Consider the following 113,549-nt stretch of genomic DNA (forward strand, 5'->3'; position numbering starts at 1 on the left):
CACGGGGCGTCAGCTTGATGTCGAACGTCACTGCAAACTCCAACCCTTGACTTGAGCGCTCATGGTGGCGCTCGCCAAGGATGGGTAACAATGCCGGCGACTTGTAGTCCCGATGCCTCACAGCGCCTAGCTGAGAAGGCCGTCTTCCTGCAGCAGGGTCTGCAGACGCTGTTCGCGAATGCCGTAGAAGGCTTTCAGTTCCTCGATCTTCGCCAGCGCTTCGGAAGACGGGCCGGACGTGTCGCGCTTGACCGCCAGAATCATCTTGTTCTTGTTGGTGTGCTCCAGAGAAATGAACTCGAACACCTTGGTCTCGTATCCGCAGGCGTCCAGCAACAGCGCGCGCAGGCTGTCGGTGACCATCTCGGCCTGCTGGCCCAGATGCAGGCCATATTGCAGCATGGGCTTGAGCAGGCCCGGGCTCTGGATCTGCAGGCGGATTTCCTTGTGGCAGCACGGTGAGCACATGATGATCGCCGCGCCACAGCGGATACCGGTGTGAATGGCGTAGTCGGTGGCGATGTCGCAGGCATGCAGGGCGATCATCACGTCGATCTCGCTGGGCACCACCGAACGCACGTCGCCGCACTCGAACACCAACCCCGGATGTTCCAAGGAGGTGGCAGCCGCGTTGCACAATTCGACCATGTCCGGACGCAGTTCGACGCCGGTGACCTGGGCCTGACGCTGCAGCGAGTTGGCCAGATAGTCATGGATGGCGAAGGTCAGATAGCCCTTGCCCGAGCCGAAATCGGCGACCCGTACGGGAACAGTCGTCTTGGCCAGCACCGACGAAGCGAAGGCGTGGGAAAACACCTCGATGAACTTGTTGATCTGTTTCCACTTGCGCGACATCGCCGGGATCAGTTGCTGCTGCTTGTCGGTCACACCCAGGTCCTGCAGAAACGGCCGGCTCAGCTCCAGGTAGCGCTTCTTTTCCCGATCGTGACCCAACTCCGGCGCGGCCCGCTCCTGCTGTTGCTTGTTGCGGTGCAGGCTGGCCTTGTTCTTCTTGCTGAATTCAAGCTGCAACTCGTCGGTCAAGGTCAGCAGGTGGGCGTTCTTGAAGGTGTCGGGCAAGGCGTCGGCAATGAACTGCTGGCCATCGACCAAGCTGAAGTTCTTGGTGATGTCACGCGTCTTGTAGCGGTACACGAACGACAGGCACGCTTCGCCCTTGATGGTCGCCAACTTGACGATCAGCCGCTGCAGGTCCGGTTCCTGGCCGACATGGCGGGCCAGCACCACTTTGATGAAAGCGTTCTGCGCCAGGCTGGTGTCGAGCAGGGCAAGGAATTCGGCGCGGGGGTCGGTGACGGACATGGCGAAACGGATCTCGGGTCTATTCAGGCAGGCATTTTAGTGGCTGTGAATGGACTTGGGGGATTTGATTCGACGCTGCTTGCGCGAATGCATTTGTATCAATCCCGGCACCCGACTGGATTGACGAGCGCCGATACGTTAAAACACCTCCGGCAAACTATAAAAACACTGTCACCCGTAATCGGCTGCGGCATCCCTGCGGTAGGCCAGAGAGAAGAACTCAATGAACAAGCTGTGTCTGCTGGGTGTCGTCGTTGGCCTGGCCTTGCAAACCGCGTATGCCGATAGCCCTTCCCAAGGTCCGCAGAACAAGGATGCATTCGTTGCCGACCTGCTCGCACGCATGACCCTGGACGAGAAGATCGGCCAGTTGCGCCTGATCGCCATCGGTGGGGAAATGACTCACCAGCGCATCGAGGCCGAGATCGCCGCAGGGCGCATCGGCGGCACTTTCAATTCGGTCACTCGCGCGGACAACAGGCCCATGCAGGATGCCGCGCAGCGCAGCCGCCTGAAGATTCCCATGTTCTTCGCCTACGACGTGATCCACGGTCACCGCACGCAGTTTCCGATCAGCCTGGGCCTGGCCGCGAGCTGGGACATGGACGCCATTGCCTTGAGTGCCAGAACCTCGACCGCCGAAGCGGCGGCCGACGGTATCGACATGACCTTCGGGCCGATGGTCGACATCTCTCGCGATCCGCGCTGGGGCCGCATCAGCGAGGGGTTTGGCGAAGACACCCACCTGGTGTCGAAAATTGCCCGGGTGATGGTGGAAAACATACAGGGCCCCAGCCCGGCCAACCCGGACCGAATGATGGCCAGCGCCAAGCACTTCGCCTTGTACGGCGCGATCGAGGGCGGGCGCGACTACAACACCGTCGACATGAGCCCGCAACGGATGTTCCAGGACTACCTGCCGCCTTATCGCGCCACGGTCGATGCTGGCGCAGGTGGCATGATGGTCGCCCTGAACTCCATCAACGGTGTGCCGGCGACCTCCAATACCTGGCTGATGCAGGATGTGCTGCGCAAGCAATGGGGGTTCAAGGGCGTCACCATCAGTGACCACGGTGCAATTCATGAATTGATAAAGCATGGCGTGGCCAGCGACGACCGTGAGGGGGCCAAGCTGGCCATCAAGGCCGGCATCGACATGAGCATGAACGACCAGGCGTACGGCGAACATCTACCGGGGCTGCTCAAGAGCGGCCAGATCAGCCAGGCCGACATCGATAACGCGGTGCGCGAGGTGCTTGGCGCCAAATACGACATGGGCCTGTTCGCCAACCCGTACCTGCGCATCGGCAAGGCCCAGGACGACCCGGCCGATGTCAACGCAGAAAGCCGCCTGCATCGCGCCGAAGCGCGTGATGTCGCGCGCAGGACGCTGGTGTTGCTGAAGAACCAGAAGCAGACGCTGCCGCTGAAAAAAGACGCGCGCATTGCCCTCATCGGGCCCCTCGCCGACGCGCCGGACGACATGCTCGGCAGCTGGTCGGCAGCCGGCGTCGCAACGCAATCGGTGACGTTGCTCAACGGATTGCGCAATGCCGTGGCCGACCCCGCCAAGGTCACTTATGCCAAGGGGGCGAATCTCACCGATGACCGTGCGACGCTGGACTTCATCGCCCACTTCAACCCCGAGCACGTGAAGCAGGCCATCGACCCACGCTCCGGCCAGGCCTTGATCGACGAAGCGTTGGCAGCGGCACGCGATGCCGACGTGATAGTGGCCGCGGTGGGCGAATGGCGCGGCATGACCCATGAATCGGCCAGCCGTGTTGCCCTCGACCTGCCGCGTACCCAGCAAGCCTTGATCACTGCACTGCGCGCCACGGGCAAACCGCTGGTGATGGTGCTGATGAACGGCCGCCCGCTGACCATTGGCGAACAACAGCGCCAGGCAGATGCGGTGCTGGAAACCTGGTACAGCGGCACCGAAGGCGGCAATGCCATTGCCGATGTGTTGTTCGGCGACTACAACCCGTCCGGCAAACTGCCGGTCACCTTCCCGCGCTCGGTTGGCCAGGTGCCGCTGTACTACAGCCACTTGAGCATCGGCCGACCGTTCACGCCGGGGCATCCGGGCAACTACAGTTCGCAGTATTTCGACAGCGAACAGGGCCCGCTGTACCCCTTCGGCTACGGCTTGAGCTACACCGACTTCAGCCTGTCGGACGTCAGCCTGTCGAGCAAGCGCCTGAGCCGCGACGGCAAGGTGACGGCCAGCATCAACGTGCGCAACGTCGGCAAGGTCGCCGGCGAGACCGTGGTTCAGCTGTATCTGCGTGATGTCGCTGCTTCGATGGCTCGACCGGTCAAGGAGCTCAAGCATTTCCGCAAGGTGATGCTCAAGCCGGGCGAAAGCCAGACCCTGACATTCGATATCGTCGAGGGTGATCTGAAGTTCTATAACCAGCAACTGGTGCGGGCCGCCGAGGCCGGGCAGTTCACCGTGATGATCGGGCTGGACTCCCAGGACGTCAAAGAGGCGACCTTCGAGTTGTTGTAGGTCGGCAACGGCTCGATAGCGCCCGTGACCGGTTCCCGCGCCCCGCGCCTGGCCGTCATCGTGCTGGTCATCGTGGCCGGCGCGTCGTTGTGCGCCGCATGGGCGGGCCGTCACGCCCAGCTGCTGGCGCAGAACGAGGAGGCGGCACGCAGCAATGGCCAGTTGGCGCTGTACGCCAACAGCCTGCACACCCTGATCGAACGGTATCGCACCCTGCCTGCAGTACTGGCGCTGGATCCTCAGCTGCAGCAGTCGCTACAGGGGCCGATCGATCCGGCCACCCAGAACATGCTCAACCGCAAGCTTGAGCGCATCAACGCGGCGGCGCGGTCGTCGACCCTGGAACTGCTCGACCATCAGGGCCTGGCGGTGGCAGCCAGCAACTGGCGTCTGCCGACCAGCTATGTGGGTCACAACTACGCCTTCCGCCCCTATTTCAGCCAGTCGGTCAGCCAGGGCAGCGGGCGTTTCTATGCGGTAGGCGTAACCAGCGGCATTCCCGGCTACTTCTTGTCCAGTGCGATCAAGGACGCTCGGGACGGCTTTCTCGGTGCCATGGTGGTCAAGCTCGAGCTGCCCGAACTGGAACAGGAATGGGCGCAGGGGCCCGATACCTTGCTGGTCAGTGACGCGCGCGGGGTGGTGTTCATCGCCAACCGACCGGGATGGCGGTATCGCACCTTGCACCCTTTGAGCGAGGCCGACCGCGCCGAACTGCAGCGCACCCGTCAGTATCACGATCAAGCCTTGCAGCCGCTGGACCACCAGGTGCTGGGCAACCTCGATGGAGCGGCCCGGCACGTGCGCGTCAACGGCCCTCAAGGCACCGCCGACTACCTGTGGGCATCGTTGCCGATGGCCAGCGAAGGCTGGACCCTGCACTTGCTCAAGCCTCCCATGGCGAGTACCGAAGACAGCCGCAATGCCGCGCTGGCAGCGGCCGGCCTGTGGTTGAGTCTGGTTTTCGGCGGCCTCTGGCTGAATCAGCGTCGGCGCCTGGCTGCGCTGCGCCAGCGCGGTCGCGAGCAATTGGAATCACTGGTCAGGGCACGCACCCGGGAGCTGCGCGATGCTCAGGAGGGCCTGGTCCAGGCGGCCAAACTGGCGGCATTGGGGCAGATGTCGGCGGCCTTGGCCCATGAGATCAGCCAGCCGCTGACAGCGCAGCGCATGCAGCTGGCGAGCCTGCGGCTGTTGCTCGATCAGGATCGCATCGACGCGGCGCGCCAGGCCCTGGCGCCGCTGGAACAGATGTTGGTACGCATGGCGGCCTTGACCACCCATTTGAAGACCTTCGCGCGCAAGAGCCCGGCCGGCGTGCGCGAACGAGTCGACCTGGCGCAGGTGCTCGATCAAGCCTTGCAGTTGCTGGAGACACCCCTGCATACGGCAGGTGTACGCCTGCAGTTGCAGGTCCGGCGGCCGGCCTATGTCCGCGGCGACGTGATTCGCCTCGAACAGGTGCTGATCAATCTGTTGCGCAACGCGCTGGACGCCATGACCGGGGTGCCTGCCAAGGACATGCACATCAGCCTGCAGCTTCATGGCGAGCAATGGCAGCTGGACATTGCCGACAGCGGTGGCGGCATCGCCAGCGAGCACCTCGAACACTTGTTCGACCCGTTCTTCACCACCAAGCCCATCGGCGAAGGCCTCGGCTTGGGGCTGGCGGTCTCCCTGGCGATCGCTCACGAACACGGCGGCCAGTTGAGCGCGGAAAACCTGGCACACGGCGCACGTTTCACCCTTGCCCTGCCCATCGATACGGAGCCTGCATGAGCAATCAAGTGATGGTCATCGACGACGAAGCGAGCATTCGCGACGCCGTTGAACAGTGGTTGGGCCTCAGCGGCTTTTCGGTGCAGCGCTTCAGCCAGGCCGAAGACTGCCTGGCGCAGCTGCCAGCGGATTTCGCCGGGGTCATACTCAGCGACGTGCGCATGCCCGGCATGGGCGGGCTCGGCCTGCTGGCACAGGTCCAGGCCCGCGACCCCGAGTTGCCGGTGATTCTGTTGACCGGGCACGGTGACGTGCCGATGGCGGTGCAGGCCATGCGCGAGGGTGCCTACGATTTTCTCGAGAAGCCTTTCAGCCCGCAAAGCCTGTTGACCAGCCTGCAGCGCGCTCAGGACAAGCGTCGACTGGTTCTGGAAAACCGGCGCCTGCACAGTCGGGCCGATTTCAGCGAGCAATTGCAGGCGACCCTACTTGGCGCTGCGCCCGCCATCGCCCAGCTGCGGCGCCAGGTACTGGATCTGGCGCAGTTGCCGGTCAACGTGGTGATTCGTGGCGAAACCGGCAGTGGCAAGGAGTTGGTTGCGCGCTGCCTGCACGATTTCGGCCCACGGGCTGGCAAACCCTTCGTGGCGCTCAACTGTGCCGCGATTCCCGAGGCATTGTTCGAGGCCGAACTGTTCGGTCACGAGAGCGGTGCATTCACCGGCGCCCAGGGCAAGCGCATCGGCAAATTGGAGTACGCCCACGGCGGGACTCTGTTTCTCGACGAAGTGGAGAGCCTGCCGATGGCTCAGCAGGCCAAGCTGCTGCGTGTGCTGCAGGAGCAGAAGCTCGAGCGCCTGGGCTCCAACCAGAGCATTCCGGTTGACCTGCGGCTGGTCGCGGCGAGCAAGCCCGACCTGCTGGAGCAGGCACGGGCTGGGTTGTTTCGCGAAGACCTGGCCTATCGGCTGAATGTCGCCGAACTGCGCCTGCCGCCATTGCGCGAGCGGCGCGAAGACATCGTGCGGCTGTTCGATCACTTCACCGCGGCAACCGCGAAGCGTCTGGCGCGACAGGCGCCGCCGGTCAATTCGGCGCAACTGGCCCAGTTGCTCAGCCACGATTGGCCGGGCAATGTCCGCGAGCTGGCCAATGCCGCCGAACGCCACGTGCTGGGCCTGGCCGCGCCAGCGGCGGAAACGGTCAGCGTCCGGCTGTCCCTGGCGGCACAACAGGAAGCCTTCGAAGCCCAATGCCTGCGCGCGGCACTGGCGCGGCACCGCGGCGATATCAAGTCGGTGATGGAGGAACTGCAACTGCCTCGGCGCACCCTCAACGAAAAGATGCAGCGTCACGGCCTGGCCCGCGACGACTTTCGCGAGTAGGCAAGAATCCGCTCACCCCACTTCTCGTATCGGCAAGAATCCGCCGGCTTTTTTTCGTGAACCCTCTGAAATCGGGGGTACAGCGGCTGGCACGGCTCCTGCTATTGCCTTGGCAAGCGCGAACCAACGCGCTACCAACAATAATGAGAAGGATCCATCATGGATAACTCCAACACCCTGCCCGCCGGGGCAACCGCTGCATCCGCCCCGCCTCGCACCACCGCCAGCCGCGTCAAGTCGATCTTCAGTGGCTCGGTCGGCAACATGGTCGAATGGTACGACTGGTACGTCTACGCGGCATTCTCGCTGTATTTCGCCCAGGTGTTCTTTCCCAAGGACAGCCTCAACGCGCAACTGCTCAACACCGCCGCGATCTTCGCCGTCGGGTTTCTGATGCGTCCCATCGGTGGCTGGCTGATGGGTTTGTACGCCGACCGCAAGGGCCGCAAGGCTGCGCTGATGGCTTCGGTATTGCTGATGTGCTTTGGCTCGCTGGTCATTGCGCTGACACCAAGCTACGAAACCATCGGCATCTGGGCGCCCGTGCTGCTGGTGCTGGCGCGGCTGATGCAGGGCCTCTCGGTGGGCGGCGAGTACGGCACGTCCGCCACCTACCTGAGCGAGATGGCAACCAGGGAACGGCGCGGCTTCTTCTCCAGCTTCCAGTACGTGACCCTGATCTCCGGCCAGTTGATCGCGCTGGCGGTGCTGATCGTGCTGCAGCAGACGCTCACCGAAGAACAGCTGCTCAGCTGGGGCTGGCGTGTACCGTTCGTGATCGGCGCGCTGTGCGCAGTGGTGGCGCTGTGGTTGCGCCGTGGCATGGAAGAGACCGACTCCTTCACCCAGAAAAAGGAATCCAAGGAAAGCACGATGCGCACCCTGCTGCGCCATCCCAAGGAACTGTTGACCGTGGTCGGCCTGACCATGGGCGGTACCCTGGCTTTCTACACCTACACCACCTACATGCAGAAATACCTGGTCAACACGGTGGGCTTCAGCAAAGCGGACTCGACGGCCATCTCGGCGGCCACGCTGTTCCTGTTCATGTGCCTGCAACCGGTGGTCGGCGCCCTCTCCGACAAGATCGGCCGACGCCCCATCCTGATCGCGTTCGGGGTACTGGGCACGGTGTGTACCGTTCCCATCCTGACCACGCTGCACACCATTCAAACCTGGTGGGGTGCGTTCTTCCTGATCATGGCGGCACTGATCATCGTCAGCGGCTATACCTCGATCAACGCCGTGGTAAAGGCAGAGCTGTTCCCCACCGAGATCCGCGCCCTGGGCGTGGGCCTGCCCTATGCACTGACCGTATCGATCTTCGGCGGAACCGCCGAACTGATCGCCCTGTGGTTCAAGCAGATCGGCATGGAAACCGGTTACTACTGGTACGTGACCGCCTGCATCGCCTGCTCGCTGCTGGTGTACGTGTTCATGAAGGACACCAAGACGCACTCACGGATCGAAACGGACTGAAGCTGAGCATGCCTGCGCCGCAAAGGCGGGGGCAGTTGCACTGGCCGCCATGGCCGACGCACACTGGGGGCACCTGAACGCTGAGGATTGCCCCTGATGTCGGATGACACCTATTACTACGAGCCGGCCAAGGGCCATGGTTTGCCCCACGACCCGTTCAACGCCATCGTCGGCCCGCGGCCCATTGGTTGGATCTCTTCCCACGACCGTGAAGGTCGCCTGAATCTGGCGCCGTACAGCTTCTTCAACGCCTTCAACTACACGCCGCCGATCATCGGTTTCGCCAGTGTGGGACGCAAGGACAGCCTGAACAACATCGAACAGACCGGTGAATTCGTCTGGAACCTGTCTACTCGTGCCCTGGCCGAGCAGATGAACCAGAGCTGCGCCGCGGTCGGCCCCGAAGTCGACGAGTTCGAACTCAGTGGCCTGCACCATGCACCGTCGACAATCGTCAGCGTACCGCGGGTGCTCGAAGCGCCGGTGTCGTTCGAGTGCAAGGTGACGCAGATCATTCAGCTCAAGGGCGCCGACCAACAGGAAGTGCCCACCTGGCTGATCCTGGGTGAAGTGGTGGCGGTGCACATCGCCAAGTCATTGCTCAAGGACGGGGTCTACGACACGGCCGCAGCCGGTCCGATCCTGCGCGGCGGCGGGCCGGCCGATTATTTCGAGATCGGTCCGCAGGCGCTGTTCAAAATGCACCGACCGCAGGTCAAGTAGGCTCGAAGCGCGGCTCGCCTTCATCGTCGACAGCGGCCAGAGTCAGCAAAATCTCGGCGGCAGCGCCATCGGCCTCGTGCGCGGTACGGAACGACTGGCCGTCGAGCACCTTGTGAAACCGCGGCACACCACCGCCCTGCAGGGCCTTGATGGCGATGGCGGCGTGGTAACTGCCTTCATTGGGCACTACCGCTGAAACCGCTTCGTGATGTTCGAATACCTTGCGTGCCATGACATACCTCGCAGCTATGCAAAAGCCACGATTGTACGCAGCTCAGGCCGCGCTGGCCTGTTCGATCGCGGCATCCTCGAAAGTGTGCAGATCGAGGCTGGTGACCAGCAGGCCCTGGACCAGGTCGGAGAACACCTGCATACCGGGCGATTTGAACCAGGCGGTCATCGCGGCGTGATCGCGCCAGACGCCTGCCACTTGCCACAATCGCTCGTCGCCGTGGCTGCGCTGGACTGCAAAATGCAGGCAGCCGGGCATGCCCAGCGCAGGCCGCACCAGTGCCGACAACCTCAGCCCGACCTGTTCGGAATGCCCATGCCGGGCGGTGACCAAGGCACAGTGACTGACGGTAGATAATGAGTTCATGCTCGACTCTCCCTGATTGAACGGTCTGCGGTGAACAAGGTTGCAGCGACAACGTTACGCAACCCCGGACCACAGGGGTTAGCCGTTTCCTGTCAAGGTCTTGCCCGATCCTGCAGGGTTGCAGTTTCAATCAACCCAAGCGGCCCTGTGTGGCGGTTTTCCTGCCCATCCGCACAGTGCACGTGCGGGTTCGGACAAGACGCTCCGACAACTTGGCAGGATTGGGCAAACATCCTGCAGCTATCGTCTACCCTTGGCATTAAGCGCGGATTATCCTCGTGGTCATGTGATGCACAGATCATGGAGCCTGCATGAAACCCGCCGCACCTGCTGCCCTGCCCCTGCACCCTGCCCTGGAACGAAGTCGCTGCGAACTTGCCGAGCGCATTGCCCGTGGCGCACAGGCACCCGGCTGCCATGGCACCGCGATCAGCGGCTTGCATCTGGTGCGCTATGAAGAGTGCGTGCAGTCGTTTCCGGCGTTGGTGCAACCGGCGCTGTGCATCCTTGCCCACGGCAGCAAGGAGGTGCGCCTGGGGGAAGAGCGCTATATCTACGACCCGCTGAACTTCATGGTGGTGTCGGTGGCCATGCCGATCTCTGGACGGATCCTGGATGCCAGCCCCGGCGACCCTAGCTTGTCCCTGCGGTTGGACATCGACCCCGACGAAATCAACGCGGTGATCGCCGACGCCGGGCCGCTGGGCGTGCCTTCGCGTTCGACCCAGCGCGGCCTGTACGTGGAGCAGATGGACACGGCGTTTCTCGACGCCGTGCTGCGCCTGGTGCGGCTGCTGGAAACCCCTAAGGACATTGCCGTGCTGGCGCCACTGGTGCGACGGGAAATCCTCTATCGCCTGCTGGGCGGGCAACAGGGTCACCGCTTGTATGAAATCGCCGTCGCCCACAGCCAGACCCACCGGGTCAGCCAGGCCATCGCCTGGATCAATCGGCATTTCCAGCGCAGCCTGCGCATCGAAGACCTGGCTCGCGAAGTCAACCTGAGCGTGTCCACCCTGCATCACCGTTTCAAGGCCGTGACGTCCATGAGCCCGTTGCAGTACCAGAAACAGCTGCGCTTGCAGGAGGCTCGTCGACTGATGCTCAGCGAAGATCTCGATGCGTCGGCCGCCGGGTATCGCGTGGGCTACGAAAGTCCTTCGCAGTTCAGCCGCGAATACAGCCGGCATTTCGGCGCACCACCGGTGCGTGACCTGGCACGCCTGCGCATCAGCCTCTGATGTCACGCTGGCAGGGTTGAAAAAAACCGCAGATCACCAATAGAACCGATAGCTAGCTATCAAGTACACTCGAAGACCGCAGCCCGTGGCCATCTTGCCGGGGCGTCTCTTTGCAGGCCTACCTGTGACCGATCTCAGCCACTCCCCGCCGGCCATCAAGAGCATTCTGGTGGCCCTGATGCTGGCCATTTTCCTGGGCGCGTTGGACCAGACCATCGTTGCGGTCTCCATGCCGGCGATCTCCGCCCAGTTCAACGACGTCGACCGCCTGGCCTGGGTGATCTCCGGGTATATGGTGGCCATGACCGTGGCCACGCCGATCTACGGCAAGCTGGGCGACCTGTACGGACGCCGACGCATGATTCTGATCGGCACGGGATTGTTCACCCTGGCGTCGCTGTTCTGCGGCATGGCGCAGAGCATGGAGCAACTGGTGCTGGCGCGCCTGCTGCAGGGCGTCGGCGCTGGCGGCATGGTTTCGGTCAGCCAGGCGATCATCGGCGATGTCGTGCCGCCGCGCGAACGTGGCCGCTACCAGGGCTATTTCAGCAGCATGTACGCAGCCGCCAGCGTGCTGGGCCCGGTACTGGGCGGCTACATGACGCAGTACCTGTCGTGGCGCTGGGTGTTTCTGATCAACCTGCCGCTGGGCGCGTTCGCCTGCTGGTACGCCAGCCGCAAGCTGGCGGGGCTGCCCATACCGCAGCGTACGCCGATCATCGATTACCTGGGTACGGTGCTGATGATCGTCGGCCTGAGCACCTTGCTCATGAGCATCACCCGCGTTGGCCAGGGGCATGGGCTGGACGACACCCAGGTGTGGGCGCTGCTGGTAATTGCCGCGGCATCGCTGCTGGGTTTTGTCTGGCATGAACGACGTTTTCGCGAACCGCTGCTGCCGATGCATCTGTTTGCCAATCGCGCAGCGGTGCTGTGCTGGTGCACGGTGTTTTTCACCAGCTTCCAGGCCATCGGGCTGAGCGTGATGATGCCCCTGCGCTTCCAGACCGTCACCGGTGCCGGCGCGGACCAGGCGGCCCTGTACCTGTTGCCGCTCGCGTTGGGGTTGCCCATCGGGGCTTTTCTGGGCGGGCGTCGCACATCGCAGACCGGGCGCTACAAACCCATCATTCTGACCGGGGCGTTGCTCGCTCCGCTGGGGATTCTGGGCATGGCGTTCAGTGCGCCGGACAACCTGCTGCTCAGCGTGACCTTCATGCTGTTGACGGGGTTCGCCTGCGGCCTGCAGTTTCCCACCTCGCTGGTCGGCGCGCAGAATTCGGTGCAGGCCAGGGACATCGGCGTGGCCACCAGTACCTTGGCGTTGTTTCGCTCGCTGGGCGGCGCTGTTGGCGTGGCTTGTCTGTCGGCTTTGCTGTTGGCCATGCTGCACGGTGTGCAGTTGGCGGATGGTGCCTTGAGCGGTCATGGGCTCGAGGTGGTGAGTGGCAACGTGCTGCTGACCGGGCTCAACGCTGCGGCCGGCCCTGCCCGCGATGCCTTGCGCATGGAACTGGCGCAGACCTTCCAGCACTTGCTGTGGGCCAGTGCCGGCATCTCCCTGCTGGGAGTGGCCGTGGCACTGGCGCTGCCCAATCTGGAATTGCGCGGCCGCGGGCATGGCGAGAAGTAGCTTGTGCGAAGAGGCCCGCTCAGGCAACCGGTCGCTTCTTGCGCTGGGCCCAGGCTACGGCCAGGCCGCTGAGGCAGATGACGCTGATGCCCACCACGCCGAAGATGTCGGGGGTGTGGTCGAAGATCAGGTAGCCATACATCCCGGCGAACAGGATCTGCCCGTAACTGAACGGTGCCAGCAGCGCCGGCGCGGCATGGCGAAAGGCCTGGGTCAGCAACAGATGCCCGAGCATGCCGCAGGTGCCCAGGCCGACCATGAACAATGCATCGATCCACCCCGGCGCCTGCCAGAAGAACGGCAGCGCGGCGCTCATGATCAGCGTGTTGAAGATACCGGCGAGAAAATTGCTGGTGGTCGGGCTGTCGATGCTGCTGAGCTTGCGCGTCAGCAATTGGTACAGGCCGAAGAAGAACGCGGATATCAACGGCAGCAGGATGGCCGGCGTGAACAGGGCACCGCCGGGGCGGATCACGATGAGCACGCCGATGAAGCCGGTGATCACCGCCGCCCATTGCGCGCGGGTCACCACTTCCTTGAGCAGCGGCACCGACAACGCCGTCACCAACAGCGGTGCCAGGAAGTTGACCGCCGTGGCTTCGGCCAGCGGTATGTAGCGCAGGCTGGTGGTGAAGAACAGGCTGGTGGCGATCAGGCACAGCGCGCGCAACAGCTGCAGCCCCGGCCGCTTGGTGCGGATCACCGTGGACAGCCCGGTCTGCGGCACGAATATGACCAGCATCAGCAAGGTGTGCACCACGTAGCGCGCCCACACCACCACAACGATGGGGAACAGCCCGGAGAGGTACTTGGACAAGGCGTCGTGGCTGGCGAACAGCAACGTTGCCAGACAGATCAGCGCGATACCGCGCAGCGGCTGGTTGACCCCGGTGAGCAACGGGTTTTGCACGCTCATTCACACGCTCGCAACAGGATGATGAAAGGGTAACGGTCGTGACCTGTCCGCCGCACGCAGGTACTCGGGCAGCGGCTGGATGGTGTCAGGTCGATGATGGCGCGAGCGGGGGCGCTGTTACAACTTGATTCAGAACTTTATTTGCGCAACGCCGGTGTCAGGCTCAGCGTCTGCAGGCTCAGGTCCACCCAACGCTCCGCTTCCTGATAGAGATCGAAACTGTCGGGGACGAGCAACCATTGGCCGATCATGCCATCTATATAGGCGTGCAAGGCGATGGCCGCCCTGACGGTGTCCAGATCGTGCGGCAACTGCTCGCGGTTCACGGCGTTGCGCAACGACCGTTCGATGCGCACATTGCAGTCGATGCTGACCGACTGGCGCTGGCGGCGCATGTCACACATTTCATCGGTGAACTCGCACTTATGATGCAGAATTTCGTTGAGGCGGCGGGTCTTGGGGTCTACGGCGATCTGCTGGAAAAGGCGGATCAGCAACTGACGCATGCAACCCAGTGGGTCGGGCTCATCCTCGCTCTCGCTGGCCTGGGCCAGCTCCTCGAGCGGCTCCTGCAAGCTGTCGAGCATGGCCTGGACCAGATCCGCCTTGTTGCTGAAGTGCCAATAGATGGCGCCGCGCGTCACCCCTGCCAGGGTCGCGATGTCGGCCAGGGTCGTGCGCGCCACGCCGCGCTCGTAGAAGGCCTGCTCGGCCGCCTCGAGAATCTGGCTGCGGGTTTCCTGGGCTTCCTCTTTGGTACGGCGAACCATGGCAGTCGAACCTCAATCTTCAATGCACGCGCGATGCGTAACGCAGCGCCTGCTCAGGCCGGGAATCCCTTTTGTGCGGGGCTTGTCCGGAATATCGATGGGTGCGCCGCAACGTCGCGGGCATCAGGCCATCAAGTTGTTTACAAACAACCACGAATGTAAGTATATTCGTTAGTAAGCTATTAATCCAGTCGTAACATTTTTTTACCTTTCCACTATTCTTGAGCCCTCCCCCGCGCTCACGACCCGAGGATCTTCATGCAATTCAAGCCAGTTGTTACCGCTCTGGTATCCGCCGTCGCCCTGGCAACCTTGCTCAGCGGCTGTGACAAAAAGGAAGAAGCAGCCCCGCAACAGGCTCAGCAAGCTCCTCAGGTCGGCGTGGTTACCCTGAAAACCCAACCCTACACATTGACCAGCGAACTGCCGGGCCGGACCACCGCGTACCGCGTGGCCGAAGTACGGCCGCAGGTCAACGGGATCATCCTCAAGCGTCTGTTCAAGGAAGGCACCGAGGTCAAGGCCGGGCAGCAGCTCTACCAGATCGACCCGTCGGTGTACGAGGCGACGCTGGGCAGCTCCCAGGCGACGCTTGAGTCGGCCAAGTCGCTGGCCGGGCGCTACAAGCAGCTGATCGACGAGCAAGCCGTCAGCCGCCAGGAATACGACAACGCACGCTCCCAGCAGCTGCAGGCGGAGGCCTCGGTGAAGAGCGCGCAGATCGACCTGCGCTACACCAAGGTGATGGCGCCGATCTCGGGCCGCATCGGCCGTTCCGACGTGACCGAAGGCGCACTGGTGACCAATGGCCAGACCAACGCCCTGGCGACCATCCAGCAACTGGACCCGATCTACGTCGACGTGACACAGTCGTCCGCCGAAATGCTGCGGCTGCGACGCGACCTCGACAGCGGCAAGCTGCAGAAGGCCGGCGACAACGCCGCTTCGGTCAAGCTGACCCTGGAAGATGGCAGCGAGTACGCCCAGGCCGGCAAGCTGGAATTCTCCGAAGTGTCGGTCGATCAGGCCACAGGCTCGGTCACCCTGCGCGCCGTGTTCCCCAACCCGGAACACGTGCTGCTGCCCGGCATGTTCGTGCACGCCAAGCTGCAGGCCGGTGTGCGCAGCGAAGCCATCCTGGCGCCCCAGCAAGGCGTGACGCGCGACCTGAAGGGCACCCCGACCGCCTTGATCGTCAATAAAGACAACAAGGTCGAGCAGCGTCAACTGGTGGCCAATCGCACCGATGGCGCCTATTGGGTGATCGAGAAAGGCCTGAACGCTGGCGATCGCTTGATCACCGAAGGTCTGCAATACGTCAAGCCAGGTGCCGATGTGACCGTCAAGGATGCTGGCAACCTGACTCCTGAACAGTCCGCCCCTGCCGCCAACGGCAAAGGTGAATGATCGATGTCTAAATTCTTTATCGACCGCCCCATTTTCGCCTGGGTACTTGCCCTGGTGATCATGCTGGTGGGTGGGCTGGCCATTCTCAAGCTGCCCATCAACCAATACCCGGCCATCGCGCCGACCGCCATCGACATCCAGGTCACCTACCCAGGTGCGTCCGCACAGACCGTGCAGGACACCGTGGTACAGATCATCGAGCAGCAGCTCAACGGTATCGACAACCTGCGTTACGTTTCCTCGGAGAGCAACTCCGACGGCAGCATGACCATCAGCGTGACCTTCAACCAGGGCACCAACCCCGACATCGCCCAGGTGCAGGTGCAGAACAAGCTCAACCTGGCCACCCCACTGTTGCCGCAGGAAGTGCAGCAACAGGGCCTGCGCGTGACCAAGTCGGTGAAGAACTTCCTGTTGGTGATCGGCCTGGTGGCCGAAGACGACACGCTGACCCGTGAAGACTTGTCCAACTACATCGTCTCCAACATCCAGGACCCGATCTCGCGGACCTCGGGCGTGGGCGACTTCCAGGTGTTCGGTTCGCAGTACGCCATGCGCATCTGGCTGGACCCGGCCAAGTTGAACAAGTATCAACTGACACCGGTGGAAATCAGCGCCGCGATCAGCGCGCAGAACGTGCAGATCGCTACCGGTCAGCTCGGCGGCCTGCCGGCCGTGCCTGGCACCCAGCTCAACGCCACCATCATCGGCAAGACCCGCCTGCAGACCGCCGAGCAGTTCGGCAACATTCTGCTCAAGGTCGACGCTGACGGTTCGCAGGTACGTCTCAAGGATGTTGCACGCATCGCCCTGGGCGGCCAGAGCTACAGCATCGACGCCCAGTTCAACGGCAAGCCGGCCTCGGGCATGGCGATCAAGCTGGCCTCGGGCGCCAACGCACTGGACACCGCCAAGGCGATCCGTGCCACCGTGGCCAACCTGGAGCCGTTCTTTCCGCCAGGCATGAAAGTGGTTTACCCGTATGACACCACGCCGACCGTGACCGAGTCGATTTCCGGCGTCGTGCACACGCTGATCGAAGCGATCGTGCTGGTGTTCCTGGTGATGTACCTGTTCCTGCAGAACTTCCGCGCCACGGTCATCACGACCATGACGGTACCGGTGGTATTGCTCGGCACTTTCGGCATCCTCGCCGCGTTCGGTTTCACCATCAATACCTTGACCATGTTCGGCATGATCCTGGCCATCGGACTATTGGTGGACGATGCGATCGTGGTGGTGGAGAACGTCGAGCGGGTCATGGCGGAGGAGCACCTGTCGCCCAAGGAGGCGACCAAGAAGTCCATGGAGCAGATCCAGGGCGCTCTGGTGGGTATCGCCATGGTGCTCTCGGCGGTACTGCTGCCGATGGCCTTCTTCGGCGGCTCCACCGGTGTGATCTACAAACAGTTCTCGATCACCATCGTTTCGGCCATGGCGCTGTCGGTACTGGTCGCGCTGATCTTCACCCCGGCATTGTGCGCCACCATGCTCAAGCCGATCGATCCGGAAAAACACGGCCAACCCAAGCGTGGGTTCTTCGGCTGGTTCAACCGAACCTTCGACCGCAGCGTGGTCAGCTACGAGAACGGCGTGAAGCGCATGGTCACGCACAAGCTGCCGGCGTTCATCGTTTATCTGATCATTTTCGCTGGCATGATCTTCCTGTTCACCCGCATCCCTTCGGCGTTCCTGCCTGAAGAAGACCAGGGCGTGATTTTCGCCCAGGTGCAGACGCCTGCAGGCTCCTCGGCCGAGCGGACGCAGAAGGTCATCGACGAGATGCGCACCTTCCTGCTGGATGGGGAAAATGGCGAAGGCGCTGGTGTGAAGTCGGTGTTCAGTGTCAACGGCTTCAACTTCGCCGGTCGTGGCCAGAGTTCGGGCCTGGCGTTCGTCATGCTCAAACCCTGGGGTGAGCGCGACGCCGAGACGACTGTGTTCAAGATTGCCGAGCGTGCGCAGAAGCATTTCGCCAGCTTCCGCGATGCCATGGTCTTCGCCGTGGTCCCGCCTTCGGTATTGGAACTGGGTAACGCCTCGGGCTTCGACTTCTACCTGCAGGATCAGGGCGGGGTTGGCCACGAAAAACTGCTGGAGGCACGTAACCAGTTCCTCGGCATGGCCGCCCAGAGCAAGATCCTGGCGGGCGTGCGTCCCAACGGTCTGAACGACGAGCCGCAGTACCAGCTCACCGTGGATGACGAGAAGGCCAGTGCCCTGGGCATCACCTTGTCGACCATCAACCAGACCCTGTCCATCGCTTTGGGCGGTAGCTACGTCAACGACTTCATCGACCGCGGTCGGGTGAAGAAGGTCTATGTGCAGGGCGAAGCGGCAGCGCGGATGACCCCCGAAGACCTGAACAAGTGGTACGTGCGCAACGACTCCGGGACCATGGTGCCGCTGTCGGCCATCGCCACCGGTGAGTGGATCTACGGTTCGCCCAAACTGTCGCGCTACAACGGCGTGGCGGCGATGGAGATCCTCGGTACTCCGGCACCGGGCTACAGCTCGGGTGACGCCATGGCCGAGGTCGAGGCGCTGGCAAAGAAACTGCCTGATGGCATCGGCTACTCGTTCACCGGCCTGTCGTACGAAGAACGTCTGTCCGGCTCGCAAGCCCCGGCGCTCTATGCGATATCGCTGCTGTTCGTGTTCCTCTGTCTGGCAGCCCTCTATGAAAGCTGGTCGATCCCGATCGCGGTGCTTCTGGTGGTGCCGCTCGGTGTCATCGGTGCGTTGATTGCCACCAGCATGCGTGGCTTGTCCAACGACGTGTTCTTCCAGGTAGGCCTGTTGGTGACGGTGGGGTTGGCGGCGAAGAACGCCATTCTGATCGTCGAGTTCGCCAAGGAGCTGCACGAACAGGGCAAGAGCCTGGTCGATGCGGCGGCCGAAGCGTGCCGCATGCGTCTGCGGCCGATCATCATGACGTCCCTGGCGTTCATCCTCGGCGTTGTCCCGCTGGCGATTTCCAGCGGCGCAGGTTCGGGCAGCCAACATGCAATCGGTACCGGGGTGATCGGCGGTATGATCACCGCCACCGTCCTGGCAATCTTCTGGGTGCCGATGTTCTACGTGGCCGTGTCGTCGATGTTCAAGAGCAAATACGACAAGGAACACGAGAAGGACAAGGGCAACGACAAAGCCATTACACACGAAGAGGCTGGCCAATGAGCAAGTCACTGATATCCATCGCTGTCGCCGCCTTCGTGCTCGGCGGCTGCTCGATGATCCCCGAGTACCAGCAGCCTGCCCTGCCAGTGGCCGAGCAGTTTCCGCAAGGCGAGGCCTACGCGCCCGCCGATGCGGCCGAAGTGGCTGCGGCCGAGCAAGGCTGGCGGCAGTTCTTCACCGACCCGGCGCTCGAGCGCCTGGTGCAGGTGGCGCTGGAGAACAACCGCGACCTGCGCGTGGCGGCCCTGAACATCGAGGCCTACCGGGCGCAGTACCGCATCCAGCGCGCCGATCTGTTCCCGGCGATCAACGCCGACGGCACCGGTACGCGTCAGCGCACACCGGCCGACCTGTCACAGCTTGGCGAGTCGGGCATCTCCAGCCAGTACGGGGTCACCCTGGGCGTCAGCGCCTATGAACTGGACCTGTGGGGCCGCATCCGCAGCCTCAACGAACAGGCGCTGCAGACCTACCTGTCCAGCGAAGAGGCACGTCGTTCCACCCAGATCAGCCTGGTGGCCAACGTGGCCAATGCCTACCTGACCTGGCAGGCCGACCAGGCGCTGCTGAAACTGACCCAGGACACCCTGGGCGCGTTCGAGCAGAGCCTCAAGCTGACCAGCCGCAGCACCGAAGTGGGCGTGTCCTCGGCCCTCGACCTGAGCCAGGCGCGCACCGCGGTGGAAACCGCCCGGGTCAGCCTGGCCCGCTACCACCGCCAGGTGGCCCAGGACCGCAACAGCCTGACCATGCTGCTGGGCACGCGCATTCCGGTGGACCTGCCCGAAGCCCGTGGCCTGGATGCCGACCTGCTCAGCGAAGTGCCCGCAGGCATGCCGTCGCAGCTGCTGACCCGGCGCCCGGACATCCTCGAAGCCGAGCACGCCTTGCTGGCCGCCAACGCCAACATCGGCGCGGCTCGCGCAGCGTTCTTCCCCAGCATCAGCCTGACCGCCAACGCCGGCACTTCGAGCCGCCAGTTGTCCGGCCTGTTCGACGCCGGTTCCGGCAGCTGGTTGTTCTCGCCCAGCATCAGCCTGCCGATCTTCAACGCCGGCGCGCTGCGTGCAAGCCTGGACTACTCGAAGATCCAGAAGGACATCAACATCGCCACCTACGAGAAGGTCATTCAAACGGCCTTCCAGGAAGTGTCCGACGGCCTCGCCGCACGCAAGACCTACAACGAGCAGTTGCAGGCCCAGCGTGACTCGGTACAGGCCAACCAGGATTACTACCGCCTGGCAGAGCGTCGCTATCGGATCGGTATCGACAGCAACCTGACCTTCCTCGATGCCCAGCGCTCGCTGTTCAGTGCTCAGCAATCGCTGATCACCGACCGGCTTTCGCAGCTGACCAGCGAGGTCAATCTGTACAAGGCCCTGGGTGGCGGCTGGTACGAGCGTACGGGCCAGGCCCAGTTGGCACAGCCAGCGCAGGCGCCGAAAAGCTGAAGCGCAACGTTGCAAGAAAAAACCACCGCCTGCGGTGGTTTTTTTATGCAGGTCAGGCGGCGACGTCGGCACGAACAGGGTAACCCCTGAAGAAAATGTCACACGGGACTGGCCGAAAGTTCAATCTTGAGCAATAGTGGTCTGATGACCAGATAACTGACTTGTTATTAACCAGTTAGTTAGTGTTCGGTTATCGCACGTATTCCCGTGCGGTCGGTTGAATCGGGCGTCACCCCAACGCACCATCCGCGCAACACTTAGAAACATGCATGACCTGCTCGTACAAGCGTGCGTCAATCATAAAATCAATAACAATAGGTTTACCCCATGCGCCAGCACTTCCGTCGTTCACCCCGTCTGTTGCCCAACCTGATTGCGCTGACCGTTGCCACGGCCGCCCTGCCCTCCTTTGCGGCCGAGTCCGGCTTCCTGGAAGACGCCAAGGTAGGGCTGAACCTGCGCAACTTCTACTTCAACCGCAATCACACCAACCCGGCCTTTCCGCAGAGCAAGTCCGAGGAATGGACCCAAAGCTTCATTCTCGATGCCAAGTCCGGCTACACCCAAGGCATGGTCGGCTTCGGTGTGGACGTGCTGGGCATGTACTCGGTCAAGCTCGACGGCGGCCGTGGTACCTATGGCACGCAGTTGTTGCCTGTGCATGACGGCAATGACCCGGCCGACGATTTCGGTCGGTTGGGTGTGGCCGCCAAGGCCAAGATATCCAAGACCGTGCTCAAGGTCGGTGAATGGATGCCGGTGCTGCCTATCCTGCGCTCGGATGACGGGCGCTCGCTGCCGCAGACTTTCCAGGGCGGACAGGTCACCTCCCAGGAAATCGACGGCCTGACGCTATACGGCGGCCAGTTCCGCAAGAACAGCCCGCGCAACGACGCCAGCATGGAGGACATGTTCCTGCAGGGCCGCGCCGGCATCACTTCCGACCGCTTCAATTTCGTCGGTGGCGAGTACACCTTCAACGGCAAGAACACCCTGGTCGGCCTGTGGAATGCCGAGCTCAAGGACATCTACCAGCAGCAGTACCTGCAGATTCTCCACAGCCAGCCCTTGGGCGACTGGACCCTGGGTGCCAACCTGGGCTTCTTCCATGGCAAGGAGGACGGCAGCGCAAGGGCCGGTGACCTGGACAACAAGACCTGGTCGGCGCTGCTGTCGGCCAAGTACGGCAGCAACACCTTCTATGTCGGTCTGCAGAAAGTCACCGGCGACAATGGCTGGATGCGCGTCAACGGCACCAGTGGCGGCACCCTGGCCAACGACAGCTACAACTCCAGCTACGAGAACGCCAAGGAGAAATCCTGGCAGTTGCGCCATGACTTCAACTTCGCCGGCGTGGGCGTACCGGGGCTGACCCTGATGAACCGCTACATCAGCGGCGACAATGTGCACACCGCCACCGTCACCGACGGCAAGGAATGGGGCCGCGAAACCGAACTGGCCTACACCGTGCAGTCGGGCACCTTCAAGAGCCTGAACATGCGCTGGCGCAACTCGACCATGCGCCGCGACTACAGCACCAGCGAGTTCGACGAAAACCGGGTGATCGTCAGCTATCCGCTGAGCATTCTGTAACCCTCGCGCCGGTGACGGGCATGGTGCCCGCACCGGCCCGCTCGGGCGTCACTGGCGCGATTCGACGCCCAGCTCATCCCATACCGATTCGGCCAGGTGAAACGTCGCGTTGGCCGCTGGAATGCCACAATAGATGGCACTCTGCATCAAGACTTCCTTGATCTCTTCACGGGTGACACCGTTGCTTGCCGCCGCACGCAAGTGCAGCTTGAGCTCGTCGTTGCGATTCATGCCGATCAGCATGGCGATGGTGACCAGGCTGCGGGTGTGCCGCGGCAGGCCCGGACGGGTCCAGATATCACCCCACGCATGGCGGGTGATCATCTCCTGGAACTCGGTATTGAACTCGGTCAGGTTGTTCAGGCTGCGTTCCACATGGGCATCGCCCAACACCGCTCGCCTGACTTTCAGACCTTCTTCGTAGCGTTCTTTTTCGTCCATGGACGTGCTCCTTCAGCGCAACAGAAATTCGACGACGCGGGCACTGAAAGGCGCACCGACTTCAACGTTGGACAAATGCGCCGCGGCAAACTCCGCGTAGTGCGCACCGGCCACCTGCTCGACGATGAATTGCGCGTCGGCGGGCGTGGTCACAGCGTCCTCGGTGCCTGCGATCACCAACAGCGGTACCTGGATGGCACCCAACTGCTCGCGGAAATCGGCGTCGCGCACGGCGGCGCAGTTGGCGGCGTAGCCTTGGGGCGAGGTGGCGGCGAGCATGTCGGTGACGCGCCGGGTTTCACCCGGGTTGGCTTCGGCGAACGCCGGGGTGAACCAGCGCGCGATGGAGGCGTCGCGCAGCGACTGCATGGCCGCCTCGCCCTGCCCAAGGACCATTTCGATCCGGGGGTTCCAGACGTCCTGGGTACCGATTTTCGCCGCCGTGTTGCAGATCACCAGCTTGTGCAGGCGCTCGCCGGCGTTGATCCCCAGCCATTGGCCGATCAGGCCGCCCATGGACAGCCCGCAGAAATGCACCTTCTCCAGGTGCAGGGCATCGAGCAACGCCAGCACGTCGCCGCCCAGTTGCTCGACGGTATAGGTGCCAGGGGAGACCAGGGATTGGCCATGGCCACGGGTGTCGTAGCGCAGCACCTGGAAATGCTCGGTGAAGGCGGCCATCTGGCTGTCCCACATGTGCCGGTCGGTGCCCAGCGAGTTGGACAGAACCAGTACCGGCTTGTCCTCGGGGCCTTGCAGACTGTAATCGAGTTCGCCGTCGGCGAGTTGTACCTGTGCCACGCTCATCTCCTCACGCATTCAAAAGATCGTGTTCGGCGACCGCCCGTTCGACCCAGACCCGGGCCTGGCCCAGGTAATGCGAAGGGTCCAGCAGACGGTCCAGTTCATTGGCGTCCAAGTGCTCGGTGACCTGCGGCTCGTCGCCGAGCACCGCGCGCAGGTGCCGGCCCTGGGCGACGGCCTGCTTGCAGCACTGTTCCAGCACATGATGGGCGCGGTCGCGACCGATCCGCTGGGCCAGCACGATGCTCACAGCTTCGGCCAGCACCAGGCCGTGAGTCAGTTCCAGGTTCGCCAGCATGCGCCCCTCGTCGACCTGCATGCCGTCGGCGATGGCCAGCGCCTGCTGCAGCGCGCCGGACACCAGGCAGCAGATCTCCGGCAGCGTTTCCCATTCGGCGTGCCACAGCCCCAGGCTGCGCTCGTGTTCCTGCGGCATCGCGCTGAACAGCGTGGCCAGCAGGCCCGGCACCCGGGTGGCGGCGCCGATCAGCACCGCCGCACCGACCGGATTGCGCTTGTGCGGCATGGTCGAGGAACCGCCCTTGCCTGGTGCCGAAGGTTCGAAGACTTCCGCCGCCTCGGTCTGCATCAGCAGGCTGATATCACGCCCCAGCTTGCCCAGACTGCCGGCCAACAGGCCCAGCACCGAGGCCAGCTCCACCAGTCGGTCGCGTTGGGTATGCCAAGGCTGCTCGGGCAGATTCAGGTGCAGTTCCTCGGCCAGCGCCTGGGCCACCGGCATGGCTCGATCGCCGAGGGCGGCCAGGGTGCCCGAGGCACCGCCGAACTGCAGGCAGGCCAGCCGCGGCCTGAGCTCGCGCAGGCGCTGCCGGCTGCGGGTCAGGGCGCCGAGCCAGCCAGCGATCTTCATGCCCAGGGTGACGGGTGTGGCGTGTTGCAGCCAGGTTCGTCCGGGCATCACCGTGGCCGCATGGCGGCGAGCCTGCTGGCTCAGGGCATCGGTCAGCAGGCGCAGGTCGGATTCGATCAGCTCCACTGCCGCCAGCAGCTGCAGGACCAGCCCGGTGTCCATGACATCCTGGCTGGTCGCCCCCAGATGCACGTAGCGCTCGGCCTCGGCGTCTGTGGCGGAAATGACCTTGCCGAGCATCTTGACCAAGGGGATGGCCGAGTTGCCAGCACTGGCAATGGCCTGCGCCAAGGCCTGGAAGTCGTATAGCTGGGCCTTGCACGCGGCCTCTATGGGAGCGACTGCCGCGCTGGGGATCACACCGACCCGCGCCTGGGCGCGAGCCAGCGCGGCTTCGAAATCGAGCATGCCCTGCACCCGGCCATGGTCGCAGAAGATCTGGCGCATGGCCGGGGCGGTGAAGTAGACATCGAACAACTGATTGTTCGGCGGTTGGTTCATGGAGCTCCCCTGCAAGGGCGCGCCAGCGATGGCGCGCCCCTGGGTTTAATGGTCGGTATGCAGGTACTTGGGCTGCTTGGGCAGCCGCAGGCTGAACAGGAAGGCGATGGCCATCATCACCGTGACGTACCAGTAGAACGCGTTTTCGTTGCCCATGTTCTTCAGGTTCAAGGCGACGAACTCCGCTGAACCGCCGAACACCGCGTTGGCCACCGCGTAGGCCAGGCCGACGCCCAGGGCGCGCACCTGTGGCGGGAACATCTCGGCTTTGACCAGGCCACTGATCGAGGTGTAGAAGCTGACGATGGCCAGGGCCAGGGTGATCAGCACGAACGCCAGGAACGGGCTGGTGACGGTCTTCAATGCCATGAGGATCGGCAAGGTGCACAAGGTACCGAGCCCGGCGAACCAGAGCATCGAGGTGCGTCGGCCGATGCGGTCGGCAAGCATGCCGAACAGCGGCTGCATGCACATGTACAGGAACAGCGCGCCGGTCATGATCAGGCTGGCGGTCTTGGCATGCATGCCTGCGGTATTGACCAGGTACTTCTGCATGTAGGTGGTGAAAGTGTAGAAAATCAGCGAGCCGCCGGCGGTGTAGCCCAATACGGTGATGAAGGCTGCGCTGTGATTCTTGAACAGCCCGGCGATGCTGCCGGCGTCCTTGTCGTTGCGCGTTTCGGCGGTGCTGGTTTCCTTCAGCGTACGGCGCAACAACAGCGAGATGATCGCGGCGACGGCACCGACGAAAAACGGAATGCGCCAGCCCCAGGCCCGCAGTTCCTGCTCATCGAGAAACTGCTGAAGGATGACCACGGTCAGCACAGCCAGCAGTTGCCCGCCGATCAACGTCACGTACTGGAACGACGCGAAGAAACCACGCTGGCCACGCAGGGCGACTTCGGACATGTAGGTCGCCGTGGTGCCGTATTCACCGCCCACCGACAGACCCTGGAACAGCCGGGCCAGCAACAGGATGATCGGTGCCCAGACACCGATGGTGGCGTAGGTCGGCAGGCAGGCGATCACCAGCGAGCCAGCGCACATCATCAGCACCGAGATCATCATGGAGTTCTTGCGGCCATGCTTGTCGGCCACGCGGCCGAACAGCCAGCCACCGATCGGCCGCATCAGAAAGCCTGCGGCGAACACTCCGGCGGTGTTGACCAGTTGCACGGTTGGATCGTCGGAAGGAAAGAAGGCTGGGGCGAAATAAATGGCGCAGAAGGCGTAGACATAGAAGTCGAACCACTCCACCAGGTTGCCCGATGAAGCGCCGACGATCGCGAATATGCGCTTCTTGCGCTCCTCACCGGTGTAATGAACTGTTGTCATGTTTTAGTTCTCATTGAGGTCGGTAAAGGCTAGACATAACCTGTTACAACCTCAGGCACAAGGTGATTGGCGGTCTGGGAGGTTGAGGGTTGGCTTTAGGGCCTCTTCGCGGGCAGAGCCCGCTCCCACAGGAGCCTGCTCCCACAAGAACATTTGATCTATGTGGGAGCGGGCTTTCTGTGGGAGCGGGGCGGGCGGCGAGCCCTCTGCCCGCGAAGAGGCCCGTCAGGTCCCCCTCAAACCCGCTCGATCGCCAACGCCAACCCCTGCCCTACCCCCACGCACATCGTCGCCAGCCCGCGCTTGCCGCCACTTTTTTCCAACTGATGCAGCGCGGTCAACACCAGCCGCGCCCCGCTCATGCCCAATGGGTGGCCCAAGGCAATCGCCCCGCCGTTGGGATTGACCTGCGCCGCGTCGTCCGCCAGCCCCAGCTCGCGCAGCACGGCCAGGCCCTGGCTGGCGAACGCCTCGTTGAGCTCGATCACGTCGAAGTCCTCGACCGCCAGGTCCAGGCGTTCCAGCAGCTTGCGCACTGCCGGTACCGGACCGACGCCCATTACCCGTGGCGCCACCCCGGCACTGGCCATGCCCAGCACCCGGCCACGGGCCGTCAGGCCATGCTTCTGCACTGCCTCGGCACTGGCGAGAATCATGGCGGCGGCGCCGTCGTTGACACCCGAAGCATTGCCTGCGGTCACGCTCTTGTCGGCGCCGTTGACCGGCTTGAGCCTGGCCAGGGTTTCCAGGGTGGTATCGGCACGTGGATGCTCGTCCTGCTCGACCACGGTGTCGCCCTTCTTGCCGGGAATGCGCACTGGTACGATTTCCTCGGCGAAGAAGCCCGCCGCCTGGGCGGCAGCGGTGCGTTGCTGGCTGCGCACGGCGAAGGCGTCTTGGTCCTCACGGGAAACCCGGTAATCGTCAGCCACGTTGTCGGCGGTCTGCGGCATCGCATCCACGCCATAGTGGGCCTTCATCAGCGGGTTGATGAAGCGCCAACCGATGGTGGTGTCTTCCAGCTTCATGTTGCGGGAGAAACCGGCATCGGCCTTGCCCATGACGAAGGGTGCGCGTGACATCGATTCAACACCACCGGCAATCGCCAGCTCCATCTCGCCACTGGCAATGGCGCGGAACGCCGTGCCCACCGCATCCATGCCCGAAGCACACAAGCGGTTGAGGGTCACGCCCGGCACGCCTTCGGGCAGGCCGGCCAGCAGCAGCGCCATGCGTGCGACGTTGCGGTTGTCTTCGCCCGCCTGATTGGCGCAGCCCATGAACACTTCGTCGACCTGCGCCCAATCCACCGTCGGGTTACGCTCGAGCAACGCCTTGATCGGCACGGCGGCGAGGTCGTCGGCACGCACGTTGGCCAGGCTGCCGCCAAAGCGACCGATGGGCGTACGTACCGCATCGCAAATGAATACGTCACGCATCATGCTTCTCCCGGCGCTTGGCCATGGGCGGCCGCGGTGCGTGCTTCCAGGGCGCGCAACGCCTCCAGTTCGGTGGTATCGGGCTCGGCCGTGGTCTGCACGTCGTCGGCGAAGCGGACCTTCCAGCCGGTGGCAGCACTGATCTGCTCGCGGGTCACACCGGGGTGGATGGAGGTGACCACGAACTCGTTGGTGCCGGCCTCCGGTTCCATGATGCACAGGTCGGTGATGATCCCCACCGGGCCTTGGCCCGGCAGGCCCAGGCGCTTGCGCGAGTCGCCGCCGTCACCATGGCCCACCGACGTGAGAAAATCGAGCTTCTCGACGAAGCTGCGGTGCGACTGCTTGAGGATGATCAGCACGCTCTTGGCGGAACCTGCGATTTCAGGCGCTCCGCCAGCGCCCGGCAGGCGTACCTTGGGCTGATGATAGTCGCCCACCACGGTGGTGTTGATGTTGCCGAAACGGTCGACCTGGGCGGCGCCGAGGAAGCCGACGTCGATACGTCCACCCTGCAGCCAGTAGCGGAAGATCTCACCCGTCGGCACGACGGTGTCGGCGGTTTCCGCCAACTCGCCATCGCCGATGGACAAGGGCAGCACGGTGGGTTTAGCGCCAATCGGACCTGATTCGTAGATCAGCACCACGTCCGGCGAGGAGGTCAGACGGGCCAGGTTGGCGGCCTTGGACGGCAGGCCGATGCCGACGAAGCACACCGCGCCGTTGCGCAAGCGCCGCGCAGCCGCGACGGTCATCATCTCGTTGGTGGAGTAAGTCATGGGGTCACCTGCGCTGCGCTGGCCAGTTTCGCCTGGTATTCGCTGAAGTTCTGCGTGCCACGGATGTAGGTGTCGATCCAGGCGGTAAAGGTCTGTCGGTCTCGCGCAATAGGATCCCAGGCTTGGTAAAACACGTTGTCGCGCTCGGTGTAGCCGTGGGCGTAGGACGGATGTGCCCCACCCGGTACGTGGCAGACCGCAGTCAGTGCCCAGGTCGGCAGTACGCAGGCGTTCATGGGGGCCTGCAGGTCGTCGACAATTTCTTCCACCGTGACGATACAGCGCTTGGCGGCCAAGGCGGCCTCCTTCTGCACGCCGAGGATGCCCCACAGCAGTACGTTGCCCTTGCGGTCGGCTTTCTGCGCATGGATCACGGTGACATCGGGGCGCACCGACGGCACCGCTGCCAGCACTTCGCCGGTGAAGGGGCAGGTCACCGTCTTGATCAGCGGGTTGACCTTGGGCAGATCGGAACCGGCGTAGGCCCGCAACACCGCAAACGGCAGGCCCGAGGCGCCGGCCACATAGGCATTGGCCAGGTCGGCATGGCTGTGTTCTTCGATCTCCAGCGCTTGCGGCCACTGCTTCTCGACGGCGTCGCGCAGTCGATGCAGCGAACCGACACCGGGGTTGCCGCCCCACGAGAAGATCAACTTGCGAGCGCAACCGGCGCCGATCAACTGATCGTAGATCAGGTCGGGGGTCATGCGCACCAGCGTCAGGTCTTTCTTGCCTTGACGAATGATCTCGTGACCTGCAGCGGTTGGAATCAGGTGGGTGAAGCCTTCGAGCGCGATGGTGTCGCCATCGTTGACGAATTGCTTCACCGCGTCGGTGAGCGACAGAATTGCAGCCATGTGGGCAGGACTCCTCGGTACTGTGAGCCATCTTGTTTGAATGAAGCTGGCATACAGGTTAGGGCGCCAGCCTCACACGAACAATCCGATTATCGACTATCTGTTCGATTATCGAACAGTACAGCGGCGCGCTTCAGGTAGCGTCGGCGTGGCTGACGCGCCCCTTGATCAACAAGGCCACGGTGGCCAGCACGGCGGGGACGACCAGCGCAGTCAGCACCTGTTCGAAATCCCAACCCAGGCCGAGCAGTGTCGCGCCCATCCAGGCACCCAGAATTGCACCGAAACGGCCGATGCCCAGCATCCACGACACACCGGTAGCGCGTCCCTGTGTCGGATAGAACCGCGCGGCCAGCGACGGCATCGCCGACTGCGCGCCGTTGACGCACATCCCGGCGATCAGCACCAGCGTCGCCAGCACGGTGATGTTGCCCAGGCTTTGCCCTACCGCGTAGGCGAATACGCCAGCCAGCAGGTAGAACGTGGCAATGACCTTGTGCGGGTTGAACCGGTCCATCGCCCAACCCACGCCTACGGCACTCAGTACACCGCCGAACTGGAACAGCGCGCCGATGAAGGCGGCCTGCTCGAGGCTCGCGCCGCTGTCGCGCATCAGCGTCGGCAGCCAGCTGGTCAACAGGTAGACGATCACCAGACCCATGAAATAGGTGAGCCACAGCAGCAAGGTGCCGGCACGGTAGGTGCCCGAAAAGATCACCGCCAGGACGTTGCTCGCTTTGACGGTTTTCTGTTCGGGAACGCTGAAACGCTCGGCCCGCGCCACTTGCTCAGGGTCGATCGGTGCAAGGGTACGACGGATTTTTTCCACGCTTTTGTTGCGTACCACCAGGTACCGCGCCGACTCGGGCAGCCAGACCATCAGCACTACCGCCAGCAGCAGCGGCAGCACACCGCCGAGCAACAGCAGGCTGTGCCAGCCGAAGGCAGGAATCAGCTTGGCGGACATGAACCCGCCACCGGCCATGCCCAGGTTGAAACCGCAGAACATGCTGGTCACCAGCAGCGAGCGAAAGCGTTCGGGGGTGTATTCGGACAACAGCGTGGTGGCGTTGGGCATACCCGCGCCCAGCCCCAAGCCGGTGAGAAAGCGCAGGATCAGCAGTTGATCGACGTTGCTGCTGTAGGCCGATGCCAGGCTGAACCCGCCAAACACCAGCACCGCCCCAACCAGCACCACCTTGCGCCCGAAGCGGTCGGCCAAGGGCCCGGAGCCCAGCGCGCCGAACACCATGCCAATCAGCGCGGCGCTCATCACCGGCCCCAGGCTGGCCCGGTCGATGCCCCACTCCTGCGACAGCGCGGGCGCGATGAAGCCCATGGCGGCGGTGTCCAGGCCATCGAGAAAGACGATCAGGAAACACAGGATGACCACGCGCCATTGGTAGCGCGACAGCGGTCGGTCGTTGATCAGGGTCTGCACATCCAGGCACACCCCTGCAGCGTTGGCAGGTCTGTTCATTATTGTTCTTGTCATTGTAGTTATTCGGGAAAGACGGGCACATCGACACATGCCTGAGCAGTCGATGCGATGGACATTAGTCAGCGCGCCCCGGCCCGGTCAATCGCGCACCTGCAGATGTGTGCGGTCACCGCACACTGCAATGCCCACGCTGGCCACGATGGTTCAAGCGAACAGTTGCGCACTCAAGTCGCGGCTGGCAGCCAGCATGATCGGCAGGAAGCGTTGCTCCAGTTCCGCCCGCGTCACTCGACCGGCGTGGGTACTGACGTTGAGCGCCGCCAGCACCTGCCCCGACGCGTCGTACACCGGCACGGCAATCGAACGCAGGCCCTGCTCCAGCTCCTGATCGACGATGCACCAGCCCTGCTGGCGAACCCGCTCCAGGCATTCGAGCAATGTCACCTTGCTGGTCAAGGTACGGCTGGTCTTGGGAGCAAGGTCGGTGTGCTGCAGGTATTCGTGCAACGAAGCATCGTCGAGCGCGGCGAGCAATATGCGGCCCATGGAGGTGCAATACGCCGGCAGCCGGCCGCCCACCGACAGGTCCACGGAGATCAGCCGCTGGGTCGTGGCCGAGCGCGCGATGTAGAGAATGTCGTCGCCTTCGAGCGTGGCCATGTTGCAGGCTTCGTGCAGCTGCTCGCTCATGCGATCCAGATACGGCTGTGCAGACACCGCCAGGGGTGTCGACGACAGGTAGGCATGGCCAAGGGTCAGGACCTTGGGCAACAGCGAGTAGGTGCGCCCATCGGTGGTGGCGTAGCCCAACTTGATCAGGGTATGCAGGCAACGTCGCACGGCGGCCCGAGGGATTTCGGTGCGGTGGCTGATCTGCGCGATGGTCAGGTGTCGCTTGCGCTCCTGGAATGCCTGCACCACCGCCAGCCCGCGGGCCAGCGAGGTCATGAAGTCGGGATCGCCGGTAAACGCCTGGATGCGCTTGGCCGGCGATGCCACGATCGGCGGAGCCAGGGAGCTGAACGCAGTTCGCTGGGGCACTGTCGAGGCTGCCGGTGGAGTGTCTTCGCTCATCAAACTGCCCTCTGGATACTGGGAACTGCTCAGGGCGATTATCGAACCAGCGGGCGATAATCGCAAACCTGTACAGCGGGCGTTTCGTGGTCAGTGCTGAAACTTATCCCTGTTTGCGTTTTCCTAGTGTGTATCGAGTTGAGCTACACACATTCGATGACAGGCCCAGGTGCCCCGTTGACACTGCGACTCGCTACAATGCGTTCGCCAACTGGCACGGCGCTGGAGAAACCCTGTCAGCCGGTTTCAACTTTCCAATTATCAGAGTAATGAATGTGACGAAAGACGAACTGCGCGCGCAACTGGAGCGCCAGGAACAACGTTACAAGGAAGTCTACGGCGGCGAGATCACCACCTACGCTGCTCAGCCGGAACCCGAACGCAAACCTTGGCGCAAACGCGCCAGCATTGTCGATCTGGCATTCCAGGAAGAGATCCAGAAGATCGAAAAAGACCTGCAACAGCCTAACGCCTGATATTGACGTGGCACGACGCACCGCGCCGGCCCTGCCACGTCAATTGCCATCAAAAATGCGTCATGTGGCGATAAATTTCATACGCCCGTTTGAATTATTCAGGGTTGTATGCGGGACGTTGCCTGCTACCGATAGCCTGAATTTTCGGGGCCAAGGTGCCTGCTGCTTTGGCGTCAGCCCTCGCCACTGCCTGCTGAATGCCGGAAAAGCGGACCCACCGGTCAGCGCCTGGGGGGTCATAACGCCTCGATTTCTGGCATAATCGCGCCCCCTCAATGGCCCGGTCACAAAACCTTCATGATCGAATTATTCAGCGCACTGGATGCGTGGGTGTTGGTCAGCCTGTTCTTAGCGCTGGCGTTTGTTCTCACCTTCGAATTCATCAACGGCTTTCATGACACCGCCAACGCGGTGGCCACAGTCATCTACACCAAGGCAATGCCGCCGCACCTGGCCGTATTCCTGTCCGGTATCTTCAACTTCCTCGGCGTGCTGCTGGGCGGCGTTGGCGTGGCCTACGCGATCGTCCACCTGCTGCCGGTGGAGTTGCTGATCAACGTCAACACCGGACATGGCCTGGCCATGGTGTTCTCGCTGCTGGCCGCGGCCATTACCTGGAACCTGGGCACCTGGTATTTCGGCATTCCGGCCTCGAGCTCGCACACCCTGATCGGCTCGATCCTGGGCGTGGGTCTGGCCAATGCCTTGATCAACGACATCCCCCTGGGCGACGGCGTCAACTGGCAGAAGGCAATCGACATCGGCGCCTCGCTGGTGTTCTCGCCCATCGCCGGCTTCGTGGCGGCGGCCCTGGTGCTGATCGGCCTGAAATGGTGGCGTCCGGCGTCCAAGATGCACAAGACCCCGGAGCAGCGGCGCAAGCTGGACGACAAGAAGCACCCACCGTTCTGGAATCGCCTGGTGCTGGTGTTGTCGGCCATGGCCGTGAGTTTCGTGCACGGTTCCAACGATGGCCAGAAGGGCATCGGCCTGATCATGCTGGTATTGATCGGTATCGTCCCGCAGCAGTTCGTACTTGACCTGAACTCGACCACCTACCAGATCGAGCGGACCCGCGACGCGACCCAGCACTTGAGCCAGTTCTACCAGCGCAACCAGGCCACCCTGGGTGAGTTCCTGGCGCTGGGCAAAGCCCAACAAGGCGATCTGCCGGAGAAGTTCAGCTGCAATCCGCAGCAGACCGAACCTACCATCGCAGCGCTGTTGAGCACGCTTGAAGGTGTCTCCGACTACCATTCGCTGGCGGCCGAGCGTCGCATCGAAGTGCGTCGCTACCTGCTCTGCCTGGATGACACGGCGAAGAAGGTCGGCAAGTTGCCAGCACTGGAGCCGCGTGAGAAATCCGACCTCGAGAAGCTGCGCAAGGACCTCACCGCAACCACCGAATACTCGCCGTTCTGGGTCATCCTGGCCGTGGCCCTGGCCTTGGGCACCGGCACCATGGTCGGCTGGAAACGCGTGGTGCTGACCATCGGCGAGAAGATCGGCAAGCAGGGCATGACCTACGCCCAGGGCATGTCGGCGCAGATCGTCACAGCGTGCGCCATCGGCGCAGCCAACGTGTTCAGCCTGCCGGTGTCGACTACTCACATCCTCTCCTCGGGCGTCGCTGGCACCATGGTGGCCAACAAGAGCGGGCTGCAGGGCGGCACGGTGCGCACCATCATGCTGGCATGGGTGTTGACCCTGCCGGCCTCAATGGGCCTGGCGGCCGGGCTGTTCTGGTTGGCGAGCCAACTGGTCGGCTAGGTAATGAGCGACAGTTGCAGAAAAGGCGCCCGCGGGCGCCTTTTTGCATGGGTGGGAAAACGCTGGACGCTACTTGCGCTTGCTGCCGCCCAGCAAAGACCCCATCAAGCCGCGAACCAACTGGCGACCGAACTGGTTGGCCGCCTGGCGCATCGCTGACTTCAATGCCTGCCCCGCAGCGCCACTGAGAAACTCGCCGGCCTTGTCGGCCAGGCTTGGCGCGGGCGGCTGTGCAGGGTCCGCGGCGGGCGCCAGCTTGCGCGCGGTCAGCAGTTCATAGGCGGACTCGCGGTCCACCGGCTGATCGTAACGCCCGGCCAGTGCAGAGTTGCGGACCACGGCGGCACGCTCGGCGTCCGTCAGCGGGCCGATACGCGACTGCGGCGGCGCGATTGAGACGCGCCGGACCATCGCCGGGGTGCCTTTCTCCTCCAGCGTTCCGACCAAGGCCTCGCCGGTGCCCAGCTCGGTCAGCACCGCCAGGGTGTCGAACGCGGGGTTGGGGCGGAAACCTTCGGCAACCGCCTTGAGCGCTTTCTGCTCTCGGGCGGTGAACGCCCGCAGACCGTGCTGGATGCGCAGGCCCAGTTGGGCCAGCACCGCATCGGGCAGGTCGCTGGGCGACTGGGTGACGAAGTACACGCCGACGCCCTTGGAGCGAATCAACCGCACCACTTGCTCCAGGCGATCCTGCAGGGCTTTGGGGGTGCCGTTGAACAACAAGTGGGCTTCGTCGAAAAACAGCGCCAGCAACGGCTTGTCGGCGTCGCCGCGCTCGGGCAATTGCTCGAACAGCTCAGCCAGCAGCCACAACAGGAAGGTGGCGTAGACTTTCGGCGCCTCGTGCACCAGGCGGCTGGCGTCGAGCAGATGGATGCGGCCGCGGCCATCGGCGTCGGGGTGCAGAATGTCTTCCAGGCGCAGGGCCGGCTCGCCGAACAGCGCTTCGGCGCCCTGCTGCTCCAGTGTGGCAAGGCGGCGCAACAGGGCCTGGCTCGAGCCCGTGGTCATCAGCGCGCTGTCGTCACCGAGCAGCTCTAGGTTGTCCCGGAGGTGGTTGAGCAGCGCCTTGAGATCCTTGAGGTCGAGCAGCAGCAAGCCTTCGCGGTCGGCTACCTTGAAGGCGGCGTACAGCGCGGATTGCTGGCTGTCGGTGAGTTCCAGCAGGCTGCCCAGCAGCAGCGGCCCCATTTCGCTGAGCGTGGTGCGCAGCGGATGGCCGGACTGCCCATGAATGTCCCAGAGGGTGACCGGGCAGGCCTGGGGGCGGTACTCCAGCCATGGCATCTGCGCAATCCGCTCGGCGATCTTGCCCTGCGGATTGCCACCGGCGCCCAGGCCGCACAGATCACCCTTGATATCGGCGGCAAAGACCGCCACCCCGGCCTCGCTGAATGCCTCGGCCAGGCGCTGCAGGGTGACCGTCTTGCCGGTTCCGGTGGCACCGGCGATCAAACCGTGGCGGTTGGCCAGGCGCAGGTCCAGACCCACTGGCTCGCCGCTCAGGTCGGCACCGAACAATACGTGTCGGGCATCCGTCATGTTGCACCTCTGCTGTTATTCAATGAAGCCTGACCCAGCGTAATGCCAAACCGGCCGGTGTGCAGGAAAAAATCCTGGGTGAATCAGTGCCGGCCTCTTCGCGGGCAGAGCCCGCTCCCACAGGGCAAGGGAGGCGTTCCCTGTGGGAGCGGGCCGGGCGGCGAGCCCTCTGCCCGCGAATAGGCTTGCTGCCACAAGAATGGTAGGTGTTCCCTGTGGGAGCGGGGCTCTGCCCGCGAAGAGGCCCCTGAGTGCACGTATGACCCACTGATCTAACCGCGAACCCAAGTCGCTGACGAATCGCGCCGACGCGGCTATCATCTCGCCCACGACGGCCCGACGCCGGCCCATACGGACTCTTCCATGCAGCGCACTCGCCTTTCCCCTCCCGCGAACCTCGCGACGACTCGCCTACCATGAGTCGTATGCTGTGGCTGGTTCTGATCATCGCCGTCGCCGTGCTCATTCCCATCGTCATGGGCGGCAGCGAAATGCTCCAGCGCCTGCGCGGGTTCTCGCTGCTTCTGCTATTGGGCATGTTCGGCATGATCTGCGTCGGCTGGGTGGTGAATGCCATGCGCCTGCGGCTGCTGCTGGCCGAGCAGGCCGCACGCATCGGTCGGCTGAAGACGGTTGCGGTAGTGATGGCGGCAGAGTTCGCCTATTGCGCCACCCCGGGCGGCAGCGGCGCACCACTGACCCTGCTGGCCTTGCTGGGACGCCAGGGCATCGGCGCGGCCAAGACCAGCGCCGTGTTCGCCATGGACCAGCTCAACGACCTGATGTTCTTCTTCTTCGCCCTACTGTGCATTCTGGTCTACGCGCTGTTTCACAACCTCAGCCAGGCACTGGAAAGCATGCTGCTGGCCAGCGGGATTCTGATGACGGGCGCGTTGATAGCATGCGCAGTACTGGCGCGCTATCACCGCCCGGTGATCAAGATCAACGGGCGGCTCCTGCAACTGCTGCGCATCAAGCCCGCCACACGACGGCGCTGGGCGCGCAAACTGCTGCATTTTCTCGACGCTTTCGCTGACAACTTCCGCCTGCCCCGCCGCGTGCTTGCCCAGGTGTTTGCCTTGACCTGCGTGCACTGGACGCTGCGCTACAGCGTGCTGTATTTCACTTTGCAGGGGCTGGGCAGCGAGGTGGACTGGGCGTGGAGCTTTCTGATTCAGATGCTGGCCCTGAGCGCCGGCCAGTTCAGCCTGTTGCCCGGCGGCGCGGGCGCCGCCGAGCTGGCCTCGGCCGCCCTGTTGGCGCCCATGGTAGGCAAGTCGACCGCTGCCGCCGCCATTCTGATCTGGCGGCTGGTCACCTACTACTTCTACCTGATCGCCGGCGGCCCGGTGTTCGTCGCCCTGTTGGGCAAACCCTTGCTCAACAAGCTGCTGCGGGCCCGCCAGGCTTGACCGCAGCGGGCGTGTCGACGTCGCTGGCAGGCTCGCCCTGCTGCTGTTCCCGCAGCTGCTGCGCCCACAACGCCTCGGCACCCGGAAAATCGGTGCCGTGCTCCTCGCTCAGCGCCTCGGGATCGAAGCGGCTCGCACAGCCCGCACCGAGCACCGGCAACGGCTTGGCACTGGCCTTGTCGCCCGGCTCGTCCATGCTCAGCTGAAGACTACGGTCTTGTTGCCGTGCACCATCACGCGGTCTTCGAGGTGATAGCGCAGACCACGGGCCAGAACCATTTTCTCGACATCGCGACCGAAGCGCACCATGTCGTCGATGCTGTCGCTGTGGCTGACGCGAACCACGTCCTGCTCGATGATCGGGCCGGCGTCCAGCTCCTCGGTGACGTAGTGACAGGTGGCACCGATCAGTTTCACGCCGCGCAGCGAGGCCTGGTGGTAAGGCTTGGCGCCGACGAAAGACGGCAGGAAGCTGTGGTGGATGTTGATGATCTTGCCGGCATAGGCCTGGCACAACTGCGGTGGCAGAATCTGCATGTAACGCGCCAGCACCACGACATCGGCCTGGTGCTGATCGACCAGGCGCGAGACTTCGGCGAACGCCGGCAGTTTGTCCTGAGGGTCGACCGGCACGTGGTAGAAGGGAATGCCATGCCATTCGACCATGCTGCGCAGGTCGTCGTGGTTGGACACCACGCAGGCGATGTCGCAGTCCAGCTCGTTGCTGTGCCAGCGGTGCAGCAGGTCAGCCAGGCAGTGGGATTCGCGGCTGGCCATGAGCACCACGCGCTTCTTCTGCGCGGTGTCGGTAACCCGCCATTCCATGGCGAACTCTTCGGCGATGGGCGCGAAGGCTTCGCGGAAGGCGTCGATGTCGAACGGCAGGGTGTCGGCACGAATTTCGTGGCGCATGAAGAACCAGCCGTTCTGGTCATCGGAGTGGTGGTTCGATTCGCTGATCCAGCCGTTGTGGGACGCCAGGAAATGGCTGACTTTGGCAACGATGCCAACGCGGTCCGGGCAAGCGGTCACCAGCCGAAAAGTGCGCATGTATTCAAACTCCAGAAACTTCGCAAAGGGCGCCATTCTAGCGGCTGACGGCCGAATCTGCAGTATTGATTGCAGCCTTTCAAGCGTGTCGCACACCCGCCCCGCTCCACCGAACGGGTCGGCCGGCACACTGTCGATGGAGTCACAGGTATTAAATAGATCTGCCCGGTAATGACATGAAAAATCATTCACCTCGAGTTTGCAGGCACTGTCGGTATCAACGCAGTGTTTCCGTTAAATGTTTACTTGGCCTCGGTGGATGCTTATTATCACGACACTGTTTCCACTGACACTTGCATTACCGAGGTATGACCATGTCCCTGATCAACGAATATCGCGCAACCGAAGAGGCTATCAAAGAGCTTCAGGCACGCTTGAAGAACCTGTCCGAAGACGACAAATTGCAAACCGAACTGGAATTCGAAGGCAAACTGCGCACCCTGATGGGCGAATACCAGAAATCACTGCGTGACATCATTGCCCTGCTGGATCCAGAAGCCAAGTTGAACAAGGCACCGCGCCCTGCCACAGGCAAAGTTACCGGCACCAAGCGCGCGCGCAAGGTCAAACAATACAAGAACCCGCACAACGGTGAAGTCATCGAGACCAAGGGTGGCAACCACAAGACCCTGAAAGAATGGAAAGCCAAATGGGGTGGTGACGTGGTCGAGAGCTGGGCCAGTTTCCTCGGCTGATCGCTACATCGTTTGGATTGCAGTCTGTAGATCACAGCCTGTAGATAAAAAAACGCCAGTCCTGTGACTGGCGTTTTTTATGGCCGCGACTTCAATTCAAGTCGGCTGTAGGCCCAGGCGCGCCGCCAGTGCCTGCGCGTAGGTCTGCCAGTGATTCAGCACCTGGGTCTGCGCCGGATCGGCCTTGACCATGCAGTCGACCAGCGCGGCATTGAAACCTTGCAAAGTATTGGGCGCGCCCAATAGTGGATCACTCAGGCGCTGTTGGCAGAATTGCAACCAACGCTGTGTTTCAAGAGGATTCAGGGTATGCGGAAAGTTGCGCGCCCTGTAGCGGAACAACAATTCAGGCAGGCGTTCGTCATCGAATACCCACTGAGCTGTCGCTAACTGTTCTGGATCCAATGTGCGAATCCGTTCGCACAATAACCGGTCGCGGTCACCGATGAACCCGTCATACAACTGTTGTTCCGGATCGACACTCTCGGAAAACGCCTGCGCTTGATACAACGGTGACAATTTGTAATGCCATTGCGGTTGGGCATCGCACAAACGCATTGCCCGAGCTTGATAAAGCGGCTTGTCCAGATTCAGGCGTTGCCAATCTTCGTCGCGCAGTACGCCAAGCGGGGCTATTACCGGGCAGCGATTGATGTGCAGAAGTTTCAAAGGCAATGGCGCCTCGCCCTCCGCGAGGTCCTCGCGGCGTTTGTACAGACGTTCTTGCAATACCTCGATACTTTGCTCGATCAACGGCTGCGGATCATGAGCCAGGTCGTAGACAATCAAGGCATTGCGATTCTTTGGATGCCAAGCCAATGGCAACACCACTGCGGCATAGCGTCGCGCTGCGCCGAATTGCCCGGAAACATGTACCAGCGGCTGCAACAGCTGGATGTTTTCCTGCACCCGTTGTTTGCCACGCAATTGGAACAGCCAATCGTATAGCCGAGGCTGGCACTGGCGAATCAAGCGCGCCAGCGCAATGGTCGCACGCACATCGGACAATGCATCGTGCGCCTGACCATGGTCGATGCCGTTGGCGGCCGTGAGCAACTCCAGGCGCATGCTCGCCCGTCCGTCTACCTGCGGCCAGTGGATGCCCTCGGGGCGCAGCGCATAGGCAGCGCGGACCACGTCGATCAAATCCCAACGGCTGTTGCCACCTTGCCACTCGCGCCCGTAAGGGTCGAAGAAGTTGCGATAGAGGCTGTAGCGGGTCATTTCATCGTCGAAGCGCAAGGTGTTGTAGCCGGCCCCGCAGGTACCGGGCATCGCCAGCTGGGCGTGGACCCGGGTCATGAAGTCGGCCTCGCTCAGGCCGCGATCGGCCAGGCGCTGCGGAGTGATGCCGGTGATCATGCAGGCTGCCGGATGCGGCAGAATATCGTCGCTGGGCTGGCAGTACAGGTTGACCGGCGCGGCGATCTCGTTGAGGTCTGCATCGGTGCGGATGCCGGCGACCTGCAAGGGCCGATCGCAGCGCGGATTGATACCGGTGGTTTCGTAGTCGTACCAGAAAATGCTGGAAGTCACTGAGGTGTCCTGTGCGCAGTTGCGCGACAGTGTAGAGCCCTGCCCCGCATGAGGCCACGGTTGTCGGGCGGCCTCAGCCCCGGCGCCGAAACACCGCCACGCTGAGGCGATCCATCCAGCCGAAAATGCGTTGCTGAACCCGCCCCCAGAACGGCCGACGGCGCCAATCGGCCAGGCTGACTTCATGGCTGGCGGCGAAGTCGGTGATGAAGCTGCGCTGCACCGCCTCGGTCAGGCTGGGGTCCAGCGCTTCGAGGTTGGCTTCCAGATTGAAGCGCAGGTTCCAATGATCGAAGTTGCACGAACCGACACTGACCCAGTCGTCGATCAAGACCATTTTCAAGTGCAGGAAACAGGGTTGGTATTCATAGATCTTGACCCCGGCCTTGAGCAACTTCGGGTAATAGTTATGGCCGGCATAGCGTACCGATGGGTGGTCGGTGCGCGGACCGGTGAGCAACAGCCTGACGTCGATGCCGCGGCTGGCGGCGCGACGCAGCGAGCGGCGGACCTTCCAGGTCGGCAGAAAATAAGGTGTCGCCAGCCAGATGCGGCGCTGTCCGCTGTTCAGTGCGCGCACCAGTGACTGCAGAATGTCGCGATGTTGCCGGGCATCGGCGTAGGCGACCCGACCCAGCCCCTGGCCGCCGTCGGGCATGGGCGGTACGCGCGCCAGGCCGAAATGGGTAGGCGGACGCCAGGCGGTGCGCCGCAGGTTGGCGCGCCATTGGCGGTCGAACAGCATCTGCCAGTCAGCGACCAAGGTGCCGGTCATGGCCACCATCACCTCATGCCATTCGCTGACACTTTCATTTGGCTGCCAGAACTCGTCGGTGACACCAGTGCCGCCGACCATCGCCCATTGCTGGTCCACCAGCAACAGTTTGCGATGGTCGCGGTAGAGGTTGCGCACGCCCCGGCGCCAACTGATCGGGTTGTAGAAACGCAGCTCCACCCCGACGTCGGTCAACTGCGCGCGCAGTTCTGCGGTGAAGGCCAGCGAGCCGTAGTGGTCGAACAGGCAGCGTACATGCACGCCCCGTGCGGCCGCCGCGTGCAGTGCCTGGACCACGGCCTGGGCACAGGCGCCGGCCTCCACCAGGTACAGTTCCAGATCGATCGCGTGCTCGGCCTGGCCGATGCGCTCGAGCATGCGCGGGAAGAACTGCGCCCCGTCGATCAGCAACTCGAATTCGCTGCTCTCGCGCCACGGAAACACCGGCCCGCCCATGTCAGCGCCCCTGCATGACAGATAGGGTCGCTTGCAAGCCGTTCGATTCACGCATGGGCAGTCCTGTAACCAGGTGGATGGAGACATCGGTGGCGGGTGCAGGCAGACCAGGTTCGGGCCGGTTCATCCGTCGCTCCCGGGAATCAAGCGGCAGCCTTGCCGTGGCCCAACCCAGGCCGCCGTATTGCTGCGCCCCAGGCCGCTGGCCAGAACCCGCCGCTGGCCAGCGTCCTCACTCAGGCTGCTGAGCGGCAGATACTGCTTGATGTAGCTCTGACAGTAGTCGGCACTGTTTTGCAGCACATAGCGGCAAGAACAGTATTCCTTCGCTGAAAAGGCGCTGAGAATGTCGGGAAAGGCCAGCAACTGCGTGCGTTCGTGCCACAGCCAAGTGGCCGCCGCCAGCGACAGCAGCAGGCCGAGCGCCGCCCAGGCGCGCTTGCCAGTGCTCATTGGCCACCCGGTGCGGCGAAGGCGGCCACGATCCGCTGCAACAGCGCATCGTGGCTGAAGCTGCCATCGCGGTCGTCGGCATAGCGCACCACCACCAGGCGTTGCTCGGGCAGCACGTACAGCGCCTGTCCCCAATGCCCCAGTGCCGCCATGGTGCTGCGCGGAGCATGCGGCCAGGCCATATTGCTGTTGAGCCACCAGTGCGCGCCTGCTGCGGGCTCTCCCGCAACGTGCTCACTCGGGGCGAACGGTGTGCGGTTGAAGGCCACCCACGCCTGCGGCAGCAATTGCCGGCCACGCCATTGACCATCGCGCTGCATCAGCAGGCCCACCCGGGCCAGATCGCGCGCGGTCAGGTAGGCATAGGACGAGGCGACGAATGTGCCGCTGGCATCGGTTTCCCACACCGCCTGGTCGATACCCAGAGGCGTGAACAACGCCTGCCAGGGATAGTCCGGGTACTCGTGCAGGCCGACCATGTTGCGCAGCGCAGCGGCGAGCAGATTGCTGTCGCCACTGGAGTAGCGGAAATGTTCGCCGGGCGGGTAGGCACGCCGGTGGCTCGCGGCATAGCTGGCCATGTCGTGATGACCACGGGTGTAGAGCATCGCCACCACCGAGGAATTGAGCGGCGCATATTCGTAGTCTTCCTGCCAGTCCAGCCCCGACGCCCAGTGAAACAGGTCCTGCACGCGTATATCGCGGTGCTGGGCAAGGGGCTGGAAATAGTCGGCGGCGGCATCCTGCAGGGCAAAACGCCCTTCGCCATAGGCCACGCCCATTACCGTGGCCAGCAGGCTCTTGCTGATCGACCAGGTGGCATGCACCCGGTCGGCAGCACCGGGGCCGGCGTAGCGCTCGTAGACGATCTCGCCGTCGCGGACCACCAGCAGCGCATCGGTGCGCACGCCTTCGCGCACGGCGTCATCGCGGGCGACGAACGCGTATTGCTCCAGGGCGGCAATGGCCGGCGACGCCGGTGCCGGTGCCTGGCTCCATCGCTCGGATGGCCAATTCTGCGCACACACCGGTAACGCGCACAGCAGAGAGATCGACAGGATAAGCAGACGCGGCATGCGGGGAAGGCTCGTGATCGAGGTTGGAGCGAGTGTGCAGTGCGGGTATGACAGCCGTTCGCTGCAAGAGTTGTGTGGCGTATGGCAGTCGAGGGCTGTCACGCAAGCATCACCAAAGCTTCATGGTGATGACACCGGGTCTTCCTAGGCTGGCCATGCCTAGCAAAATCGACCTGCCGCACTCACCGGCCGGCTTTTGGAGACTTGCAATGACTCAGATCGCACGCTCTGGCGACACCCGTACCGAACGCCGTCTGCACGCCGAACGACTTGTCGGCCCGCAAGCTCTGCACGAGGCCCAGGCCCTGCGCTTCGCCGTGTTCAGCACCGAGCTCAACGCCAAACTCAAGAGCGCCGAGCAGGGTCTGGATATCGACGACTACGATGCCCATTGCCAGCACATCGGGGTGCGCGACCTGGCCACCGGGCGACTGGTAGCGACCACACGCCTGCTCGACCACCGCGCTGCCGACCGGCTGGGGCGCTTCTACAGCGAAGAAGAATTCAGCCTGCACGGCCTGCGCCACCTGCAAGGCTCGATCCTGGAAATCGGTCGCACCTGCGTGGCCCCCGCCTACCGCAACGGCGGCACCATCGCGGTGCTCTGGGGCGAGCTGGCGGAGGTGCTGAACGAGGGTGGCTATGATTACCTGATGGGCTGCGCCAGCATCCCGATGCAGGATGGCGGCATCCAGGCCCAGGCGATCATGCAGCGTCTGCGCGAGCGCTACCTGTGCACCGAGCACTTGCGCGCCGAGCCGAAGATGCCCCTGCCCAGCCTGGACATTCCAGGCAACGTCATTGCCGAACTGCCGCCGCTGCTCAAGGCCTACATGCGCCTGGGCGCGAAGATCTGTGGCGAGCCATGCTGGGACCCGGATTTCCAGGTTGCCGACGTGTTCATCCTGCTCAAGCGCGACGATCTCTGCCCGCGCTACGCTCGCCACTTCAAGGCGGCCGTGTGATGCCGCGCTGGCGCGTGTACGCGCGCATCCTGCGCCTGCTCTGGGTGATTGGCCTGGGCCTGGCGCTGGCCGCGATGTTCAGCCTGCTGGAACGCCTGCGCCTGCCCGACTGCATGGGCCGTCGGCAGCGCTGGTCGCGCTGGTTCATGGTGCGCCTGAGCAACGCGCTGCCGTTCGAGGTGACCGTGCAGGGCGAGTTGCCGCACACGCCCATGCTGTGGGTCGGCAACCATGTCTCCTGGACGGACATTCCCCTGCTCGGCATGCTGGCGCCGCTTTCGTTCCTGTCCAAGGCCGAAGTGCGTACCTGGCCGGTGGCCGGCTGGCTGGCGCTCAAGGCCGGCACGTTGTTCATTCGTCGCGGCGCGGGCGACAGCCAGTTGATCCGGCGGCAGATGACCCAGCACTTGCGCAACGATCTGGATCTGATGATCTTCCCCGAGGGCACCACCACCGATGGTCACAGCCTGCGTACGTTCCATGGGCGGCTGATGTCCAGCGCCATAGACGCCGGCGTGCCGGTGCAGCCGATCGCGATCCGCTATCAGCGTGACGGCGAGCTGGATCCGATCGTGCCGTTTGTGGGCGATGATGATCTGCTGTCGCACTTGCTGCGCATCTTTGCTCAGCCCCGCGGGCAGGTGTTGATCCAGGTGCTGACACCGATCGCCAGCCTGGGCAAGGAACGCGCGGCGCTGGCCTATGAGGCTCAGGAGGCAGTGCGCTTCGCGTTGTTCGGGGAGGTTGAAGAGGTGCGGCAGGCGGCGTGAGTCAGATGTACCCAGCTGCCTCATTCGCGGGCAGAGGGCTCGCCGCCCGCGAATACGTCAGTACAGTCACCGCCTCTCCCGCGCGAACCCCTGCACCACCGGATAGAACGCGCGGAAATCTTCGGTCAGTGGCGCGTACAGGGCTCGCACTTCCTCGAACCCCCTAGCCAGCCCTTCAGGCTTGGACAACCGCCGTGAGATCCCCTGCAGCACCCGCTCGATGATCTGGAAATCCCGGTACGACCCCAACCAATCCTCGGCGATCATGTGCGGCGCCATGGCCGCCAGCCGCCCCGGCAGCTCGGCTTCGGCTGCCAGCACCCGATAGACATGGTCGGTGAACGCCGTCAGCGGCTGCCGGGAATAGTCCGCCCAGTGCAGCGCCAGGCAATGATCGAAAAACACATCGACGATGATCCCGGCATAGCGGCGCCGTTCGGCCGGGAAGCGGCCGATGGCGCGCAGCACCAGCGGGTGACTGTCGGTGAATGCATCGATCTGCCGATGCAGGCGAATGCCGGCCTCCATGGGCGCGCTGAAGCGCCCTGCCAGCGGGCCTTTGACGAAATCGCCATAGAGGCTGCCGAGCAGTTGCTCAGGTGCAGGACCGCCGAGATGAAGGTGTGCCAGGTAGTTCATACCGCGCAGCTTAGCACCATTGCGACTGTATCGTTATAACCCGATATAGCCGAATGACCCGTCGTTAGCACACATTCATATTTGTATATCGCGAAATACAGATATATATTTCGCCTCGTCCCGATATAAGCCGAGTACGTCATGTCCCTCGATCTCGACGAAATAATAAAAGCCCTCTCCCACCCCGTGCGCAGGGAAATCCTGGCGTGGCTCAAGGATCCCCAGGGGCAGTTTCCCGATCAGCACCACAGCACCGAAAACGGTGTATGTGCCGGGCAGATCGACCAACGCTGCGGCCTCTCGCAGTCAACCGTCTCGGCGCATCTGGCCACCCTGCAACGGGCAGGCCTGATCAGCAGCAAGAAGGTTGGCCAGTGGCACTTCTTCAAACGCAACGAGGACGTCATCCAGGCGTTTCTCGCGCAAATGAGCGCACAGCTCTGACAAGGATTTTTTCATGCCTTTATCCCTGCTGATCCTGGCGCTGAGCTCCTTCGCCATCGGCACCACCGAGTTCGTCATCATGGGCCTGCTGCCCGATGTGGCGGGCGACCTCGGCGTCAGCATTCCCAGCGCCGGCTGGCTGGTCACCGGCTACGCCTTGGGCGTGGCCATCGGCGCGCCGTTCATGGCCCTGGCCACCGCGCGCCTGCCGCGAAAAGCGGCGCTGGTGGTGCTGATGGGCATCTTCATCGTCGGCAACCTGCTCTGCGCCATCGCCAGCGACTACAACGTGCTGATGTTCGCTCGGGTGGTCACCGCGCTGTCCCACGGTGCCTTTTTCGGCATCGGCTCGGTGGTGGCTGCAGGGCTGGTGGCACCCAACAAGCGTGCCTCGGCGGTGGCCTTGATGTTCACCGGCCTGACCCTGGCCAACGTGCTGGGCGTGCCATTGGGTACTGCGCTGGGCCAGGCGGCGGGCTGGCGCTCGACGTTCTGGGTGGTCACCCTGATCGGCGTGATCGCGCTGATCGGTCTGCTGCGCTTTCTGCCAGGCAATCGCGAAGAAGCCAAGCTGGACATGGTCGCCGAACTGTCGGCCCTCAAGGGCGCCGGCATCTGGCTGTCGCTGAGCATGACAGCGCTGTTCGCCGCGTCCATGTTCACCTTGTTCACCTACATCGCGCCGCTGCTGGGTGATGTCACCGGCATATCACCGCGCGGGGTCACCTACACGCTGCTGCTGATCGGCCTGGGCCTGACCGTGGGCAACATCATCGGCGGCAAGCTGGCCGATCGACGCCTGGGTGCCACCCTGATCGGGGTCTTCGCGGCCATGGCCGTGGTGTCCACCGCGCTGAGCTGGACCGCAGTGGCCGTCATCCCGACCGAAATCACGTTATTCCTCTGGGCCGCCGCGGCATTCGCCGCCGTGCCTGCGCTGCAGATCAACGTGGTGACCTTCGGCAAGTCGGCGCCCAACCTGGTGTCGACCCTGAACATCAGTGCCTTCAACGTCGGTAACGCCCTGGGCGCCTGGATCGGCGGCGCCGTCATCGCCGGTGGCCTCGGCCTGACCAGCGTGCCGCTGGCCGCCGCCGCACTGGCCGTGCTTGCCCTGATCGTCACCCTGATCACTTTTCGCCAGACCCGGACGCCGGACCTGGCACCCGCCACTCACTGATAGAGGCTGTTCTTCATGACTACACTTTTCGACCCGATCAAGCTCGGCGCACTGGAACTGCCGAACCGCATCATCATGGCACCGCTGACCCGTTGCCGCGCCGACGAGGGCCGCGTGCCCAACCAGATGATGGCCGACTACTACGTACAGCGCGCCAGCGCCGGGCTGATCCTCAGCGAAGCGACCTCGGTGACGCCCATGGGCGTCGGCTACCCGGACACCCCTGGCATCTGGTCCAACGACCAGGTTCGCGGCTGGGCCAACGTCACCCAGGCCGTGCACGCCGCCGGTGGCCGGATCATGCTGCAGCTGTGGCACGTGGGCCGGATCTCGCATTCGCAATACCTGAACGGCGAGCTGCCGGTGGCCCCCAGCGCAATCGCCGCCGACGGCCACGTCAGCCTGGTGCGTCCGATCACCGGTTTCGAAACCCCACGGGCGCTGGAAACCGCTGAAATCGCCGACATCGTCGAGGCCTATCGAGTGGGCGCAGAAAACGCCAAGGCTGCGGGCTTCGATGGCGTGGAAATCCACGGCGCCAACGGTTACCTGCTCGACCAGTTCCTGCAGAGCAGCACCAACCAGCGCACCGACGCCTATGGCGGCTCCCTGGAAAACCGTGCACGGCTGCTGCTGGAAGTGACCGATGCGGCCATCGACGTCTGGGGCGCCGACCGTGTCGGCATGCACCTTTCGCCACGTGCCGACCTGCACGACATGGGCGACGGCAACCGTGCCGAAACCTTCACCTATGTTGCCCGCGAACTGGGCAAGCGCGGCATCGCGTTCATCTGTGCCCGCGAGAAGGAAGGCGAGGACAGCCTGGCCGCGCAACTGCGTGATGCGTTTGGCGGTCCGTACATCGTCAACGAGCGGTTCGACAAGGCGTCGGCCAACGCCGCCCTGGCCAATGGCATTGCCGACGCCGTGGCCTTCGGCGTGCCGTACATCGCCAACCCCGACCTGCCGGAGCGCCTGCAGGCCGACGCGCCATTGAACGAGCCACACCCCGAAACGTTCTACGCCAAGGGCGCTGCGGGCTACCTGGACTACCCGCGCATGTAAGCGGCAGGCCGGGCCGCCGCCAGGCGTGCCCGGCCGTTCAGCGTCGCAGCTGGCTGATCTGCTGCTGCAGGTTCTGCACCTGACTCTGCAGCGTGTTCAAGCTGCGCGTGGCCTGTCCGCGGAACGCATCGAACTCGCTGATGCTGGGGCCACTGGTGGCCGCCGGTCGATTGTCCTGCTCGCTCTTGAGCACGATGAGATCCTGCTCCAGGCGTTCGAGCTGCGCGCCCGGATTGCTCTTCTTCAACGCGGCTAGCTCGCCGTCCACGCTGTCCAGACGTGCCTGCAACTTGCCGGTGTCCGGCTGTGCCTGCTTCAACGTCGCAAGCTCGGTCGCCAGCGCCTTCAACTGCGTCTGCAATTGCTCGTTGAGCGTCTGCTGCGCAGCCACCTGAGACGCGGCCTGTTCCAGACGGGTCTGCAAGGTGCTCTGCTGGCCGGCCACGCCACTCTGTTGCTGAGTCTGTTGCGCCAGCTGGTCCTGCAACTGCTTGATTTCGGCCCGCAGCGCTTCGCTACCCGATACGGCAGTGGACTGGGTGTTGGCTACTTTGCCGCTGATGTCCTGCAGGCGCCCCGCCGCTTCTTCGCTGATGCGCGCAAAACTCTCCTGAGTCGCTACCAGTTGCTGCTCCATCAGGTTGATCTGCTGGAAACTCCACCAGCCCAGGCCGCCCAGGGCGATGAACAACGCGCCGATCAGCGCCCACAGCGCACCCGTGCTGGGCGCCTTGACGCGCACCACCGGCGTGTTGCGCGAGTACAACGCGTCGCGATCGCGCCCGCCGCCCACTGGGGCAAACTCGTGGTCGTCGCGGGTATCACCACGCAAACTGGGCAGGTTGTCGTCGAAGTCGTCGGGAGCATCTTTGCGCATGTAAGAAACCTTTGTGTCACGGGGTAATGGCCAGGACCGCGAGTATACCCTTGCAACGGCGGGCACTGGCCGACCACCCGGGCGATTGGCTCAACCGCCGGGCGTGCCCTGGGCACGCCACCAGCCACAGAATTCATCCAGCGATGCCCACACGGACGTGCGTGGCTCGTAGCCCAGGTAATGCCGGGCGCGATTGATATCCAGGGTGAAATGCTCGTGCAAGGCCTGGACTTCAAAACGCGACAAGCGCGGTCGGGGTTGGCCGGGCCAGAGCAGGCACGCCGACTCGCACACCGCAGCACTGACGTGGGCCAGGCCGAAGTCGCGGTAGCGACGTACCTGGGGCAACTCCAGCTGACGCATCACGTAGTTGATCACGTCCCACAGCGGAATCGGCGCGCCATTGCTGATGTTGTAGACCTGGTTGAGCGCGGTATCGCCCGCCGTCAGAGCGCCCAGCAGTGCCTGGTTGAGGTTCTGCACGCTGGTGAAGTCGACCTTGTTCAAGCCGTCGCCGATGATCCGCAGGCGATTCTTGCGCTGCATCTCGATCAACCGCGCGAACTGCTGCCCGTCGCCGGCGCCGGTCACCCTGTGCGCTCGCAGCACGATGGTTTCCAGGCCGAACTCGGCAGCGCCGAGCACCTTGCGCTCGGCCAGCCATTTGCTGCGCGCGGCATGCCCGCGCAGACGTCCCGGTACCTGCTCTTCCTTGACTGCCAGGTGGCTGCGACCGTCGAAACAGACCGCTGCCGAAGACAGGTACAGCAGCCGCTGCACGTGCTCCTTGAGACAGGCCTCGACGACGTTCTCGGTAACCTCGACATTGGCCTGCTGGAACAGCTGAGCGCGGCCCCAGGTACCTGCGGCACCGGCGCAATGGACCACGGCGTCGACGCCGATGCACAGGCGCTTGGCCAGGTCGGGGTCGAGCAGGTCGCCCTGCATGAACTGTGCGCCGCGTCGTACCAGATGCTCCACCCCTTCGGCCCGGCGACCGTTGATGCGCACTTCAAGCCCCTGCTCCAACGCCAGGCGCGTGAAGCGCCCGCCGATAAAGCCGCTTGCGCCGGTAACCAGAATCTTCATGAATTGCTCCGCTGTGCATCGTTCAATGTGTTGCCGCAGCACGACCTCGGGAAGGTCCTGCAGCGTTCTTCGAGGTCACTCGCTGCCCGGCACCCTGGCTGTGGACGACCGGGCTGCTAGCGGTAGACGCACGCAGGGCTCACAGCGGCACCAACCAGCTTGCGGCGCCCTCGTGCAGATGCCGGGTGAGGCGCTCGAGCAATTGCCCGCCGTTGCGCCAGTGGTGCCAGAACAACGGCACGTCCACAGGATGCCCGGCAACGATCTCGATCAGGCTGCCGTCAGCCAGTGCATCCTCGACCTGCAGCTCGGGGACCATGCCCCAGCCCATCCCGGCCTTGGCCAACCGGTTGAACCCTTCCGACGACGGGCACAGGTGATGGAGAAAACCTTCCGCCAGCCCCAGCGACGCCAGAAAACGATGTTGCAGATAATCGTCGGGGCCGAACACCAGCGCAGGCGTGCGGGGCAGATGGGCCGGGTCGAAGCCTGCGGGAAAATGCCGAGCCATGAACTCAGGGCTGGCCAGCGCGCGATAGCGCATGGCCCCCAGCAACAGACTGCGCGCCCCGGCCAGGGGCCGCTCGCTGGCACACAGGCAGGCGGCCACTTCACCGGCGCGCATGCGCTTGAGCCCGACGTCCTGATCCTCCACCACGTGGTCCAGCAGCAATTGCTCGCGAATGCAGAAATCCGCGACCGCGCCGGCCCACCAAGTGCCCAGGCTGTCCGCGTTCAAGGCAATCCGCAGGCGCTCGGGCATGCCCTGCTCATCCAGCGCCGGCACCTGCCCCTGCAGGTCACGCTCGAGCAAGCGTACCTGCTGCACATGGTTGAGCAGGCGGCGGCCGATATCGGTGGGTGCCGGCGGCGTGACACGAATCAGCACGGGCTGGCCCACCCGCGCCTCGAGCAGCTTGATCCGCTGCGACACGGCCGACTGCGACAGGCCCAGCACCTGCGCGGCGCGCTCGAAGCCCGTTTGCTCCACTACAGCGGCCAGCGCGGCGAGCAGCTTGTAATCGAACATCAGATTTCCTAATGAGTGATCAGCACTATTGCTTTTTCTTATACCGCGCCGCCCCTCACAATGGCTAGCATCAAATGGGAGATACAGCGATGTGGCAGAGTTACTTGAACGGTTTGCTGGTCGCGTTCGGCCTGATCATGGCGATCGGCACGCAGAACGCTTTCGTTCTGGCGCAGAGCCTGCGCCGTGAGCATCACCTGCCCGTGGCGCTGCTATGCGTGGTATGCGATGCGCTGCTGGTGGCTGCGGGTGTGTTCGGCCTGGCCACGGTACTGGCGCACAATCCGACCTTGCTGGCGGTGGCACGCTGGGGCGGTGCGTTGTTTCTGCTCTGGTACGGCGTCAAGGCCCTGCGCCGTGCCTGCTCGCGGCAAAGCCTGGAACAGGCCGGCACCGCCGGGTTGCGCTCGCGCAGGGCGGTGCTGCTCAGCGCGCTGGCGGTGACCCTGCTCAACCCCCACGTGTATCTGGACACGGTCCTGCTGATCGGCTCGCTCGGCGCCCAGCAAAGCGTGCCTGCCGCCTATGTCGCCGGCGCCACCAGCGCATCGCTGCTGTGGTTCTTCGGCCTGGCCCTGGCTGCGGCCTGGCTGGCGCCCTGGCTGGCGCGGCCCAACACCTGGCGCCTGCTCGATCTGATGGTGGCGGTGATGATGTTCGCCGTAGCCGCGCAACTGGTATTCGCCTGAAACCGTCAGTCTGGCCACGCAAAGGCTCTGGAACCTCTATTCCACACAGTTGTTGCGTGGTTAAGCCACTATGCCGATGCTATGATCCGGCACTGCGTCGCAAAGAGTAAAAACTCGCCGACGTTTTCCAGGCCGCCCGTGATCGGCCTTGCGCAAACCGCAACAGACCTGATTAGGAGAATCACCATGGCTTTCGAATTGCCGCCGCTGCCCTACGCCCACGATGCCCTGCAGCCGCACATCTCCAAGGAAACCCTGGAGTATCACCACGACAAGCACCACAACACCTATGTCGTGAACCTGAACAACCTGGTGCCTGGCACCGAGTTCGAAGGCAAGACCCTCGAAGAGATCGTCAAGTCGTCTTCCGGTGGCATCTTCAACAACGCCGCCCAGGTCTGGAACCACACCTTCTACTGGAACTGCCTGGCGCCAAACGCCGGCGGCCAGCCTATCGGTGCCCTGGCCGAAGCCATCAACACCGCGTTCGGCTCGTTCGACACCTTCAAGGAAGAATTCACCAAGACGTCGGTCGGCACCTTCGGTTCCGGCTGGGGCTGGCTGGTGAAGAAAGCCGACGGTTCCCTGGCCCTGGCCAGCACCATTGGCGCCGGCAACCCGCTGACCAACGGCGATACCCCGCTGCTGACCTGCGACGTCTGGGAACACGCCTATTACATCGACTACCGCAACGTCCGTCCCAAGTACGTCGAGGCGTTCTGGAACCTGGTGAACTGGGACTTCGTTGCCCAGCAGTACGAAGGCCAGGCGTTCACCGCCTGACCTGCTGCACTGTTGAAAAGCCCGGCCTTCGTGCCGGGCTTTTTTGTGCCTGCCTGCATACGCCGAAGGCACGCTTCGTTTACCTTGTTGCTACATGGCCGCTCAAGAATACGTCCGGGTCGGCCGACACACTGGCGCGTCCTCCGGTATTCAAGACCATCGGTACGGCTCGCGCACATTTGTGGCTTTACGGCTTACGGTAAGTTGCCAATACTCATGGCATCTTGATGCCAAGCGTTCGAAACAAGGAATTGCCATTGAAGCTGGAAGTCAGGAACAGCTTGTCCGTCAAGTTGCTTCGCGTGGTACTGATGTCGGCACTGGTCGTGGGCATGGTGCTCAGTTGTGCGCAAATCGTCTTCGATGGCTACAAGACCCGCCAGGCCATCTCCGCCGATGCCGAGCGGATCCTCGCCATGTTCCGCGATCCGTCGACCCAGGCGGTCTATAGCCTGGACCGGGAAATGGGCATGCAGGTCATCGAAGGGTTGTTCCAGGACGATGCCGTGCGCCAGGCTTCCATCGGCCATCCCGACGAACCCATGCTTGCCGAACGTTCGCGTCCGCTGCAGAGCCTGACCAGCCGCTGGCTGACCGATCGCATCCTCGGCCAGGAGCGCAGCTTCAGTACACGCCTGATCGGCCGCGGGCCCTACAGCGAATACTACGGCGACCTGCACATCACCCTGGACACCGCCACCTATGGCGAGGACTTCATCGTCAGCTCGGTGATCATCTTCATCTCCGGCACCTTGCGCGCGCTCGCCCTGGGCCTGTTGCTGTACCTGATCTATCACTGGCTGCTGACCAAGCCGTTGTCGCGGATCATCAAACACCTGCTGCAGATCAACCCCGACCGCCCCGGCGAGTACCAATTGCCGTTGCCGCGCGGCCATGAACACAACGAGCTGGGCCTGTGGGTGAACACCGCCAATCAACTCCTGGCCTCCATCGAGCGCAACACCCAACTGCGCCACGAAGCCGAAGACAGCATGCTGCACATGGCCCAGCATGACTTCCTGACCGGCCTGGCCAATCGCGTGCAATTGCAGCAGCAACTGGACAAGGTCCTGCTCGACGCCCATCGCCTGCAGCGGCGGGTGGCGGTGCTGTGCGTCGGCCTCGACGACTTCAAGGGCATCAACGAACAGTTTGGCTACCAGACCGGTGACCAGTTGCTGCGCGCGCTGGCCGATCGCCTGCGGGCCCACAGTGGCAGGTTCGGCACCCTGGCCCGGCTGGGCGGCGATCAGTTCGCACTGGTCCAGGCCGACATCGAACAACCTTACGAAGCGGCGGAATTGGCCCAGCGCATCCTCGACGACCTCGACGCGGCCTTCCCGCTCGACCCGCACTCCATCCGCCTGCGCGCCACCATCGGCATCACCTTGTTTCCCGAAGACGGCGACAGCACCGAAAACCTGCTGCAGAAAGCCGAGCAGACCATGACCCTGGCCAAGGTCCGCTCGCGCAACCGCTACCAGTTCTACATTGCCAGCGTCGACACCGAGATGCGCCGGCGCCGCGAGCTGGAAAAAGACCTGCGCGAGGCACTGGCACGCAATCAACTGCATCTGGTGTACCAGCCACAGATCAGCTACCGCGACCACCGGATCGTCGGCGTCGAGGCACTGCTGAGGTGGCAGCATCCCGAGCACGGCCTGGTGCCACCCGATCAGTTCATTCCGCTGGCCGAGCAGAACCGCAGCATCATTGCCATCGGCGAGTGGGTGCTGAACGAGGCCTGCAGCCAACTGCGCGAGTGGCACGACCAGGGTTTCAGCGGCTTGCGCATGGCGGTCAATCTGTCGACCGTGCAGCTGCATCACAACGAACTGCCGCGGGTGGTCAGCAACATCCTGCAAATGTACCGCCTGCCGCCGCGCAGCCTCGAACTGGAAGTCACCGAAACCGGCCTGATGGAAGACATCAGCACCGCAGCGCAGCACCTGCTGAGTCTGCGACGCTCGGGTGCGCTGATCGCCATCGACGACTTCGGCACGGGCTATTCTTCACTCAGCTACCTGAAGTCACTGCCACTGGACAAGATCAAGATCGACAAGAGTTTCGTCCAGGACGTGCTCAACGACGAGGACGACGCGACCATCGTCCGGGCGATCATCCAACTGGGCAAGAGCCTGAACATGCAGGTGATCGCCGAAGGCGTGGAAACGCTGGAGCAGGAAGCGTACATCGTCGCCCAGGGCTGTCACGAAGGTCAGGGCTACCTCTACAGCAAACCCCTGGCCGCTCGCGAACTGACCGCCCTGCTCAAGCAATCCGAGCGCAGCCGTACCAGCCTGGCGCGGACTCCGTCGCAAACCTAGCGGCAGACATGCCAGCCTGAAGGTTTTTTCACATTAACCCTTTACAGAAAATGCAAATCTTTCGCATTATGGCGCAGTTTTGCGCGCCACAGGCGCGCCCGCTCGCCACTCTTGACGCAGGATTTCGCCATGATTCGTACGCCCCTGGCCACCGCCAGTCTGCTGGCCATCGCCATCGCTCTTGCCGGCTGCGACAGCAAGGACAAGCAAACCACCACCGCTGCCCAGGCCCCAGCCCCGGCTGCATCCGCCCCGGCGGCCCCGGCTGCGGTGCCCACGGCCTCCGGGACTCTGGACGAGGCGGCCGCCAAGGCCGTGGTTGCCCATTACGCCGACATCGTGCACGCCACCTTCGAAGACGCGCTGAGCACTGCCCAGACGCTGCAGAAAGCCGTGGACGCCTTCCTGGCCGCACCCAGCGACGCCACCCTGAAGGCCGCACGCGACGCCTGGGTAGCCTCGCGCCCTGCCTACCTGCAGACCGAAACCTTTCGCTTCGGCAACACCCTGATCGACGATTGGGAAGGCCAGGTCAATGCCTGGCCGCTGGACGAAGGCCTGATCGACTACACCGACAAGAGCTACGAACACGCCCTGGGCAACCCGGGCGCGACTGCCAACATCATCGCCAACAAGGAAATCCAGGTCGGTGAAGACAAGGTCGACGTCAGCGAAATCACTACCGAGAAGCTTGCCAGCCTGAACGAGCTGGGCGGTTCGGAGGCCAACGTCGCCACCGGCTACCACGCCATCGAGTTCCTGCTCTGGGGCCAGGACCTCAACGGTACCGGCCCTGGCGCCGGCAACCGCCCTGCCTCCGACTACCTGGACGGCGCGGGCGCCACCGGCGGCCACAACGATCGCCGTCGCGCCTACCTCAAGGCCGTCACCGATCTGCTGGTCAGCGACCTCGAAGAGATGCTCGCCAACTGGAAGCCCAACGTGGCCGACAACTACCGCGCCACGCTGGTCGGCGAACCGGTCGACAGTGGCCTGCGCAAAATGCTTTTCGGCATGGGCAGCCTGTCGCTCGGCGAACTGGCCGGCGAACGCATGAAGGTCGCGCTCGAAGCCAACTCGCCGGAAGACGAGCACGACTGCTTCAGCGACAACACGCACAATTCCGCCTTCTACAATGCCAAGGGCATCCGTAACGTGTACCTGGGCGAGTACACCCGTACCGACGGCACCAAGCTGACCGGCGCCAGCCTGTCCTCACTGGTGGCCAAGGCCGACCCGGCTGCCGATACCGCGCTCAAGGCCGATCTGGCCGACACCGAAGCGAAGATGCAGGCCATCGTCGACCGCGCCAACAAGGGCGAGCACTTCGACCAGTTGATCAGCGCCGACAACGCCGCCGGCCAGCAGGTGGTACGCGATGCAATCGCCGCCCTGGTCAAGCAGACCGGCGCAATCGAACAGGCCGCCGGCAAACTGGGCATCACCGATCTGAACCCGGACACCGCCGATCACGAGTTCTGATTCAACCGGGGGCTGCACTGGAGAAGGCTACGCCGACGCCAGTTGCAGCCCCCATGCGTCGGCCGAACATCCGCTTCCTTCACCACAGCTTTCCACCCATGCGCCCATCCCTGCCCCGTGTCGTCTTCCTGCTCCTGGCCTGCGGCCTGGTCGGGTGTGACGACGCCCCGCGTTTCACCCAGGCAGAGCCGGGCGAAGCACAGAGCGCGGGGCAGGCCACCGTGCGCAAATTCGATGTCAACGCCTACTCCATGCCCTCGGCCAATCTTTCGCCGGTCCGACGCCTGGATTTCAGCGTGGGCAACAGCTTCTTCCGCAGCCCCTGGGTCATCGCGCCGTCTACCACCACCGCGCGTGACGGCCTGGGGCCGCTGTTCAATACCAATGCCTGCCAGAACTGCCACATCAAGGATGGCCGCGGCCATCCGCCCGAAGACAACGCGCTCAGCGCCGTCTCCATGCTGGTCCGCTTGTCGCTGCCCGACAGCCCGCATTACCTGCGCGAGATCGAACGCCTGGGCGTGGTGCCCGAGCCGGTCTACGGCACACAGCTGCAGGACATGGCCATCCCTGGCCATGTGCCCGAAGGCAAGGTGAGGGTCACCTATCAAAGCGTGCCGGTGCGCTTCAAGGACGGCACTCTGGTCGAGCTGCGCCAGCCGCAGTTGCAGATCAGCCAATTGGGCTACGGCGCACTGCATCCCGACACACGCTTCTCTGCGCGGGTCGCACCACCGATGATCGGCCTGGGCCTGCTCGAAGCGATCAGCGAAGCGGATATCCTGGCCAATGCCCGCAACCAGGCCGATAGCGCCGGGCCGATCAAGGGTCGGCCCAATCAGGTATGGGACGACAGCCAAGGCCGCAGCGTGCCTGGCCGCTTCGGCTGGAAAGCCGGACAGCCCAATCTGAACCAGCAGAATGTCCATGCCTTTTCCGGCGACATGGGGCTGACCACCACGCTGCGACCCTTCGATGACTGTACGGCGGCGCAAACCGATTGTCGCCAGGCGGTCAACGGCAATGGCCCGGGCGGGGAACCCGAAGTCAGTGATAACATTCTGCGCCTGGTGCTGTTCTACACCCGCAACCTGGGTGTGCCTGCGCGCCGCGACGTCGACTCGCCGCAGGTCCTGGCCGGCAAGAATCTGTTCTATCAGGCCGGCTGCCAGGGTTGCCACGTGGCGCAATACACCACGGCCAGCGACGCGGCGGAGCCCGAGCTGCGCAGCCAGACGATTCGCCCCTACACCGACCTGCTGCTGCACGACATGGGCCCCGGCCTGGCCGACGGGCGCAGCGAGTTCAAGGCCGGCGCACAGGACTGGCGCACGCCGCCGCTGTGGGGCATCGGCCTGAGCGAAACGGTCAGCGGGCATAGCCAGTTTCTCCACGACGGTCGCGCGCGCAACCTGCTCGAAGCCGTGCTGTGGCACGGCGGCGAAGCCGAAGCGGCCAGGCAACAGGTATTGCAATTCGACGCCCAGCAGCGCGCTGCGCTGCTGGCGTTCTTGAACTCTCTCTAGATGAACACACGTTTCAGGAGCCTACATGTTCCGTCCCAAGCTGCTCTTCACCGGCCTCGCCGCCCTGGCACTGGGTGCCTGCTCGCCGCAAGATCGGCAAGCCGTTACCAGTGCGGCCATCGCCAAGCAGGTCATCCTGCCGACCTATAGCCGCTGGGTGGAGGCCGATCGGCAACTGGCTGCCAGCGCCCTGGCGTTCTGCCAGGGTGCGCAGCCACTGGATGCCGCGCGTGCCGATTTCCTCAAGGCGCAAAGAGCCTGGGCCGAGCTGCAACCGTTGCTGATCGGGCCGCTGGCCGAGGGCAACAAAGCCTGGTCGGTGCAGTTCTGGCCGGACAAGAAGAACCTCGTCGGCCGTCAGGTCGAGCAACTGGCCAACGCCGAGCAACCCATCGACGCACAGGGTTTGGCCAAGGCCAGCGTGGTCGTGCAGGGGCTGTCGGCCTATGAGTACATCCTGTTCGACAGCAAGCCGGAAATTGCCGATGCCGCGCAGAAAGCACGCTACTGTCCACTGCTCAGCGCCATTGGCGAGAGGCAGAAAGCGCTGGCCGAAGAAATCCTCGCCAGTTGGAACAGTGCCGACGGCATGCTCGCGCAGATGACCAAGTTTCCCAACCAGCGCTACGCCGACTCCCACGAAGCCATCGCCGATGTGCTGCGTGCGCAGGTCACCGCACTCGACACCCTGAAGAAAAAGCTCGGCGCGCCCATGGGCCGCCTCAGCAAGGGTATTGCCCAGCCCTACCAGGCCGAGGCCTGGCGCAGCGCGCAGTCGATGCACAGCGTGCGGGCGAGCCTGGCGGCCGCCCAGACCGTCTGGGTCGGTGTCGACGGCAAGGGCCTGCGCGGCCTGTTGCCCGCCGAGCAGAAACCCCTGGCCGACAAGATCGACGCCGCCTACGCCGCGTCCATGAAGCTGCTCGACGGCAATACCCGCAACCTCGGTGAACTGCTCGGCGACGATGCCGGCAAACAGTTCCTCAACACCCTCTACGACAGCCTCAACGTGGTCCACCGTCTGCACGAAGGCGAACTGGCCCGCGCCCTGAACATCCAGCTGGGCTTCAATGCCAACGACGGTGACTGACGATGATTGTACGCTCGGCGCAGAAGCTGACCCACGTACTGCTCAAGGCACTGACCCTGGGCAACTGGACGCTGGCCCGGCATCCGCAGCGCGAACCGCTGCTGTTGTCTGCGCGCGACGATGCCGATGGCGGGCACTACGCCGTGGGTTATCGGCTGGACGGCCGCGAGGTGTTCGCCACGCAGGTAGGCCAACGCTGCCATGACATCGTCACGCACCCGACGCTGCCCGTGGCGCTGTTCGTGGCTCGCCGTCCCGGCACCGAAAGCTACTTGATCGATCTGCACGACGGCGTGTTGCTGCAGACCCTGGCATCCCAGGCAGATCGGCACTTCTATGGCCACGCAGTAGTGCACAAGGATGGCGAGTGGCTGTACGCCACCGAGAACGACACCACCGATCCAGGCCGTGGCGTTCTGGGGGTCTACCGCTTCGTCGACGGACGCCTGGTGCACAGTGGCGAACTGTCCACCCATGGCATCGGCCCTCATCAGGTATCGTGGATGCCGGACGGCGAAACCCTGGTGGTGGCCAATGGCGGTATTCGGACCGAGGCCGAAAGCCGGATCGAGATGAATCTGGATGCCATGCAGCCGAGCCTGGTGATGATGCAGCGCGATGGCACCCTGCTGAGCAAGGAGTGCCTGGAACAGCCGATGAACAGCGTGCGGCACCTGGCAATCGGCAGCGACGCTACCGTCTTCGCCTGCCAGCAATTCATGGGGCCTGCCCATGAAAGCGCGCCGCTGTTGGCGGTCAAGCGTCCCGGCCAGCCCTTCGAAGCCTTTCCCGTTTCGCTGACGCAATTGCAATCCATGGGGCACTACACCGCCAGCGTTGCGGTGCACAGCGAGTTGCGCCTTGTGGCGCTGACGGCGCCGAGGGCCAACCGCTTCTTCATCTGGGACATGGACAGTGGTGCGGTCAGGCATGACGGCACCTTGCCCGATTGCGCAGGCGTGGGGGCTGTGGAAGACGGTTTCGTGGTGACTTCGGGGCAAGGCCGCTGCCGCCATTATGACTGCCGAGCAGCGCAGCTAGTGGGCATGCCGCTGCAATTGCCATCGGGGCTTTGGGACAACCACCTGTACCTGGCTTGAGCCAGTGCAACGTGAGCCAGCGAACTGGCTCGGGAATTCAACCCTGGGTGCGCACGCCTTGGCTCAGGCCCAGCATGAACAGGATGAAATCCTTGTCCGGGGTCACTGCGATGTGCGCCTTCTGCGACCGGGGCAATGGGCAATTGCCCTCACCGTGGGCCGCACTGACAATGGCCGAGCGGGGTTGTTCCCACGCCGCTGCCGCCGCAGTGGCCACCCCCAGGGCTGCCACCAGAAACAAACCTCGTGCCATTTCTAGTTTCATCACGCTAAACCTTTGATGGAGCTGCCGAATGCCGCTTCATAAAGGTAGATCAACTTCTGCCAGTCGGGTGCACTGAACGACGAATGGCGACGCAGCTGCTTCATGTCGTGGGAGGCAGCTTGCTGCGCGGTCATGCGCTGACGGCACTTCTCCAGGTCCAGCAGCGCTACCTCACCGCGTGCATTGCTGCCCTCGCCTGTCACGCGCACGAACACATGCTTGATATAGATGCAGCTGTGCTGCCAGCGGCCGCGGTGCATGCGCGCCAGATTGGTCGCCAGGCTCTGCAGAATCTGCTCGTGGACCGCTTCGCCGTGGCGTTCGCGGCCCCCGCCCTGCAGCCAGTGCTCATACTCCTCGAAACCGTCCAGGGAACGCGTCACCAGCAGTGCGCGCCACTGATTGTTCTCGTCGCGCTGCGTACCGCAGAAGATCATCTTCGGTACATTGACGTCGAGCTGGTAGAGCGCGGTCAACGCATCGCGTTCGCGCAGCACCGTTGGGCGACCGAACGGGTGCAGCCAGCTGCGGTAGATATGCCCGACCTGGCGCTTGACGTAGATCATCTGCCCGTCGGCAGCGAACAGGCGTTGCACGCCGCTTTCACCGCCGCGCCTGACATTGGGCTCTTCCACCCAGGCACCCTGCTGCCGCCAATAGTGATCGAAGTCGGCATCTCCGCTCGCCGTGCCTGCCGTCATGCCTTCAACCGCCATCCTGCTTACCCCTTACGTAGAACGTATACTCGCCACATGGCGTACATCGGTAAAAAGTCCAGGCGTTCCTGGATACGGAAGCCGGCCTGGATGAACTCCGCTTCAACGGTTGCCGCCGGCAACACGAAGCGGTTCTGATACCCATCCTGCTCGTTGTGCAGGCGTCGACGCTGCTCGGCCCGCTCACGCTTCCAGGCCTTGAAGTTGCCATCGACCCACAACGACAAGACCACACTGTCACGCGTCACTCGATGAAACTGCTTGAGAATCGTCATGCGGTGCTCGGCCTCGCCGATGTGGTGCAGCAACCTCATGCAGAAAATGCTGTCCACCGAATTGTCCGGCAGGGCCACATCGAATGCCGAGGTCTGCAGCGGCTGCACCCGGCCAACAATGTGCGCCGGCTGTGAAGCGCAGGCGGTTTCCACCATGGCCGCAGAGTTGTCCGCACCAATGATCACCCGGTTCTGCTTCTCCGCCAGCAGCGGCCAGAAACGACCGGCACCGCACGGCAGGTCCAGCACCAATCCAGGCTCGCCGACCAGGGCCAGGGCTTTGCGGGCCAGCTGTTCGTCACGTCGGTGCGACATGCGTCGAGCAAAACTGTTGCGGTGTTTGTCGAAATACTTCTGCGCGTGAGCGCGATCGTACTTATCGGAAAATTCCAGCTTCACGGGATCGGACATGGGCACGCCTCCAGGACAGTGGCGCACACCTTATTCATCCAACCGTCATGGCTAGGTCATGTCATTGTGAAAAATTTGTCAGAAGTTTCCGAGCTGATACAGGATATTTCCTACAATAATTGCACCTGGGGTGCGAAGCAAGCATCACCCCAGGGCTTGCTTGCCAAGGCCCAGCTCCACACTGAAGCGACAGCCATGAGGCTCGACGGCCTCCAGACGGACTTGCCAGCCCTGGTCCTCGCAGATCCGCTGGACCAACGACAGACCCAGGCCTAGCCCTTCTCCACGCTTCTCCGGGCCGCGCACAAACGGTTGGAACATGGCCTCGCGCTGAGCCTCGGGAATCCCTACACCGCTGTCTTCCACATGGAAGCCGCTCGCCCCCAGCGTCAGACGAATGAAACCCTGATCGGTGTAGTGCAGGGCATTGCGCAGCAGGTTGCCCATCACGGCGTGAAGAAAAGCACCGTTGTAGGTCTGCGCCAAGGGCGCGCCAGCGACGAACTCAAGGGCCAGGCCTTTCTTTTCGATGGCTGGTCGCCATTGGGTCAGCAGCGCTTCGGCTACCTGACCCAGAGTGGCCGGCGTGGCTCTGCCGCTGTCGTCGCGCTGGGCCCGCGCCAGCATCAGGAAGGTCTGCACCAGGTCACGCATGTCTTCGCAGGCTCGGGCAATGCGCAGCACCTGCGCACGGGAACGCTCCGGCAGCGCCGGATTCTCCAGCAGCAGCTCGCAGGAGCTGGCGAGCACCATCAACGGCGTGCGCAGTTCATGGCTCACGTCGCTGGTAAACAGCCGTTCGCGGGTCAAGGCATCGCGCAGGCGGCCAAGGGTGGCATCGAAGGCCACGGCCAGCTCGCCGACTTCGTCGGCCGTATAGTCCGGTGCCAATGGCGGTGCCAGGCCAAGAATCTGATCACGATGGCGCACCTGGCGGGCCAGGCGCACCACGGGCGCCATGACCTTGCGTGCCAAGACCCAGCCAAGAAAGATCGCCAGGGCCAGACTGAGCACGAAGCCCACCAGCACCACGGCGAACAGCACTCTTTCGCGCTCTTCGAAATCGCTCTGATCCTGCAGCAAGGCGTAACGACGACCGTCGACTACCTCGATCATCGCGTGGTAGGAAAGGTCGCCGCGAAACACTTCGTGGAAGCCGCGTGGCAGATGCCTCACATCGGCAGTGAGCGCGAAGTCGCCCGGACCGTTATCGTAGTAGAACAACTGATCGGGTTCGGGGCGATGGCTCCAGTCGGCCGCGTTGTCCATCAGCAGCAGGCGCTGCAGGTCGCCGCCCAGGCCTGCGGATATCAACCGCTCCTCCACCAGGTGCACGGTAGCCACGATACCGATCGCGAACGCCCCTGCGACCAGCGCACTCATCAAGGCAAACGCGATGATGATGCGTTGCGCGAGGCTCTGCTTAAACTCCATCGCGGCCTTCGGCAAGACGGTAACCGACACCGTGCACGGTGTGCAGCAAGGGCTTCTCGAACGGCTTGTCGATCACCTGGCGCAGCTGATGGACGTGGCTGCGCAGGCTGTCGCTGTCGGGGCAGTCATCGCCCCACAGAGCTTCCTCGAGCACTTCGCGGCGCAGCACATGGGGGCTCTTCTGCATCAGCACGGCGAGCAGCTTGAGGCCAACCGGGTTGAGCTTGAGCAGGCGGCCCTCGCGGGTGACCTCGAGGGTGTCGAGGTCGTAGATGAGATCGCCCACCTGCAGCGAGCGACGACCGCCGCCCTGGGCCCGGCGCAGGACCGCTTCGATGCGTGCTGCCAGCTCCGACAGGGCAAACGGCTTGAGCAGGTAGTCGTCGGCGCCGGAACGAAAACCCTGCAGGCGATCGTCCAGCTGGTCGCGCGCGGTGAGCATGATCACCGGCGTATCGCGCCGGGCATCTTCGCGCAGGCGCTTGCACAGCGTATAGCCATCGATGCCCGGGAGCATGATGTCGAGCACGATGAGGTCGTAGTGCTCGGTCGCCGCCAGGTGCAATCCGGACAGGCCGTCCTGGGCGCAGTCGACGGTGTAGCCTTTCATACCCAGGTAATCGGCCAGGTTGGCCAGGATGTCGCGGTTGTCTTCAACCAGTAGGATTCGCATGGGCAGGTCTCCGAGTGCTGCTGTCGCCCCGGCGGGGCTCGCGCAGCTTATAGGCTGGGCAGGCATAAAAAAACCCCGGCCATCGCTGGCCGGGGTTTTTCTTACCTGAGGACAGGTAGAGCGCGGGGCTCGCTTACATCATGCCGCCCATGCCACCCATGCCGCCCATGTCTGGCATGCCGCCGCCAGCCGAGCCTTCGGCTTTCGGCTTGTCGGCAATGGCCGCTTCGGTGGTCAGGATCAGACCACCGATGGAAGCTGCAGCCTGCAAGGCCGAACGGGTCACCTTGGTAGGATCCAGGATGCCCATTTCGATCATGTCGCCGTAGACGCCAGTTGCAGCGTTGTAACCGTAGTTACCATTGCCGTTCTTGACTTCGTTGACGACGACGCTTGGCTCGTCGCCGGAGTTTGCAGCGATCTGGCGCAGCGGTGCTTCGACTGCGCGACGCAGTACAGCTATACCTACGTTCTGATCAGCGTTGTCGCCGGTCAGGTTGGTCAGCGCTTCCAGAGCACGGATCAGTGCAACGCCACCGCCAGGTACCACGCCTTCTTCGACGGCTGCGCGGGTTGCGTGCAGGGCGTCTTCAACGCGGGCTTTCTTCTCTTTCATTTCAACTTCGGAGCCAGCGCCAACCTTGATCACTGCAACGCCGCCAGACAGCTTGGCCAGACGTTCCTGCAGTTTTTCACGGTCGTAGTCCGAGGAAGTTTCGGCAACCTGGGCACGGATCTGGTTGATACGGGACTGGATGTCGCCTTCAACGCCAGCACCGTCGACGATGATGGTGTTTTCCTTGGAAATGGTCACGCGCTTGGCGCTGCCCAGGTTTTCCAGGGTGGCACTTTCCAGGCTCAGGCCGATCTCTTCGGAGATAACGGTACCGCCGGTCAGTACGGCGATGTCCTGCAGCATGGACTTGCGACGATCGCCGAAGCCCGGCGCCTTGACGGCAGCGACTTTGACGATACCGCGCATGTTGTTCACGACCAGAGTCGCCAAGGCTTCGCCTTCGACGTCTTCGGAAACGATCAGCAGTGGGCGGCCGGCCTTGGCAACAGCTTCCAGCACCGGAAGCATTTCACGGATGTTGGAGATTTTCTTGTCGACCAGCAGGATCAGCGGGCTGTCCAGCTCGGCGACCATGGTCTCAGGCTTGTTGACGAAGTACGGGGACAGGTAGCCACGGTCGAACTGCATGCCTTCTACAACCGACAGCTCGTTTTCCAGGCCACTGCCTTCTTCAACGGTGATCACGCCTTCTTTACCGACTTTTTCCATGGCTTCGGCAATGATGTCGCCGATGGAGCTGTCGGAGTTGGCGGAAATGGTGCCGACCTGAGCGATGGCCTTGGTATCGGCGCACGGCTTGGACAGGTTTTTCAGCTCGGCAACAACGGCGATGGTCGCCTTGTCGATGCCGCGCTTGAGGTCCATCGGGTTCATGCCGGCAGCGACGGCCTTGTAGCCTTCGTTGACGATGGCCTGAGCCAGAACGGTAGCGGTCGTGGTGCCGTCGCCTGCGTCATCGTTGGCACGGGAGGCAACGTCTTTGACCAGCTGCGCGCCCATGTTTTCGAAACGGTCTTCGAGCTCGATTTCCTTGGCAACGGAAACGCCGTCCTTGGTGATGGTCGGAGCGCCGAAGCTCTTCTCGATGATCACGTTACGGCCTTTCGGGCCCAGGGTCGCTTTTACCGCGTCAGCCAGGACGTTGACACCAGTCAGCATTTTCTTGCGGGCGGAGTCGCCGAATTTAACTTCTTTAGCAGCCATGATCGATTTCCTTGAATACTGGGTAGTAACGGGAGTTCAGTGGTTTCAGCCTTCGACGACGGCGAGGATCTCGCTCTCGCTCATCACCAGCAGGTCTTCACCGTCGACCTTGACGGTGTTGCTGCCCGAGTAAGGGCCGAATACCACCTTGTCACCCACTTTGACGGCCAGCGCACGAACTTCGCCGCTCTCCAGGATCTTGCCGGTGCCCACTGCGACGATTTCGCCACGGTTGGGTTTTTCAGCGGCCGAACCTGGCAGAACGATACCGCCAGCGGTTTTGGACTCTTCTTCGCTGCGACGGATAACGACGCGGTCATGCAGAGGACGAAGCTTCATTGTCGATCTCTCCTAATTATGGTTTTCATCGGCCGGTGTGTACCGGCGGTGTGGATCTTCCGGCGTAACCGGTCGCGTCTTGCACCGCAAGACGCGGGAACATGTGTGGCGCAATCGCCACAAACCTTGCGGTGACCCATACATGAGGTCGGCGCGAGCGATTACAAGGGCCGGGCTGAAAAAATTTGCAGGCAAAGCTGCAAGAGAAACGGCGCCCGAGGGCGCCGTTGACAGGTTGCAGCAGGTGTTCAGCGGTCCGGACGCGACGTGTCGCGACCGACCACTTCGCCTTCGATCACCTCGCCTTCGATGACGTGAGCCCGGTAGGCCTGGGCCGGGCCACCCGGGGGCGGCATGTCGTCGGCGAACGCGCGCTGGCGCATGGCTTGCGCCTGGGCACGCTCGCGTACCTTGCGGATCAGGAAGTGCCGGGTGAATGGCAGCAGGCACAGCACAGCCAGCAGATCGCTGATGAAGCCGGGCACGATCAGCAGTACGCCGCCGACGGCGGTGACCAGACCATTGAACATCTGCTCGGCAGGCAGCTCGCCGCGCTGCAGGCTGGCTCGGGTACGCAGGACGGTGGCCAGCCCGGCGACGCGCATGACCAGCACACCCAATGCCGAACCGGCGATGATGAGCAGCAGCGCGGGAAAGAACCCGATCGCCGTGCTCACCTTGAAGAAGACGTACAGTTCCAGCACGGGGAACAACAGGAACAGCAATAGAAAAGCGCGCATCAAATGGTTTCCTCTACGGAAGAATGCCTTCCAGTAGACCCTAGATGACGTCAATAAATCGTTAATTCAAGGTGGCGACCCATCAGTCGCTTAAGCCAGTCCCGCGAAACCCGCGCCAGCCGGGCCTCGCAGACTTGTGTCGGCGTATTGCAATGTTACCAGGCGACACCGAAACCGGCGGTGTAGCGGGTACTGTCCAAGTCCGCACCACTGGTGCCGCTGACCAGGTCCTTCTCGGCCTTGAGGTTCAACGACGCCCATTCGGTAACCTTGTAGCGCAGGCCCATTTCGGCATCCAGGCTGTAGTCGGCGACGTTGCCGATCGGCTTGCCGAGTTCGCCGCGGGTGAAGAACTCGACCGTCTTGCCGATCAGGTAGCGGTTGTAGTCCCACTTCATGGCCAGCGAATAGAAGTTGTCCTTGTCGCCGTCGGCATACTGGTAGTCGGTGCGGTTGATCAAGCCACCGAGGGAGAACGCACCCAGTTCGTCGTCCCAGAACTGGTAGCCGGGGCCGGTACCCACGGTGCGCTGACGCTCCAGGTCCTCGATCTTGTCACGCTTGTAATCAACCCGGCCCTGCCAGAACCACTGATCGGTGAGGAAGCGGTCAAGGGAGTATTCGAGATCGAAATTGTCGGTCGTAACGATGCTGTCCTGGGACTCGCGGTTGTACTCGCCAGAGCCGATATGACGCCACTTGCCGTGCCTGGCGGTGGTCTTGAAGGCGACGTTGTAGTCGTCGGTATCGGTTTCGGCGCGCTTGTAGTCCAGGCCCAGATCGACGTTGCCCTTGATCTGCAGATCGGTGACCACCGGCTTGGGTTTGATGATCTGCTGGATGCTGGCCAACTCGACGGTCTTCGGTGCATCACCGTTCTGCAGGATGACCTTGCCGTCTTCGGCGGCCTTGAACGACTTGGTTTTCTCGCCGATGTAGTCATCCTGCTTGACCAGCAGTTCCTGGTCGCTTTCCATAGTCTTGATCTGTTTCCAGTCCAGAGGAATCGAACCACCGTATTCAGTCTTCACCATCAGCTTGCCACCGTCGAACACGGTAATCTTGCCGGAGATACGGTCGCCGTTCTTCAACCAGACTGTATCGGCAAACGTCACGGAAGAGGTGGAAGCCAGGGCAAGGCACAGCAGGGTTCTAGGCAACATAGGCGGATTCTGGGTGCTCTGAAGTGTAGGAAATGCGGCATTATTCGGTAGGACAAGATCCGAGCAAGGACAGACCCCGAGATGACAGACGAGTTCAATTCTCAACTGCAAAATACTCCGGATCAGGCTGCGGCCGTTCGCCGCACTGCGCTGTACACCGTGCTGGCTCAGGTACCGGAGGGCAAAGTGGTGACCTATGGACAGTTGGCCGAACTGGCCATGCTCGGGCGGGCGGCCCGCTGGGTCGGACGTACCCTGAGCCAACTGCCGGACGGTACCCGCTTGCCCTGGCACCGTGTGGTTGCCGCTGGCGGGCGGCTGAGCCTGGCGGCAGGCACGTGCAGCGGGGCCGAACAACGCGCACGCCTGCGTGGCGAAGGCGTACTGATCATGAAGAATCGCGTGGATATGGCACGCCATGGCTGGCGTCCGGAGCAGGCATGCGGTTAGAGTGCGCGCTTTGTTTCGCAAACTGAGGCAGATTCCAGCCCATGCCCCGTAAAACCTGGCGCGCCGCGCTCGCCGCTTATGCCAGCCCTTCCACCGTTGTGCTTCTGCTGCTCGGTTTCGCTGCCGGCCTGCCGTACATGCTGGTGTTTTCAACCCTGTCGGTGTGGTTGCGTGAAGCGGGCGTCGCCCGTGAAACCATCGGTTACGCCAGCCTGATCGGTCTGGCCTATGCCTTCAAATGGGTATGGTCGCCGCTGCTCGACCAGTGGCGGCTGCCACTGCTCGGCAAGCTGGGCCGGCGCCGTTCCTGGCTGGTTCTGGCCCAGGCTCTGGTGATCCTCGGCCTGGTGGGCATGAGTTTCTGCGACCCGCAGAAGCATCTGTCGTGGTTGATCGCGATTGCCGTGGTGGTCGCGTTCGCCTCGGCCACTCAGGACATCGCGGTAGACGCCTACCGCCTGGAAATCGCCGAAGACCAGCGCCAGGCCGCCCTCGCCGCCAGCTACATGGCCGGCTATCGCGTGGCCGCGCTGCTGGCCACCGCCGGTGCGCTGTACTTCGCCGAAGGCTTCGGTTCCACCGGCTTCGCCTATCTGCACCAGGCCTGGGCCAACACGTACCTGCTGTTCGGTGTGCTGATGGTACCGGCACTGATCACTACCCTGATCATGCGCGAACCCCCGGTAGCCCTGCGCACGCAATTGTCCGCAGCGCGCTACGGCTTCAGCCACCAACTGATGTCGGTGTTCGTGCTGATCGTGTTGCTGGTGTCGGTGCCGGCGATGTTCACCCAGTTGTACAACACCGATTTTGCCAGCGTGCTGTTCGGCAGCCAGAGCCTGATCGACCTGCTGCTCGAAGACCGGGCATTCCTGCGTGCGCTGCTCTACATAATCCTGACTGCGGTGTGCCTGTCTTCGGTCGGTCGCCGCGGGTTGGCTCCCGTGCTCACACCGATCAACGATTTCATCCTGCGCTACCGCTGGCAGGCATTGCTGCTGCTGGGCCTGATCGCGACCTACCGGATGTCCGATACGGTGATGGGTGTCATGGCCAACGTCTTCTACATCGACCAAGGCTTCACCAAGGACCAGATCGCCAGCGTCAGCAAGATCTTCGGCCTGATCATGACCCTGCTCGGCGCCGGCTTCGGCGGCCTGCTGATCGTGCGCTTCGGCATCCTGCCCATTCTGTTCATCGGTGGCATCACGTCGGCGGGGACCAACCTGCTGTTCCTGATGCTGGCCGACATGGGGCCGAATCTGCAGATGCTGGTGCTGACCATCTCGCTGGACAACTTCAGCTCCGGGCTCGCCACTTCGGCCTTCGTCGCCTACCTGTCGAGCCTGACCAACCTCAAGTTCTCGGCGACCCAATACGCCCTGCTGAGCTCGATCATGCTCCTCCTGCCGCGCCTGATCGGGGGCTACTCAGGGGTCATGGTCGAGAAGTTCGGCTACCACAATTTCTTCCTCATCACCGCCCTGCTCGGTGTGCCGACCCTGCTGCTGATCGCCCTGCACTGGAAGCAGGAGAATGCCCGCATCGCGCGCGACGGGCCTGACGAAGAACCCTCCTGACAAAAAAAAGCCCCGGCCATGATGACCGGGGCTTTTTCGTGAAGCGTTGCGAACCTACTTGGCTTCTCCTTCCTGCATCACCCGAATCACACGCTGCGGAAACGGAATGTCGATGCCTTCGGCACGCAGGCGATCGCGAATCTCGCCGTTGAGCATATTGGTCACGCCGCCGAAGTCGCCAGTGTTCACCCAGATCCGCAGGGACACGGTGATCGAGCTGTCGCCCAGGGCCGCCACGACGGCCTCGGGTGCCGGGGTCTGCAACACGCGTGGGTCCTTGGCCAGGTCCAGCAGGATCTCGCGGGCTTTTTGCAGGTCGGCGTCGTAATCCACCCCGATATCGAAGGTGATCTTGCGCGTAGGCTGACGGTTGGTGTTGGTGATGATGCCGTTGGACAGGTTGCCGTTGGGCAGGATCACCGTGCGGTTGTCGCCGGTGCGCAACACGGTATGGAAGATCTGGATGGAGTCGACCGTACCACTCACACCCTGGGCTTCGATCCAGTCGCCGATGCGAAAGGGACGGAACAGCAGGATCAGCACGCCGCCGGCGAAGTTCGCCAGGCTGCCTTGCAGGGCCAGGCCGATGGCCAGGGTCGCACCACCGATGGCGGCGACGAACGAGGTCGTCTCGATACCGATCATCGAGGCCACGCTGACCATCAAGAGGATCTTCAGGATGATATTGGCGATCGTGCCGATGAAGTTCTGCAGCGCCAGATCGATGTGACGCAGGGCCAGCAGTTTCTGCAGGTTGGCGGTGACTCGGTTGATCAACCACCAACCCACGCACAGCACCACCAAGGCGAGGATCACCTTGCTGCCGTACTGCATGACCATCGGAATCCAGGCCTGCGAGGCCTGGACCAGATGATTGACTTCCGCGTTCAAATCCATGGGGTTCTCCTACCGCCTTCGTTCAAGCGTCGTTCAAGAAAAGCGTGCGATAACCGGCAAAGACCGGCTCGGGCGTACCGGCGCCACGATCTGAAAGGCCACGGCAAGCCCGGCGCCAGAGGCTCCGGCCGCACTGATGCTCCGACGCCGGTCGCCTGGCAAGGTTCAGCCCGGCCCGCCGTTCTTCATCAATCGCGAAAGTTGTTGAACTGCAGCGGCATGCCGAATTCCTTCGCGCGCAGGGCAGCGATTGCCTCCTGCAAGTCATCGCGTTTCTTGCCGGTGATGCGCACCTGCTCACCCTGGATGGCAGCCTGCACCTTGAGCTTGGCGTCCTTGACGTGAGCGACGATCTTCTTCGCCAGTTCCTTCTCGATACCTTCGCGCAGGATCGCTTCCTGCTTCATTTCCTTACCCGAGGCGTAGGCATCCTTGACCTCGAGGCATTGCACGTCGATCTTGCGCTTGACCAGTGCCAGCTTGAGAATCTCGATCATGGCTTCCAGCTGGTACTCGGCTTCGGCGGTCAGGGTGACCGTCAGCTCCTTGAATGCGAAACTGCCTTTCCCCTTGAGATCGTAACGGCGATCCAGCTCCTTGATGGCGTTGTCGACCGCGTTGGTGACTTCGTGCTTGTCCAACTCGGACACTACGTCGAACGAGGGCATGTGTTTCCTCCAGAATTGATCGGCGGCTCGTTGAAAGAAGGAGCACGCCTGGCTTGACGATTGAAATGCCCGCTCATTATAAGGGAGCCGGCATCGTGAAATGCCACCCCACCGCTTGAATTCAGGCATGGGTCATCACTTTCCACACGAGCCTGACATGCGCAACCTCCCCCCAAGCAATGCGGCCGCCGACGAACCAGCGCTGGTCGTCGCAGAACCGCCGGCAGCCCGATCCTGGCATGTGTTGGGCGCGGGCAGCCTGGGTACGTTGTGGGCGTGCCGCCTGGCCCGCGCGGGCTTGCAGGTGCAGCTGCTATTGCGCAATGCCGCGCGCCTGCAGGCCTACCGCGCAGCCGGTGGCTTGCGCTTGATCGAAAGCGGCGAGGCCAGCGTTCACTGCCTGCCGGCCACCGACGTGGCCGCCGAGGGCGCGATCACCCGCCTGTTGCTGACCTGCAAGGCCTACGATGCGCAAGCGGCCATTGCCAGTGTCGCCGCGCGGCTGGCACCCGGCGCCGAAGTGATCCTTCTGCAGAACGGCATGGGCAGTCAGCAGGCGGTGGCCGAAATGCTGCCGCAGGCGCGCTGTATCTATGCCTCGACCACCGAAGGCGCCTACCGTGCCGCCGATTTCCAGGCGGTTTTCGCCGGGCAGGGCTTTACCTGGCTGGGCGATGCCGACCCGGCCTGCCCCACCCACCCTGCAGCCTTGCTGGCCGATCTGGAGCGTGCCGGCATCGCTCATCAGTGGACACCCAGTATCCATTCGCGCCTGTGGCGCAAGCTGGCGCTCAACTGCGCGATCAACCCGCTGACCGTGCTGTACGGCTGTCGCAATGGCGCGTTGGCGAACCATCACGACGAAGTGGCCATCCTTTGCGCCGAGCTGGCACAGCTGCTGGGCGCGTGCGGGCAGGTGGACGCGGCTCAGGGGCTGCACGAAGAAGTGCAACGGGTTATCCAGGCGACCGCTGCCAATTACTCTTCGATGTACCAGGACGTCGACCAGGGTCGCCGCACCGAAATCGACTATCTGCTGGGCTACGCCTGCCAAGCCGCGTTGGAGCGGCACTGCGAGGTGCCACATCTGCAAGCACTGCAGGCGCGGCTGGTGCGGGCCTTGAACAAGACCTGAGACCGCAGCGCGCTCTTCGCGGCCACCGACCGCTCCTACGGAGGGACGCACGATCTCCGTAGGAGCGGTCCGTGGCCGCGAAACAGCCGCGCGGTGAATCAGGCATACCGCAGCGCGCCCTTCGCGGCCACCGACCGCTCCTACGGAGGGACTCACAATTTCCGTAGGAGCGGTCATCGGCCGCGAAACAGGCGCCGCGGTGTATCAGGCGAACCGCGGGATTTGCAAAACAGGTTTGCTACACTGGCGCTCTGCCCTGCCGTGGAAGCGACCCGCCAATGCCCTTGCGCCAGAGACTCGAAAACCTGCCGGTTGGCCAGAAACTGCTGGCGGCCCTGCTGGTGCTGTTGACCACGGTCCTGCTGGTCGCCAACCTGACGTTCATCAGTGCCGCCTACTGGATTTCCCAGGAAAGCATGGCGCCCCAGGCCTTGCAGACCATCGGCCGACTGCTGGCCAACCCTGGCCTTGCGCAGCGGGCGGTGCGCTCGCCGCAGGACGCCGAAGCGCTGCTCGAAGAGCTCAACAGCTATTCCCCGTTGCGCGCCGCCGCCATCTACGACGCCCAGGGCGAGCGCCTGGCCCAGTTGCAGCACGGCGACCGGCTGAAGATGCCGGCCCGCTTCGCCAGCATCGAAGCCTGGCGCTCCACCGAATTCCGCAGCACCCAGTTGGTGCCTCTCCCCAGTGCCGGCCATCTGCTGCTGGTGGCCAGCAGCGAACTGCCCGTGGCGTTCTACACCGGCACCCTGACTGCCAGCCTGGGCATCCTGGTGTTCAGCGTGCTGTTGTGGATGATCATCGCCCGGCAGATCAAGCGCTTGATCACCCAACCCATCTATCGCCTCGAAGAGCTGTCGCGCCAGGTCACCCGCGAAGAAAACTACGCCTTGCGCGCCGGCCGCGGCAACCACGACGAGATCGGCAGCCTGGCGGAAGCCTTCAACACCATGCTCTCGCGCATCGAGGCCCGCGAACAGCAACTCAAGCGTGCCCGCGACGAGTCCCAGGCCGCCTACGACCAGGCCCAGGGGCTGGCCGAAGAAACTCGCCACACCAACCGCAAGCTCGAACTCGAAGTCCAGGTGCGCAGCAAGATCGAGAAGAAACTCACCGGCTTTCAGAACTACCTCAACAGCATCATCGACTCCATGCCTTCGGCACTCATTGCCCTCGACGAGCAGCTGTACGTCACCCAATGGAATCAGGAAGCCAGCGCACTTTCCGGAACACCGCTGGACGAGGCGCTCAATCAACCAATCTTTCTTGCATTCGCCCCGCTCAAACCGTTCCTGCCGCAGCTCAAGACCACGGTCGAACAGCACACGGTGGCCAAGATCGAGCGGGTCACCTGGGTCAAGGACGACACCCCACACCATTACGCGCTGACCTTCTATCCGCTGATGGGCGGTGCCGGCCGCGGCGTGGTGATTCGCATCGACGACATCACCCAGCGCCTGTCCCTGGAAGAGATGATGGTGCAGTCGGAAAAGATGCTCTCGGTGGGGGGGCTGGCCGCCGGCATGGCCCACGAAATCAACAACCCCCTGGGCGCGATCCTGCACAACGTGCAGAACGTCAGGCGCCGCCTTTCGGCCGACCTGCCGAAGAACCTCGAACAGGCCAGCGATGCCGGTGTCGATCTGGCAGCAGTGAACGCCTACCTGCAAGGGCGCGAAATCCCGCAGCTGCTCGACGGCATTCAGCAGGCCGGTGCACGGGCAGCCAAGATCGTCACCCACATGCTCAGCTTCAGCCGCCGCAGCACGCGGGAAATGGCGCCGTGCGACCTGCCTGCCCTGATCGACCAGGCGGTGGAGATCGCCGGCAACGACTTCGACCTGGCGATCGGTTTCGACTTCAAGGGACAAAACATCGTGCGCCAGTTCGACCCGGCGCTGGGCCCGGTACCGGGCACGGCCAACGAGCTGGAGCAAGTGCTGCTCAACCTGCTGAAAAACGCCGCGCAGGCCATCCACCAGCGCAACGACGAGCACGAGCCGGGGCGCATCATCCTGCGCACCCGGCTGAGCCCGCCGTGGGCGGAAATCCAGGTCGAGGACAACGGCGTGGGCATGCCCGAAAGCGTACGCAAGCGTACGTTCGAGCCCTTCTTCACCACCAAGGAGATTGGCCAGGGCACCGGCCTGGGCCTGTCGGTGTCCTACTTCATCATCACCAACAACCACAAGGGCCAGATGGAAGTGCAATCCAGCCCTGGCCAGGGCACCTGCTTCACCCTGCGCCTGCCGTTGGCCGGCAATCCGCTGCCCCTCACCACCACGGAGATATGAGCATGGGCTTTCGCCTGACGAAGATTTACACGCGCACCGGCGACCAGGGCGAAACCGGGCTTGGCGATGGACGTCGGGTGCCCAAGGACCATCCGCGAGTCGAGGCTATTGGCGAAGTGGACACCTTGAACAGCCAGTTGGGCGTGCTGCTGGCGGGATTGACGGAAGATCCGCGCCTGAACGAGGTGTACGAGGTGCTTGCGCCCTGCCAGCATCGGCTGTTCGATCTGGGTGGTGAGTTGGCCATGCCCGCGTACCAGGCACTCGATGCTGGCGAAGTGGAGCGTCTGGAAACGGCCATCGATACCTGGAACGACGAAGTCGGCGCGTTGGAGAATTTCATTCTGCCAGGCGGTTCGATGCTGATCGCCCAGGCCCATGTCTGTCGCAGCCTGGCACGCAGTGCCGAGCGCCGCTGTCAGCAGCTCAATGCCGTGGAGCCTTTGTCAGCGGTGAGCCTGGCGTACATCAATCGGCTTTCGGACCTGCTGTTCGTGGCGGCGCGGATCATCGCTCGACGCCAGGCTATTGCCGAGATTCTTTGGCAGCCTGCCAAGCCGTGAGAGTGGCGCAGGCTGCAGGTCGCCAGTACCGCGTCAGGTCAGTGGGTCTTGAGGGACAGCTGACGCGGCTTGCGCCGCTGCTACAGGGGCCAGGGCGGCTACAGGGTTGGCCAGAACGCGCGGATGCCTGCGACGCCCTGCGCGCCGATCTCCCAAGCCTTCGCCTGATCCTGCGGACCCATCCCGCCCAGTAGATAGACCGGCTGGTTGAAACCCTCGATCAAACCATGCGCCTGATCCCATCCCAACGGCTGGGCATCGGGATGCGTGAGGGTCGGTTGCACCGGCGACAGGGTGATGAAATCCACCCCCATCTGCCGCGCCAGCGCCAGCTCCTCGGCGTCGTGACAAGAGGCCGCCAGCCAACGCTCCTGAGGAAACGGCCGGCCCTTGCTGGCGTACTTGCGCAACTGCGCCGACGTCAGGTGCCAACCGGCCGAAGGGAAATCGCCCAGCCATTCCAGCGGCCCCTTGAGCATCAACTGGGCCTTGCCGGCGCACAACCCCACTGCGTCCACCGCCAGGTCGCGGTACTGCGGATCGTAGCCATTGGGTGCACGCAGTTGCAGCAGCTTGATGCCACCGGCAATCGCCTTCTGCATCCCGCGCAACAAGGTCGGGTTATCGAGCCCATCCGGAGTGATGAGATATTCACCGGGCAGGCTCGCTGCCGCGACGATGGGACGATTAGCTGCCGGAAACTCGTAGCCCGGCAACTCGCGGGCCTTGACCCACGCCACGGGTTGACCTTCGACGCCGTGCGGCTGGCCAGTGAACTCGGTCACTTCCCAGACATCCAGCAACACCTGCTTGTCGGCATAGTCGTGATGCACCTTGATCAATGGCCGCGCCTGGCCGACCTCGATCCCCAGTTCTTCGCGCAGCTCCCGCGCCAGCGCCGTCTGCACCGTCTCGCCGGCCTCGACCTTGCCGCCGGGAAACTCCCATAAACCGCCCTGGTGCTGGGCATCGGCACGGCGGGCAATCAAGATACGGTTATCTGCGCCACGGATCACCGCGGCGGCTACATGCACTCGTTTCACGCATTCTCCAGGCCGCACTGAGCTACCAACGCCCAGGTGCACCATGGAGCACACCCGGGCCTGACCGTCAGGTACGGTATTCGGCGTTGATCTTCACATATTCATGGGACAGGTCGGTGGTCCAGATGGTCTCGCTGCAATCGCCGCGGCCCAGCTCGATACGAATGCCGATTTCTGCCTGCGCCATCACCGCCGAACCCTGCTCCTCGGTATAGGTGGCCGCACGCGCGCCACGACTGGCGATGCACACCTCGCCCAGGAACACATCGATCTTGCTGACATCCAGTTCCGGCACGCCTGCACGGCCGACGGCCGCCAGGATGCGCCCCCAGTTCGGATCGGAGGCGAACAAGGCGGTCTTGATCAGCGGCGAGTGAGCCACGGTGTAGGCCACGTCCAGGCATTCCTGGTGGTTGCTGCCGCCGTTGACCTGGACGGTGACGAACTTGGTCGCCCCTTCACCGTCGCGCACGATGGCCTGGGCCACTTCCATGCACACTTCGAAGACCGCCTGCTTCAGCGCCGCGAACAACGGGCCGCTGGCCTCGCCGACCTCCGGCAATGCCGCCTGCCCGGTAGCCACCAGCATGCAGCAGTCGTTGGTCGACGTGTCGCCGTCGATGGTGATGCGGTTGAACGACTTGTTGGCGCCGTCGCGCAGCAGATCCTGCAGTACGTGGGGCGCGACCTTGGCGTCGGTGGCAATGTAGCCAAGCATGGTCGCCATATTTGGCCGGATCATGCCCGCACCTTTGCTGATCCCGGTCACGGTGACCGTCACGCCGTCGTGCTGGAACTGGCGGCTGGCGCCTTTGGGCAGGGTATCGGTGGTCATGATGCCAGTGGCCGCGGCGGCCCAGTTATCCACCGACAGGTCGTCGAGAGCGGCCTGCAGGGCCCCTTCGATCTTCTCCACGGGCAGAGGCTCGCCGATCACTCCGGTGGAAAACGGCAGCACGGCGCTGGCGTCCACCCCGGCCAATTCGGCGAGCCGCGCCGTGGTGCGCTCGGCGGCAGCCAGGCCGGGCTCACCGGTACCGGCGTTGGCATTGCCGGTGTTGGTCAGCAGGTAACGCACAGCGCCGCCCACGCGCTGCCGGGAGACGATGACCGGTGCCGCACAGAACGCATTCAGGGTGAACACGCCAGCGACGCTGGAACCCTCGGCGCAGCGCATGACCACCACGTCCTTGCGGCCGGGGCGTTTGATGCCGGCGCTGGAGATGCCCAGCTCGAAACCGGGAACCGCATGCAGCGTGGGCAGTGGACCAAGACCAACAGCCATGTGAGCACTCCTTTGAAGACTGTACGGCGTAGCGTCGACGCCGCCATTGAATGGACGAACGCCGCGATCGGATCACCGAAATCCACCGCAGGAGCGGTCAGCGGCCGCGAAACAGACGACGCGGTAACCTGCCACACCGTGTCGTACTTTTCGCGGCCACTGACCGCTCCTACGGGGAGCCGGCGTCAGTCGCGGCGTGCTACTGCTTGAAGCAATGTGCGGCGATCAGTCGATCTTGCCGTGGCAATGCTTGAACTTCTTGCCTGAACCACACCAGCACAGCTCGTTGCGGCCCAGTTTCTGGTCATTGCGCACCGGCTCCGACACCGTGGCGGCAATCACTTCGGCGTCCTCCGCCAAGGCTTCGGGCTGATCCAGGCCTGGCGCAGGAGCGTGTTCGAACTGCATGCGCGCAGCCAGCTCCTCGGCATCGCGACGCAGACGAGCCTCTTCCTCGACCGGATCTTCGCGGCGCACCTGAACGTGGGAAAGCACACGGATGGTGTCGCGCTTGATCGAATCCAGCAGCTCCTGGAACAGGCTGAACGACTCGCGCTTGTATTCCTGCTTCGGGTTCTTCTGGGCGTAGCCGCGCAGGTGGATACCGTGACGCAGGTGGTCCATGGTCGACAGGTGATCTTTCCACAGGTCATCGAGCACGCGCAGCAGGATCTGCTTCTCGAAGGTGCGCAACGCATCGGCGCTGGCCTGGTCTTCCTTCTCGGTGTAGGCCGCCAGCAGCTCGGCCATGACTTTCTCGCGCAGCGTTTCTTCGTAGAGCTTGTCGTCGGCGTCCAGCCACTGCTGGATCGGCAGGCTCACACCGAAATCGGTCTGCAGCGCCGCTTCCAGACCGGCCACGTCCCACTGCTCGGGCAGCGACTGTGGCGGAATGTGCTGGGCGAACAGCTGGCCCAGCACTTCCTGGCGGAAGTCGGCAATGGTGTCACCGACGTTGTCGGACGCCAGCAGACTGTTGCGCATGTGGTAGATGACCTTGCGCTGCTCGTTGGCGACGTCGTCGAATTCGAGCAATTGCTTGCGAATGTCGAAGTTGCGGCCTTCGACCTTGCGCTGGGCCTTTTCGATGGCGTTGGTCACCATGCGATGTTCGATGGCTTCACCGGACTGCATGCCCAGCGCCTTCATGAAGTTCTTCACCCGGTCGGATGCGAAGATGCGCATCAGGCTGTCTTCCAGCGACAGGTAGAAGCGGCTGGAACCGGCATCACCCTGGCGACCGGCACGGCCACGCAACTGATTGTCGATACGGCGTGATTCGTGACGCTCGGAGGCGATCACATGCAGGCCACCGGATTCGAGCACCTGCTGGTGACGCTTCTGCCAGTCGGCCTTGATCTGGGCAATCTGCTCCGGCGACGGGTCCTCGAGGGAAGCCACTTCGACCTCCCAGTTGCCGCCCAGAAGAATGTCGGTACCACGGCCGGCCATGTTGGTGGCAATGGTCAGCGCACCTGGACGACCGGCCTGCGCGATGATCTCGGCTTCCTTCTCGTGGAACTTGGCGTTGAGCACCTTGTGCTCGATGCCTTCCTGGTTGAGCAGGCGCGACATGTGCTCGGAGGTTTCGATGGTGGCCGTACCCACCAGCACCGGCCGGCCCTGGGCCATGCTTTCCTTGATGTCGGTGACGATGGCGGCGTATTTCTCGTCCGCAGTCAGGTACACCAGGTCGTTGAAGTCCTTGCGCGCGAGCGGCTTGTTCGGCGGAATGACCATCACGTTGAGCTGATAGATCTGGGCGAATTCGAACGCCTCGGTATCGGCCGTACCGGTCATGCCCGACAGTTTGTTGTACAGGCGGAAGTAGTTCTGGAACGTGGTCGAGGCGAGCGTCTGGCTCTCGGCCTGAATGTTCAGATTTTCCTTGGCCTCGATGGCCTGGTGCAGGCCCTCGGACAGGCGACGGCCCGGCATGGTACGACCGGTGTGCTCGTCGACCAGCAGGATCTGGCCGTCCTGGACGATGTACTCGACGTTGCGGTTGAACAGCTTGTGCGCACGCAGGCCGGCATACACGTGGGTCAGCAGGCCCAGGTTGTGCGCCGAATAAAGGCTCTCGCCCTCGGCCAGCAGACCGGCGCGGGTGAGCATTTCCTCGATGTACTGGTGGCCGGCTTCGTTGAGTTCGACCTGGCGGGTCTTCTCGTCGATGCTGTAGTGGCCTTCCTTGGTTACCTGACCTTCCACTTCCTCGATGTGCTGCTCGAGTTGCGGAATCAGGCGGTTGATTTCGGTGTACAGCTTGGAGCTGTCCTCGGCCTGACCGGAAATGATCAGCGGCGTGCGGGCTTCGTCGATGAGGATGGAGTCGACTTCGTCGATCACGGCGAAATTCAGCTCGCGCTGGAATTTCTCTTCCATGCTGAACGCCATGTTGTCGCGCAAATAGTCGAAACCGAATTCGTTGTTGGTGCCGTAGGTGATGTCGGCGGCGTAGGCCAGACGCTTCTCGTCCGGCGGCGCGAACGGCGTGACCACGCCCACGGTCAGGCCCAGGTACTCGTACAGCGGACGCATCCAGTTGGCGTCGCGACGGGCCAGGTAGTCGTTGACCGTGACCACATGCACGCCCTTGCCGGACAGCGCATTGAGGTAAACGCCCAGGGTCGCCACCAGGGTCTTGCCTTCACCTGTACGCATTTCGGCGATCATGCCTTCGTGCAGGGTGAGGCCGCCGATCAGCTGGACATCGAAGTGCCGCATGCCCATGACGCGCTTGCCGGCTTCGCGGCACACGGCGAAAGCTTCGGGCAGCAGTTGGTCGAGGGTCTCGCCTTTTGCCAGGCGGGCCTTGAACTCTGCGGTCTTGGCGCGCAGCTGCTCGTCCGAAAGGGCCACCATCTGCTCTTCGAAGGCATTGACGGCTTGTACCGTCTTGAGCATGCGTCGTACTTCACGCTCGTTCTTGCTTCCAAAAAGTTTCTTTAACAAAGGCGCAAACATATTGGCAGGATCTTCCACACATAGGGATGGAGGGCGGCCCCGTGAGTCGCCCGTGCAGCCCTCATGGCCGCATGCGAACGAGCATTCTACCCGGAAACGATGGAGAGGAAAGTGGCGCGATGTCCACGATGCTGGCACAGCGTTGTGACGGGGCGGTTTTACAATAAGGGCTTTTTCGCCAACTTCAACCCGCAAGCTGCAGATGTCATCTATTCGAACGTTCACAGGCCCGCCGGTGTACCCACGTAAAACGGTGACGACAAGGGATTCTGTTAACATGCCGACTCTGTAACCTCAGGTGTATCTCCATGGTCTTTCGGCCCCTTCCCGCCCGGGCTCCAGCGGTGCTGCTGCGCGAAGCCAAGCCGCTCAAGGCCTTGTTCAGCCATGCCCAGCGCCTGTCGCACCTGCAGCGCCTGCTCGAGAGCCAGCTGCAGCCTGCGGCGCGCGAGCATTGCTACGTTGCCTCGTGGCGCGAAGGCAGCCTGTTGCTGATCGTCACCGACGGCCACTGGGCTACGCGCCTGCGCTATCAGCAAAAGCGCCTGCAGCGCGACCTGCAGGCCCTGGAGGAATTCGGCAGCCTGACCCGTATCCTGTTCAAGGTGCAGCCGCCCACGGTGCAGAGCAAGGCCGGAGAGCGCAGCATCGATCTGTCCATCGGCGCGGGCGAGAACATTCAGGCCACCGCCGACGGCATCAGCGATCCGAATCTGCGCGCCGCGCTGGAGCGCCTGGCAGCCCACGCCAAACGCGTGCGCTGAACCCGCTGGCAATGCCCTGGGCATCCCGAACGCCACGCAAAAAAAAGCCACCCAATGGGTGGCCTATAAAATGTGTAACCAGAAAAGAGAGGTTGTATCAACCCAACGCAGCTGGCCGCATGTAGGAGATCGGTACCGTACTGGCATCTTCGAACGTGACCACTTCCCACGCATCGTCCTGCTCGAGCAGACGACGCAGAAGCTGGTTGTTCAGTGCGTGGCCCGACTTGTAGCCACGGAATTCGCCAATCAGGCTGTTGCCCAGCTGATAGAGATCGCCGATTGCATCGAGGATCTTGTGCTTGACGAACTCGTCTTCGTAACGAAGACCGTCCTCGTTCATGACGCCTGCCTCGTCCACCACGATAGCGTTCTCGACGCTGCCGCCCAGTGCACGATTGTGCTTGCGCAGGTACTCAAGGTCGCTCATGAAACCGAACGTGCGAGCGCGACTGACTTCCTTCACGAAGGACGTGCTGGAGAAGTCGACACTGGCACTCTGGGTGCGATCCTTGAACACAGGATGATCGAAATCTATCTCGAAGCTCACCTTGAAACCTTCGAAAGGCAGGAAGGTGGCGCGCTTGTCGCCCTCCGTCACTGTCACTTCACGCAGGATGCGGATGAATTTCTTCGGCGCGTCCTGTTCTTCCAGGCCAGCCGATTGAATCAGGAATACGAAGGGTCCGGCGCTGCCATCCATGATCGGCACTTCGGACGCGGAGAGCTCGACGTAGGCGTTATCGATTCCCAGGCCCGCCATGGCCGACAGTAGATGCTCTACGGTATCGACCTTGACATCGCCATTGACCAAAGTGGTGGACATCGTGGTAGCGCCGACATTGTGGGCGCGCGCAGGAATCTGCACGACCGGATCAAGGTCGACACGGCAGAACACGATGCCGGTATCCACGGGCGCAGGCTTCAAGGTCAGGTAGACCTTCTCACCGGAGTGCAGACCGACGCCTGTGGCACGGATAATATTCTTCAGGGTGCGTTGTTTAATCATGGCATTGGCCGCTTCAGCGCAAATTGCGAACTGGTATCAACAAAGGCTGGCGATGATAGCAGACCGAACCTTTGCTGAACACCAATCACCCTAATACCCCTGATAAATTGCATCAATCGGCCTGACGACGCAGGAAGGCCGGGATGTCCAGATAATCCAGGTCATCCTGTGGGTTCAGCTTGGCCGCTGCGGCAGCACCGGCGTGGGCCTGGTTGCGCATCACGGTCGGACGATCCAGGTCGCGGTAGTTCACCGACGGTGCGTCCTGGCGAGCCGGCTGCTGCGACGGTGGCGGCGTCTGCGCTGCGGTCTGCATGGTGTTATCGATGACCTTCACAGGTTTCTCGATCTTCGCGCCCAGGCCGGTGGCCACGACGGTCACGTGCAGCTCGTCGCGCATGTCCGGGTCGATGACGGTACCCACCTTGACCATCGCGTGGTCGGAGGCGAACGCTTCGATGATGCTACCCACGTCGGAGTATTCACCCAGCGACAGGTCGGGACCTGCGGTGATGTTGACCAGAATGCCGCGAGCGCCCTGCAGGTTGACGTCCTCGAGCAGCGGGTTGCGAATGGCCGCTTCGGTGGCCTCGCGCGCGCGGTTCGGGCCGCTGGCGCAGCCGGTCCCCATCATCGCCATGCCCATTTCGCTCATCACGGTACGAACGTCGGCGAAGTCGACGTTGATCATGCCCGGACGCTTGATGATGTCGGAGATACCGCGAACGGCACCGGCCAGCACGTCGTCGGCCTTGGCGAACGCCGACAGCAGGCTGGCGTCCTTGCCCAGGATTGTCAGCAGCTTCTCGTTGGGAATGGTGATCAACGAGTCGACGCTTTCGGACAGCATGCGAATGCCTTCGTCGGCGATCTGCATGCGCTTGCGGCCTTCGAACGGGAACGGACGGGTCACGACCGCAACGGTCAGGATGCCCATTTCCTTGGCCACTTCGGCGATGATCGGCGCAGCACCGGTACCGGTACCGCCGCCCATGCCGGTGGTGATGAAGACCATGTTGGTGCCTTGCAGCACTTCGGCGATGCGCTCGCGGTCTTCCATCGCGGCCTGACGGCCGACTTCAGGGTTGGCGCCAGCGCCCAGGCCCTTGGTCACGCCGGTACCCAGTTGCAGGATGGTGCGCGCGCCGATGTTCTTGAGTGCCTGAGCATCGGTGTTGGCGCAGATGAATTCAACGCCTTCGATGTTGCTCTTGACCATGTGGTTGACGGCGTTGCCGCCGCCGCCGCCGACACCGATAACCTTGATTACCGGGCTTTGCGGGATGTTGTCTACGAGTTCGAACATGTGCCCTCTCCTTTCTCTATTTGTGTGCGCCTACCGCTACTGCCGTTTTGAATCAGAAATTGCCTTGCACCCAACGCTTCAGCCGTTCCAGCACCGGAGCCTTGGTGTCATCGCTGTAATTGCCGCTGTTGCTGATACCTGACAGGTTCAAGCCATCGGACTGTTTCTGCAGGCCATACATCAGCAGGCCCACGCCGGTGGAATAGATCGGGTTGCTGATGACGTCGCTCAGCCCCCGCACGCTATGCGGTACGCCCAGGCGCACCGGCATGTGGAAGATTTCTTCGGCCAGCTCGACCGCGCCTTCCATTTTTGCCGTACCACCGGTCAGCACGATGCCGGCCGGGATGAGGTCTTCGTAGCCGCTGCGACGCAGCTCGGCCTGAATCAGGGTGAACAGCTCGTCGTAGCGCGGCTCGACGACTTCGGCCAGCGCCTGGCGCGACAGCTCGCGCGGAGGACGGTCGCCGACACTGGGCACCTTGATGGTTTCGCCGGCGCCGGCCAACTTGGCCAAGGCACAGGCGTAACGGATCTTGATTTCTTCGGCGTACTGCGTCGGTGTGCGCAGGGCCATGGCGATGTCGTTGGTGACCTGATCGCCCGCGATGGGAATGACCGCGGTGTGGCGAATGGCGCCTTCGGTGAAGATGGCGATATCGGTGGTGCCGCCGCCGATGTCGACCAGGCAGACACCCAGCTCTTTCTCGTCATCGGTCAGCACCGAATAGGCCGAGGCCAGCTGCTCGAGAATGATGTCGTCGATTTCCAGGCCGCAGCGGCGCACGCACTTCTCGATGTTCTGCGCCGCGTTGACGGCGCAGGTGACCACATGGACCTTGGCTTCCAGACGCACGCCGGACATCCCCAGAGGCTCGCGCACGCCTTCCTGGTTGTCGATCACGTAGTCCTGCGGCAGGGTGTGCAATACGCGCTGATCGGCGGGAATCGCCACGGCCTGGGCCGCGTCCAGAACCCGCTCCAGGTCAGCGGTGCTGACCTCGCGGTCGCGAATGGCCACGATACCATGGGAGTTCAGGCTGCGGATGTGGTTACCGGCGACGCCGACGAACGCCGAGTGAATGCGGCAACCGGCCATCAGCTGGGCTTCCTCGACCGCGCGCTGGATCGACGCCACGGTCGACTCGATGTTCACCACCACGCCCTTCTTCAGGCCGCGCGAGGGGTGGGTACCGATCCCGACGATGTCCAGCGTACCGTCGGCTGCCACCTCGCCCACCAGCGCCACCACCTTGGAGGTGCCGATGTCCAGCCCGACGATCATTTTGCCGCTTTGAACGTTTGCCATGGTCCTGCCTCTTGTCAATTCTTCGCGACGGCGGGCTTGTCCGCAGTCGGGGCGCTCGGTTCACGCCAGCCCACGGCCAGGCCGTTTGCATAGCGCAGGTCGATACGCGCGATATTCGTGATCTGGTCTTTGAGTGTCTTGTCGTAAATGGCGATAAAGCGGCGCATTTTTTCCAGCAAGTGGTCACGTCCCAGCAACAGCTCGATGCCCGGGCCGGCGCTTCCTGCGCCTGTGGTGAGAAACCAGCTGCCGCGTTCGGTCAGTTCCAGTCGGGCAACCGAATAGCCCAGTGGACGCAACATCTGACTCAGCACCTGGTATTGCTGCATCACCTGCTGTTGGGCCCGTACCGGGCCGAACAACTGCGGCAAGTGTTCGTAGTTGCCCAGTTCGCGAGGCGCGAACGCCTGGCCCTGGTTGTTGAGCAGCGATTCGTTGCCCCAGCGCGCGACCGGCAGTTGCTCCTCCAGGCGGATCACCACCTGGTCGGGCCACACTCGACGCACTTCGGCGTGGGCGATCCAGGGCATGGTTTCCAGCTCGGTGCGCATGCGGGTCAGGTCGATGCTGAAGAACGTCATGCCGACATAAGGCTGGATGCGCTCCTGCACCGACTGCTGGTTGATGTAGGCCAGGTCGCCCTGTACAGACACCTTGGTGATCGGGCGATCGGCGTAGGGCATAAGGTACTGGGCACCTTCGTAGGTGCCAAAGCCCAGACCCACCAACAGCACCGGCCACATCAGCTTCCTGAAGATGCTGAAATTGGCCTTGGGCAGGCGCACCGACAGTGGCTCCTTGGCCACCATACGGCTGGCGCCACGCGGCACCGGCTTGTTGCGGCCGATGGCGGGTGACTGATGGCGAATCATTGGGCCGTGCATGGTCTTAACCTCGCGCCTTGCAACTGGCAGCCAGAATCGCCAGCACCAACTGCTGGAAATCCAGGCCAGCCGCGTTCGCCGCCATGGGCACCAGGCTGTGATCGGTCATGCCTGGAGCGGTGTTGACTTCCAGCAGCCAGAAACGGCCCTGCTGGTCCTGCATCACATCCACACGCCCCCAGCCCTGGATGCCGATGGCATCGCAGGCGCGGGCGCAGAGTTCGGTGAGTTCCTGTTCCTTGGCGGGAGCAAGGCCGCAGGGGATGCGGTACTGGGTATCGTTGGCGACGTACTTGGCGTCGTAGTCGTAGAACGTGTGGGGCGTGCCCAGCGCAATCGCAGGCAGCATCTGGCCACGCAGCGTCGCGACGGTGAACTCGGGGCCGTGGACCCATTGTTCGACCAGCACTTGCGAATCGTAGGTGCTGGCGGCTTTCCAGGCGACGACCAGTTCGTCGACGCTGTTCACCTTGGCCATCCCGATGCTTGAACCTTCATGGGCGGGTTTGACGATCAAAGGGAAGCCCAGTTCCCCAGCGGCAAAAATACAATCCTGCTCGCTGGCCAGCACGGCGTGCGACGGGGTCGGCAGGCCGAGGCTCTGCCACACCTGCTTGGTGCGCAATTTGTCCATCGCCAAGGCGCTGGCAAGGATGCCGCTGCCGGTGTAGGGGATGCCCAGGCACTCGAGCAACCCTTGCATGCTGCCGTCTTCGCCGCCGCGGCCATGGAGGATGATGAACGCACGGTCGATCTTCTCCGCCTGCAGGCGGGCCAGCAGGTCGTCGCCAACTTCGATGCCGAACGCGTCCACCCCGGCGCTCTGCAAGGCCTGCAGGCACGCGGCGCCCGACTTCAGCGACACCTCGCGCTCGGCGCTCTTGCCGCCGTAGAGCACGGCCACGCGACCGAAGTCACTGGGCATGATCTGCGAGCGCAGGGTGTTGGAATCCAGAATGTTCATTGCGATTTCTCCGAGGCCTGCGCGAACAGCGGGCTTTTGAGCAACTGCGGGGCAAGCCCGCCGATGTCACCGGCACCCTGGCACAGCAGGATGTCGCCTGCGCGCAGCAGCGGCTTGACCAGTGGCGCCAGCTCGACGCCGCGTTCGATGTAGATAGGGTCCAACTGGCCGCGCTGGCGGATGCTGTGGCACAGCTGACGGCTGTCGGCGCCGGGGATGGGTTCTTCGCCGGCCGGGTAGACCTCCATCAGCAGCAGCACATTGGCGTCGGCAAGCACCTGTACGAAATCGTCGTACAGGTCACGCGTGCGGCTGAAACGGTGCGGCTGATATACCATCACCAGACGTTTATCGGGCCAGCCACCGCGCACGGCGCTGATCACTGCCGCCACTTCGCGAGGGTGATGACCGTAGTCGTCGACCAGCATCACGCTGCCGCCTTCGACCGGCAATTCGCCATACACCTGGAAACGTCGACCCACGCCCTGGAAGCCGGAGAGGCCCTGGACGATCGCGCTGTCGCTGATGCCTTCATCGGTGGCAATGGCAATCGTCGCCAGGGCGTTGAGCACGTTGTGGTTGCCCGGCATGTTGACCGACACGTTGAGCGGCTCGCGGTCGCGGCGCAGCACCGTGAAGTGGGTCAGCATGCCCTGCTGGCGCACGTTGATGGCACGCACGTCGGCCTCTTCGCTGATGCCGTAGGTCAAGGTCGGCCGCGCGATCTGCGGGAGGATCTCGCGCACGACCGGGTCATCCAGGCACACCACGGCCAATCCGTAGAACGGCAGGTTGTGCAGGAACTCGACGAAGGTCTTCTTCAGAACGTTGAAGTCGTTGCCGTAGGTCGCCATGTGATCGGCGTCGATGTTGGTGACGACGGCCACCAGCGGCTGCAGGTGCAGGAAGCTGGCGTCCGACTCGTCGGCCTCGGCGATCAGGTAGCGGCTGGTGCCCAACTGGGCATTGGTGCCGGCCGCATTGAGCCGGCCGCCGATGACGAATGTCGGGTCCAGGCCACCGGCCGCGAACACCGAGGCGATCAGGCTGGTGGTGGTGGTCTTGCCATGGGTGCCGGCCACGGCGATGCCGTGCCGATAGCGCATCAGCTCGGCCAGCATCTCGGCACGCGGCACCACTGGAATCCGCCGCTCCAGCGCGGTGGCGACTTCCGGGTTGCTGGTGTTGACCGCACTCGACACCACCAGCACGTCGGCGCTGGCGGCGTTCTCGGCACGGTGGCCGATGAAAATCTGCGCGCCGAACGACGTCAGTCGCTCGGTCACGGGCGAAGCCTTGAGGTCGGAACCGGACACATCGTAGCCCAGGTTCAACAGCACCTCGGCGATGCCGCACATGCCCACGCCACCGATACCGACGAAGTGGATACGACGGATACGGCGCATTTCCGGTTGCGGAATGGCTCTCTGGTTCTCAACCATGGGCCACCTCCAGGCAGACGTCGACCACATTGCGCGTGGCATCGGGTTTGGCCAGGCGGCGGGCAGTGCTCGCCATGCTCAGGAGTTTTTCGGGTTGCATCAAAACCTCTTTCAGGCGCTCGGCAAGCTGTGCCGCGCCGGTTGTCGCTTGTGGCATCAGGAAGGCAGCGCCTTCGCGAGCCAGATAATCGGCATTGCGAGTCTGGTGGTCGTCGATCGCGTGGGGCAAAGGCACCAGCAACGACGGCAGGCCGGCGGCCGCCAACTCGCTGATGGTCAACGCACCCGCGCGACAAACCACCAGGTCGGCCCAGCCATACGCCTGGGCCATATCCTTGATGAACGGGGCGACCTGCGCCTCGACACCGGCGGTGCGGTAACGCTCGGCGGTGATTTCATCGTGTTGCTTGCCGGCCTGGTGGAACACCTCTGGCCGATACTGCGCAGGCACCTGAGCCAGGGCTTCGGGCAGCAGCTTGTTCAGCGGCTCGGCGCCCAGGCTGCCACCCAGTACCAGCAGGCGCGGTTGGCGACCGATGAGTGCCTGGCGCGGGGTTTCCATGAACAGTTCGGTACGCACCGGGTTGCCGGTGGTCCGACGCTTGGCCGAGGCGGCGAAGGTGTCGGGGAAAGCTTCGCAGACCCGGCTGGCGAAAGGCACCAACAGGCGATTGGCGGTACCGGCCACGGCATTCTGCTCGTGCACGATCACCGGCACGCCGGCCAGCCGCGCGGCGACGCCACCGGGGCCGGTCAGGTAACCACCGAAGCCGACCACGCACACCGGCTGCAGCCGGGCGATGATGCGGCGCGCCTGGAACACGGCCTTGCAAATGGCGAACGGCGCCTTGAGCAGAGCCAGCCGGCTCTTGCCGCGCACACCGCTGACATCGATCAGGTGCAGTGGCAGGCCATTGGCAGGCACCAGCTCGTTCTCGATCCCGCGCGGCGTGCCCAGCCAGTGCACGCTGAAACCGCGCGCCTGGAATTCCCGTGCGCAGGCCAGCGCCGGGAACACATGGCCCCCGGTACCGCCCGCCATGATCAGCACATTGCCTTTACCGGCCATGGGGCGTCTCCTCGGCGAAATCGCTCTCGCTGAATTCCACTTCTTCGCTGCCCAGGTGCGAACGGCTTTCCCATTCGATGCGCAGCAGCAGCCCCAGACAGGCGCAGCAGATCACCAGCGAACTGCCGCCGTAGCTGAGAAACGGCAAGGTCAGACCCTTGGTCGGCAGCAGGCCGACGTTCACGCCGATGTTGATCAGGAATTGGCCGATCCACAGGAACGACAGTCCATAGGCCACGTACGCGGCGAAATACTGTTTGGCCCGCTCGGCCCAGTAACCGATGTACATGCCGCGGATACAGACGAACACGAACAGGGCCACGGTGCACAGTGAACCGATCACACCCAGCTCCTCGGCCAGCACCGAGAACACGAAGTCGGTATGCGCTTCGGGCAGGTAGAACTGCTTCTGCACGCTGTTGCCCAGGCCAACGCCGAACCACTGGCCACGGCCAAAGGCGATCAGTGCCTGGGTCAATTGATAGCCCGAGCCGAACTGGTCGCTCCACGGGTCGGTGAAGGTGATCAGCCGCGCCATGCGGTACGGCTGCGCCTGGACCAGCACGAACACCGCACCGACCGCCAGAGCCACCATCAAGGCGAAGCGGAACAGGCCCACCCCACCGAGGAACAGCATCGCCGCCGCTGCGCCCATCATCACCACCGTGGCGCCGAAGTCCGGCTCCATCAGCAGCAGCCCGGCCATCGGCAACAGGACGAAGAACGGCTTGAAGAAGCCCATCCAGCTGTCGCGGACTTCCTGCTGGCGACGCACCAGATAGCCGGCCAGGAAGATCACCACGAACACCTTGGCGATTTCCGAGGGCTGCACGTTGAACATGCCGAAGCCGATCCAGCGCATCGAACCGTTCACTTCGCGACCAATGCCGGGCAACAGCACCATCACCAGCAAGCCGAAGGCGGCGATCAGCAGCGTACCGCCCAGGCGCTGCCAGGTGGCGATGGGTACCATCATGGTGACGATGCAGGTACCGATACCGATCACCAGGTAGACCAGATGCCGGATCATCATCGACAGCGAATTGCCCGAGTTGACCGCAGCTACTTCCGAAGAGGCCGAGGTGATCATCACCAGGCCCAGGCCGAGCAATGCCAGGCAGCCCGCGAGCATGGCGAAGTCGATGTCGATCCCGCGGCCACTGATCAGCGGCGAAGGAAATGGCTTGATGACACCAAAGATCATGACAAGCCCTCCACTGCCTGGGCGAACCGCCGCCCGCGTTCTTCGTAATTCTTGAACATGTCCAGACTCGCGCAGGCCGGTGACAGCAGCACGGCATCGCCGGGCTGCGCCAGTTCGGCACACTGCTGAACCGCTTCCTCGATCGAGGCAACGGTAACTTGTGGAACGCCCGGCCCGGCCACGGCGGCGATGCGCGGGGCATCGCGGCCCAACAGCACCAGTGCCCGGCAGTGACGCTGGATGGGCTTGCCCAGCGCGGTGAAATCGGCGCCCTTGCCGTCGCCACCGGCGATCAGCACCAACTTGCCGTCGATATCGGCGCCCAGGCCTTCGATGGCGGCAATGGCGGCGCCGACGTTGGTGGCCTTGGAGTCGTCGTACCAGGCCACGCCATCGCGCTCGCGCAGCCACTGGCAACGGTGCGTCAGCCCGGTGAATTCACGCAGGCTGGCCAGCATGGCGTCGAACGGCAGACCTACCGCGTGTCCCAGAGAGAGCGCGGCCAGGGCATTGGCCTGGTTGTGCGCGCCACGCACCTTGAGCGCGCTGACCGGCATCAGGTTCTCGAACTCGTAGGCCAGGTACTTCTGCCCGTCTTCCTCGCGCAGGCCGAAGGCCTTGAAGTCCGGCTTGTTCAAGCCGAAGGTCCAGCACGGCATGCCTTCGCCGATCAGCGGCCGGCTCAGGGCGTCCTGACGATTGAAGACGAACTTGCGCGCGCCACGGAAAATCCTGTGCTTGGCCAGGTGATAGGGCGGCAGGCCGCTGTAGCGATCCATGTGGTCTTCACTGACGTTGAGCACTGTAGCCACTTCGGCATTGAGCTGATGGGTGGTTTCCAGCTGGAAGCTCGACAACTCCAGCACGTACAACTCGACGTCGTCAGCGAGCAGATCGAGCGCCGGCTCGCCGAGGTTGCCGCCCACGGCCACGCGCTTGCCAGCCGCAACCGCCATCTCGCCAACCAGGGTGGTCACGGTGCTCTTGGCATTGGAGCCGGTGATCGCCACGATCGGCGCCTTGGCATGCCGGGCGAACAGGTCGATGTCGCCGGACAGGTGCACGCCGCGCGCCGCCGCCTGTTGCAGGGCGGGGGTCGCCAGCGCCAGGCCGGGGCTCACGTAGAGCTCGTCGGCGCGGCACAGGAACTCCACGTCCAGCTCGCCGCAACGCACTTCCACCTGGGGATAGTCACGCTGTAGCGTCGCCAGTTCCGGCGGCGCTGCTCGCGTGTCGGCCACGGCAAACGCCACGCCCTGGCGCGCCAGGAAGCGCACCAGCGACATGCCGCTCTTGCCGAGGCCGACAACGATGCGGAAGTGGGAAGAAGCGATCAGAGACACTCGTTCTACCTCAGCTTCAGGGTGGCAAGGCCGATCAACACCAGAATCACGGTGATGATCCAGAAACGCACGATGACCCGAGGTTCGGGCCAGCCCTTGAGTTCGAAATGGTGATGGATCGGTGCCATGCGGAATACGCGGCGACCGGTCAGCTTGAACGAGGCGACCTGGATCACCACCGACAGCGTCTCGACGACGAAGATGCCGCCCATGATGAACAGGACGATCTCCTGACGCACGATCACCGCGATGGTGCCCAGCGCGGCGCCCAGCGCCAGCGCGCCGACGTCGCCCATGAACACCTGGGCCGGATAGGTGTTGAACCACAGGAAGCCCAGCCCGGCGCCGATCAGCGCGCCGCAGAAGACGATCAACTCACCCGCGCCCGGCACATAGGGAATCAGCAGGTATTCGGCGAACTTAATGTTGCCCGACAGATAGCAGAAAATCCCCAGCGCGCCGCCCACCATCACCGTCGGCAGAATCGCCAGGCCGTCGAGGCCATCGGTGAGGTTGACCGCATTGCTGGAGCCGACGATGACGAAGTAGGTCAGCACGATGAAGCCGGCACCCAATGGGATGCTGGCGTCCTTGAGCATCGGGATGATCAGGGTGGTTTCCACCGGGCTGTTCGCGGTCATGAACAGGAACACCGCCGCACCCAGGCCGAACACCGATTGCCAGAAGTATTTCCAGCGGCTGGGCAGGCCACGCGAGTTTTTCTCGATCACCTTGCGATAGTCGTCCACCCAGCCGATGCCGCCGAACAACAGGGTGACGACCAGTACGACCCAGACGTAGCGATTGGACAGGTCGGCCCACAGCAGCGTGCTGATGGCGATGGCCGACAGAATCAGGGCGCCGCCCATGGTCGGCGTGCCGGATTTGGACAGGTGCGATTGTGGGCCATCGTTGCGTACCGCTTGGCCAATCTGACGAATCTGCAGGGTGCGGATCATCCAGGGGCCCAACCAGAGGGCCAGCGACAGCGCGGTCAGTACGCCCAGAATCCCGCGAAGGGTCAGGTACTGAAAGACCGCGAAGCCTTTGTAGAACTGTTGCAGAAATTCCGCCAGCAGCAGCAGCATCAGTGTTTCTCCCCGCCAGGACCGCACAGTGCCGCCACGATGTTTTCCATCGCCGCGCTGCGTGATCCCTTGATCAAAATAGTGGTAGTGGAACCCTGCTCGGCGCCCAGCGCCGCAATCAGGTCTGCCTGGTTGGCGAAGTGTCGGCCCTGAGCACCGAACGCAGCGACTGCGTGGCTCATCAATGGGCCCACCGCGTACAGCGCGTCGATTCTGCCGACCGCGTATTCACCGACCTGGCGATGGCCCGCTTCGGCCCAGGCGCCCAGTTCGCCGATATCGCCGAGAACCAGGACGGTGCGCCCGGAAAAGCCGGCGAGTATATCGATTGCCGCACACATCGAGGTGGGGTTGGCGTTGTAGGTGTCGTCGATCACCCGCGCACCGTTGACCGCGAGCTGCGCCACGGTGCGGCCCTTGACCGGCTGCACCGCGTTGAGGCCTGCCTGGATGCCGGCCAGCGTCACACCCAGGGCATGGGCCGCGGCAGCGGCTGCCAGGGCATTGAGCACGTTGTGGGTACCGAGCAGGTTGAGCTGGACTGGCACCTCGCCGTCAGGCCCATGCAGGGTGAAGGACGGGCAGCCGCGCGCATCGCTGTGGCGGGCGCTGGAATGAAAGTCAGCCTTGGCGTTGTCCAGCGAGAAGGTCAGCACGGCATGCTGGCCGGCACGCGCCTGCCAGATTGCAAAAGCCTTGTCGTCGAGATTGAGAACGGCCGTACCGCCCTCGCCCAGGCCCTCGAGAATCTCGCCCTTGGCTTCGACGATCTTTTCCGGGCCGCCGAATTCGCCGACGTGAGCGGTGCCCGCATTGGTAATGAGTGCTACCTGTGGACGCGTGAGACCCACTGTGTAGGCGATTTCGCCCAGGCGCGACGCGCCCAGCTCGATCACCGCTGCCGTGTGCTGTGGCGCCAGCTCGAGCAGCGTCAGCGGCGCGCCCAGGTCATTGTTCAGGTTGCCACGGGTGGCCAGCACCGCACCTTGTGTACGCAGGATGCTGGCGAGCATTTCCTTGACAGTGGTCTTGCCGCTGGAGCCGGTGATGGCTGCCACCGGACGGCTGAACGCAGCGCGGTTCAGCGCACCGAGCTGACCCAGCGCCAGGCGCGTATCGGCCACCACCAGCTGGGGCAGCGTCGTGCCAGCAACTTCGCGTTGCACCAACGCGGCTACTGCTCCCTTGGCAGCCACCTCGTCGAGATAGTCATGGCCATCGAAGCGAGGACCGGCCAGCGCGACGAACAGATCGCCGGCAACGATGGCACGGCTGTCGATGCTGACGCCGTCGAAGCGCGCATCGCCGCCACACACGTAGCCTTGCAAGGCGTCGGCCAACTGGCTGAGGGTCATGGCGTCAAGCATCGACGGTCCCCCATGCGGCCAGGGCCTGTTCGGCCTGCTGCAGGTCGGAGAACGGCTGACGCTCACCATTGATCTCTTGATAGTCTTCGTGCCCCTTGCCGGCCAACACAATCACGTCATCGACCGAGGCAGCGCCGATCAGCTGGGCGATGGCCGCGCCACGGCCAGCCACGAACGTTGCGTTGGCGGCACTGGAGAAGCCGGCGCGAATGTCGTCGAAGATGCGCAGCGGATCTTCGCTGCGAGGGTTGTCGTCGGTCACCAGCACACGGTCGGCGAGACGCTCGGCCACCTCGGCCATCAATGGACGCTTGCCGCTGTCGCGATCACCGCCGCAGCCGAACAGGCACAGCAACCGGCCCTTGGCATGGGGGCGCAAGGCTTGCAGCACCTGGTCCAGAGCATCGGGCGTATGGGCATAGTCGACCACCACCAGCGGCTTGCTTGCGCCGCCCAGGCGCTGCATGCGGCCAACAGGGCCTTCGACGTTGCGCATCACCTTGAGGATGTCGTCGAGCGGATAGGCCATGCCCATCAGCACCCCTACCGCCGCCAGTACGTTGCTCAAGTTGAAGCGCCCGAGCAGGCGGCTGCTCAGGCTGTATTCCCCGTGCGCGGTGACCAGGGTGGCGCGCACGCCGTGGTCGTCGAAGCGGGTGTCGCGGCAGAACAGCGTCGCGGCGCTGTCGGCGAGGCTGTAGGTGATCAAGCGTGAGTCCTGTTCCTGCTCGGCCAACTGCCGACCGAATTCGTCGTCCAGATTGAGCACGCGGCACTTGAGCCCCGGCCAGGCGAACAGCCGCGCCTTGGCCGCTGCATAGGCCTGCATGCTGCCGTGGTAGTCCAGATGGTCGCGAGACAGGTTGCTCAGCACCGCGATGTCGAAATCCAGCGCGGCCACGCGGCCTTGATCGAGCGCGTGCGACGACACTTCCATGGCCACGGCATGGGCGCCGCCCTTTTTCAGGTCATACAAGGTGGACTGCACGGCGATCGGGTCGGGGGTCGTTAGTCGGCCGCTCTGCAGGGCGCCGTAGAAACCGGTGCCCAGGGTGCCGATCAGGCCGCAGTGCTCGCCCAGCGCATCGAGTGCCTGGGCGACCAGTTGGGTGATGCTGGTCTTGCCGTTGGTACCGGTCACGCCGACCAGATTGACCAGGCGACTCGGCTCGCCGTAGAAACGCCCGGCAATGCTCGACAGCTGCGCGATCAAGCCTTTCACGGGAATCAGTGGTAGATCGGTGAGCGGCAGCACGGTGCTGCCATCCACTTCGTAGGCCACGGCGGCGGCACCCAGCTTGAGGGCGTCGGCGATGTGCGCGCGGCCATCGACTTTGCTTCCAGGCACGGCCAGGAACAGGTCGCCGGGGCGAACGTTGCGGCTGTCCAGGGTCAACTCGCGAATCAGCGGATCGCGGCTGGCTTCGGGAAAAAGCTTGCTCAGGGGCATGGTCATCAGCCGCGCCCTCCTTTTATCAATGGAGTCGCCGGTGCGGCGTTCACCTGCTGCTGTGGCACGGGCGGCGGCAGGTTGTCGGGCTGCACGTTCATCAGGCGCAGCGTGCCGGACATTACCTTGCTGAACACTGGCGCGCTGACCAGACCACCGTAGTAGCCACCCTTGCTGGGTTCGTCGATCACCACCACGATGGCGTAGCGCGGGTCGCTCATCGGGCCGAACCCTGCGAACAGCGAGCGATAGGCGTTCTCGGTATACCCACGCGAGCCGATGGTGGCCTTGCGCGCGGTACCCGACTTGCCCGCCACGTGATACGAAGGCACCCGTGCGCGATACACGCCGCGGGTGTCTTCGATGACCTGCTGAAGCATGCCCTGCACGGTCTTGGCGACCTTCTCGGGAATGACCTGCGCCGCGGTCGGCGGCTGGTCGCTCTTGAGAATGGTCAGCGGCACGATGCGGCCGTTGTTGGCGATCGCCGCATAGGCGTGAACCAGCTGCAGCGCCGTCACCGACAGGCCGTAGCCGTAGGACAGCGTCGCGGTCTCGGCCTTGCGCCATTCGCGATGGTTGGGCAGGTTGCCGACGCGCTCGCCCGGGAAGCCCAGGCCGGTGTACTGGCCCAGGCCAACCGCCGACATCACCCGGTAGATGCTTTCACCGCCGATGTCGAAGGCGACCTTGCTCATGCCCACGTTACTGGAGTTGATCAGGATGCCGGTCAGGTCGAGCACCGGGCCTTCGGTCTTGGTCACGTCCTTGATGGTGTAGCGGCCGATCTGCAAGGTACCGGGGTAGACGTCTACCTTGTCGGTGGGTTTCCAGCGGCCGGTTTCCAGCGCTGCACTCATCGAGATCGGCTTCATGGTCGAGCCCGGCTCGAACACGTCGATGATCGCCCGGTTGCGCATCGCCGCCGGCAACATGGTGCGGCGATTGTTGGGGTTGTAGGTAGGCTGGTTGACCATGGCCAGCACTTCGCCGGTCTTCACGTCCATGATGACCATGCTGCCGGCCTTGGCTTCGTTCTCGTTGATGGCGTTGCGCAGCTCGCGGCTGGCCAGGTATTGCAGGCGCAGGTCAATGGACAATGCCAAGGTCTTTCCGGCCTTGGCATTCTTGGTCACCTGGACGTCCTTGATCAGCCGGCCGCGCCGGTCCTTGATGACCTGACGCTTGCCGGGCACGCCGGCCAGCCACTCGTCATAGGCCAGCTCGACGCCTTCACGGCCGTGATCGTCGAGGTCGGTGAAACCGACCATGTGCGCAGTGACATCGCCGGCCGGATAGAACCGGCGGAATTCCTCGATGCCGTAGACACCCGGGGTTTTCAGGTCGAGCACCGAGGCGCCTTGTTCAGGCGTCAGGCCACGTACCAGGTAGATGAATTCCTTGCTCGCCTGCGCCTCGAGACGGGCGGCCAGAGCCTTGGGCTCCTGCCCAAGCGCGCGCGCCAGTTCGGGCCACTTGTCCTTGGACAGCTGCATTTCCTTGGGATTGGCCCACAGGGTGGTCACCGGCGTGCTCACGGCCAGAGGCTCGCCGTTGCGGTCGGTGATCAAACCCCGGTGCGCAGGAATGGGGATGTGGCGCATGCTGCGCGCATCGCCCTGACCGATCAGGAAGTCACGGTTGATGACCTGCAGGTAGACGATCTGCGCAACGATACCGGCGACCAGCAGCAACAGCAGGCCGACCATCAGGCGGAACCGCCACGGGAACAAGGCCCCGTCGAGCTTCATCATGGCGACACCATGCGAATTTCAGCGGCATCCGGGATGCGCATTTTCAGTTGCTCGGCGGCCAGGGTTTCGATACGGCTGTGCGCGGTCCAGGTGCTTTGCTCCAGGATCAGGCGCCCCCACTCGGCCTGCGCCTTGTCGCGATCGCTGAGCTCGCCGTACAGCGTATTGAGCAACTGCCGATTGATATGCGCACTGTAGGAAACGCCGATGGCCGAAACCAGCACGGCGATGAACAGCAGCAGCATGAGAAAACTGCCGCCTGGCAGCGGCTTGTTGAGGAGCTTGCTCATCGCAGCTTCTCCGCGACACGCATGACCGCGCTGCGCGAACGCGGGTTGGCCTTGAGCTCGGTTTCGGAGGCGAACTGCGCCTTGCCGTGCAGCTTGGCCTTGGGCACGAAGGCTTCGAAACGCACCGGCAGGTTGCGTGGCAGGTTGTCGGCTTCGCCCTTGGTCAGTTTGCGCATGAACAGTTTGACGATGCGGTCTTCCAGAGAATGAAAGCTGATAACCACCAGACGGCCGCCGATTTCCAGCGCATCGAGGGCAGCCTCGAGGCCTGCCTCGAGGTCGGCCAGTTCGTTGTTGACGTGAATGCGCAGGCCCTGGAAGGCGCGGGTTGCCGGGTTCTTGCCCTTCTCCCACGCCGGATTGGCGACCTTGAGCACTTCGGCCAGGTCGGCGGTGCGCTCGAACGGCTGCACTTCGCGACGCTGCACCACCGCACGTGCCATGCGCCGGGCGAAGCGCTCCTCGCCGTATTCCTTGAAGACGCGGGCGATTTCTTCCTCGGCAGCGGTTGCGATGAACTGGGCCGCGCTCATGCCGCGCGAAGGGTCCATGCGCATGTCCAGCGGGCCGTCATGCAGGAAGCTGAAGCCGCGCTCGGCATCGTCGAGTTGTGGCGATGAAACCCCCAGGTCGAGGAGGATGCCGCTGACCTTGCCATGCATGCCGCGCTCGCGCACTTCGGCGCCAAGTTCGGCAAAGCTGCGCTGTACAATGACAAAGCGGCCGTCTTCGGCCGCCAGCGCTTGCCCGGTGGCAATCGCTTGGGGGTCCTTGTCGAACCCCAACAGGCGGCCGTCGGGCCCCAGGTGGCGCAGGATCAGGCGGCTATGGCCGCCACGGCCGAAGGTGCCGTCCAGATAGCAACCATCGTCGCGCACGGCCAGAGCCTCGACGGCCTCGTCGAGCAGCACGGTGATGTGGTTGAAGCCGCTATCAATAGTCACAAGATCAAATCACGCAATTCTTCGGGCATGGCGCCCGGTTGTTGTATAGCTGCAAGGTCTGCCGCACTGACGGCATTCCACGCATCCTCGTCCCACAATTGAAACTTGTTCAGCTGGCCAACCAGCATCGCGTGCTTGTCCAGCCGGGCGTACTCGCGCAGGCGTGGAGGCACCAGGAAACGTCCGCTGCCGTCGAGCTCGAGGTCGACGGCATTGCCGATCAGCAGGCGCTGCAGGCGCCGGTTGCTTTCCACCAGCGATGGCAGGGCGCGAAGCTTGGCCTCGATGAGTTCCCATTCATCCAGCGGGTAGACACACAGGCAGGGGTCGATGGTATCGACCGTGATGATCAGCTGGCCGGCGCATTTGGAATCCAACTCGTCACGATACCGACTCGGCATTGCGAGCCGTCCCTTGGCATCGAGGTTGATCGGATTTGCTCCACGAAACACGTCGCGCTTCCCCTGAACTCAGACTTTTACACTCGAAAAACCCACTTTTCGCCACTTCCCGCCACTCGCGCACACTATAGGAACCCCCCCACCACACCGTCAAGGCGCGTCTGTAGGGAAAAGCCTTATAGATCGGAGATTTAGAACGCAAAATGAAGGGAAGACGGTATTTGAGACGCGTCGGGGAGGAACAAAGCCGTTTGAGTTCAAGCATCTGCGTCTTGAACTTAAAGTAGAGTCTCAAGACTAAGATTTTTTCGACATTACCAAAGGGGGTTTGGTAGCCGTTTTTTTCTGCGAAACAGCGCAAGGGACAACGAATGGACGCGAAGGAAAAAGGTGGAGAGTCGATCTGTAAGCCGGGTTTTGTCGAGGACAGTCATTCCTCTACGATGGCCATCGCTGGACACCTCTAGCAACCTACCCGGTTCCAACGCGGGCCGCGCCATATGGAACCCTATTTGGTCTTGCTCCGAGTGGGGTTTACCTAGCCACGAACTGTTGCCAGACGTGCGGTGCGCTCTTACCGCACCTTTTCACCCTTACCGGCGCTTGCGCGCTTAGGCGGTTATTTTCTGTGGCACTTTCCGTAGGCTCGCGCCTCCCAGGCATTACCTGGCACTCTGCCCTATGGAGCCCGGACTTTCCTCCCCCCGCTCTGCCCAGCAACCTGGGTTGCGGAACAAAAACAGGCAGCGACTGTCCGATCGACTCTCCGGCGCGCAGGTTAACGACATGCACCGGCCAGGACAAGCTTTTATCGCTCCGATCGACCTGGAGCCGAACCAATCTCACGCCTTCTGCTTTTCCAGGGCCACCTGGTAGAGCAGATTCTTGCGCACGCCGGTGATCTCGGCCGCCACCGCGGCAGCGCGCTTGAGCGGCATCTCTGCCAGCAGCAAGTCCAGAATGCGCATGACTTCGGTGCTGACGGCTTCATCGCTGACCGGCGCCGTCCATCCCGCCACCAGTACCACGCACTCACCGCGCTGCTGATTGCTGTCGGCTTCCACGAATGCACGCAACTCGGACAGCGGCAGGCCTTTGAGGGTTTCAAAGGTTTTCGTCAATTCGCGCGCCAGCAGCGCAGAACGTTCACCGCCGAAGACTTTCTCCATGTCCTGCAGGCATTCGAGTATGCGATGCGGCGCCTCGTAGAAGATCAAGGTGCGCGGTTCTTCCCTGACCTGCTCCAGGCGCGCACAGCGACCGGCGGTCTTGGCCGGCAGGAAACCTTCGAAGATGAAACGGTCCGACGGCAGGCCAGCCGCCGACAGCGCCGCGATCAAGGCACAGGGACCGGGGACCGGCACTATCTGCACGCCCGCCGCACGCGCCTGACGCACCAGGTGATAGCCGGGGTCGGAGATCAGCGGTGTGCCCGCATCGGAAATCAGCGCGATGTCATCACCCGCCAGCAGCCGCTGGATGAAACGGCTGCCTTCGTCCCGCTCGTTGTGCTCGTGACAGGCCGCCAGCGGCGTATTCAACCCGAAGTGCTGCATCAGACGCACCGAATGGCGGGTATCCTCGGCCGCGATCAACGCTACTTCGCCCAGGATCTTCAACGCGCGCGCGCTCATGTCGTCCAGATTGCCGATGGGCGTAGCCACTACATAAAGTGTGCCTGGGGTGGAATTAGAAGCGCTTGAAGCAGTCACAGCACACACCTTGTCGTTCGGCCAAACCCGCATTGTACAGGCTCCAGGCCAGCCAGTGCTCGCCCAGCGATCCGGCACGGCCGACGTGAAACATTTGCTTGTCCTATATAAGGACAGGCTTGCCGTCCTCGTCGCACCCCGGCCGATGCTTGGGTACACTTGCCCGTCTATTGATCGAGTAAATCAGGAAGATACCCATGACAGCCTGCCTGCGGCTTCTATCTGCCCTATGCCTCGCCGCCTTGCTGGCCGCGTGCGCCAGTTCGCCTTCATCCAATCTCGGTGAGCTGCCGCGCACGCCGGACGCGACCGTCGAGCAGCTGCTCGAACGTGCCACCGCCAGCAAGTCGCCGGAAGAAGCGGCAGCCTTGCGCTTGAGCGCGGCAGACCAGGCCGCTCGCCAGGGTGATCCAACCCGCGCCGCGCAGATCCTGCAGCAAGTGCGAATCGAACTGCTCAAGCCAGGCCTGCAGATATTGGCCAGCACCCTGGGCGCAGAGCTCGCACTGACCCGCAACGATGCCAAGGCCGCGCTTGCCGCCCTCGATCATCCGAGCCTGCAGCGCCTGGGCGAGCTGCCCGCAGACCAGCAGGTACGCGCGCATCTGGTGCGCGCCCGGGCCCTGGAAGCCGACGGCCAGATCCTGGCTGCGGCGCGCGAGCGCGTATTCGTGGCACCCCTGCTCAGTGGCGAGGTCGCCGGCCAGAATCACGAAGCCATCTGGGCACTGGTGGGTTCGCTGCCGGTGGAGCAGCTGCAAAACCAGGGCACCGACGACTTCGCCGGCTGGCTGAGCCTGGCCCTGGCCGTCAAATCGGCAGGCACCCTGGAACAGCAGCAGGCCGCCATCGATACCTGGGTGGCCCAGCACGCGGCTCACCCTGCCGCCAGACAGCTGCCGACCCCCTTGGTCAAACTCAAGGCCCTGGCCAGCCAGCCGCTGACCCGAATCGCCCTGCTGCTGCCACAGGAAGGCCAGTTGGCCGGCGTGGCCCGCGCCTTGCGCGAAGGCTTCATGGCGGCGTACTACCAAGCCCAGCAAGCCGGGCAAACGCCGCCGGTCATCGACGTGATCGACAGCTCGCGCCTCAGCTCGCTCGACGACTTCTACCGCCAGGCGCAGGCGCAAGGCGTGCAACTGGTGATCGGCCCGCTGGAGAAACCTCTGGTCAAGCAACTGGCGGCACGCACCCAGCTGCCCCTGCCAACCCTGGCATTGAACTACAGCGACAACAACCAGCTCGGTCCACCCCAGCTGTTCCAATTCGGCCTGGCCGCCGAAGACGAAGCGCGCGAAGTGTCCCGTCGCGCACGTGCCGACGGCTTGCACAGCGCTGCGGCAATGATCCCCAAGGGTGAGTGGGGCGACCGTGTGCTCAATGCCTTCCGCCAGGACTGGGAAGCCAACGGCGGCACGCTGGTTGCAGCCGAACGCGTCGACCAGCCGGTCCAACTGGCCCAACAGATCGCCGACATGCTCAACGTGCGCAACGCCGGCAGCGGCCTGCAGAGCAGCACCGGGACACAGGGATCGCGTCGCCAGGACATCGACTTCATCTTCCTCGCCGCCACACCGCAGCAGGCCCAGCAGATCAAGCCGACCTTGAACTTCCAGTACGCCGGCGACCTGCCGGTCTATGCCACTTCGCACGTGTTCAGCGCCAGCGGCGATCAGGCCCAGTACAACGACATGACCGGCATCCGCTTCTGCGAGACGCCGTGGTTGCTCGACACCAGCAACCCGTTGCGCCAGCAGGTTACCCGCCAGTGGCCGCAGGCCAACGGCAGCATGGGCCGACTGTATGCCATGGGCGTCGACGCCTACACCCTGGCCGCACGCCTGGGCCAGCTCAAGGCCCTGCCCGACAGCCGTATCGAAGGCCTGTCCGGCAACCTTGGCATGAGCGCCAGCCAACGCATCGAGCGCCAATTGCCGTGGGCGCAGTTCGCCGGTGGCCAGGTCCAGCGCCTGCCCAACACCACGCCGTAATGTCGCTGAGCCCCCGCCAGCAGGCGGGTCGCGAGGCCGAGCAGCAAGCCCTGGAGCACTTGTGCGCACAGGGCTTGACGCTGCTGGCGCAGAACTGGCTGTGCAAACGAGGCGAGCTTGATCTGGTCATGCTAGATGGCGATACAGTAGTATTCGTCGAGGTCCGCTATCGCCTGCATGCACAATGGGGTGGAGCGTTGGCCAGTATCGACGCCCGCAAACGTCAAAAGCTGGTGCTGGCCGCGCAATATTTCCTCATCGAGGAAGCGCGCTGGGCCCAGCATCCATGCCGTTTCGACGTGATCGCCCTGGAAGGCACCGGCACTCGGGCCACGCGCCTGAACTGGATCCGCAATGCCTTCGACAGCTGACACTCGACACCCTTGCCACCGGTTTTTGCTCTTTGCTTTGCGGGCTGCACATTCTTGTGCCGGGAACCACCGCCGCGTTGCGGTCTTGCCCGACCAGCCGCCCTACTTAAGGTCACCTTGATGGACATGCAATCCCGAATTCGCCAGCTTTTCCAGGCCAGTATCGATACCAAGCAACAGGCGATGGAAGTCCTTGCACCGTACATCGAACAAGCCAGCCAGGTCATGGTGGGTGCCTTGCTCAGCGATGGCAAGATGCTTTCCTGCGGCAATGGCGGCTCGGCCGGCGATGCCCAGCACTTCTCGTCCGAACTGCTCAACCGCTTCGAACGCGAACGCCCCAGCCTGCCTGCGATCGCCCTGACCACCGACAGCTCGACGATTACCTCGATCGCCAACGACTACAGCTTCAACGAGGTATTCTCCAAGCAGATCCGCGCGCTGGGCCAGCCGGGCGACGTGTTGCTGGCCATCTCCACCAGCGGCAACTCGGCCAACATCATCCAGGCGATCCAGGCCGCCCACGACCGCGACATGGTCGTGGTGGCTCTGACCGGCCGCGACGGGGGCGGCATGGCCTCCCTGTTGTTGCCCGAAGACGTCGAGATCCGCGTGCCGGCCAACGTCACGGCACGCATCCAGGAAGTTCACCTGCTGGCGATCCATTGTCTCTGCGACTTGATCGACAGCCAACTGTTCGGGAGTGAAGAATGAAGCGTAACCGCCTTGCCCTAGTGGCCCTGAGCCTGGCCTTGAGCGTCACCGGCTGCAGCTCGGTCCTGACCGCCACCCGCGACAACCCGATCGACGATGATCGCGGTACCCGCACCCTGGGCAGCAAGATCGACGACTCGCTGATCGAAACCAAGGTATCGGTGAACATTGCCAAGGCCAACATCGACCTGGACAAGAACTCCCATGTCGTCGTGACCAGCTACAACGGTGTGGTCCTGCTCGCCGGGCAGACGCCGCGCGCCGACCTCAAGGCCCTGGCCGAGCAGGCCGCCAGCGAAGTGCAGCGAGTCAAGAAGGTCCACAACGAGATCCAGGTGCTGGCGCCTTCCTCGTTGCTGGCGCGCAACAACGACGCCTGGCTGACCACCAAGATCAAGACCCAGATGCTGGCCGACAGCGCCATCCCCGGTTCGCGCATCAAAGTCGTGACCGAGAACGGCATCGTTTACCTGCTTGGCCTGCTGACCCAGGCCGAGGCCACCCGCGCCACCAACCTGGTGCAAGGCGTCTCCGGTGTGCAGAAGATCGTCAAGCTGTTCGAGTACATCGACTGACCACAGCCGTTCACCACCATGAAAAAAGGCGATCCTTACGAATCGCCTTTTTTCATTTCACCACTTTCAGACTCGGCCGCCCGGTTGGGCGCGGCGGTGGGTTGCCTGGCGGTGGAACGTCGTCATCGGATTCGACGATGTCTTCGAACTCGGCTTCTTCCTCGTCCAGCTCGGGCGACTCCAGGTCGAAGACCATGCCTTGGCCATTCTCCCGGGCGTAGATACCGAGGATGGCACCCGAAGGCACGAACAGCGTGTGCGACACGCCACCGAAGCGACCGTCGAAGCTGACCGCCTCGTTGTCCATGTGCAGGTTGCGCACAGCGCTGGGTGACACGTTCAGCACGATCTGGCCATCGCTGGCGAAACCTTGCGGCACCTGGACCGAGGGATACTCGGCATTGACCAGCATGTGCGGGGTGCAGTCATTGTCAACGATCCACTCGTATAGCGCGCGGATCAAATAGGGACGACTGGAGTTCATCAACGGCTCCTCAAAACCTAGCGCATTTCACGTTCAGCCGCGGACAGGCTGGCCTTGAAGGCCTCCCGCGCGAACTGACGTTCCATATAGTCGAGCAGCGGCTTGGCAGGCCGCGGCAGTTCGATACCCATGATCGGCAAGCGCCAGAGTATCGGCAGTAGACAGCAGTCGACCAGACTTTGCTCATCGCTGAGAAAGCAGGGCTTGTCGGCGAACAAGGCCGAAACACCGGTCAGGCTTTCGCGCAATTCCTTGCGCGCCTGCACGCGGGCGGCTTCCTTGCTGCGCGGGTCCAGAATCAGGTCCGCCAGGCCGCACCAGTCGCGCTGGATACGATGGATCAGCAACCGGCTGTTGGCACGTGCCACCGGGTACACCGGCAGCAGTGGCGGATGCGGATAGCGTTCGTCGAGGTATTCCATCACCACGGTCGATTCGAACAGGGCCAGATCGCGATCGACCAGTGTCGGCGTGCTGCCGTAGGGGTTCACTTCGATCAGCCTGGGTGGCAGGCGACCGCCCTCCACGTTGATGATCTCTGCGCTGACGCCTTTCTCGGCGAGAACGATACGCACCCGATGAGAATAGTGGTCGGCGGGGTCGGAGTAACAGGCCAACCGATTGGTCACGCCCATGGCGGTCCTCCTCGCGAATGTATGAATGCAAAAACGAGCGCCACCGGCAGGGGGCGCAAGCAAGCCGCGCAGTTTACCGCACTTTCAACGCACGTCCTTCCAGTATTCGCGTTTCAGCAAGTAAGCAAGGATGATCAGCAGCGCCAGGTACAGCAGCACGTACATACCGATCTGCCGGCTCTGTGCCTTTGCCGGATCGGCCGAGTACGCCAGGAAGGCCACCAGATTCCGTACCTTGGCGTCGAATTGCTGCGCATCGAGGCTGCCGGTACCGGGTATCACCCGCAGCTGCGTACACGGCTGGCCCGTGGGTTCGGGGCAGTCGAGCACCTGGCGGCCCTGCAGGCTTTCCAGCACGTTGGGCATGCCGACGTTAGGGTAGACGACATTGTTCACACCCCAGGGGCGCTGGGGGTCGGCGTGAAAGCCGAGCAGGTAGGCGTGCAGCCAGTCCGTGCCGCGCACACGAGCCACCAGGGTCAGGTCGGGCACCTCGGCGCCGAACCAGGCTTTGGCATCGGCCGGCTGCAGGCGCGTCTGCATGTGATCGGCAATGGCTGCGCCGGCTGGGGCCAAGGTCTGCAGCATTTGCTCATAGGGTATGCCCAAGTCGTCGGCCACTGTCTGGTAACGCTGAAACCTGGCCCCGTGGCAGCCCATGCAATAGCCGACGAAGGTGCTTGCACCGTCTCGCAAGGCCGCCTTGTCGCTCACCTCGACTGCCGCCGGGCGCACCAGCGCCGCCACCGGGTCCGCCCAGGCCAGCGGCAGGGCCAGCAACAGCAAGACGGCAATCATGAATTTCATCGGCGAGGGATCCGATCGGGTACCGGCCGGGTGATCTCCCGTCGCGTGTACAGCGGCATGGCCAGGAAATAGCCGAAGTACAGCACCACGCCCCCCCGCGCTATCCAGGTAGTGATGACCGTGGCCGGTTGCATGCCGACGTAGCCCAGCGTCACGAACGCCACGCAGAACAGCGCCAGCGCCGCGCGACTGAACCAGCCTTTGTAGCGCATCGACTTGACCGGGCTGCGGTCCAGCCATGGCAGCACGAACAGGATGGCAATCGCGAAAGCCATGGCCAGCACCCCCATGAGCTTGTCGGGAACGGCGCGCAAGATGGCGTAGAACGGGGTGAAGTACCAGACCGGCGCGATATGTTCGGGCGTCTTGAGCACGTTGGCAGGCTCGAAGTTGGCCGGCTCCAGGAAATAGCCGCCCATCTGCGGAAAGAAGAACACCACGGCGCTGAACACAAAGAGAAAGATCGCCACCCCGAGCAGGTCCTTGACCGTGTAGTACGGATGGAAGGCAATGCCATCCAGCGGCTTGCCATCGGCATCCCGAAGCTGCTTGATATCGATGCCGTCGGGGTTGTTCGAGCCTACTTCGTGCAACGCGAGAATGTGCAGCACCACCAGCCCCACGATCAGCAGCGGCAATGCCACCACGTGCAGCGCGAAGAAACGGTTCAAGGTGATACCCGAAACCAGATAGTCACCGCGGATCCACTGAGCCAGGTCAGCGCCCACGATCGGAATCGCTCCGAACAGGGAAATGATCACCTGCGCGCCCCAATACGACATCTGCCCCCACGGCAGCAGGTAGCCCATGAACGCTTCCGCCATCAGCAGCAGGTAGAGCGACATGCCGAAGACCCACACCAGCTCGCGCGGCTTTTGATAGGAGCCATACAGCAGCCCGCGGAACATGTGCAGGTAGATCACGATGAAAAATGCCGACGCACCGGTCGAATGCAGGTAGCGCAGGAGCCAGCCATATTCGACGTCGCGCATGATGTATTCGATGGAGGCGAAGGCGCCTTCGGCGGTGGGTGTGTAGTTCATGGTCAACCAGATGCCGGTAAGCAACTGGTTGAGCAGCATCAACAGCGCCAGCGAGCCGAAGATATAGAAAAAATTCAGGTTCTTGGGGACGTAGTAATGGCTCAGATGATCGCGCCATAGCCTGCCCACCGGCAGACGCGCCTCGATCCACTGCAGCAGGCCACGCATCAGGCGCCCTCCCCGTCGACACCCAGCACCAGTACCTCGGCACTTTCGTAGTGATGCGCGGGCACGGCCAGGTTCAACGGCGCGGGCTGTGCCTTGAAGACCCGTCCGGCAAGATCGTAGTGCGAGCCGTGACACGGGCAGAAATACCCGCCCTGCCAGTCCGGCCCGAGGTCGGCGGCGGCGACCTCGGGACGAAAGGTCGGCGAGCACCCCAGGTGCGTACAGATACCCACCACCACCAGCACTTCGGGCTTGATGGCTCGCAGGGCTGGGTCGACATAGCCTGGCTGATCGGAATCGCGCGATTGGGGATCGGCCAGATGCTCGGTGTTCTGGGCCAGGCGTTCGAGGATCTGCGGCGTGCGTCGGCAGATGAAAACGGGTTGGCCGCGCCACTGGACAACCATCTGCTGCCCCGGCTCGATCTTGGCGATGTTCACCTTCACCGGCGCGGCTGCTGCGCGGGCTTTCGCGCTGGGCTGCCATGACGCCACGAAGGGCACTGCTGCAGCCACTGCGCCGGCAGCGCCTACCAGCGTCGTGGTGCCGACCAGAAAGCGTCGGCGACCCTGGTCGATGTCACACGCGCCGCCCTGCTCATCTGCCATCATTTACCTTAGCCTGCTGCAACAGGCGTGTGCATTGTCTTGCGCGCAGTGTACCAGCGCCTCCCAAGGATTGACGGGCGAAAAAAAACCCGGATCGCGAGAACCGGGTTTTTTCTGGAACGAAGACGCGAATTAACGCTTCGAGTACTGCGGACGCTTACGCGCTTTACGCAGACCGACTTTCTTACGTTCAACTTCACGAGCATCGCGAGTCACGAAGCCTGCTTTACGCAGAGCCGGACGCAGTGCTTCGTCGTAGTCCATCAGTGCACGAGTGATACCGTGACGGATCGCACCGGCCTGACCGCTGACACCACCACCGATAACGGTGACGTAGATGTCGAACTTCTCGGTGTTCTCGGTCAGCTCCAACGGTTGACGAACTACCATGCGGGCAGTTTCGCGACCGAAGAAGGTTTCCAGAGTGCGATTGTTGATGGAGATCTTACCGGTGCCCGGACGCAGGAAAACGCGAGCGGTTGCGGTCTTGCGACGGCCAGTGCCGTAATTTTGAGTCGCCGACATAATGAACTATTCCGTTAAAACTTCAGTTCTTGGGGCTGCTGAGCAGTATGAGGGTGAGCAGCGCCCGCATAGACTTTCAGCTTACGGTACATGTCGCGACCCAGCGGGTTCTTGGGCAGCATGCCCTTGACCGCAGTCTCGAGCACGCGCTCAGGCGCCTTGGCGATCAGCTTTTCAAAGTTGATCGACTTGATACCGCCCGGGAAACCGGAGTGGGAGTAGTAGATCTTGTCAGTGGTCTTGGCACCAGTGACACGCACCTGCTCGGCGTTGATGACGACGATGTAGTCGCCGGTGTCAACGTGAGGAGTGTACTCAGGCTTGTGCTTGCCACGCAGACGGCTCGCGATTTCTGTAGCCAGACGACCCAGGGTCTGACCAGCAGCATCAACGACGAACCAGTCGCGCTTTACTGTTTCCGGTTTAGCAGTAAAAGTTTTCATTCTTTATAGCCTCAGGGGCCGCCCAGCAAAAAGAGACGGCGGATCTTACTGAATAGTGCTTACTTTGACAAGTCAAAGGCAGCCGGGCACGGGACACTTTTGGGGGGCTCGGGTCTTCGCGTCACATACACGGCAAAATTCTTCCGGGAGGCGGGGCATCACTTCCACTTCGCAGAGAGGGGCCGAATTATCCAGATTGCGAAAAAAATATCAACCTGCTTTTATGATTCCTTTGCCAAGAGGAGTCACCGATGCACTATCGCCAGCTGGGACGTACCGATCTGAACGTGAGCGCGCTGTGCCTGGGCACCATGACCTGGGGCGAGCAGAACACCGAGGAGCAAGGCTTCGCGCAGATAGAAAGGGCCAAGGCGGCCGGCATCAATTTCATCGACACCGCAGAAATGTACCCGGTGCCCCCGCGCCCGGAAACCTATGCCGCCACCGAGCGGGTGATCGGCAACTGGTTCAAGCGCCAGGGCGACCGCGCCGACTGGATCCTGGCCAGCAAGATCGCAGGCCCCGGCAATGGCATCAGCCACATCCGCGATGGCCAGCTGAAGTTCGACCGCGCGCATATCGTTGCGGCGCTGGACGCCAGCCTGCAGCGGTTGCAGACCGACTGGATCGATCTCTATCAGTTGCACTGGCCGGAGCGCAGCACCAATTTCTTCGGCAAGCTGGGCTACCAGCACACCCAGGATCAACTCGATACCCCGCTGCAGGAAACCCTGCAGGTGCTCGACGAGCAGGTCAAGGCCGGCAAGATCAGGCATGTCGGGCTGTCCAACGAAACCCCTTGGGGCGCGATGAAGTTCCTGGGTCTGGCCGACAGCGGCAATCTGCCCCGCCCGGTGTCCATCCAGAACCCCTACAACCTGCTCAACCGCACGTTCGAAGTAGGCCTGGCCGAAGTGGCGATCCGCGAGCAGTGCGGGCTGCTGGCCTACTCGCCCCTGGCGTTCGGCATGCTCTCGGGCAAGTTCGAGAACGGCGCGCGGCCGGCTGGCAGTCGTCTGGCGCTGTTCAGCCGCTTTACCCGCTATGCCAATGAGCAGGCGGTCGCTGCCACCAGCCGCTACGTAGAGCTGGCCCGCGAACATGGTTTGGACCCGGCGCAGATGGCTCTGGCCTTCGTCACCGCGCAGCCGTTCGTGACCAGCAACATCATTGGCGCGACCTCGCTGGAGCAATTGGACAGCAACCTGGCGAGCATCGACCTGGTGCTGTCCGAAGACGTGCTGGCGGGTATCGAGGCGATCCATAAGGCGCAGCCGAATCCGGCGCCCTGATGTTCGATCGTTGCCGTTCGTGATGACCTCTTCGCGGCCACTGGCCGCTCCTACCGGATCGTATGGATCTTTCGCAGGAGCGGTCAGCGGCCGCGAAGCAATCAACCTCCCCATTCTCGACCTCGCTTGAACCCAACGACGCTTCGGCCATATCCTGACCGCTTTCACCCCACAAGAATAAAATCATGATCTTCACGCCCCACACGCCCGCGCTGCGGCGCGTCTGCATTCTGGCCACCGACCAGGTCATGGCCTCGACCCTGATGCAGGCCAAGGACTTCTTCCACATGGCCAGCCTGCGTTATGGCAAGCAGATGGGCCTGGAACGCCACGCCCTCTTCGAGACACGCCTGGTCAGCCCGGATGCGCTACCGGTGCGCAGTTTCAGTGACGTCATGCTGCCCGTGGACGGTGGCCTCGAAGATGCCGACCTGATCATCCTGCCTGCCTGCTGGGGCGACTTCGACAGCGCTGCCGCGCGCTACCCCCAAGTGCTGCCCTGGCTATGCGCTCAACACGCGCGCGGCGCTGTGCTGTGCGGTGAGGCGAGCGGCGTGTTCTGGCTGGCCGCCAGTGGCTTGCTGGACGGCAAGGAGGCAACCACCTACTGGCGTTTCTTCGAGGAATTCAGACAGCGCTTTCCAAGCGTTCGGCTCAATCAGGACAAGCACCTGACCGACGCCGACAACCTGTTCTGCGCCGGCGGACCGGTATCGGCCTGTGACCTGTACATTCACCTGATCGAGCGGTTCTGTGGCGCCCACGTGGCTCAGGCGGTCTCGCGCGATACCCTGTACGAGGTGCAGCGCAGCTATACACCTGGACGCATCGGCTTCGGCGGGCAGAAGCTGCATCGCGACGTGCCGATCCTGCATATACAGCAATGGCTGGAAGAGCATTTCGCCGAGAAATTCCGCTTCGAAGATGTCGCACGCGAACGCGGCATGAGCATTCGCAACTTCATGCGTCGCTTCCATGCCGCCACCGGTGACAAGCCGCTGCACTACCTGCAGCGATTGCGCATCGAAACCGCCAAGGGGCTGTTGTCGGGTACCCGCAAGAGCGTCAAGACCATCAGCTACGAGGTGGGCTACGACGATGCCAGTTTCTTCGCCAGGCTGTTCCGCCAGCACACCGAACTGTCGCCCAACGGCTATCGCCAGCAGTTCATGCAGGAGGCCTGAACGATAGCGCCGTGCCCTTCGCGGCCGCCGACCGCTCCTACCGGGAGTTGTAGGAGCGGTCAGCGGCCGCGAAGGGCGCAACATCGGACCGCTCCCACACAAGTCCGTGCCAAGCAGGAATTTTGTAGGAGCGGTCAGCGGCCGCGAACCAGGCGCCGCGGTATGTCAGGGCTTGTGTGCGCGCGACAGGAACTCGTGGGACTGCATCTCCAACAGTCGGCTCAAGGTGCGCTGGAACTCGAAGTTCAAACGCCCGCCGGTGTACAGGTCCTTGAGTTCCACTTCGGCCGAGATGATCAGCTTCACGTTGCGATCATAGAACTCATCGACCATGTTGATGAAGCGGCGAGCGATATCGTCGGTGGTCACGCTCATCTGCTCGACACCGCTGAGCAGCACGGCGTTGAAGATCTTGCCCAACTCGATGTAGTCGTTCTGGCTGCGCGGGCCATCGCACAGCTCGCGGAATTCAAACCAGGCCACGTCATCGCAGGTGCGCAGCGCACGGATCTCGCGGTTCTCGATCATCAAGGGATCGTTCTCGACCACCTTGGTGCTGTTGTGCGTCAGCGCCTTGAAGCTTTCGCGCATGCTGGCCTGAGCCGCCTCATCGAGCGGCGAATGGAACAATTCGGCCTGTTCCAGGTGGCGCAGGCGATAGTCGACGCCGCTGTCGACGTTGACGATCTCGGTGTGTTCCTTGATCAGCGCGATCGCCGGCAGGAAACGCGCTCGCTGCAGGCCATCCTTGTACAAGCCATCGGGCACGATGTTGGACGTCGCCACCAGCGTCACGCCGTTCTTGAACAGCTCTTCCATCAGGGTGCCGAGAATCATTGCATCGGTGATGTCCGAAACGAAGAATTCATCGAAGCAGATCACCCGCGCCTCATCGGAGAAGCGCTTGGCGATGACCGTCAGCGGGTTTTTCACATCCTTGAGGGTTTTCAGTTCCTCGTGCACGCGCTTCATGAAACGGTGAAAGTGCGTGCGCACCTTCTGCTCGAACGGCAAGGCATCGAAGAAGGTGTCGACCAGGTAGGTCTTGCCACGGCCAACGCCGCCCCAGAAGTAAATCCCCTTGACCAGCTTGGGTTCCTTCTTGCCGAACAGCTTGCCGAACACGCCTGGCTTGCTGGTGCCGGCAGCGACCAGGTCGTCGTACAGACGCTGCAGGTGGCGGACGGCATTTTCCTGGGCGGCGTCGTGGAAGAATTCGGGACGTTTGAGATCGGCTTGGTATCGTTCTAGGGGCGTCATATTCGTTAGCAAGGCAACAAAAACGGGCCGTCACTGTAGCGACGGCCCAGGATAATGGCAATGAGCTTTGCGACAGGGTGTCGCATCACTCCCCTTGAGGTTGCAGCGCCTGGCGCAATGCCTGGACGGCGGTATCGCGCGCTTCTGCCGTGGTGAACGACGGGCCGTCGGCCACGCAGGTGTCGTCCAGCCACAGCGTGAAGCTTTCGGCATCGCTGCGGATGTCCAGTTCATTACCCTGTTGCAGTTGCTTGCTGACCTGACCGGCTGCCTTGCCGTCGGGGAAGCTGCGCGACAGCAGCAGTTGTTCGCCGCCGGCATCGAGCAGGCGGAAGCGGAAGCTGCCATCGTCGTCACGAAAGCTGACGAAACGTGCGGTCTTGGCGGCTTTTTTCTTGCCAGCCGTGGTTACCTGGACCTGCTCGCGGAAAGAGCGCAGCCCCACCGCTTCACGCAGCTCACCCAGGAACGGCGTGGCGACGGCACGCGCTTTCGCAGCGCCCGCCAGGAGAATGTCCTCCAGTTCGGCCGGGCGTTCGATGAAGTGGTGATAGCGTTCGCGCGCCTCGCCCAGCTCGGCATCGAGCAGGCTGAACAGACGCGCCTTGGCTTCGCCCCAGCCCAGCCCTTCACGCAGCGCGGCATGGAACTCGGCGCTCTGCTCGGGCGTGGCGAACGCCTGAAACAGGGTAAACAGGT

The 113,549-nt window shown here is 63.2% G+C and carries 105 protein-coding genes and 1 other RNA gene (2 of these 106 only partly in view); 39 read left to right on the forward strand and 67 right to left on the reverse strand.

The genetic code is table 11. The features are described from left to right. Positions 1-31, reverse strand: partial view of a response regulator transcription factor gene (locus tag H7993_RS20825; RefSeq protein WP_342214368.1) — the 5' end (the start) only. 182 nt of this gene lie to the left of the window's left edge; 31 of the gene's 213 nt are visible here — the first part of the coding sequence; it begins with the start codon at positions 29-31; the stop codon falls past the left edge of the window. 95 nt (positions 32-126) lie between these two features. Next, positions 127-1,323: a class I SAM-dependent methyltransferase gene (locus H7993_RS07920; protein ID WP_185793989.1), complete on the reverse strand. Its 1,197-nt coding sequence runs from the start codon at positions 1,321-1,323 to the stop codon at positions 127-129. Between the two features lie 223 nt (positions 1,324-1,546). Here H7993_RS07920 and bglX point away from each other — a divergent pair, with 223 nt between their 5' ends. The 5 genes from bglX (at position 1,547) to H7993_RS07945 (ending at position 9,144) form a co-directional block, all read left to right on the forward strand. After that, positions 1,547-3,838 (forward strand): beta-glucosidase BglX, encoded by a 2,292-nt coding sequence (bglX, locus tag H7993_RS07925; RefSeq protein ID WP_185793990.1) that lies wholly within the window; start codon positions 1,547-1,549, stop codon positions 3,836-3,838. Positions 3,839-3,862: 24 nt separating this feature from the next. Further along, positions 3,863-5,617, forward strand: a complete 1,755-nt coding sequence (locus H7993_RS07930) for a sensor histidine kinase (protein WP_342345035.1) — start codon at positions 3,863-3,865, stop codon at positions 5,615-5,617. Continuing rightward, positions 5,614-6,942, forward strand: coding sequence for a sigma-54-dependent transcriptional regulator (locus H7993_RS07935; RefSeq protein WP_185793991.1), 1,329 nt, complete (start codon positions 5,614-5,616; stop codon positions 6,940-6,942). Before H7993_RS07930 ends, H7993_RS07935 begins: the two co-directional genes overlap by 4 nt. Positions 6,943-7,101: 159 nt before the next feature. Next, positions 7,102-8,421, forward strand: a complete 1,320-nt coding sequence (locus H7993_RS07940) for an MFS transporter (protein WP_185793992.1) — start codon at positions 7,102-7,104, stop codon at positions 8,419-8,421. 96 nt (positions 8,422-8,517) lie between these two features. Further along, positions 8,518-9,144, forward strand: a complete 627-nt coding sequence (locus tag H7993_RS07945) for a flavin reductase family protein (protein ID WP_185793993.1) — start codon at positions 8,518-8,520, stop codon at positions 9,142-9,144. On the opposite strand, the gene H7993_RS07950 is transcribed toward H7993_RS07945, so the two are convergent. Further along, a complete protein-coding gene (locus H7993_RS07950; protein ID WP_185793994.1) occupies positions 9,137-9,376 on the reverse strand; it encodes a hypothetical protein in 240 nt (79 codons plus the stop codon). The two genes, H7993_RS07945 and H7993_RS07950, sit on opposite strands and share 8 nt — an antisense overlap. Positions 9,377-9,418: 42 nt before the next feature. Then, entirely contained in the window at positions 9,419-9,742 is a 324-nt protein-coding gene (locus tag H7993_RS07955; RefSeq protein WP_185793995.1) for a putative quinol monooxygenase, read from the reverse strand. A 311-nt stretch (positions 9,743-10,053) separates the two neighbouring features. On the opposite strand from H7993_RS07955, the gene H7993_RS07960 reads away from it, so the two are divergent. Next, a complete protein-coding gene (locus H7993_RS07960; protein ID WP_122479402.1) occupies positions 10,054-10,983 on the forward strand; it encodes an AraC family transcriptional regulator in 930 nt (309 codons plus the stop codon). A 124-nt stretch (positions 10,984-11,107) separates the two neighbouring features. After that, on the forward strand, positions 11,108-12,616 hold the full coding sequence (locus H7993_RS07965; protein WP_342345036.1) for an MDR family MFS transporter: 1,509 nt from the start codon (positions 11,108-11,110) through the stop codon (positions 12,614-12,616). A gap of 19 nt (positions 12,617-12,635) precedes the next feature. Here H7993_RS07965 and H7993_RS07970 read toward each other — a convergent pair whose 3' ends face one another. Together H7993_RS07970 and H7993_RS07975 are read right to left on the reverse strand one after the other, a co-directional pair. Next, complete coding sequence (locus H7993_RS07970; protein ID WP_122479404.1) at positions 12,636-13,532, reverse strand: DMT family transporter; 897 nt, start codon at positions 13,530-13,532, stop codon at positions 12,636-12,638. Positions 13,533-13,669: 137 nt separating this feature from the next. Next, complete coding sequence (locus H7993_RS07975) at positions 13,670-14,302, reverse strand: TetR family transcriptional regulator (protein ID WP_122479405.1); 633 nt, start codon at positions 14,300-14,302, stop codon at positions 13,670-13,672. A 258-nt stretch (positions 14,303-14,560) separates the two neighbouring features. Between H7993_RS07975 and H7993_RS07980 the strand changes: the two genes are divergently transcribed. The 4 genes from H7993_RS07980 to H7993_RS07995 all read left to right on the forward strand — a co-directional run bounded on the left by H7993_RS07980 (position 14,561) and on the right by H7993_RS07995 (position 21,933). Then, positions 14,561-15,709: an efflux RND transporter periplasmic adaptor subunit gene (locus H7993_RS07980; RefSeq protein WP_122479406.1), complete on the forward strand. Its 1,149-nt coding sequence runs from the start codon at positions 14,561-14,563 to the stop codon at positions 15,707-15,709. Positions 15,710-15,712: 3 nt separating this feature from the next. Beyond that, entirely contained in the window at positions 15,713-18,889 is a 3,177-nt protein-coding gene (locus tag H7993_RS07985; RefSeq protein WP_122479407.1) for an efflux RND transporter permease subunit, read from the forward strand. Next, positions 18,886-20,340, forward strand: a complete 1,455-nt coding sequence (locus H7993_RS07990) for an AdeC/AdeK/OprM family multidrug efflux complex outer membrane factor (RefSeq protein ID WP_185793996.1) — start codon at positions 18,886-18,888, stop codon at positions 20,338-20,340. Before H7993_RS07985 ends, H7993_RS07990 begins: the two co-directional genes overlap by 4 nt. Before the next feature lie 327 nt (positions 20,341-20,667). Further along, on the forward strand, positions 20,668-21,933 hold the full coding sequence (locus H7993_RS07995) for an OprD family porin (RefSeq protein WP_122479409.1): 1,266 nt from the start codon (positions 20,668-20,670) through the stop codon (positions 21,931-21,933). A gap of 48 nt (positions 21,934-21,981) precedes the next feature. Here H7993_RS07995 and pcaC read toward each other — a convergent pair whose 3' ends face one another. From pcaC to pcaR, 9 genes are all read right to left on the reverse strand, one after another. Continuing rightward, positions 21,982-22,374, reverse strand: coding sequence for a 4-carboxymuconolactone decarboxylase (gene pcaC / locus H7993_RS08000; RefSeq protein WP_185793997.1), 393 nt, complete (start codon positions 22,372-22,374; stop codon positions 21,982-21,984). A gap of 12 nt (positions 22,375-22,386) precedes the next feature. Beyond that, positions 22,387-23,175 (reverse strand): 3-oxoadipate enol-lactonase, encoded by a 789-nt coding sequence (gene pcaD, locus H7993_RS08005; RefSeq protein ID WP_185793998.1) that lies wholly within the window; start codon positions 23,173-23,175, stop codon positions 22,387-22,389. Between the two features lie 10 nt (positions 23,176-23,185). Then, positions 23,186-24,550 carry a 3-carboxy-cis,cis-muconate cycloisomerase gene (locus H7993_RS08010; RefSeq protein ID WP_185793999.1) on the reverse strand — a complete coding sequence of 455 codons (1,365 nt, stop codon included), beginning with the start codon at positions 24,548-24,550 and terminating at the stop codon, positions 23,186-23,188. 45 nt (positions 24,551-24,595) lie between these two features. Beyond that, positions 24,596-25,885 (reverse strand): MFS family transporter, encoded by a 1,290-nt coding sequence (locus tag H7993_RS08015; RefSeq protein ID WP_122479412.1) that lies wholly within the window; start codon positions 25,883-25,885, stop codon positions 24,596-24,598. A 236-nt stretch (positions 25,886-26,121) separates the two neighbouring features. After that, positions 26,122-27,327: a 3-oxoadipyl-CoA thiolase gene (pcaF, locus tag H7993_RS08020; protein WP_185794000.1), complete on the reverse strand. Its 1,206-nt coding sequence runs from the start codon at positions 27,325-27,327 to the stop codon at positions 26,122-26,124. Beyond that, entirely contained in the window at positions 27,324-28,103 is a 780-nt protein-coding gene (locus H7993_RS08025; protein ID WP_122479414.1) for a CoA-transferase subunit beta, read from the reverse strand. Before H7993_RS08025 ends, pcaF begins: the two co-directional genes overlap by 4 nt. After that, the gene (locus H7993_RS08030) at positions 28,100-28,960 is read right to left on the reverse strand and encodes a CoA transferase subunit A (RefSeq protein ID WP_185794001.1); all 861 of its coding nucleotides are present in this window, start codon (positions 28,958-28,960) and stop codon (positions 28,100-28,102) included. Before H7993_RS08030 ends, H7993_RS08025 begins: the two co-directional genes overlap by 4 nt. A 133-nt stretch (positions 28,961-29,093) precedes the next feature. After that, positions 29,094-30,440, reverse strand: a complete 1,347-nt coding sequence (gene pcaK / locus H7993_RS08035; protein ID WP_185794002.1) for a 4-hydroxybenzoate transporter PcaK — start codon at positions 30,438-30,440, stop codon at positions 29,094-29,096. A 165-nt stretch (positions 30,441-30,605) separates the two neighbouring features. After that, positions 30,606-31,475, reverse strand: a complete 870-nt coding sequence (gene pcaR / locus H7993_RS08040; RefSeq protein WP_185794003.1) for a pca regulon transcriptional regulator PcaR — start codon at positions 31,473-31,475, stop codon at positions 30,606-30,608. Positions 31,476-31,750: 275 nt separating this feature from the next. On the opposite strand from pcaR, the gene H7993_RS08045 reads away from it, so the two are divergent. Both H7993_RS08045 and H7993_RS08050 read left to right on the forward strand, forming a co-directional pair. Next, positions 31,751-31,951, forward strand: coding sequence for a hypothetical protein (locus tag H7993_RS08045; protein ID WP_122479727.1), 201 nt, complete (start codon positions 31,751-31,753; stop codon positions 31,949-31,951). Positions 31,952-32,248: 297 nt separating this feature from the next. After that, positions 32,249-33,721 carry an inorganic phosphate transporter gene (locus H7993_RS08050; RefSeq protein ID WP_122479418.1) on the forward strand — a complete coding sequence of 491 codons (1,473 nt, stop codon included), beginning with the start codon at positions 32,249-32,251 and terminating at the stop codon, positions 33,719-33,721. Between the two features lie 69 nt (positions 33,722-33,790). Here the strand turns inward: H7993_RS08050 and H7993_RS08055 are convergent, their stop codons facing one another. Next, entirely contained in the window at positions 33,791-35,263 is a 1,473-nt protein-coding gene (locus H7993_RS08055) for a helicase HerA-like domain-containing protein (RefSeq protein WP_185794004.1), read from the reverse strand. Positions 35,264-35,679: 416 nt separating this feature from the next. Between H7993_RS08055 and gpgF the strand changes: the two genes are divergently transcribed. After that, entirely contained in the window at positions 35,680-36,675 is a 996-nt protein-coding gene (gene gpgF / locus H7993_RS08060) for a glucosaminyl phosphatidylglycerol flippase (RefSeq protein ID WP_185794005.1), read from the forward strand. Here gpgF and H7993_RS08065 read toward each other — a convergent pair. Together H7993_RS08065 and purU are read right to left on the reverse strand one after the other, a co-directional pair. Beyond that, on the reverse strand, positions 36,644-36,871 hold the full coding sequence (locus H7993_RS08065) for a hypothetical protein (protein WP_185794220.1): 228 nt from the start codon (positions 36,869-36,871) through the stop codon (positions 36,644-36,646). The genes gpgF and H7993_RS08065 overlap by 32 nt on opposite strands. Before the next feature lie 2 nt (positions 36,872-36,873). Continuing rightward, complete coding sequence (purU, locus tag H7993_RS08070; RefSeq protein WP_122479422.1) at positions 36,874-37,725, reverse strand: formyltetrahydrofolate deformylase; 852 nt, start codon at positions 37,723-37,725, stop codon at positions 36,874-36,876. Positions 37,726-38,039: 314 nt separating this feature from the next. Here purU and mvaT point away from each other — a divergent pair, with 314 nt between their 5' ends. Then, the gene (gene mvaT, locus H7993_RS08075; RefSeq protein ID WP_122479728.1) at positions 38,040-38,420 is read left to right on the forward strand and encodes a histone-like nucleoid-structuring protein MvaT; all 381 of its coding nucleotides are present in this window, start codon (positions 38,040-38,042) and stop codon (positions 38,418-38,420) included. Between the two features lie 96 nt (positions 38,421-38,516). Here the strand turns inward: mvaT and sbcB are convergent, their stop codons facing one another. The 4 genes from sbcB to H7993_RS08095 all read right to left on the reverse strand — a co-directional run bounded on the left by sbcB (position 38,517) and on the right by H7993_RS08095 (position 42,716). After that, on the reverse strand, positions 38,517-39,956 hold the full coding sequence (sbcB, locus tag H7993_RS08080) for an exodeoxyribonuclease I (protein WP_342345037.1): 1,440 nt from the start codon (positions 39,954-39,956) through the stop codon (positions 38,517-38,519). 73 nt (positions 39,957-40,029) lie between these two features. Next, positions 40,030-41,187 (reverse strand): phospholipase D-like domain-containing protein, encoded by a 1,158-nt coding sequence (locus H7993_RS08085; protein WP_185794007.1) that lies wholly within the window; start codon positions 41,185-41,187, stop codon positions 40,030-40,032. A gap of 123 nt (positions 41,188-41,310) precedes the next feature. After that, positions 41,311-41,640 carry an amidase gene (locus tag H7993_RS08090; RefSeq protein WP_122479425.1) on the reverse strand — a complete coding sequence of 110 codons (330 nt, stop codon included), beginning with the start codon at positions 41,638-41,640 and terminating at the stop codon, positions 41,311-41,313. Next, entirely contained in the window at positions 41,637-42,716 is a 1,080-nt protein-coding gene (locus H7993_RS08095; protein ID WP_185794008.1) for a serine hydrolase domain-containing protein, read from the reverse strand. The genes H7993_RS08090 and H7993_RS08095 overlap by 4 nt, the downstream gene beginning before the upstream one ends. A 209-nt stretch (positions 42,717-42,925) precedes the next feature. Here H7993_RS08095 and olsB point away from each other — a divergent pair, with 209 nt between their 5' ends. Together olsB and H7993_RS08105 are read left to right on the forward strand one after the other, a co-directional pair. Next, positions 42,926-43,681 (forward strand): L-ornithine N(alpha)-acyltransferase, encoded by a 756-nt coding sequence (olsB, locus tag H7993_RS08100; RefSeq protein ID WP_185794009.1) that lies wholly within the window; start codon positions 42,926-42,928, stop codon positions 43,679-43,681. Then, a complete protein-coding gene (locus H7993_RS08105; RefSeq protein ID WP_185794010.1) occupies positions 43,681-44,451 on the forward strand; it encodes a lysophospholipid acyltransferase family protein in 771 nt (256 codons plus the stop codon). Before olsB ends, H7993_RS08105 begins: the two co-directional genes overlap by 1 nt. A gap of 66 nt (positions 44,452-44,517) precedes the next feature. Here H7993_RS08105 and H7993_RS08110 read toward each other — a convergent pair whose 3' ends face one another. Next, on the reverse strand, positions 44,518-45,090 hold the full coding sequence (locus tag H7993_RS08110; protein ID WP_185794011.1) for an acyl carrier protein phosphodiesterase: 573 nt from the start codon (positions 45,088-45,090) through the stop codon (positions 44,518-44,520). A gap of 141 nt (positions 45,091-45,231) precedes the next feature. Here H7993_RS08110 and H7993_RS08115 point away from each other — a divergent pair, with 141 nt between their 5' ends. Genes H7993_RS08115 through H7993_RS08125 form a run of 3 tightly spaced genes read left to right on the forward strand, consistent with a single transcriptional unit; the run spans position 45,232 to position 47,779 of the window. Beyond that, on the forward strand, positions 45,232-45,534 hold the full coding sequence (locus H7993_RS08115; protein WP_043186925.1) for an ArsR/SmtB family transcription factor: 303 nt from the start codon (positions 45,232-45,234) through the stop codon (positions 45,532-45,534). A gap of 13 nt (positions 45,535-45,547) precedes the next feature. Further along, positions 45,548-46,714 carry an MFS transporter gene (locus H7993_RS08120; RefSeq protein ID WP_185794012.1) on the forward strand — a complete coding sequence of 389 codons (1,167 nt, stop codon included), beginning with the start codon at positions 45,548-45,550 and terminating at the stop codon, positions 46,712-46,714. Between the two features lie 15 nt (positions 46,715-46,729). After that, positions 46,730-47,779: an alkene reductase gene (locus tag H7993_RS08125; protein ID WP_122479431.1), complete on the forward strand. Its 1,050-nt coding sequence runs from the start codon at positions 46,730-46,732 to the stop codon at positions 47,777-47,779. A gap of 37 nt (positions 47,780-47,816) precedes the next feature. Here the strand turns inward: H7993_RS08125 and H7993_RS08130 are convergent, their stop codons facing one another. The 3 genes from H7993_RS08130 to H7993_RS08140 all read right to left on the reverse strand — a co-directional run bounded on the left by H7993_RS08130 (position 47,817) and on the right by H7993_RS08140 (position 50,775). Beyond that, the gene (locus tag H7993_RS08130; RefSeq protein WP_185794013.1) at positions 47,817-48,656 is read right to left on the reverse strand and encodes an ATPase; all 840 of its coding nucleotides are present in this window, start codon (positions 48,654-48,656) and stop codon (positions 47,817-47,819) included. A gap of 90 nt (positions 48,657-48,746) precedes the next feature. Continuing rightward, a complete protein-coding gene (locus H7993_RS08135; RefSeq protein ID WP_185794014.1) occupies positions 48,747-49,745 on the reverse strand; it encodes an NAD-dependent epimerase/dehydratase family protein in 999 nt (332 codons plus the stop codon). A gap of 139 nt (positions 49,746-49,884) precedes the next feature. Then, a complete protein-coding gene (locus H7993_RS08140) occupies positions 49,885-50,775 on the reverse strand; it encodes a LysR family transcriptional regulator ArgP (RefSeq protein ID WP_185794015.1) in 891 nt (296 codons plus the stop codon). An 89-nt stretch (positions 50,776-50,864) separates the two neighbouring features. Between H7993_RS08140 and H7993_RS08145 the strand changes: the two genes are divergently transcribed. From H7993_RS08145 to H7993_RS08175, 7 genes are all read left to right on the forward strand, one after another. Then, positions 50,865-51,464, forward strand: a complete 600-nt coding sequence (locus tag H7993_RS08145) for a LysE/ArgO family amino acid transporter (protein WP_122479435.1) — start codon at positions 50,865-50,867, stop codon at positions 51,462-51,464. A gap of 186 nt (positions 51,465-51,650) precedes the next feature. Further along, positions 51,651-52,247 carry a superoxide dismutase gene (locus H7993_RS08150; protein ID WP_185794016.1) on the forward strand — a complete coding sequence of 199 codons (597 nt, stop codon included), beginning with the start codon at positions 51,651-51,653 and terminating at the stop codon, positions 52,245-52,247. A gap of 257 nt (positions 52,248-52,504) precedes the next feature. Beyond that, entirely contained in the window at positions 52,505-54,574 is a 2,070-nt protein-coding gene (locus H7993_RS08155) for a putative bifunctional diguanylate cyclase/phosphodiesterase (protein ID WP_122479437.1), read from the forward strand. A 129-nt stretch (positions 54,575-54,703) separates the two neighbouring features. Beyond that, positions 54,704-56,056, forward strand: coding sequence for an imelysin family protein (locus tag H7993_RS08160; protein ID WP_185794017.1), 1,353 nt, complete (start codon positions 54,704-54,706; stop codon positions 56,054-56,056). Between the two features lie 98 nt (positions 56,057-56,154). Next, on the forward strand, positions 56,155-57,582 hold the full coding sequence (locus H7993_RS08165; protein WP_185794018.1) for a di-heme oxidoreductase family protein: 1,428 nt from the start codon (positions 56,155-56,157) through the stop codon (positions 57,580-57,582). 25 nt (positions 57,583-57,607) lie between these two features. Then, entirely contained in the window at positions 57,608-58,672 is a 1,065-nt protein-coding gene (locus tag H7993_RS08170; protein WP_185794019.1) for an imelysin family protein, read from the forward strand. Positions 58,673-58,674: 2 nt separating this feature from the next. Continuing rightward, positions 58,675-59,772 carry a DUF1513 domain-containing protein gene (locus H7993_RS08175; RefSeq protein WP_185794020.1) on the forward strand — a complete coding sequence of 366 codons (1,098 nt, stop codon included), beginning with the start codon at positions 58,675-58,677 and terminating at the stop codon, positions 59,770-59,772. Between the two features lie 37 nt (positions 59,773-59,809). On the opposite strand, the gene H7993_RS08180 is transcribed toward H7993_RS08175, so the two are convergent. The 9 genes from H7993_RS08180 to H7993_RS08220 form a co-directional block, all read right to left on the reverse strand. Further along, positions 59,810-60,037: a hypothetical protein gene (locus tag H7993_RS08180; RefSeq protein WP_122479441.1), complete on the reverse strand. Its 228-nt coding sequence runs from the start codon at positions 60,035-60,037 to the stop codon at positions 59,810-59,812. Beyond that, positions 60,037-60,753: a lipopolysaccharide kinase InaA family protein gene (locus tag H7993_RS08185; protein ID WP_185794021.1), complete on the reverse strand. Its 717-nt coding sequence runs from the start codon at positions 60,751-60,753 to the stop codon at positions 60,037-60,039. Before H7993_RS08185 ends, H7993_RS08180 begins: the two co-directional genes overlap by 1 nt. A gap of 5 nt (positions 60,754-60,758) precedes the next feature. Then, positions 60,759-61,439: a class I SAM-dependent methyltransferase gene (locus H7993_RS08190; protein ID WP_122479443.1), complete on the reverse strand. Its 681-nt coding sequence runs from the start codon at positions 61,437-61,439 to the stop codon at positions 60,759-60,761. Positions 61,440-61,583: 144 nt separating this feature from the next. Further along, entirely contained in the window at positions 61,584-62,873 is a 1,290-nt protein-coding gene (locus H7993_RS08195) for a sensor histidine kinase (RefSeq protein WP_185794022.1), read from the reverse strand. Next, entirely contained in the window at positions 62,863-63,546 is a 684-nt protein-coding gene (gene colR / locus H7993_RS08200; RefSeq protein ID WP_122479445.1) for a two-component system response regulator ColR, read from the reverse strand. The genes H7993_RS08195 and colR overlap by 11 nt, the downstream gene beginning before the upstream one ends. A gap of 133 nt (positions 63,547-63,679) precedes the next feature. After that, positions 63,680-65,326 carry a chaperonin GroEL gene (groL, locus tag H7993_RS08205; protein WP_122479446.1) on the reverse strand — a complete coding sequence of 549 codons (1,647 nt, stop codon included), beginning with the start codon at positions 65,324-65,326 and terminating at the stop codon, positions 63,680-63,682. A gap of 45 nt (positions 65,327-65,371) precedes the next feature. Further along, on the reverse strand, positions 65,372-65,665 hold the full coding sequence (locus H7993_RS08210; protein ID WP_122479447.1) for a co-chaperone GroES: 294 nt from the start codon (positions 65,663-65,665) through the stop codon (positions 65,372-65,374). 248 nt (positions 65,666-65,913) lie between these two features. Next, positions 65,914-66,405 carry an FxsA family protein gene (locus tag H7993_RS08215; RefSeq protein ID WP_122479448.1) on the reverse strand — a complete coding sequence of 164 codons (492 nt, stop codon included), beginning with the start codon at positions 66,403-66,405 and terminating at the stop codon, positions 65,914-65,916. 155 nt (positions 66,406-66,560) lie between these two features. Next, the gene (locus H7993_RS08220) at positions 66,561-67,568 is read right to left on the reverse strand and encodes a DUF481 domain-containing protein (protein ID WP_185794023.1); all 1,008 of its coding nucleotides are present in this window, start codon (positions 67,566-67,568) and stop codon (positions 66,561-66,563) included. 81 nt (positions 67,569-67,649) lie between these two features. Between H7993_RS08220 and H7993_RS08225 the strand changes: the two genes are divergently transcribed. Both H7993_RS08225 and H7993_RS08230 read left to right on the forward strand, forming a co-directional pair. After that, positions 67,650-68,018: an MGMT family protein gene (locus H7993_RS08225; protein ID WP_122479450.1), complete on the forward strand. Its 369-nt coding sequence runs from the start codon at positions 67,650-67,652 to the stop codon at positions 68,016-68,018. 41 nt (positions 68,019-68,059) lie between these two features. Then, entirely contained in the window at positions 68,060-69,598 is a 1,539-nt protein-coding gene (locus H7993_RS08230; RefSeq protein ID WP_122479451.1) for an AmpG family muropeptide MFS transporter, read from the forward strand. A 54-nt stretch (positions 69,599-69,652) separates the two neighbouring features. On the opposite strand, the gene H7993_RS08235 is transcribed toward H7993_RS08230, so the two are convergent. After that, a complete protein-coding gene (locus H7993_RS08235) occupies positions 69,653-70,495 on the reverse strand; it encodes a mechanosensitive ion channel family protein (protein WP_122479452.1) in 843 nt (280 codons plus the stop codon). A 188-nt stretch (positions 70,496-70,683) separates the two neighbouring features. Next, the gene (locus H7993_RS08240; RefSeq protein WP_122479453.1) at positions 70,684-71,163 is read right to left on the reverse strand and encodes a YajQ family cyclic di-GMP-binding protein; all 480 of its coding nucleotides are present in this window, start codon (positions 71,161-71,163) and stop codon (positions 70,684-70,686) included. A 157-nt stretch (positions 71,164-71,320) separates the two neighbouring features. On the opposite strand from H7993_RS08240, the gene H7993_RS08245 reads away from it, so the two are divergent. From H7993_RS08245 to H7993_RS08255, 3 genes are all read left to right on the forward strand, one after another. Then, positions 71,321-72,298, forward strand: coding sequence for a putative 2-dehydropantoate 2-reductase (locus H7993_RS08245; protein ID WP_185794024.1), 978 nt, complete (start codon positions 71,321-71,323; stop codon positions 72,296-72,298). 278 nt (positions 72,299-72,576) lie between these two features. Then, entirely contained in the window at positions 72,577-74,592 is a 2,016-nt protein-coding gene (locus tag H7993_RS08250; RefSeq protein WP_185794025.1) for an ATP-binding protein, read from the forward strand. A gap of 2 nt (positions 74,593-74,594) precedes the next feature. Next, complete coding sequence (locus tag H7993_RS08255; RefSeq protein ID WP_185794026.1) at positions 74,595-75,155, forward strand: cob(I)yrinic acid a,c-diamide adenosyltransferase; 561 nt, start codon at positions 74,595-74,597, stop codon at positions 75,153-75,155. 98 nt (positions 75,156-75,253) lie between these two features. On the opposite strand, the gene H7993_RS08260 is transcribed toward H7993_RS08255, so the two are convergent. From H7993_RS08260 to secA, 3 genes are all read right to left on the reverse strand, one after another. Continuing rightward, on the reverse strand, positions 75,254-76,198 hold the full coding sequence (locus H7993_RS08260; RefSeq protein ID WP_185794027.1) for a Nudix family hydrolase: 945 nt from the start codon (positions 76,196-76,198) through the stop codon (positions 75,254-75,256). A 67-nt stretch (positions 76,199-76,265) separates the two neighbouring features. Then, on the reverse strand, positions 76,266-77,483 hold the full coding sequence (gene argJ / locus H7993_RS08265) for a bifunctional glutamate N-acetyltransferase/amino-acid acetyltransferase ArgJ (RefSeq protein ID WP_185794028.1): 1,218 nt from the start codon (positions 77,481-77,483) through the stop codon (positions 76,266-76,268). 225 nt (positions 77,484-77,708) lie between these two features. Then, a complete protein-coding gene (secA, locus tag H7993_RS08270) occupies positions 77,709-80,450 on the reverse strand; it encodes a preprotein translocase subunit SecA (protein WP_185794029.1) in 2,742 nt (913 codons plus the stop codon). Between the two features lie 308 nt (positions 80,451-80,758). Between secA and H7993_RS08275 the strand changes: the two genes are divergently transcribed. Continuing rightward, positions 80,759-81,214 carry a DUF721 domain-containing protein gene (locus tag H7993_RS08275; RefSeq protein ID WP_122479460.1) on the forward strand — a complete coding sequence of 152 codons (456 nt, stop codon included), beginning with the start codon at positions 80,759-80,761 and terminating at the stop codon, positions 81,212-81,214. 97 nt (positions 81,215-81,311) lie between these two features. Here H7993_RS08275 and lpxC read toward each other — a convergent pair whose 3' ends face one another. The 18 genes from lpxC to rsmI form a co-directional block, all read right to left on the reverse strand. Continuing rightward, on the reverse strand, positions 81,312-82,223 hold the full coding sequence (lpxC, locus tag H7993_RS08280; protein ID WP_043186858.1) for a UDP-3-O-acyl-N-acetylglucosamine deacetylase: 912 nt from the start codon (positions 82,221-82,223) through the stop codon (positions 81,312-81,314). 112 nt (positions 82,224-82,335) lie between these two features. After that, positions 82,336-83,529, reverse strand: a complete 1,194-nt coding sequence (ftsZ, locus tag H7993_RS08285; protein ID WP_049860625.1) for a cell division protein FtsZ — start codon at positions 83,527-83,529, stop codon at positions 82,336-82,338. A gap of 52 nt (positions 83,530-83,581) precedes the next feature. Next, positions 83,582-84,838, reverse strand: coding sequence for a cell division protein FtsA (gene ftsA, locus H7993_RS08290; protein WP_122479461.1), 1,257 nt, complete (start codon positions 84,836-84,838; stop codon positions 83,582-83,584). Positions 84,839-84,852: 14 nt separating this feature from the next. Then, positions 84,853-85,722 (reverse strand): cell division protein FtsQ/DivIB, encoded by an 870-nt coding sequence (locus tag H7993_RS08295; RefSeq protein WP_122479462.1) that lies wholly within the window; start codon positions 85,720-85,722, stop codon positions 84,853-84,855. A gap of 4 nt (positions 85,723-85,726) precedes the next feature. Beyond that, the gene (locus H7993_RS08300; protein WP_185794030.1) at positions 85,727-86,686 is read right to left on the reverse strand and encodes a D-alanine--D-alanine ligase; all 960 of its coding nucleotides are present in this window, start codon (positions 86,684-86,686) and stop codon (positions 85,727-85,729) included. Further along, positions 86,683-88,128, reverse strand: coding sequence for a UDP-N-acetylmuramate--L-alanine ligase (murC, locus tag H7993_RS08305; RefSeq protein WP_122713415.1), 1,446 nt, complete (start codon positions 88,126-88,128; stop codon positions 86,683-86,685). Before murC ends, H7993_RS08300 begins: the two co-directional genes overlap by 4 nt. Next, complete coding sequence (murG, locus tag H7993_RS08310) at positions 88,121-89,197, reverse strand: undecaprenyldiphospho-muramoylpentapeptide beta-N-acetylglucosaminyltransferase (protein WP_122713416.1); 1,077 nt, start codon at positions 89,195-89,197, stop codon at positions 88,121-88,123. Before murG ends, murC begins: the two co-directional genes overlap by 8 nt. Further along, positions 89,187-90,401 carry a putative lipid II flippase FtsW gene (gene ftsW / locus H7993_RS08315; RefSeq protein WP_122479466.1) on the reverse strand — a complete coding sequence of 405 codons (1,215 nt, stop codon included), beginning with the start codon at positions 90,399-90,401 and terminating at the stop codon, positions 89,187-89,189. The genes murG and ftsW overlap by 11 nt, the downstream gene beginning before the upstream one ends. Continuing rightward, positions 90,398-91,744: a UDP-N-acetylmuramoyl-L-alanine--D-glutamate ligase gene (murD, locus tag H7993_RS08320; protein WP_185794031.1), complete on the reverse strand. Its 1,347-nt coding sequence runs from the start codon at positions 91,742-91,744 to the stop codon at positions 90,398-90,400. The genes ftsW and murD overlap by 4 nt, the downstream gene beginning before the upstream one ends. Before the next feature lie 5 nt (positions 91,745-91,749). Continuing rightward, positions 91,750-92,832 carry a phospho-N-acetylmuramoyl-pentapeptide-transferase gene (mraY, locus tag H7993_RS08325; protein WP_122479468.1) on the reverse strand — a complete coding sequence of 361 codons (1,083 nt, stop codon included), beginning with the start codon at positions 92,830-92,832 and terminating at the stop codon, positions 91,750-91,752. After that, positions 92,832-94,199: a UDP-N-acetylmuramoyl-tripeptide--D-alanyl-D-alanine ligase gene (locus tag H7993_RS08330; RefSeq protein ID WP_185794032.1), complete on the reverse strand. Its 1,368-nt coding sequence runs from the start codon at positions 94,197-94,199 to the stop codon at positions 92,832-92,834. Before H7993_RS08330 ends, mraY begins: the two co-directional genes overlap by 1 nt. Next, positions 94,192-95,655: a UDP-N-acetylmuramoyl-L-alanyl-D-glutamate--2,6-diaminopimelate ligase gene (locus tag H7993_RS08335; RefSeq protein WP_185794033.1), complete on the reverse strand. Its 1,464-nt coding sequence runs from the start codon at positions 95,653-95,655 to the stop codon at positions 94,192-94,194. Before H7993_RS08335 ends, H7993_RS08330 begins: the two co-directional genes overlap by 8 nt. Next, positions 95,655-97,400, reverse strand: coding sequence for a peptidoglycan D,D-transpeptidase FtsI family protein (locus H7993_RS08340; RefSeq protein ID WP_163007622.1), 1,746 nt, complete (start codon positions 97,398-97,400; stop codon positions 95,655-95,657). Before H7993_RS08340 ends, H7993_RS08335 begins: the two co-directional genes overlap by 1 nt. Beyond that, entirely contained in the window at positions 97,400-97,693 is a 294-nt protein-coding gene (gene ftsL, locus H7993_RS08345) for a cell division protein FtsL (RefSeq protein WP_122479472.1), read from the reverse strand. Before ftsL ends, H7993_RS08340 begins: the two co-directional genes overlap by 1 nt. After that, positions 97,690-98,637 (reverse strand): 16S rRNA (cytosine(1402)-N(4))-methyltransferase RsmH, encoded by a 948-nt coding sequence (gene rsmH, locus H7993_RS08350; RefSeq protein ID WP_425311980.1) that lies wholly within the window; start codon positions 98,635-98,637, stop codon positions 97,690-97,692. Before rsmH ends, ftsL begins: the two co-directional genes overlap by 4 nt. Continuing rightward, positions 98,634-99,089: a division/cell wall cluster transcriptional repressor MraZ gene (gene mraZ, locus H7993_RS08355; protein WP_185794034.1), complete on the reverse strand. Its 456-nt coding sequence runs from the start codon at positions 99,087-99,089 to the stop codon at positions 98,634-98,636. Before mraZ ends, rsmH begins: the two co-directional genes overlap by 4 nt. Positions 99,090-99,428: 339 nt before the next feature. Then, an RNA gene (rnpB, locus tag H7993_RS08360) (RNase P RNA component class A) lies at positions 99,429-99,804 on the reverse strand. A gap of 76 nt (positions 99,805-99,880) precedes the next feature. Further along, complete coding sequence (gene rsmI / locus H7993_RS08365; RefSeq protein WP_122479474.1) at positions 99,881-100,783, reverse strand: 16S rRNA (cytidine(1402)-2'-O)-methyltransferase; 903 nt, start codon at positions 100,781-100,783, stop codon at positions 99,881-99,883. Between the two features lie 164 nt (positions 100,784-100,947). On the opposite strand from rsmI, the gene H7993_RS08370 reads away from it, so the two are divergent. The 4 genes from H7993_RS08370 to H7993_RS08385 all read left to right on the forward strand — a co-directional run bounded on the left by H7993_RS08370 (position 100,948) and on the right by H7993_RS08385 (position 104,401). Further along, positions 100,948-102,741: a penicillin-binding protein activator gene (locus H7993_RS08370; RefSeq protein WP_185794035.1), complete on the forward strand. Its 1,794-nt coding sequence runs from the start codon at positions 100,948-100,950 to the stop codon at positions 102,739-102,741. Continuing rightward, positions 102,741-103,112 (forward strand): YraN family protein, encoded by a 372-nt coding sequence (locus tag H7993_RS08375; protein ID WP_185794036.1) that lies wholly within the window; start codon positions 102,741-102,743, stop codon positions 103,110-103,112. The genes H7993_RS08370 and H7993_RS08375 overlap by 1 nt, the downstream gene beginning before the upstream one ends. A 120-nt stretch (positions 103,113-103,232) precedes the next feature. Then, positions 103,233-103,826, forward strand: a complete 594-nt coding sequence (locus H7993_RS08380; protein WP_122479477.1) for a phosphoheptose isomerase — start codon at positions 103,233-103,235, stop codon at positions 103,824-103,826. Continuing rightward, positions 103,823-104,401: a BON domain-containing protein gene (locus H7993_RS08385; protein WP_122479478.1), complete on the forward strand. Its 579-nt coding sequence runs from the start codon at positions 103,823-103,825 to the stop codon at positions 104,399-104,401. The genes H7993_RS08380 and H7993_RS08385 overlap by 4 nt, the downstream gene beginning before the upstream one ends. 52 nt (positions 104,402-104,453) lie before the next feature. Here H7993_RS08385 and H7993_RS08390 read toward each other — a convergent pair whose 3' ends face one another. The 7 genes from H7993_RS08390 to rplM all read right to left on the reverse strand — a co-directional run bounded on the left by H7993_RS08390 (position 104,454) and on the right by rplM (position 109,114). Then, positions 104,454-104,885, reverse strand: a complete 432-nt coding sequence (locus H7993_RS08390; RefSeq protein WP_122479479.1) for a ClpXP protease specificity-enhancing factor — start codon at positions 104,883-104,885, stop codon at positions 104,454-104,456. 17 nt (positions 104,886-104,902) lie between these two features. Next, positions 104,903-105,520 carry a glutathione S-transferase N-terminal domain-containing protein gene (locus tag H7993_RS08395; RefSeq protein WP_049860608.1) on the reverse strand — a complete coding sequence of 206 codons (618 nt, stop codon included), beginning with the start codon at positions 105,518-105,520 and terminating at the stop codon, positions 104,903-104,905. An 84-nt stretch (positions 105,521-105,604) separates the two neighbouring features. After that, a complete protein-coding gene (locus H7993_RS08400) occupies positions 105,605-106,327 on the reverse strand; it encodes a cytochrome c1 (protein WP_185794037.1) in 723 nt (240 codons plus the stop codon). After that, positions 106,324-107,538 carry a cytochrome b gene (locus H7993_RS08405; RefSeq protein WP_244646864.1) on the reverse strand — a complete coding sequence of 405 codons (1,215 nt, stop codon included), beginning with the start codon at positions 107,536-107,538 and terminating at the stop codon, positions 106,324-106,326. Before H7993_RS08405 ends, H7993_RS08400 begins: the two co-directional genes overlap by 4 nt. Continuing rightward, on the reverse strand, positions 107,538-108,146 hold the full coding sequence (gene petA, locus H7993_RS08410; RefSeq protein ID WP_185794208.1) for a ubiquinol-cytochrome c reductase iron-sulfur subunit: 609 nt from the start codon (positions 108,144-108,146) through the stop codon (positions 107,538-107,540). The genes H7993_RS08405 and petA overlap by 1 nt, the downstream gene beginning before the upstream one ends. Positions 108,147-108,278: 132 nt before the next feature. Further along, positions 108,279-108,671 carry a 30S ribosomal protein S9 gene (gene rpsI / locus H7993_RS08415; protein WP_122479481.1) on the reverse strand — a complete coding sequence of 131 codons (393 nt, stop codon included), beginning with the start codon at positions 108,669-108,671 and terminating at the stop codon, positions 108,279-108,281. Positions 108,672-108,685: 14 nt separating this feature from the next. Then, the gene (rplM, locus tag H7993_RS08420) at positions 108,686-109,114 is read right to left on the reverse strand and encodes a 50S ribosomal protein L13 (RefSeq protein WP_043186791.1); all 429 of its coding nucleotides are present in this window, start codon (positions 109,112-109,114) and stop codon (positions 108,686-108,688) included. A 251-nt stretch (positions 109,115-109,365) separates the two neighbouring features. Here rplM and H7993_RS08425 point away from each other — a divergent pair, with 251 nt between their 5' ends. Then, positions 109,366-110,406, forward strand: a complete 1,041-nt coding sequence (locus H7993_RS08425) for an NADP(H)-dependent aldo-keto reductase (RefSeq protein ID WP_185794038.1) — start codon at positions 109,366-109,368, stop codon at positions 110,404-110,406. A gap of 287 nt (positions 110,407-110,693) precedes the next feature. Next, on the forward strand, positions 110,694-111,590 hold the full coding sequence (locus H7993_RS08430) for a helix-turn-helix domain-containing protein (RefSeq protein ID WP_185794209.1): 897 nt from the start codon (positions 110,694-110,696) through the stop codon (positions 111,588-111,590). 165 nt (positions 111,591-111,755) lie between these two features. On the opposite strand, the gene zapE is transcribed toward H7993_RS08430, so the two are convergent. Further along, positions 111,756-112,850, reverse strand: a complete 1,095-nt coding sequence (zapE, locus tag H7993_RS08435) for a cell division protein ZapE (RefSeq protein WP_122479484.1) — start codon at positions 112,848-112,850, stop codon at positions 111,756-111,758. An 85-nt stretch (positions 112,851-112,935) separates the two neighbouring features. Next, positions 112,936-113,549, reverse strand: the 3' end of a protein-coding gene (locus tag H7993_RS08440; protein WP_185794039.1) for a tryptophan--tRNA ligase. The gene runs 736 nt beyond the window's last position; the window shows 614 of its 1,350 coding nt (coding positions 737-1,350); its start codon lies beyond the right edge, outside the window; it ends in the stop codon at positions 112,936-112,938.

This window comes from Pseudomonas baltica, assembly GCF_014235765.1.
Lineage (GTDB): Bacteria > Pseudomonadota > Gammaproteobacteria > Pseudomonadales > Pseudomonadaceae > Aquipseudomonas > Aquipseudomonas baltica.

Bases quoted from the DNA above. Each gene is read 5' to 3' on its own strand.
- H7993_RS07920 (WP_185793989.1), bottom strand. From the start codon at position 1,323: ATGTCCGTCACCGACCCCCGCGCCGAATTCCTTGCCCTGCTCGACACC.
- bglX (WP_185793990.1), top strand. From the start codon at position 1,547: ATGAACAAGCTGTGTCTGCTGGGTGTCGTCGTTGGCCTGGCCTTGCAA.
- H7993_RS07935 (WP_185793991.1), top strand. From the start codon at position 5,614: ATGAGCAATCAAGTGATGGTCATCGACGACGAAGCGAGCATTCGCGAC.
- H7993_RS07940 (WP_185793992.1), top strand. From the start codon at position 7,102: ATGGATAACTCCAACACCCTGCCCGCCGGGGCAACCGCTGCATCCGCC.
- H7993_RS07945 (WP_185793993.1), top strand. From the start codon at position 8,518: ATGTCGGATGACACCTATTACTACGAGCCGGCCAAGGGCCATGGTTTG.
- H7993_RS07950 (WP_185793994.1), bottom strand. From the start codon at position 9,376: ATGGCACGCAAGGTATTCGAACATCACGAAGCGGTTTCAGCGGTAGTG.
- H7993_RS07955 (WP_185793995.1), bottom strand. From the start codon at position 9,742: ATGAACTCATTATCTACCGTCAGTCACTGTGCCTTGGTCACCGCCCGG.
- H7993_RS07960 (WP_122479402.1), top strand. From the start codon at position 10,054: ATGAAACCCGCCGCACCTGCTGCCCTGCCCCTGCACCCTGCCCTGGAA.
- H7993_RS07970 (WP_122479404.1), bottom strand. From the start codon at position 13,532: ATGAGCGTGCAAAACCCGTTGCTCACCGGGGTCAACCAGCCGCTGCGC.
- H7993_RS07975 (WP_122479405.1), bottom strand. From the start codon at position 14,302: ATGGTTCGCCGTACCAAAGAGGAAGCCCAGGAAACCCGCAGCCAGATT.
- H7993_RS07980 (WP_122479406.1), top strand. From the start codon at position 14,561: ATGCAATTCAAGCCAGTTGTTACCGCTCTGGTATCCGCCGTCGCCCTG.
- H7993_RS07985 (WP_122479407.1), top strand. From the start codon at position 15,713: ATGTCTAAATTCTTTATCGACCGCCCCATTTTCGCCTGGGTACTTGCC.
- H7993_RS07990 (WP_185793996.1), top strand. From the start codon at position 18,886: ATGAGCAAGTCACTGATATCCATCGCTGTCGCCGCCTTCGTGCTCGGC.
- H7993_RS07995 (WP_122479409.1), top strand. From the start codon at position 20,668: ATGCGCCAGCACTTCCGTCGTTCACCCCGTCTGTTGCCCAACCTGATT.
- pcaC (WP_185793997.1), bottom strand. From the start codon at position 22,374: ATGGACGAAAAAGAACGCTACGAAGAAGGTCTGAAAGTCAGGCGAGCG.
- H7993_RS08010 (WP_185793999.1), bottom strand. From the start codon at position 24,550: ATGAACCAACCGCCGAACAATCAGTTGTTCGATGTCTACTTCACCGCC.
- H7993_RS08015 (WP_122479412.1), bottom strand. From the start codon at position 25,885: ATGACAACAGTTCATTACACCGGTGAGGAGCGCAAGAAGCGCATATTC.
- pcaF (WP_185794000.1), bottom strand. From the start codon at position 27,327: ATGATGCGTGACGTATTCATTTGCGATGCGGTACGTACGCCCATCGGT.
- H7993_RS08025 (WP_122479414.1), bottom strand. From the start codon at position 28,103: ATGACTTACTCCACCAACGAGATGATGACCGTCGCGGCTGCGCGGCGC.
- H7993_RS08030 (WP_185794001.1), bottom strand. From the start codon at position 28,960: ATGGCTGCAATTCTGTCGCTCACCGACGCGGTGAAGCAATTCGTCAAC.
- pcaK (WP_185794002.1), bottom strand. From the start codon at position 30,440: ATGAACAGACCTGCCAACGCTGCAGGGGTGTGCCTGGATGTGCAGACC.
- pcaR (WP_185794003.1), bottom strand. From the start codon at position 31,475: ATGAGCGAAGACACTCCACCGGCAGCCTCGACAGTGCCCCAGCGAACT.
- H7993_RS08050 (WP_122479418.1), top strand. From the start codon at position 32,249: ATGATCGAATTATTCAGCGCACTGGATGCGTGGGTGTTGGTCAGCCTG.
- H7993_RS08055 (WP_185794004.1), bottom strand. From the start codon at position 35,263: ATGACGGATGCCCGACACGTATTGTTCGGTGCCGACCTGAGCGGCGAG.
- gpgF (WP_185794005.1), top strand. From the start codon at position 35,680: ATGAGTCGTATGCTGTGGCTGGTTCTGATCATCGCCGTCGCCGTGCTC.
- H7993_RS08065 (WP_185794220.1), bottom strand. From the start codon at position 36,871: ATGGACGAGCCGGGCGACAAGGCCAGTGCCAAGCCGTTGCCGGTGCTC.
- purU (WP_122479422.1), bottom strand. From the start codon at position 37,725: ATGCGCACTTTTCGGCTGGTGACCGCTTGCCCGGACCGCGTTGGCATC.
- mvaT (WP_122479728.1), top strand. From the start codon at position 38,040: ATGTCCCTGATCAACGAATATCGCGCAACCGAAGAGGCTATCAAAGAG.
- H7993_RS08085 (WP_185794007.1), bottom strand. From the start codon at position 41,187: ATGGGCGGGCCGGTGTTTCCGTGGCGCGAGAGCAGCGAATTCGAGTTG.
- H7993_RS08090 (WP_122479425.1), bottom strand. From the start codon at position 41,640: ATGAGCACTGGCAAGCGCGCCTGGGCGGCGCTCGGCCTGCTGCTGTCG.
- H7993_RS08095 (WP_185794008.1), bottom strand. From the start codon at position 42,716: ATGCCGCGTCTGCTTATCCTGTCGATCTCTCTGCTGTGCGCGTTACCG.
- olsB (WP_185794009.1), top strand. From the start codon at position 42,926: ATGACTCAGATCGCACGCTCTGGCGACACCCGTACCGAACGCCGTCTG.
- H7993_RS08105 (WP_185794010.1), top strand. From the start codon at position 43,681: ATGCCGCGCTGGCGCGTGTACGCGCGCATCCTGCGCCTGCTCTGGGTG.
- H7993_RS08110 (WP_185794011.1), bottom strand. From the start codon at position 45,090: ATGAACTACCTGGCACACCTTCATCTCGGCGGTCCTGCACCTGAGCAA.
- H7993_RS08115 (WP_043186925.1), top strand. From the start codon at position 45,232: ATGTCCCTCGATCTCGACGAAATAATAAAAGCCCTCTCCCACCCCGTG.
- H7993_RS08120 (WP_185794012.1), top strand. From the start codon at position 45,548: ATGCCTTTATCCCTGCTGATCCTGGCGCTGAGCTCCTTCGCCATCGGC.
- H7993_RS08125 (WP_122479431.1), top strand. From the start codon at position 46,730: ATGACTACACTTTTCGACCCGATCAAGCTCGGCGCACTGGAACTGCCG.
- H7993_RS08130 (WP_185794013.1), bottom strand. From the start codon at position 48,656: ATGCGCAAAGATGCTCCCGACGACTTCGACGACAACCTGCCCAGTTTG.
- H7993_RS08135 (WP_185794014.1), bottom strand. From the start codon at position 49,745: ATGAAGATTCTGGTTACCGGCGCAAGCGGCTTTATCGGCGGGCGCTTC.
- H7993_RS08140 (WP_185794015.1), bottom strand. From the start codon at position 50,775: ATGTTCGATTACAAGCTGCTCGCCGCGCTGGCCGCTGTAGTGGAGCAA.
- H7993_RS08145 (WP_122479435.1), top strand. From the start codon at position 50,865: ATGTGGCAGAGTTACTTGAACGGTTTGCTGGTCGCGTTCGGCCTGATC.
- H7993_RS08150 (WP_185794016.1), top strand. From the start codon at position 51,651: ATGGCTTTCGAATTGCCGCCGCTGCCCTACGCCCACGATGCCCTGCAG.
- H7993_RS08160 (WP_185794017.1), top strand. From the start codon at position 54,704: ATGATTCGTACGCCCCTGGCCACCGCCAGTCTGCTGGCCATCGCCATC.
- H7993_RS08165 (WP_185794018.1), top strand. From the start codon at position 56,155: ATGCGCCCATCCCTGCCCCGTGTCGTCTTCCTGCTCCTGGCCTGCGGC.
- H7993_RS08170 (WP_185794019.1), top strand. From the start codon at position 57,608: ATGTTCCGTCCCAAGCTGCTCTTCACCGGCCTCGCCGCCCTGGCACTG.
- H7993_RS08175 (WP_185794020.1), top strand. From the start codon at position 58,675: ATGATTGTACGCTCGGCGCAGAAGCTGACCCACGTACTGCTCAAGGCA.
- H7993_RS08180 (WP_122479441.1), bottom strand. From the start codon at position 60,037: ATGAAACTAGAAATGGCACGAGGTTTGTTTCTGGTGGCAGCCCTGGGG.
- H7993_RS08185 (WP_185794021.1), bottom strand. From the start codon at position 60,753: ATGGCGGTTGAAGGCATGACGGCAGGCACGGCGAGCGGAGATGCCGAC.
- H7993_RS08190 (WP_122479443.1), bottom strand. From the start codon at position 61,439: ATGTCCGATCCCGTGAAGCTGGAATTTTCCGATAAGTACGATCGCGCT.
- H7993_RS08195 (WP_185794022.1), bottom strand. From the start codon at position 62,873: ATGGAGTTTAAGCAGAGCCTCGCGCAACGCATCATCATCGCGTTTGCC.
- colR (WP_122479445.1), bottom strand. From the start codon at position 63,546: ATGCGAATCCTACTGGTTGAAGACAACCGCGACATCCTGGCCAACCTG.
- groL (WP_122479446.1), bottom strand. From the start codon at position 65,326: ATGGCTGCTAAAGAAGTTAAATTCGGCGACTCCGCCCGCAAGAAAATG.
- H7993_RS08210 (WP_122479447.1), bottom strand. From the start codon at position 65,665: ATGAAGCTTCGTCCTCTGCATGACCGCGTCGTTATCCGTCGCAGCGAA.
- H7993_RS08215 (WP_122479448.1), bottom strand. From the start codon at position 66,405: ATGCGCGCTTTTCTATTGCTGTTCCTGTTGTTCCCCGTGCTGGAACTG.
- H7993_RS08220 (WP_185794023.1), bottom strand. From the start codon at position 67,568: ATGTTGCCTAGAACCCTGCTGTGCCTTGCCCTGGCTTCCACCTCTTCC.
- H7993_RS08225 (WP_122479450.1), top strand. From the start codon at position 67,650: ATGACAGACGAGTTCAATTCTCAACTGCAAAATACTCCGGATCAGGCT.
- H7993_RS08230 (WP_122479451.1), top strand. From the start codon at position 68,060: ATGCCCCGTAAAACCTGGCGCGCCGCGCTCGCCGCTTATGCCAGCCCT.
- H7993_RS08235 (WP_122479452.1), bottom strand. From the start codon at position 70,495: ATGGATTTGAACGCGGAAGTCAATCATCTGGTCCAGGCCTCGCAGGCC.
- H7993_RS08240 (WP_122479453.1), bottom strand. From the start codon at position 71,163: ATGCCCTCGTTCGACGTAGTGTCCGAGTTGGACAAGCACGAAGTCACC.
- H7993_RS08245 (WP_185794024.1), top strand. From the start codon at position 71,321: ATGCGCAACCTCCCCCCAAGCAATGCGGCCGCCGACGAACCAGCGCTG.
- H7993_RS08250 (WP_185794025.1), top strand. From the start codon at position 72,577: ATGCCCTTGCGCCAGAGACTCGAAAACCTGCCGGTTGGCCAGAAACTG.
- H7993_RS08255 (WP_185794026.1), top strand. From the start codon at position 74,595: ATGGGCTTTCGCCTGACGAAGATTTACACGCGCACCGGCGACCAGGGC.
- argJ (WP_185794028.1), bottom strand. From the start codon at position 77,483: ATGGCTGTTGGTCTTGGTCCACTGCCCACGCTGCATGCGGTTCCCGGT.
- secA (WP_185794029.1), bottom strand. From the start codon at position 80,450: ATGTTTGCGCCTTTGTTAAAGAAACTTTTTGGAAGCAAGAACGAGCGT.
- H7993_RS08275 (WP_122479460.1), top strand. From the start codon at position 80,759: ATGGTCTTTCGGCCCCTTCCCGCCCGGGCTCCAGCGGTGCTGCTGCGC.
- lpxC (WP_043186858.1), bottom strand. From the start codon at position 82,223: ATGATTAAACAACGCACCCTGAAGAATATTATCCGTGCCACAGGCGTC.
- ftsZ (WP_049860625.1), bottom strand. From the start codon at position 83,529: ATGTTCGAACTCGTAGACAACATCCCGCAAAGCCCGGTAATCAAGGTT.
- ftsA (WP_122479461.1), bottom strand. From the start codon at position 84,838: ATGGCAAACGTTCAAAGCGGCAAAATGATCGTCGGGCTGGACATCGGC.
- H7993_RS08295 (WP_122479462.1), bottom strand. From the start codon at position 85,722: ATGCACGGCCCAATGATTCGCCATCAGTCACCCGCCATCGGCCGCAAC.
- H7993_RS08300 (WP_185794030.1), bottom strand. From the start codon at position 86,686: ATGAACATTCTGGATTCCAACACCCTGCGCTCGCAGATCATGCCCAGT.
- murC (WP_122713415.1), bottom strand. From the start codon at position 88,128: ATGGTTGAGAACCAGAGAGCCATTCCGCAACCGGAAATGCGCCGTATC.
- murG (WP_122713416.1), bottom strand. From the start codon at position 89,197: ATGGCCGGTAAAGGCAATGTGCTGATCATGGCGGGCGGTACCGGGGGC.
- ftsW (WP_122479466.1), bottom strand. From the start codon at position 90,401: ATGATCTTTGGTGTCATCAAGCCATTTCCTTCGCCGCTGATCAGTGGC.
- mraY (WP_122479468.1), bottom strand. From the start codon at position 92,832: ATGCTGCTGCTGCTGGCGGAATTTCTGCAACAGTTCTACAAAGGCTTC.
- H7993_RS08330 (WP_185794032.1), bottom strand. From the start codon at position 94,199: ATGCTTGACGCCATGACCCTCAGCCAGTTGGCCGACGCCTTGCAAGGC.
- H7993_RS08335 (WP_185794033.1), bottom strand. From the start codon at position 95,655: ATGACCATGCCCCTGAGCAAGCTTTTTCCCGAAGCCAGCCGCGATCCG.
- H7993_RS08340 (WP_163007622.1), bottom strand. From the start codon at position 97,400: ATGAAGCTCGACGGGGCCTTGTTCCCGTGGCGGTTCCGCCTGATGGTC.
- ftsL (WP_122479472.1), bottom strand. From the start codon at position 97,693: ATGAGCAAGCTCCTCAACAAGCCGCTGCCAGGCGGCAGTTTTCTCATG.
- rsmI (WP_122479474.1), bottom strand. From the start codon at position 100,783: ATGCGGGTTTGGCCGAACGACAAGGTGTGTGCTGTGACTGCTTCAAGC.
- H7993_RS08370 (WP_185794035.1), top strand. From the start codon at position 100,948: ATGACAGCCTGCCTGCGGCTTCTATCTGCCCTATGCCTCGCCGCCTTG.
- H7993_RS08375 (WP_185794036.1), top strand. From the start codon at position 102,741: ATGTCGCTGAGCCCCCGCCAGCAGGCGGGTCGCGAGGCCGAGCAGCAA.
- H7993_RS08380 (WP_122479477.1), top strand. From the start codon at position 103,233: ATGGACATGCAATCCCGAATTCGCCAGCTTTTCCAGGCCAGTATCGAT.
- H7993_RS08385 (WP_122479478.1), top strand. From the start codon at position 103,823: ATGAAGCGTAACCGCCTTGCCCTAGTGGCCCTGAGCCTGGCCTTGAGC.
- H7993_RS08390 (WP_122479479.1), bottom strand. From the start codon at position 104,885: ATGAACTCCAGTCGTCCCTATTTGATCCGCGCGCTATACGAGTGGATC.
- H7993_RS08395 (WP_049860608.1), bottom strand. From the start codon at position 105,520: ATGGGCGTGACCAATCGGTTGGCCTGTTACTCCGACCCCGCCGACCAC.
- H7993_RS08400 (WP_185794037.1), bottom strand. From the start codon at position 106,327: ATGAAATTCATGATTGCCGTCTTGCTGTTGCTGGCCCTGCCGCTGGCC.
- H7993_RS08405 (WP_244646864.1), bottom strand. From the start codon at position 107,538: ATGCGTGGCCTGCTGCAGTGGATCGAGGCGCGTCTGCCGGTGGGCAGG.
- petA (WP_185794208.1), bottom strand. From the start codon at position 108,146: ATGGCAGATGAGCAGGGCGGCGCGTGTGACATCGACCAGGGTCGCCGA.
- rpsI (WP_122479481.1), bottom strand. From the start codon at position 108,671: ATGTCGGCGACTCAAAATTACGGCACTGGCCGTCGCAAGACCGCAACC.
- rplM (WP_043186791.1), bottom strand. From the start codon at position 109,114: ATGAAAACTTTTACTGCTAAACCGGAAACAGTAAAGCGCGACTGGTTC.
- H7993_RS08425 (WP_185794038.1), top strand. From the start codon at position 109,366: ATGCACTATCGCCAGCTGGGACGTACCGATCTGAACGTGAGCGCGCTG.
- H7993_RS08430 (WP_185794209.1), top strand. From the start codon at position 110,694: ATGGCCAGCCTGCGTTATGGCAAGCAGATGGGCCTGGAACGCCACGCC.
- zapE (WP_122479484.1), bottom strand. From the start codon at position 112,850: ATGACGCCCCTAGAACGATACCAAGCCGATCTCAAACGTCCCGAATTC.